Origin of the sequence: Arthrobacter sp. HS15c, from assembly GCF_040812005.1 — a bacterium.
In the GTDB taxonomy this organism is placed as follows: Bacteria; Actinomycetota; Actinomycetes; order Actinomycetales; family Micrococcaceae; genus Arthrobacter.
Window position 1 is genome coordinate 113,616 of sequence record NZ_JBFOHM010000008.1, and the last position, 114,061, is coordinate 227,676.

Sequence of the window (114,061 nt, forward strand, 5' to 3'; positions counted from 1 at the left end):
TAGCTATGACTTGCAAGAAATGTCAGCGGGTTTTGCACGATTGCAACGCCTGCAATGGCGGCAGGAATCGCGGCCTTTTAGGGACGGCGTTGACGTGCTCCAAATGCAAGAGTTCGGGGCTTCAATGCTCTGAACACGGTGCTGGCTGGAAATAAGCGTCCGACGAGGACCACCACGCAATGATCGATCAACAAGTAAGACTGGGGACAAATGAAAACCAACAACCTTGAGTTCGAGTCGAGCCTGACCGTTCAGCAACTGGGCCAAACCCTCAACGGCGCGTACTCGCGTCTCCGCGCCACAGTGGAACCTGTGGAAAATAGTTCTAATCCGCTTGACACCTTGGGCGGGTCTCCGGATATTGCAGTCGTCGGGATGGCGCGAGGCCTGGTTGGAGGGGCCTGGGGCGTCCACGCTTATGTGAACGATGTGGGACCACACCGCCACGTGGAACTCGTGGCTCTGGGCGACTCAGGTTTCAGCCGAGCGTTCAACGGCATTCGCAACACGATTTCACTCGGCAAGAGCTCAGAAAAGATGGCTCAGATTGCCGAGGATCTGCGGGCCGCAGATCGCAACCTTCGAAGCCTATAAACGCAACACCCGCGCTCGGGGTTGGGGTCACGACAAAGGTAACGGGGCGTCCTCCGCAGAAATGACTGCGGAGGACGCCCCTCCCGCTCGGCTCCCACGTGCTTGTACTTCCATCTGCGAGGACGGCTTCTGCACCCGTGGCGTCCGGTGTGGGCCCGTGGCCGGCATTCCCCTGCTCAGCACGGTGGCAAACCCGGCCGGAACTGAAGTGGCCGCAGGCCGGTTCCTGCTGAGCGGCTCGCCATAGACTTTAGGCATGGACATAGCCGTTGCAGGGGGAACCGGAATTGTTGGCCGCCACGTGGTCCGCATCGCCAGGGAGCGCGGACACCAGGTGACGAGCCTGACCAGGCATGAGGGGGTGGACCTGGTCAAAGGCACGGGCCTGGCCGCTGCCCTGCGGGGCGTGGAAACGGTGATCGACGTGGCCAGCATCCAGACCATGCACTCCAAGAAGTCCGTCGACTTCTTTATGGCCACCACCGAAAACCTGCACCGCGAGGGCAAAGCCGCCGGGGTGAAGCACCACGTCCTGCTCTCCATCGTGGGCGTGAACAAGGCCCCGGCCGGCTACTACGCAGGCAAGATGGCCCAGGAAGAGGAGGTCCGCGGAGGGGACATACCGTGGACCATCCTGCGGGCCACCCAGTTCCACGAGTTCGTCACCCAGGTGCTGGGCCGCACATCCCTGGGACCGGTGGTCCTCGTGCCCAGGTTCAAAACCCAGCCGGTCGCCGCGGCGGAAGTGGCCGAGGCACTGGTGCACGCGGCCGAAGTGGGCCCGCAACGACGCCTTCCGGACCTGGGCGGGCCGAAGGTCGAGCGGCTCAAGGACATGGCGGACAAGTACCTCCGGAAGAACGGTAAGAAAAGGCTGGTCGTGGAATTCACCTCGCCGGGGCCGCTGTGGAAGGCGATGCGCAGTGGTGCGCTGCTCCCGGCGGCGGGTGCCGCCGTCGGACGCCAAACGTTTGACGAGTGGCTGGACGCCCGGGAATCTTGATCGATTCTTGAGCAATACTGCGGCCGGCCTTGAGCCTGGCCGTGCACAGTATTCCTCGTAAGGCCCTAGCGCTGAGTCCACGGGTGGAAAACTGGGTAGACCGCTCGTGGTGCAAAAGGCCTTTTGCCGGGGAACAACCGGTGGTCTCTAGCGCTTGGCGGTGCCATCACGGTGGCACCGCCAAGGCGTCCCAGGGGACAGCACGAACCGGCACGCTGTGGCTTCGCCCGCCGGCAAAAACCGTATGCTGACTGCATGGCGCGCACTGCACGGGAACGAATCCAGGGGGACCCCACCTCATCCGCGATCTACGGTGCGCTCATCGACCAGATCTCGACCTTCGACGGGTGCGAACTTCAGGAGAATGCGTCGTCGTTCCATGTGACGCACGGACGTGCCTTTCTCGGCATCCATCCACGCCGCGGCGGGATCCTGGTCAACATTGTCCTGGACAGGCAGCTCGATTCGGCAAGGGTGCATCGGTCCGAGCGTGTGTCCGCCAACCGGTGGCACAACGAGACCATCCTGCTCGATCCCGCAGGCAACGACGCCGAACTTGACGCGTGGATCCGGGAAGCGTACACCCTCACCGCGTGACGCCGGCGGCAGGATAAGGCCGGTGCCGGCTGAAACCATCACGATGGCACCGCCAAGGCGTCCCTTATGGTTCTGGTCGTACCGGATCGATGTGCCAGGACCGGTCGGGGAGGCTTTCAAGCCACCCCCGGATGCGTTCCGGTGGCAGGGGTTGGCTCCAGAGAAACCCTTGGGCGTGGCGTACGCCGAGGCGGCGGAGTTCGGTTAGCTGCTCCACGGTTTCCACGCCTTCCGCTATGACGTCAAGCCGGAGCGTGTCGGCCATGCCGAGGACGAGTTCGATGATAGTTGCCCCGTGCGGGCCTCTTCCCAGTTCCTCAACAAAAGTGCGGTCGATTTTCAGTGTTCTGGCTGAGAGCCATTTGAGGTAGCTCAGCGACGAGTATCCCGTGCCGAAGTCATCGATTGATAGCCCGACTCCCAAGGCGTGGAGCCGCCGTAGCGTCTCTCTGGGCAGGTCAGGCTGATCCATCAGGACCGTTTCGGTAATTTCCAGATGGACGGCGCCGGGGTCGATACCGGAGGCACGGATAGCTGACTCCACGATGTTCGGGAAGTCTGCGGCCACAAACTGGCGCCCGGAAATGTTCACCGCAGCACAAATTCCTTCGGCGCCCTTCAGTTCCCTGCGCCAGCTCTGCACTTGCCGGAGGGCTTCCTGGAGTACCCACGCGCCGATAGGGACAATCAGGCCTGTTTCCTCGGCTATGGGAATGAACGTGTCAGGCTGGATCAGTCCGTGTTCGCTGTGGTGCCAGCGCAACAACGCCTCGAACCCTACAGTGGCTCCGCTGCTCAGCTCCACGATGGGCTGGTAATCCAACGAGAGCTCTTCCCGTTCCAACGCCAGCCGCAAGCCGGATTCCAGATCCAGCCGCCCTGTGGCCCGCCCGGTCATCCGCACGTCGTAAACGGCAGAGGAGTCCCCGCCGGCTGATTTTGCCCGATACATTGCGGTATCCGCGCCCCGCAGCATCGACTCGGCTGTATCGTCCGGGCCCGCCAAGGCGATGCCGACGCTCACGTTGAGGTAGATCTTGCGTCCGTCCACTTCGAAGGGGCGCCTCGTGGATTGCCTTATCCGTTCGGCCAGTGTCCTCGCCCCACGAAGCATCAGGTTCTCGCACACAATAATGAACTCATCGCCGCCGAAACGGCCCACGGTGTCGCCGCTGCGGACAAAAGTCTTCAGCCGCTCGCCCAGGAGCATCAGAATGGTGTCGCCGGCTCCATGACCGATGCCGTCGTTGATCAATTTGAACCTGTCGACGTCAACGAACATCACCACCGCGCGGGAGTCCCTGTCGAGCAGGTCCTGAAGGACCTCCGTGATGACGTACCTGTTCGGCAATCCGGTCAGTGCGTCGTGGCGGGCCCGCCACTCAAGGATCTTCTCGGCGTTCTTACGTTCGGTGATGTCCAGGACAGTGTCCAGGAACCGCGCGGGCTTCCCAGCCTCGCTGTCCACCCTCCGGATACGTGAATGCAGCCACCGTTCCTGACCGTCTGCCCTGACAAGCCGGTATTCAAAATCCGCGGACCCGAGCCCCTCATCCAGGTTCTTCCATACCTGCTGGACCAGGTGCCGGTCTTCCGGGTGCGTTAGCTCCAGCATCAGCTTCCGCGACGCTGCCTGCCCCACCCCCAAGCCCAGGATCCGGGCGAATTCTTCCGAATGCCAGGTTTCCCCTGTCTCCAGCGTGTGCTCCACGCTTCCAACATGGGCCATCTCCTGCGCCGCCAGGAGCTTCTCCCGTTCAACCGCCGCGGCCGCCCTGAGCCGCTGAATCTCCGTGATGTCACGCGCTATGGCTGATGCGCCCATTTGGTCCCCGTCGGGGCCGTAAACCGGCGATACAGTCAGCTCGACGTCAATCACTGTTCCGTCCTTGCGCCTCCACCGCGCCTCAACGCCGGTGACAAACCTTCCGCTGTCAATGCTGCTTCTGACCTCGGCATCGAACCCCGCTGCCTGACGGGATATCAGCAGCTGATAGTTCAGCCCTACCGCTTCCCGCGCGCTCCAGCCGAACATCCTGGCCGCGCCCGCGTTCCAGCTGGTAATCGTCCCTGACATATCGGCACCTATGATCGCGTCGCCGGAAGATTCCACCAACGCCGAGAACCTGCGCAGGATGGCCTCGCTGTGCTTCCTGTCCGTGATGTCTTTCGAAATCGCCACCACCGCGACGGGAACCGTGTGCCGCCCCCGGATCGGACTGACCGTGGCATGAACCGGGAATTCCCTCCCCTGCCGGTGGCGGGTCCAGAGTTCCCCGGCCCAGTCTCCATCGCTGGCAAGCCTTCTGGTTATTTCACGTCCGGTGCTCTCCCGCTGGGCCTCATCGCCGCCGATGATACCCAGATCCGCGATTCTCACACCCAGCACTTCAGGGGCGCTGAAACCGTACAGCCGCTCGGAAGCCCGGTTCCAGTAGGTGACCCGCCACTCGCTGTCCATGCCGATCACCGACTGACCGATTTCATCCAGCAACAGTGACTGCATGACCAGATCATCATCGGGCTCTTCGGCCATCAGTCCCCTCCCCAACGCGACGGCAATGTCACCACTGGGCCATTTAATGAACTGGTCGCTTCATCTTGGGATACCCAAACCATGCACTGCTGAAACCTGTGAGAAGACTACAACCAGAAGCACCGATTCGGGTGCCTCTGGGGCGCCGGACTTCGGACCTGCCCTTGGTGTGGGCGCTGGTCCGTCTGGTAGCAGACACAGGAGCTCAGGACGATTGTTGGGTTGAAGCTCTGCCCGGCACCCGGCTTTCGAGGTGGGCAGAGTTCTGGGCCTGCCGCAGCCCTGAAGCCTTTGGCAACTCTTGCCGGATTCTTGACCTTTACTGCCGTAGTCCTTGATCCGGGCCGTGCACAGTAGTTTTTGTAAGGCCCGAAGCGCTGAATCAAAGGGGCAAGACTGGGGTTGGACCCCGAGGCGCACGGGCTTTCTGTCGGGGAACCGGCGGTCTCAAGCGCTTGGCGGTGTTATGAAGCTGGCACCGCCAGGCTGACCTCCTGACCACCATCGGGACATTTATCAGGGCAGGAGCGATGAGAGCACTAACTGAAACTTCCGCGGCGGCCGAGACCGCCGCCGCGGACATCAAGCCGTCCCGGCGCCGAGGCACCCCCCGCCGCGGCGTCGGGACTTTCCACCCCCGGGCGGACTTCCTTGCCTGAGCGCGGTCCAGCCCGGCTGGAACCCGCGACGCTACGCCGCCTGGCGGAGGACATTGCGAACCCCACGGCCGCGTTGAACTTCCTCGAAGACTTCCTGTCCATGCTGCCGGGACGGATCTCCCGGATCCTCGACGCTCTGGCCGAACGTGATGCCAAAGCCGCCATGGACGCCACCCTGAGTCTGAAGACCACCTCGGCCATGACGGGCGCCGTGGAAGCGGAGGCCTGCTGCCGGCGCATCGAGTCCCTTATTCGCTGCGGCGCGTTCGAGGAAGCAACCGAGACCGCACAGGTACTGCACGGGATCGTGACTGCGCTGTTGGTGGCTGGTCCCGGCCTGCTGCTCGAGGCGCGGTCAGACCTGCTGGCTGGAAACGACCGTACCCGCGAAATACCTAGTGGGTCCGCCTGAAGCGGAAGATCACAGCGGAGAGCCCCATGGCACCCACGAGGGATCCGAGAATGATCGCAATGCCTGAGAAGTATTCAAGAATGGTCATCGTTGACGCACCTTCCATGTGGCTGATGCACTGAATTTATTCGTCGAGCCTCCGGATCATTGAAGAACCACCGGCGTGTTCGGTCACGATTCGGTAGCCATTCCGGCGCCGAAGTCATGCTGGTACCTGTCCACGACCGCGGCGCCAATCTCCTTGTACGCCCGCCGGGTCTCCGGTTTGAGCACGTCAAGGGTCACGAGGTCGCCATCAGCCACACCGCGGTCGCGCGGAAGGACAATCAGTTGGCGGCAGAATGCGGAGAGGTATTCCTCTATGGCGTCCCTGACCACGCGGGAGGAAACCTAGTCCTTGTCCGTGATCACCCCGATGGCTTTTTGGGCCGGGTCCTCGAAGCCGCGGCTGGCCCACTGAGGACTCAAAAGAGTACGGAAGTGTGTTGCCTCGTCGCGCGTCGTCTGCTCCAGCGCATATGCGTTCGAGGGGAACTAAATACCACGATTCTTGACGGGATCGAAACGGCGGCGATTGACCCAGACGGGGTCATCGCCTGCACCTCTGCCCCCCCCAATCGCGGAGCTAGAAGCGGCCCCCGTGTACGCATGCGGTCACTCCATGGTGGCGGGGCAGGCAGAGGTTGCCGGGTCGAAATGGGTCGACCGGGTCAAGTCCCGGTTGCGCACCCTCGATGTCGTCAATAACGCAGTCTCGGGGACGCCCTGGGCATATCGCGGCGAAGGTCATTACGACCTGGACGCCGGGTAGCCGTGGCCTCGTCCTGCTCCAGTCGATCTTCAACAACGTCCAGCACTGGACCAGTCTTTCCAGTGCAGGCAGGGCTACCCGCGAGTCGCACCGGACGATCTACGCCACGCTGTCAGCGGGGCAGGCGTTCACTGAAACCACCGCGCGCTTCTCCTACTCCGGCCACTGGGTGGAGGGTCCGACCGTTGACATCATGGGCGGAAGCTCCCGCCTGACGCAGACCATCGGCAGCTTTGTGGATATCGCATGGACCGGGGACGCATGCCATCTGCTGACCCAATTCGGCGCCTCGGTAACGGTAGAGGTGCGGAACTCCACCACAAACGCCCTGGTCCAGACCGTGAACACCGGGACCTACTCCACCAGCTTCCCCGGCGTCATCAAGCTTTCCGGCTACGGCGCGGGTGCTCACTCGGTAAGGATCACACTCACCGCAGGTATAGGCTTTGTCGTCGATGCACTACCGAACCCGAACCCGAACCCGCCGAAGATCATTCACGTCAAGGAAGGCCCGGTCTTGGTCTAGAACAGCGGTTACACCGCGGACGTGGCGGCGGGCAATGCGATCCTCGCGGGCACTTACCAGCCTGCCGTGGACGTCCTCGCGCCAGACTTCCCCAACGTAGTCATGACGCCCAACGGCGGACCCGGAGGTTGGGACGCGGCGACCATGTGCAGCTATGACGGGCTGCACCCGAACGCCAAGGGCAGCGCCAAGTACGCCGACGCCGCGATCCTCGAACTGGGCAGGCCGGGCTGGTCCGAAGGACTCAACCCGCTGTACGCCCCGTTCTCCAGGACCGCCTACGTGGGCACCCCGACCCTTACCGTCTACGCCAAGGACGACTTCAACCGTGCCGACAACACAACCACCATGGGCGCCACCCCCATCGGCAACAAGACGTGGGCCTGCATAGGCGGCGGCGCCAACTCCGCACTCGCACGATGGGGCGTCAAGGCCAACCGCGCATACTCGTCCGCAGCCTACGGTGACATCATCGCCGTCATCGACGCGGCCCAGACCAACGCAGCAGCGAAGGTCGAAATCCCAGTGCGCGGCGACGTAGGGCTTGCGTTCCGCACCCAGGATGAGAGCAACTGCTTCATGGTCTGGGGCGACACTGGCGCGAACGTCTACAAGGTGATGAAGAAGATTGGCGGCTCCTACACCACCATCTACACCTCAGCCGTGGCTGTGGTGAGCGGCGCCAAGGTCGAAGTCGTCACGGCCGGCGCCACTATTACCGCCTCCGTAAACAACGTCCAGATTTGGACGGGTACGGACGCGGCACTGAACACCGTCACCAAGTACGGGCTACGCCTCAGCGTCATCTATGGTTCGGTCGGCGCCGAGGCTTCTGCAAGGTTCTACAACTTCACCGTGCAGTCGGTTCACTAACCGCCGTAATCGTCACTGCATAAGCATTCTCCCGGGAGGCCGACGTCGGATTCGGCGGAGGCCTCCCAGTGCGGGCACGTTGGCCGCATGCGAAATAAGCGGACCACCCAATCACCTTTCCCCAGTTCCGAGGGCCCGCAATCGGGGCATTCCCCGCCGGCAATCGTAGGCATGGCAATGGGCGGTGCCGTCTCAGTCTTGTTCCCCAGGGCTGTGATTCTACGGCGTACGCGCAGGTTCACCTACAGGAACCCCACTGCGGGGCCGGGCCAGGGCGCGACCGACGTGGTTGAATGGTTCTTCCACGAAACGGTGCGCCAGATAGGCGAGGACCAACGAAGCCGCCGCGCCAGCCAGGAAATAAACCGGGCCGCCCAAGCCCAGAAGGTCGTGCAAGGCGTAAGTCACTGTGATGTGGAACAGATACAGGGAATAGCTGATACCGCCCAGCGACATCAAGACCTTTGGCACGGGCCGCGCTTGCAGCAGGTAGAACGCGAAGAATAGGCCAAGGCCCATCAGGAACGAGAGGGAGTACGTGAGCGGCGCCCACTCCCCATCGTGACCGCGAACGTAAGTTCCGACTGGGCCGAGCACCAATCCTGCCCCGAGCAAGTACTTCCAGACGCCGGACCCGGCATGATCCCGGAGGTACAGGGCATGGCCAAGCGCGGCGCAGAACATGAGCAGCGGCAACGTCACAGGCAGATCCTTGCCCAGCACGCGGGAGCCCACGGCAAGCGCAAGGAACAGCGCCAGCCAGAGCCAGCCAGCGTGAATGGCTTTGTCCAACAAGCCGCGAATCCTGGCTGCGGATGACTGCACATAGAACAGCAACTCAATGGAAAGCGTCCACGCCGGCGGAAGGATGCTGACGAGCCCAAGCAGCCCGTTGAGCATAAGGAAGTTCATGCCCCACACCCACAACGGCGCGTCAGAAATTGATTCATGGGCGACCGCGAAGTAGAGGGCAAACGCCACCCAGTAAACCGGGAACAGTCGGAAGAAACGCTTCAGCCAGAAAGCTTTTTGGCTTCCGCTGCGCAGGCTCATAGGAATCACGTAACCGCTAACCAGGAAGAATGCCACGACGCCGATCCTTCCGGGATCAAAGAATGTGTGACCGAACCACCGATACTCCGGCGAGATGTTCACCATCAGGTGATGAAAGACCACAAGCGAAGCGGCCACCCCACGAACAGCGTCTAAGAACTCAATACGATTTCGACCAGCAGTTTCCCCAGAAGACATTGGCCCAGCCTAACGGCAAGGTCCATTAATCCGTGATTGCCTTTCGTACCTTCGCCGCAAAAGTGGCGTGGCCAGCCGGTGTCAGGTGCGTGTTGTCCGCGAGGTACTCAAGGTCCCAGTCAAGGCCGGATACGTACTCGGCATCACTCAGAGACACGGCAGCGCGAAGCGCCTGGTCAACGAGGGATTCGTTTTCCCGGCCCGGCACGTCAGGCGGACCGAACAGGAGAACACGCGGCACTGCGTCCGCTCGTTCCAGCACAGCAGCCGCAGCGTCAGCCACCTTCTCCGCCGTATCCCAGTCGTTGAGCCCACCCTGAATGATGAGGGTCTGAGGCCGAAGCGCTAGGACGCCGTCCAGCCGTTCGCCATAGGTGTGGTTACCGCAGTATCCGCCATTGACGAAGCCCGTGCCACCGACCCCGGCAAGGTCGGAACCGACCGCGTAAGCCCAGCCCTTAGTCCGGTCCTCCAGCGCATCGCCGGCCGTGTACGAGTCGCCCAGGATGGCGACAGACGTCTCCGCGATGTGCACGATGGGCAGCCGGGCCTTGATCGACTCGCACTTCTGGCCCTGCTCGATATTGTTCTTCACCGTGGGCGCCGCAAAGCTCCCACCGCCGACCAGCGTCAATGCTGCTACGGCACCCGCGACAATGCGGCCAACGCGCACGATTCCCCCAATTTTCTGTTGTCAAGTCAAAGAGAAGTGTAAGGGTTGTCAAGTCAAAAACTTGCATCGTGCAGGCAATGAAAAGGCGCCCAGCATTCCGCTGGGCGCCTTTTCTGGCGTGAATGCCTTCAGGTCAGTCGTTCGGTTCGACGTAGCCATATGCAGCGTCGTCGGCAATCTGCTGTTCGGTGGCCAAGGTCTTCGGTTTGGTTGAGGCGATCCGCTGGCGGGTGACTTCGTCGATCTTGTGCACGCGGTCCTCATCTCCGGCCGAGTCGGACTGTGCTGGTTCCTGCGCCATCCAAGCATCCATGGCCGTTGACAGTTCCTTCCAAGATGCCTCGTAGGCCTCATGGGCAGCCAGGATTTCCGTGTGCTCGGGTCCGACCGGAACCGGAGTCACCGTATTGTCGATGCCCAGTTCTTTTGCTCGAGCATCCGTAAGAGCTATCAGCTTGTCGAAGTTTGCGTTGAAGGCGTCGAGTAGATGGCCGATTTCTTTAGTCGTGGTCATGGCCTCATCCTATGGGGCCAATAAGACCGGTTAAGTTCACCAACCTACGGCCCCTCCGATCCACGGAGTTTCATGTCGACCGCCTGCGGAAGGATTACTCGTAACCAAGCTACGCCGGCAGGTGGAGCGACCTAGGCTAGCAACTAGCCACAGTGAACCAGCGGCAGCCTAGTCGCCAACCGGTCTGGTTGGATCTGACGCGCACGGTCCTTTAGACACCCTTAATCAAGGGGTCAGGGAGCGGCTGCCGAGGCGCCCGGGCCTACTGGTACCCGTCCACAATGGCGGCCGCGATCTCCTTGTACGCACGGCGCGTCTCGGGCTTCAAAACGTCCAAAGTGACCAGGTCACCATCGGCCACGCCGCGATCGTGCGGGACAGCGATCAACTGGCGGCAGATGCCGGACAGGTGTTCCTCGATGGCGTCCTTGTCCACGCGCGAGGAAACCTCGTCCTTATCAGTGATCACCACAATGGCGTTCCGGGCCAGGTCCTCGTAGCCGTGGCTGGCCAGCCAGTGCAGGGTGCTGCGGGCACGCTTGGCGCCGCTCACCGCGTAGCCGGCGGCGATCACCAGGTTGTCCGCAGACTGCAGGATCCCGCTCATGGCGTTGTGCGTGACGCCGGTGCCGCAGTCGGTCAGAGCCACGGAGTAGTAGCTGGAGATCAGCTTCCGGATCCGCAGGTACTCGGCGGCCGTCAGCGAGTCGGAAACCTCCGGGTCCTGTTCGCCGGCGATCAGGTGCAGCCGGCCGGCGTGGTGCATGTACCGGGCCAGGGCCGTGAGGGAATCGACGGTGTCGATGTTCCGGAGCAGGTCGGTGATGGTGCGCGGGCTGGCCTGCTGGTAGATGCCCTCCCCCAGCGCGCGTTCCACGAGGTCGCCGGAGTCCGGATTGGCGTCGATGGCGCAGGGCGCGTCGCCCCGGAATTCAGCAAGCGTCAGGCCTACGCCCACGGTGGTGGAGGTCTTTCCGATGCCACCCTTGAGGCTCAGGATGGCAGTGTTGTAGCTGCCCTGCAGCTGGCGGGCGATGCGGCGGCCCAGCTCGTCTTCCTGCCGCTGCTTCGCGCCGGGGCCCATGTTCCAGGCCCCCCCGGTCATGGAGTAAATGGCGCCGCGGAATCCGCCCACGGGGCGGGGCTTCTGCTCTTTGACGAACAGCCCCGGGGAGCTGATGAAGTCCGGCATGGGAGTGTCTGCAATGACGTCCGCAGTTGTGGGGCGGACACGGCGGAAGGCTGGGGCCTCTGCGGGCGCAGCCGGCATGGCAGGCTCGACGGCGGGACTCGCCGGAGCGGCGACGCTCGGCTCCGGGGCATCGTGCTGGCCGGACTGGGGCTGGGACGTGACCGGCGGCCTGGCAGGGCGGCGTGTGGGTGCGGGGACGTGCTCGATGGGTTTCACCGCATCGGCCGCGGCTGCCGCCTCGGCCCAGGAGGTCCGGCGGGTGACCGGCTGGCCGGCGTCGGTCGGGCTGGAAGGATTGGGTGTCACTGCTGGCATGGTTCCTGTCCGGGCATCCGTCAGGTCACCGTCGGCGCGACGGAGGTCACGGCGTCGGCGTGGCTGCGGCTGCCCTGCATCCTGTGCATTGGCGCGTGCGTTCTTATCCGCCGGATCGGGCATGGCTGTCCCCCCAGGACGTTCGGCAAAAAGTTCTGCGGCACTTTACTGTTCGGTTCAAACAGCAAGTCTAGGTGCTGGGGCGGAATCGCGTGGTCAGACGCGCGCCAGTGCGGCTGCCACCACACTGGCGGTGAGGATCAGCAGGATGGCCAGGACCGCATAGCCCTGCCATTTGGGGCGGCCTTTATGGGGATTGATGTCGACGTACGGCATGCTAGCGGTGACTACCTCGGGGTGCGGTGGGGTGCGGGGTGATACGGATTGCCCTGCGCTTCAGCCGCAGCATCTGGAGCAGGACAGCAAAGGGAATCAACAGCGTGCCCAGCAGCGCGCAGAGCGCCAGGACGTAGTCGGCGAGAGCCACACGAACCTCCGTTGGTTTCAGCGATCCCCCATATCAGATCATGGTGGACGCTACCTGCATGCCGCCACCATTACAAATCCTGTCAACAGCACGTTCCTGACGACCGGCAGTCAACGGGTGAGTGCCAGAATGACCACACCCGCTGTAGCCGCGGCCAATGCGCCAAGGAAAATGTAGGAAACACGCTGGATCCAGCGCCGCCGGAGCTCCTGCCGTGTGTCGCGTGCGTACTGTGTTCCCCCGAAGTTACCCATGCCGCGAGACTACAGGCACAATGTTTCCGGCTGATCAAGTCAAGCTGGATGTGACCTGTGTGCTCAGCGCGCTTGCTTGCGTCTCAGTGCGCCATCAACTCTTTGCCGCAACGGACTCAGGGTGTGGAGTGGGCAGCGCCGTCATCGTTCCCCACAGGACCATGGCCACCCCCCACATGGGACCGTCCATCGCACCGGCCCGGTCAGGAAAAGCGAGCATGGCTGCCCCGACATAGGTGGCGGACAGGCTCGTGGCCACCCGCAGCAGCGGCCGACCATCCGGCCAGAAGGCCATAACCAGCGCAGTAAGGCACAGGGCGATGCCGACAGATCCCTGCACGGGCCAGTGCTCAATGTCCCAAGTCAGGTGGCCGGTGTCCTGGCGAAGCCGGGACACCTCGAAGGCATGGGCGGCGTACAGGTTCCAGAGCGGGAGCCCCGCCGCAGCTACCAGCAGGTATTGCCGGCTGAGATTCAAGGCTAGGGGCGGCGGCGCCCCCTCCCTCCGCACAAGCCAGATCAGGAGTGCTAAGGCAACGGCGAGCAGGATGGCAATGGGAACGGGTCCGGCGTCCAGGCCGAACACCGAACCGAGCAACAAAGCCCCAATGGCGATGGAAAGCAGGACAAACCCTGGCCACGGCTGACCCGGGTTCTTGGCGATGCTGATAAATGATCCGCCCACCACGAAAGTGAACAGGCTGCCCCAACTCGCTTCCAGCGGCACCGACCACTCGTACTGCTGATCCACCCAGCCCGGCAGCGTCATCAGGTCCGCAAGGCCGAATAATCCGAAGAGAGCCACCGGGACCATCACCCAGGCAAAAATCCGCGCAACGCGGAGGCGCGCAGGCAAACGCACTTTGACCGTTGCTGCAGCTTCGTCCATGGGAGCGGCCTCCCTCCAAGTGCCGGCGCGATGCCAGACAGGCACAATGCTGGCCGTGAACGCCGCCTTGGTCAATGGGGATGAGGCCGTCGAGAGGGAGGGCTGCGTCCTACGGACGTCAGTGCTCCCGGCGGGTCTCCTGCAGGCGCTTGATGAACCAGCGCGACTGCTCCGGGCCGTAAGGAAGGACCGGGATGGCCTTGGTCGCATCGGACGGGGTGTCGCGGATGGACTGCATGGCTTGGCGCACGGCTGTGGTCATGGTGTTGGCCATGGTCTTCACGAACTGGTCGCTGCAGGGCTCCCCATGCCCGGGGATCAGGAATTCGTAGCGGTGGCGCAGTGCGGAGATGTGCCGCAGCGAATCGGCCCACTCCTCGGGGAAGGAATCTTCGAAGGACGGGTGCGCGCCCTGCTCCACCAGGTCACCCACGAAAAGAGTCGTGGGCGTGCCGACCAGCAGGTCGCCGTCGGTGTGGCCGCGGCCCAGGTAGAAGAGGGTGGCGGTCAGCCCGCCGAGGTCCACCAGCACCGGCTGGTCTTTGACGATGGCGTTGGGGACCACCAGTTCAACGTTCTCGCCTTCACCGGTGGACATCTCCGGTTCCAGGGTGCCCACGAAGCGGCGTTGCAGGTCCCCGCGCTCGTCAATTTCGGCGGCGCAGTTTTCGTGGGCCCAGAATTCGGTGGCGCCGTCCTCGGCGAACACGGCGTTGCCGAAGAAATGGTCGTAGTGGGCGTGCGTGTTGACCACAACGAGGGGCAGCTGGGTCTTCTGCCGCACCGCGTCCAGGATCTCGCGTCCCTGCCGCGGGCCGCAGCCGGAATCGATCACCATGGCCCGCTCGGATCCAACAATCAGGCCGGTGTTCAGCAGCGAACCTTCGGTGACGAGCACAAAGTTGTCCGCGCCGACTTCGAGCCATTCTGACATTGTTCTCCATACCTCCGGCAAGCAGTTACGTTCGTCTTGGCCTCGATTCTAGTCCGAAGGCCTTGGAGTTTCCGGGACGTGGAACGGGCTTGGGGGTGCCGCCGGGGGCACAGCACCGACCAGTAATGTTTACCGTGCGGAAACCTAATACTGGGTATTATCTCTCGTATGGGGACTAAACAACACAAGACTTTCTGCGCCGCGTGCGGCAGGACCACCAACCACGTCACCGTCTACCAGAAGGCCGACGATGGCGGCCCGATGGTTGCCACCGTCCAGTGCTTTGAGCACTCGGACGTGCGCCGCTGATCTGAGGGCTACACCCCTACCGCGGCGTTCGCCGCGGACACAGCAAGATGGTGCTTACACTTGTCGGGTCAATATAGGGGGAACTGGCGAATAACAACGCGCAACCGGATGACCCCGACAGCCTGAAGTCAGCTCGCGGTACGCGCACATTCCGCCAGCCACGGCGGGCAGCCATGGTTCTCGCCATATACCCAGCAGCCGTTTTTGGACCCCGCCGGGTCGGCCGCCCGGCACCACTCAGGACGAAGCAGCGGTGTGGCTGGGCCTGACCGAACGCGTGAACGTGGTCGATGCGGGCGTAACACACCGTTTCGGGGAAGCGGGCACTAGTACGTTCCGGCGCCCGCTGCTGTGACCACGCCATTTGGCAAGCCCAAGCGCGGGGCTAAGGAGGCTGCCACGGCTCGGGTTCATATTGCATCGTGTACCCGCAATTCCCATGACCGAAAAAGGCGCCCTAGGGAACCGTCTCCTTATACGGGAAAGGTTCTCTTATATGAACGTGACGTTGGAGCCACCCCGGGTCTGGCACCTTCCTGGGTGCCACCGACGAGAACCCCGCACAACCGCTTCCAGCTGCGCATTCGCGCCGGACGTAGTCTTTCCCTGCCGGGCGTAGTCCAACACCGAAGCACTAAGGATCACGATCCTGAGCCTATGCACGGAATCCCAAATGCGGGCAGATGCCAGAGTAACGAAGCGAATTGACTCGCCCCCCACTGGCCCACACCTGACGGCAGCGTTCCTCGCGCTTTCGGTCACTCCACGGTCGGAGTAACGCGCTGGACTGCCACCGTCTCGCGAACTCCCCGCCTCTCAGTTGCCCTCGAATCAGCCTCCTCCTCCTACGTGCCTGCACTTCCACAACAACTTCGGGACAGCGAAGACCGGGTTCCTTCGTCAGTGAGCAAGTCGTACTCCGTAGATCCGACGCCCGCACCTTCGCCACCAGCCTGAGTTGGGTTGTCAAAAGATTCCCTCAATTTCGCATCAAAGTTAGGTCCACATTTGATCAATCTAGTAAAGTAAAGGCGTTTTCGTAGGGCACTGGCACTTGAAACTGAGTACTAGAACCTTTACTGAGTACCGTCTTCCAACAAAGCGCGTATCACCCACTGTGGTTTATAAAATTCCAAACAAATAGCCTCGTGTAGACGAAAATTTGCGTGTTTCGGAGGGCTCAAATGATGGAATTTAGAAAGGCACATTCGTGCATTATGGGACTCAAGGAAAGAACGAAGAATCCGTCCCTAGGAACATCGAACCGTGACGGAAGCGGTCACGATCGCATGGAGGTAGACTCCCTGCCACCTTTCGGGGGGCGGTCCGGCCGTGGGTAATCAGGCCAGCAACAGAGAGCAGCCGGCACGGGACTCTGCTACGAGTGTAAAGCGGCGCGGGTTACTTCGTTTTGGAACGCTCATAACTGCGTTCACGGGTGCTTCCGCAATGTCCACCTTGGGTGCCACCGGCGCGCATGCTGGCCCAAATGATAAAAATCCCTCGATGGATTACGTGCCCATGGCGGAGAAGGGTGTCGCTTCGGGCGTCGCGACACTAGACCCGAAATCCAAGATCCCATCAATCCAGCTCCCCGACCTTTCTGCGACATATGCCCGAAACGTTGCTGCCCCGACCGGCGATGCCGCCACGGATACTGTCGTTCTGCAATCTGCCATCGACGCGGCCGCAACCGCCGGCGGAGGCATTGTCCGACTCCAGGGTGGTACCTACGTCAGCGGCGGGCTACTCATTAAGTCAGGCGTCCATCTGATCGGTACAGGCGTTGGCGGAACTACCATACGGCTCAAAAACGCCGCTACATCGCACCTGATCGATGTACCGAATTTTGCCTCCCTCACCGGAACAAACGTCACAGGGGGTGAAAACGGCTGGGGCATCTCAGACCTCACTCTGGATGGAAACGCAGGAGGGCAGACCAACATGGCGCTCTTGACCATGCGCGTCTATGGATGCGGATACCGGATGACCCGAGTAGAGATCAAGGGGTCCTCCGCAGGCGCCTGCCTCTCAGAGTGGGGAAACAACTCAGGCGGCAATATGGAAGCTGTATGGTCAGACTTCAAAATCACTGACAACTGGGGAGTTGGGCTCGATTGGCGGGGCCCGCACGATTCTGCCTTCAATAATGGCTACGTCGTCTCCGGGCCATATGGCCACTACGGGACGACGGGCATACACGTCCGAGGCAACTCAGGGGGCGAGATGTGGAACCACATCCATGTCTGGGGCTATCACGGGAATGGCTGGATCTTCGAGCACTCAGGCCAGGCTATCAACTGCCAAAGCGAGGGGGCGACGGGAGCCAACATCAGGGTCCTTGTCGATGCAGTTTCGTGGGAAGGGATCGTGTACGGAACGAACGATTACCACACAAACGAAACAGGTATCGAACTTGGCAGCGCCACGGTCAATGTTCAACGCGTGAATCTGAACGTCAGGGTCCACAACTTTGGCGCAACTTCAGTCCCCATCAAGATCACGGGCTCGAATGGTCGCAATGTCATCCGGGGCACCGTGCTCCGTGGCAACGCCGCATTCGTTCTCGGCGGCAAACAAAACGTGCTCGACAAGTACGAAGTTTGGTGCGTTGACTACCCCGGTCAGAGCGTTCAGAACTCCCCTCATCCTCAGTTAACCCAGTACAACGGTGCCAACGCGTGGGTGCTTCGGCACATTAATCGGTCCTTCATCAACGGCAACACGTCCAATCAGGACGCTCAGAGGCTTCAGTTTGCATACAACAGCGGCCTGCAGTTCTACAGTGACGTGTTTTCAACTCAAATGGGCCCAGACCTTACCGGGGCAGAATGGGCGTCACTAACAGCAAATAGGACGCCAGGCGAGGAAACCATGACGCGTTCAAGCGCCAATTCGAACGTGCAGATGACCAGCGGTCGGCTGACGTTAACATTCTTTACTGCCCGGTCAGCGACTTCGGCGGCCAACGTGACCCTAGCCACAGCGGATAGAGCCGCCGCGTCAATACCAACTCTGGCCAGGATCGGCCTTTACTTGGTCAATGCCGACAACACTCTGACGTTGGTGGCCTCAACGGTTAATGACACTTCTCTTTTCTCGGCAACGTTCACTCAATACACCAGGGCGTTCAGTTCGCCCGTCTACACTCTGACTCCAGGTCAGCGCTATGCCATCGGGATAATTATCGTGAGTGGCGCCAGTCTGCCAACATTCGCTGGCGCCGGACCAAACGTAGAGGGGCTGTCGCTGGCTCCTCCGCGCATCGCCGGATATCTCGCTGGAAAGAGCGATCTGCCGCCATCGGTTCCAACAACACTTACAGGTGGAGCAAGTATGGTGTACGCCGCCATCGGCTAAAATTTGCTACCATCCGAACGCAACCTGTTACGAAGAGTGCGCCTAAACGAGGTGCCATTGAAACCAAGAAGAAACGGCCTTACACCCTCGTGATCTTCAGAATTCAGATGTCAGCCAAAACAGAATTTGGACATTCGATCGTATCTCCAACGAACCGAAGGAATCCTGCAGCCGTCCCGCCGTCGCAAACTCGGTGATCGAAAGTCAGCGTGAGCTCCGTGACCTTACGGACCGCCAATTTGCCATCCACGACCCACGGCCTATCGATGATCCGCCCCACGCCTAGAATCGCCACTTCAGGATGGTTGATAATCGCGGCGGATCCGTCCACGCCAAACACCCCATAGTTATTCAGCGTGAAAGTTCCGCTGCCCAGTTCGCTCGGGGTTGCCTTGCCCTGGCGGGCCACGTCGGTGAGCCGGCGGATCTCCGCGTCCAGCTCGCGGGCACTGAGCTTTTCAGCCCCACGGACGGACGGCACCACCAGGCCGCGGTCGGTCTGGGCGGCGATGCCGAGATTGATCCCGTCAAACCCGACGATTTCCTGGGCACCGTCCGCTGCGGTTTCAATCCGCGTGTTCAGCTCCGGGTACTTCTTCAGCCCCGCGGTGACAAAGCGAGCAATGAAGGCGAGCAACCCCGGCACCTGGGATGAGCCTGCCTTGAGATCCTCACGCAGCTCAACCAGCGCGGTGGCATCCACATCCACCCAGACAGTCGCCTCGGGGATTTCCGAGCGGCTGCGTGCCATGTTCGCGGCCACAGCCTTGCGCACACCCCTGACCGGCGTCCGGGAGGAGATACCCAGACCTGTCCGTGGGTCCAAGCCATGGGTTTCGACAAGCTCAACCACCGGAGATTCGGCCTCCACCACCGGAACTTCGTCGGTTGAGCGCGTCGAAATCTCCACCGGCTCTTCCGTCCGGATGGCCGCCTCAACGTCCTTGCGCATGATCAGTCCGCTGTCCCCCGAGCCATGGAGCTCGCCCAGGTCAACGCCATGCTCGCGGGCCATTCGCCGGACCAGCGGGGAAATCACCGCCCCGAGCTTGCCCGGAACGCGGGTCCGTAGGAGGGACAGGTCGTCGAGGGGGCTGGTTTCGGCAGGCTCAACCACCGCCACCGATGCCTTCCGCGGACGCGTCCTCCGTGCCACGCCATGCCCGCCCGGGGTGCCGTACCCGATGAGCACATTGCCGGATCCGGCCTTCTCCTCCTCGCGGTAAGCTTCTGCCGCCGCATGCGCCGGTTCTGTGGCATCTGCGGTCTCGCCAAGTTCGGTTTCGGCAGGCTCAACCACCGGGCCGGCGGGGGTCTCAACAGGCCCGGTTTCGACAGGCTTGGTTTCGACAGGCTCAACCATCGGAGCTGCTCCCATCGGTGTCACGGAGATCAGCGGCTTGCCCACGTCCAGGATCTGGCCCGGCTCGCCGTGAAGCACGGCAACGGTGCCGGCGTACGGGGACGGGACCTCCACCACTGACTTGGCGGTCTCCACTTCGGCGATGGGCTGGTCCACACGGATCTCGTCCCCCACAGCAACGAGCCAGCCGATCAGTTCGGCTTCGGTGAGGCCTTCGCCCAGATCCGGGAGCAGGAATACTTTCGGTTCGCTCATGTCAGTTCTCCCACTGCAGGTCGTCGACGGCGTCGAGGATGCGGTCCACGCCGGGCAGGTAGTACTTCTCAAGCTTCGGTGCCGGATACGGGACATCGAATCCCGTGACGCGGCGGATGGGGGCGGCCAGGTGGCGGAAGCAGCGCTCCTGGACCCTGGCCACGATTTCGGAGGACACCGACGCGAAGCCGTGCGCTTCGGCGATCACCACGGCCCTGCCGGTCTTCCGCACCGACGCGCAGACGGTTTCGTCGTCGAACGGGACGATGGTGCGCACGTCGATGACTTCCAGCGAGCGTCCTTCCAGGGCGGCCGCCTCGGCGGCAGCGAGCGCGGTGGGAACTGACGGGCCATACGCGATCAGCGTTGCGTCGGTGCCGGGACGGGCAACGGCGGCACGGCCTTCCGAGGACCGGCCCGACTTCGCGTTGGCGGAGTGCTGCTCCCGGAGCTCGTCCAGGTCCACCATGTCCTTGGACCAGTACAGCTTCTTCGGCTCCATGAACATCACAGGGTCATCCGAATCGATGGCTTCGCGGAGCATCCGGTAGGCGTCCGGAACAGTGGCCGGCGTGAAGACCTTGAGGCCGGCCGTGTGGGCGTAGTAGGACTCGGAGGAGTCGCAGTGGTGCTCCACTCCCCCGATGCCGCCGGCGTAGGGAACCCGGATCACCATGGGGAGCTTCACGGCGCCCTTGGTGCGGTTGTGCATCTTGGCGACGTGGCTGACGATCTGTTCGAACGCAGGGTAGGCGAAGGCGTCGAACTGCATCTCGATCACCGGGCGCATGCCGTTCATGGCCATGCCCACGGCCATGCCCACAATGCCGGATTCGGCCAGCGGGGTGTCGAAGCAGCGTTGCTCCCCGAAGGTTGCCGTGAGCCCGTCGGTGATGCGGAAGACCCCGCCCAGCATGCCCACGTCCTCGCCAAAAACCAGGACGGAGGGATCGGCGTGCATGGCGTCCGCCAGCGCCCTGTTGAGCGCCTTGGCCATTGTGACCGGCTGCGGGCCGGCGGCTTCGGCGGTGGCGGCGGCCGATGCGGCTGCACGGGCGGTGGCGGCGCTGACGTTGCCGTTGGCCTCGGATGAGGTGGTGACGGTGGGGCTCACTGTGCTGCCTCCTGGGATGATGCGTCGCGGGCGAGTTCGTCGGCGAGCAATGCGGACTGTTCCTTCAGCTGCGGCGTGGTCTTGGCGAAGACGTGGCGGAAGAGTTCCTGCGGGTCCACGGGAACGTCCTCGCCGAGGCCGTCACGCAGCTGGGCGGCGACCGCTTCCGCCTTTTCGGAAATCCGGGCCTCGCCGTCGGCGTCCAGGAGCCCGCGGCCGGTGAGGTAGGTCCGCATCCGGTTCACCGGGTCCTTGGCCTGCCACTCGGCCACTTCGCTGTCCTGGCGGTAGCGGGTGGCGTCGTCGGCGTTGGTGTGGGCCTGCATGCGGTAGGTGTTGGCTTCCACGAGCAGCGGGCCGGAGCCTTCCCGGGCGAGTTTCACGGCGCGGTCCAGGACGGCGAGGAGCGCGACGACGTCGTTGCCGTCCACTCGTTCGCCGGCCATGCCGTAACCCACGGCCTTGTGCGCGAGCGATGGCGCAACGGACTGGTGCGAGAGCGGCACTGAGATGGCGTATTTGTTGTTCTGGACGAAGAAGACCACGGGCAGGTGGAAGACGGCGGCGAAGTTCAGGGCTTCGTGGAAGTCGCCTTCGCTGGTGGCGCCGTCGCCGCACATGGCCAGCACCACGGTGTCCTCGCCGCGGAGCTTGGCCGCGTGGGCGACGCCGACGGCGTGGAGCAGCTGGGTGGTCAGCGGGGTGCACTGGATGCCCACTTTGTGCTTGGCGGGGTCGTAGCCGCCGTGCCAGTCGCCGCGGAAGATGGTCATCACCTGGACGGGGTCCACGCCGCGGGTCATCACGGCGACGGCGTCGCGGTAGGTGGGGAACATCCAGTCGCCCTCGGACAGGCAAAGGGCCGCGGCCACCTGGCAGGCTTCCTGGCCGTGGCTGGAGGGGTACACGGCCATGCGGCCCTGCCGGACCAGCGCGGAGTTCTGGTCATTGACGCGACGTCCGACCACGAGCTGCTCGTACGCTGCCAGCAGTTCCTCATCGCCGGGCAAGGGGTACTCGTGACCGGGTTCGGTGCCCTGCTCACCAACCGGGGTGAGCCGGCCGTCCGGGTCCACCATCTGGATCTGGTGCCGGGCCGGGAGCATATAGTCCTCGGCCGTGATGCCGAACTTTTTGGCGGCCTCTGTGAGGGCGTCCTCGGCAGGCGCCCTGCCGGCCTGCTCCGGTGCAGTGTGGTCTGCGGAGATCGTCATTGGTCCGTCCTTCTGTAGCCACTATTCACCCCCAGTATCGTCCTACGGCAGGTTTCGTATCCAGCCTGTTTTGAAATTCTGGAGAAGTACGGCCCATAGGCCTACTCTGGAAGACGAATTGTAAATGTGATGCAGGATACGGGCAGGGGCAGTAGACAGAATGGCAGCACCGGATGCGGGCACGGAACCAGCGCAACTGGATGACATCGACCGCAGGATCATCGCGGAGCTGACCAGGGACGGCCGAATGTCCGTCACCCAGGTGGCGGAGAACGTTCACATCTCACGGGCGCACGCCTACACCCGGATCGCCAGGCTCACCGGGGACGGTGTCCTGACTAAGTTCACCGCGCTCGTTGACCCGATCAAGGCAGGGCTAAGGTCCTCCGCCTATGTGACGTTGAAGGTGAGCCAGCATTCGTGGCGTGAACTGCGTGAGCAGCTGCGCGCCATACCTGAGGTGCACCACATCGCTCTCGTGGGTGGCGACTTTGACGTGATTCTGCTCGTGCGCGCCATCGACAATATTGATCTTCGGCGGGTGATCTTCGACCAGCTGCAATCCATGCCGGGCGTCCTGGATACTCAAACTTTTCTCGTGTTTGAGGACATCGACGCGCGCTGACACGGCTAGCGCTTCCCAAACATTGCCAATGGCGCCACACGAAGCCTTATCTAATGACCGGGCGTCAACTATCCCTCCGACCGTCAATGCATTCGCGATTTGCACATAGAGTTTGCATGCCTCCTGAGAGGAAACGTCAACTCAGGCTGAATGCGTGCACCTCAGGCTGAATGCGTGCACCTCAGACTCCCTTAGGCCTTTGCCTGCTGCCCAAACTCCGTGTCCTTCACATCAAGCTCCCGAATCGCACGTGCTGGCACCCCTGCGAACAGGGTGTTAGGTGGGCAATCCCGGGTCACTATACTTCCAGCGGCAATCACGCACCCTTCACCTATAGTGATGCCTGGCATGATTACGCTTCGTGCCCCAAGCCAACAACCGCTGCCTACCGAAATCGGCATTGCCGTTGCGTCAGCTCCACGGCGTTCGCTTGGTCCGATGTCATGACTGCTCGTTAGGAACATGACCTGCGGACCAACCAAGCAATCGTCTCCGATTACGATCTTGGCCGCATTATCGAACGTAGCGCCGTAATTGATCCAGGAGCGTTCGCCTATCTCTATGTCAACTCCGCCAAACCAACAGCGGCCGTGGATCTTAGTTGCCTGTCCGATTTGTACACCGAGTAACCTCAGCAGCTTCACCCTTAAAGCCGGAATACCAAATGCACCTGCGGCAAGGCCGTTCACCAACATGTCATGAAGAGTGCGCTTTGCATCGCTGCGAGCTCCCATTATCGCTCCTTAAACTTCACAAAGTGACCGTAACCTTTTTTCGTTTGCGCGTCTAAAAAACATGGCTCGAAGGCGTTAGGCAAAGGTCTACGTGTCTGAGGAGGATCTCGACTGAAACTTGGCTAGCTGGTCTGAGTAGCTTTTTGCACTGGACACGGTTTGATCTGAATCAAATAAGTCTGCAGTAGGAGCAGCGCCAGCTTTGGCGCGGTCATATGTCTTTTTTGGTTCAACGGGATGGGACTCGTAGGAGTAGTAGCTCTGAGCGTAGGCATCTGGTCCTCTGGCAGGCAAGCGATTTAGTACCACACCCAAAATATTTGACTCCACCATGTCCAGCGATGAGAGCGACTTCAACAGTTCTTGGCTCTTTGTCTGCTGAGTACCCACAACGAGAACCACGCCGCCGACGTGTTGTGAAAGCACCGCAGCATCGGTAACAGGGAGGAGTGGCGGCGCGTCGATAATGATCGTGTCAAAAACTTGCTCCAAGCCCTGTATCAGATTCTTCATTTCCTCGGAGCCGAGCATCTCACTTGGATTTGGTGGGATCTGCCCAGAGACCAAAACATAAAGTTGATCCTCGCCCCAAGGTTGAAGTAGGTCATCGATGGTAGCCGAGCCAACAAGTACCGTCGTTAGACCAGCGCTTCGATCAAGGCCCAGATATTCGTGCACCATGGGACGTCGCAAGTCCGCGTCAATCAGACAGACGGAGTTGCCGGCTTGCGCCAGTGCGATGGCCAAGTTCGTTGCCGTCGTGCTCTTACCTTCGCCTGGGACAGAAGATGTGACTAGAACGCTCTTCGCCCGGCCGGACATATTTGCAAATTGCAAATTTGTTCGGATTTGACGGAACGACTCTGCACGGGGACTCTGGTGCGGAGCTTGAGTGAGGAGGGGACGGGTGGCTGCATCTCCATCGAAAGATATACCTCCCAAGATAGGCGCGTTTGTCAACGCTTTGACATCTACTTCGCCCTTGATTCTCGTGTCGACGAGGCTTCGAACGACGGCGAACGCCACACCGACGACCAGACCGCCCAATAGTCCCAGTACGAGGTTAACTTTGGAATTTGGTGCAGACGGCGACTCAGGCGCCTCTGCCGGTGTGACAATAGATAGTCTTACTGGCGAAGTTCCTCCAGCTTCCGGTTTCTCCAGCTTGTCAACTGCCTGAATGAGACTCGCAGCAATCGCCTTAGCTGTCGCGGCCGCTTGGACGGCCGAAGTGTCAACTACCGCAATGTTGATAAGCACGGTGTTGAGATCCGCGGTGGCGGATACCCTCTCGGCGAGCTGGGTGGCCGAAGTGTCGAGGCCGAGGCTTTCGATCGCTGGCTGCAGAACGACAGGAGTTCTCACAGTTTTCACATAGGACTGAACGCGCGCCTGACTGAACGTGTTGCCCTGCTGCAACTCACTGACTGATCCAGAGCCCTGAATCGCAACGAAGAGCTGAGTCTCTGCGGTGTAGGTGGGCTGAACCAGCACTGACGCGCCTGCGCCAGATGAAAGGCCAACGAGAACGCAGGCGCTAATAAGCATCCAGTTGCGGCGCAAAACGCGCACGTAGTCATGCAGATCCAAGATTCAGGTCCCCTCGGTGGACAGCCAACAATTGACTGTCAATATTTACTGAAAATTACTGCACAGTCTCCTAGGCAATGTTACAACCCCGCACCATCAGCCTGCGAAACGGTTTCACTCCGCGCACTCAATTACTGAGGATTGCACAAGTGTTGGCCATTAGTTGTGCATGCCGGAAATGAGATCTACGACACCCTATTAAGCACTGCGCGCCAAGTTTCCAAGCATTCGGCCGCTCTTGCCGGAGGCGTCCACTTCGAAGTACTCGACTGGGTTCTAGTGACCTCAACGATTGCCCGGGTTAGGTCGTCAAAGTCACCCATCTGAGCCAGCGCGTGAGGCGCGAGGCTCTGATCCAAGGCTCCGCCACGAAAGGCCACGACGCGAAGACCAAGTGTAAGCGCCAGCTGAACCGTACCGCTTTCGGTGACGGCTTCATAGGGTGCAATCATCACGTCTGCCCACCGAAGACTTTCTGCGAGTTCAGCGTCGGCTATCCAATCATTTCGAGACCGATCTTCCAAGGTTAAGCGGACAGTTGAAGGCAATGAATCCACAGCGGGTCGCACAAGCAACCTGAGCGTCGACGGAGTAGGTAGCTTGTCGAGGGCGCCGGCTAGGGCGGCGATACTACGGAACTTGTCCAATTCCAATCGTCCGAGCACCAGTAGGTTGAGCCCTTGCCCGCTGACGTCGCGCCGTGTGTGCGATGCCCCTAACCGAGATTGCCACGCTATGTACGGTGGATGCACGACCACCTCGGCACTGTAAGGACCAAAATCCAGAAGCTTTAGTCGCAAGCCGTCCGAATGAACAATCGGTTGGGACGACCAAAGCAACAATTCCTCTATTTTTTTTCGAATGCCGACCGGCCAACGAGATTTTTCGGGATTGTGAACAATGTAGTAGACGGACTTCTTCTTAACGATGGCAAGAAAGGAGAGGATCAGCTTCTGGTAAGGCCTGGCCCAGACCACTACAACCGGGCTAGCGACGGAGGTCCGTGTGGCGAGCCTGATTAATGATGAAGCCTCTCGCAATCGTGCGATCAAAGTCGAACGCCGGAACCTCGGGCGGAGACACAATTTGTCGGATGCAAGGTGGTGGTCAACTGGACCGATAAAGCTGATCTGGATTCCACTCCCCGCTAAAACCTCGACGAGCTCCTCACTATAGGGATTCGATGCGTCACTGTCGAAAACTGTAATGGAATGCAGGCTTGGAGACCATGAATGTTCGGTGGGTCCACCGTGAGTCATCAATTGCTAACCACCAGTTTCGAATCCTCCTGGGAAAGTAAACCTGCGACATCGGAATACCACCGCCCATTCCTACGGGATATCTCTCGTGCACCAGCTAGGCATTCACTCTGGAAGTCAGAGGATTCTAACTTGGCGACTTCTTCGAGTACAGCGATTGCCGACTTTTCGCTTCCCGCGCCAAACGTCCGGATTCCTTCGTTCGTGGGGGAGAGATACGGCATGAGCCCAACTCTGGAGGCGACAACAAATGCACCCCTAGACATGGCCTCTTGAGCAGAAAGACAGGCCGCTTCCCCATAAACAGAGGGAATGATGAAGATATCGCCGGGCTCCAGCCACTCCGGGCCGCGTCGGCCTCTCACCAACCATGGACTTAGGTCGCTGGTGAGCTTGGTGACGTACCGACTATTGCTCTCAAGAGCGTCCCCCAGTGCAACCTGGCAGGTGAACCCCAATCGTTCCATGGCAGCGAAAATCCCCGGAAGCAAATGCAACCCCTTGGACGGGTCCGGTCTCGCGAAACACTTGATGATCTTCTGGTCGAAGCTTCGATCCCGACTAATCACTGGCTGCTTGGGCGCCGCGCTTAACCAGCTCGGGATTACAACGTCACTCCGGAGAATTGACAGTCCAGGTTCGACAGCGATGGCAGCATCAAAACGGGCAACGGCGGTCTTTACGGCAAATTTCCGAAGTCTATTTCTCGGATAGTTGTGAAGAATTGCTATCGCACGACACACATTCCCCTTCTTACGAAGGGAGTGTTGAAAAATAAGGGTCTTGATATGACTCGAATTGGCATTGGAAACGAGGACACTTGGTCTGTCCGCAATGACGGACTCCAATTGAGATATTTCACAGGTCTCAACAGACTCCGGAATGACAATTTTTGATCGTCCAGCAGCCGGCATTGCTAACAGCAACTCGTGGCCTCTGGAAGCGAAAACCCCCAGAATTTCCTCGAGGACTGCCTGGCCGCCACCTCGTCCTTCGTACGGATCGATGAAGACAATCATGCGTTTACTGCCCTGGCTCGGATCAGGGCGGCCTTCGCGCTCGCGTGAGTCGTTACCAATCGCAACGAACGTCTGGTCATTGCCAGTAAGTACCTCAAAATCGTGAGAGGGAAGGAAAGTGCAGGACGTCCCGCAATGGCATCGTGATGCTTACGACTAAGTGTCCAGTACGCCCAGCTCAGCCAAGCATTGTGTGTATACAAAACAGTATCAAGCGGTGAGCTTTCGATTGGGCCCAACTTGGACAGTCGCTTAAAGAGTTCCAAATCCTGCGCCCGAATGTAGGTTGGGTCATAAAGCCCAGCCTCATCGAGAGCGCGTCGTCGAATTACGGAGCCAGTGTGACATACGGCCATGACAGACGCCTCAAACTGCTCCTTCACCTCTTCGCGCGAAGTTGGGTACCTGTTGTGACGCCAGTAGTGTCCTCCGTCCGTTACGGCCACACATTGACCGCTCGCGGCCACTAGGTGCTCGTCCCCTTCCAGCATCCCAACTGGAATTTCGATCCGCCCTGGCAAAGCTTCATCATCGGCGTCTTGGATTGCGATGTACTTCCCCTTCGCAACCATGATTCCCGCATTGCGTGAGGCAGCCCGGCCCATTGACACTTCATTGGTCAGTACTTGGATCTTGCTACCAAACAGGGCAAGTTCTCGCCCCGTACCGTCCGTAGATCCATCGTTGACAACAATTATCTCGTCCTCCGGACCGAGTGATGCAATTAAGCTATCGATGCACCGCTTGATCCGCTTCTCTTCGTCCCTTGCAGCGATAATGACGCTAACTCGTTTTTGCATTACTTCCTTTCTCAAGAGACATAAAGACTAGACCCAGTACCATAAAAAGAGGCCAAAATCTCGTATCACTTACTGGCGAAAACAACAGATCCCACATTCCCCGAAGAGCGATAAAAACAACAACTGTGGTCAGAGGTAGATTTGAGCGCAAACCTTGAAATCCAAGAAGTAGAAAGAAGCCGAAAAAAAGCACGGCAAGCAGTAGACCGACTGTTCCAAGATGTAACCAAAGGTCAGCAGCAACTGAATGTAGTTCGGCGCCGTGCAGTATACCGCGGTCGACATATAGTGAATTTGGGTCTCGGTCCACTTGGGCAAAGGAGTTACGTACAATTGCCGCTTGTTCGGCCGTAACACTGTCGCTAATGATGAAGCGCAGCGGATCAGAAAATACTAGTGATATGTTTCCACCAGATTCAGGTCTCGCGGTACGAAGAAGAGCCATGGGACCGCGTTGCGTCTGCATGATCATTGTATGCTGAATATTTGAACCTAATACGCCCGCTAACGCAAGCTGAAAAATGCTCCAAACCAACAGCAGGGTAGCAATCGAGGAAGTAACGACTCTATACATTCGAGCTTTACCCGTGCGCGATAGCAGCTCAACAAGGGCGCCCGCGGCCACCATAATAATTATTCCCCGCGTGTCATTGAGAGCCGACAATATGACAATGGCAAAAACGGCCGCCATTTTCCAGACCAAGCCCAACTTATGAACAAGAACAAGCAGACCTACCGTTACCCAGACTGAGGCGGCGTACTTCCAATTATTACCCTGTGATGAGCGCGTAACGAGGTCAAATAGCATCGGTCCGGGTATTGCCAGAATTACACTGAGGGTAACGCCTATTGTCTGTGAACTCCAATAGATGACAATAACTGAGATGGCTAGAGATAAGGGGCGCGTCACCCACTCCCACTGCGGCATTCCAGCTTCACTGGCACCGGCAAGCGCAGCTGACAGAGGAGACATTACGACGACGGCCATTGCTAGCCAGACGAATTTCAGGAGTCGTCTTTCATAACGTAGGAAGGCTATTAAGACAGGGAAAAGCAAACAAGCCGCTAATATCGAGCCGGTGAATATATTCACTCCTGGCAATGGAACGAGGGCAGTGACGGAAACTACGACTGCAATCGCTTTGTCCCCAATGTGAGACTTCGAAGTGGGCTCGATAAAACCCTGTTGTTGTATCTTGTGCAGACTCTGTTTTTGCATCTTGTACCTAGGCCACCCGTCGAGCAATCAAATATGCGCCTGGGACCAGCTGGCATACCGTAATTGCCACGGCGGTGGCCAAAGCCGGTCCTCCTGGACCAATTGTGGGAATCCAAACAAAGCTCAGGAAGAACTTCAATACGAACATGAACACAAGCAGGGCCGCCTGAAATTTGGGCCCTGATCCATGCATCATATACATGCCCATAGGAAGCTGTGCGGACTGCACCACAAGTGAACTTGCCAGACAGATAACGAGGACGAGGGCGAGTTGGATCTTGTTTCCACTTATGAGATCAGCCAGCCATGGACTCAGCGCAATTAGTGCGGCGCTCCCAATCGCAGCCACCATTGTGAAGATAAAAACCATTCTCCACGGACGAGTGTCATCACCAACGAACCGTTTCTTGGCAAAATGCGGCCAGAGAGCCAAGCCTGTAGCTGAGAGCAGGGCTAAAGCTGGCGAGAATAGCTGGGCCCCCAGAGAGTAGGAAGCCACATCGTCTGTGTTCCCAAACCATGAGAGAAGAAGCCTATCGGATGACAGGGCAAGAGGATTGGCGATGAGAATTATCATCATTGGCCACGCAGAGGAAAACAGGGCTTCATTGTTAACTCTTTTATCGCGGTTCCCCAGCACTCCGGAGAGTGGAATTCTCACAGAGGCCAGTCCAAATTTTGCTCCAACAATGCACATGACCAGCAAAGAGACCGCGGGCGCGACTGGGATCATGTAGGTGACCCTGAGCCAAATAGTGATCGCAACAAAGCTCAAAGCAACAAGTGGCTGAATCATCTGTATGATAATCCAAAGCGTTGTCCGGCCCGTCCCGATGAGCAACTTTGAGATAATCGCGAATGGAATACTTAATACGTACACGGCAAACGTTATAGATAGTACCGAAATGGGGATGTGTAACCAACGCATATCCGCCATGGCGGCCCAGATGGAGGATGCTATTGCCAAAATTAAACCAACGCCGGTGGGGACATACGCGGCTCCCAGGGCCCGTCTGAGGCGTCCCTGAAGCAACAGTCTAGCCGTCGGCTCGGGCGTGTTCGCATACTCAGTGGCCCAGTTAGTTGCCGCGCCGCCATACCCTAAGTCAAGGAAAGCCAGTATCGGCAAGATGCTCGCCACAAGTGTGTAGCCGGCATAGTCCTCCACAGATGCACCCTGAATGAGCAGAGCAGCGGTCACCAGGCTGCACCCAATCGTGAGAGGGTATGTAACCAGCCTTGTCGCTAAGGGCCCGAGCAATTGCCGCCTGGAGCTCACTCTTCTTCTTCGGCCGCGAGTCAACGGCTAACAGCCGCCGACAGTTTTTGAGCCCACTGGGTACCTAAGCTCTTGGCGTCCCGGGCGGTAGTAGCGCAATTGACGGCAATCTGGACGACGCGGGCGGCGAGAGATCCGCTGTATTTTTTATGCAGCAAAACGCGGGCGTTGTAGGAATGACGCAGCGCCTCCCGAGACTTTCCCTTATTCCCCTGACTACCGTGATGAATCACACATACGACGGGATCAACCACAAGTTCACAGCAACCATCCAACCTGAAACACAGGTCGGCTTCCTCTCCATACAAGAAAAAGGCCTCATCAAACCCACCGGACTGCTGGAGCAAGCGTCGAGAGATCGAAAAGACGGCACCTCTTACGTAGTACAGAGGCTGGGCGCGGCGCTGACGCTTGGCTGGGAATCCAAAAATATCGAACACTTCTTGGACGGGTGTTCTCATGTACAGAGATTCTGGGGCAGTCTGAAGAGAACCGTCCGCGTTGAGCAGAGTGGGCGACCATATAGTGGTTTCCGAAAGCTCATAGTTTCTCAGCACTATCCGATTGAACAATTCAGGATCCATCTCAATGTCGGAATTGAGAAGGAGAATTCGATCATAGTCATAGAGCTCATGAACACGGTTTACCGCGGAGCCAAACCCGATGTTTCCATTGGGAGAGGAGTGATAATTGACATCATCGACGCTGGACAATCCCCAGGACTTGTTGTCCCAGATGACAAAGCGCATACCGTCCACGGGGGCCGTGGCAGCGAGCATCCTAAATTTATCTACTATTTGCTGCGTTTCATCCCGAGGCGAAAAAGCTATGGTAAGGACCAAAATGCGAGCTCTGGGAGAAAAGTTCGAATTTATACCATTCAAGGGTTCATTCACACTCATATTACTACCGGTGTCCCGTCCTAAGATCTTCCAATACCCCATTTAGGGTGTTGGAGAAGCTTTGCATATTGAACCAATCAGCGACACGGACTACGTTCTCCGATGGAATGAGCGAAGCGAGCTCGATGGCTGCTTGGACGCTTTCGGGACGCCGATCGTGCAGCCACACTCCGATCCCCAGAGCTTCGATGTCAATCGGCATCCAATCATTTTTGGTCATGACCAACGGCTTGCCAAGTGCAATAGCATCAGACACCTCGGTAAGCCCAGACAACATCGATGAATCACGAAGCGGTATTACCACTACACGCGAAGCCGCCATGAGCTTCATCACTTCGGGATAGCTGGGTCGTCCGGCCGTAACAGTCGTCTCGCCGCTTCGATAATGTGTAACCTCGTGGCCGTCCAGGATGTTTCCATCTAGAACTCCTTCCGTACCCAAGGCCCTAATAGTTCCATAATCTCTGTTAGTTTTCCCCGCAGAGATAAAGTCGGAGACGTTGGTCGACGTGTCTTGAAAGTATTCTCGCCATGTGCGGTCCGGCCCCCAATACGCAACGGTGACCTGCCCTTCTGTAAAGCCGTCGCTAATCATCCGACGCTTGATGGTTTCGCTGAAAACGAGAATCGCATCCGCGGCCCCCAAACACCAGCGAGCCCACGGTGAAATCGGATAGCTATGCACGAGAACGACATAAGGAACGCGAATGAGTCGCAGACGTTTCAGCACGGCGATTAAAGTACCCGTTTTTGGATTCGCAGCGTAGACGATACTTCCCCTGTTCCGGCCGGAAATTGCCCACAGAGCCTGAACTGGATCACCTACAAACCGTTCCAAATGCTTGAGGAACGTCTGTAGTATGCGTGTCTTTTCCCCCACATGGTTCAAACAGAGATCGGTGACTGCGATGTGCCACGCGCTCGGAAGGTCCCAGGTGCCCCAAAGATGTTGAGCAGGGTAGGTCCCCGCCTCGACCAAGCGCCGGGCCTCCTTCATACGGTAACTGTTGATCAGTGTCAGGCGCCGCGACTGAGCCGGAGCGGCCTTCTGACTAGATTTCGTAAGCAATTCTTTCAACTTTCAGATCCAAGAGACCGACTCGTCCAGGTTTACGCAGGACCCGCAGGCAAAAATTCCTTGCTTCCGTGCGAAGCACTCCAATTCAAGGACATAGTTTCTTTCAAGGCCGTGACAATCAGAATCACGAGATGAACTCCTTGCTCCACGTGATGATTTCCGCTTGAAATCGCTGCTTTGAAAATGGTGCGGCATAGGATTTTATTTTGGATCGGTCCAGCTCCAGCGCAATCAAAATGGACTTTCTCAGCGAGTCCTCATCGTCCACATCAAAGTGAGCGCCAGTTACTCCGTCAATTACAGATTCACTTGCTCCGCCGATTCTATTGGCCGCTACGGCCGTGCCACAAGCAATGGATTCAACCGGCATAATCCCGAAATCCTCGACAGCTGGGAATATGTAAAGGGAGGACCTTTGATACAAAGCACGCAACAACGCGGTAGACGGCCTAATCACGAAATGCACGTCTACTTTAGCGCTGGCTGCAAGGGTTCGAAGACGCTGCTCTTCGGGGCCCGAGCCGGCTATCACGACTGGCATCCCGGTGAGCTCCCCCGCTCTTATTACGAGATCGAGCCTTTTATAGGGAATGAACCTCGAAGCTCCAAGGAGGAAGCCGGCAGGAAGGTGGGAAAGCTTTCGCGCTTCGTCGGCATTCAACTCCGCTTCCCAATTCGAAACTGCCTGAATTTCTTCGACGTCCACAGGTGGATAGATGACGCGGGCGTCGCGCCCCCAACTTCGTTTGATTCGGTCTCGCACGAACTCACTATTGGCGGCGATGTCAGTCGCCTCCTGCGCACGATGACGGTCAAGTGGCTGAAGAACCTTTGACGCCAATCTTGCAAGAAAACCCTGCCCTCGGTGGTCGTGGCCCGGCTCCCAAATGTATCGAGCGGGTGTGTGGACATAGAGCAGTTTCGGAGTCCCTCTCGGCACTGCGACATGGTGCGCAAAGAGGTGCGTACTGGCAATTACTACCCTTGCGCTATGGGTTCGGGCACGAGTCCAGCGCCAAATCACGGGCATAAGGGGTAGTGATAGTACCTTCCTGCCGTGAAACGGACGAAAGGTGAGTACTGTTTGTAACACTTCGCCTCGTCCCGGAATTGCAACCTGGCGATCCTTCCACAAGCAGAGAAGGTCCGATCCCGGGATCGCCTCCCGAATCGCAGCGGCCACATTTTCGGATCCGCCAATCGAGGCGAACCACTCATGAACGACCAGCGTCTGAGCCTGCACAATTTTTTCGTTCTGAATGACCATGCCATGTCCCCCTTTGATGCCCCGCCGCAAGAGACGTGTTCTCACTCGCGCTAAGTAGTATCACATATGAGTGACGGCAGTGTTTCTTCAGGCCTCCAGCTCCCCAACAGTCATAGACCTCATAGGGGCGGCTTCCGCATCGGTCCCCCGGTACCAAGTACACGACTCTTTGTGAGGTTCACAACACGTACTCGTTTACAACCTGTTAACGAAGTACCCGCCACTCCTTACCCCTGGACGCAGTAATATTGCTTTGCACCATAGCTCCGTCACCGACGCAGTAATATACAGTCCGATACTGGGATGGTCGCGCACGGGGGTAGAAGTGGAAAAAATGCACGGGCATGACCAATGGAGGCGTAAGTACTCTACGCGGCTCAAGCTAGTTGATGCCTTTGCGGTCCTGTGGGCCGTGGCGGGGGCATTCGTCGTTAGGTTTGGATTCACTGAACTGCAGGGCGAAAATGATCGTGACGTCGATTATGTGCTGTTGTCAGCCGTACTCATAGTCGCGTGGTGGTTGATGCTAGGTTTCTGGGGGTCTCGTGAGCCGCGGGTCTTAGGATCAGGATCCGAAGAGTATAAAAGAGTGATTGCGAGTTCAGCGTGGCTATTTGGTTTTGTAGCGGTGGTTTCCTACGCCCTACGAATTGATACCGCCCGAGGATTCGTTGGATTGGCATTTCCCGCTGGTGCGCTGGGACTCCTTGCCGCCCGATGGTTGGTGCGGCAGCACCTCAGCTTGGAACGCAAGCAAGGAAAAAGTAGTTCCAGGGTCCTTATCATTGGAGGACCGCATTCCGCAGCCCATCTAATTCGTTCTTTGAACAGTGCGCCGGCCGCAGGCTACACGCCCGTGGCAGCGCACTTACCTGGTGCTGTCGTGGAAATGAATCATACCTTTGGGATCAGTGTCCCAGTCACAGGCGTGGAGTCGAATTTCGAAAGCATTCTGGCCATAATTTTGAGCAGCAATGTCGATGCGGTCGCTGTGTCTGCCGGAGTGAACATGCATCCACAGGACTTACGCCGTCTGGGTTGGGAACTGGCAGCGCGCGATATTGGCATGATTTTGGCGCCTGCACTTACGGACATTGCTGGGCCTCGCATACACACCCAGCCCGTCGCCGGGCTGCCGTTGATTCACGTCTCGACACCAAAATTGACTGGCGGAAAGAAAGTTGCAAAGCGCGCCTTTGACATCACCGTGGCAGGGATCCTCGTACTAGCTTTATCACCCATTTTTTTGATCCTCTCCCTACTTGTCCGCGTCACGGACCCTGGACCAGTGTTCTATCGACAGGAGCGCATTGGGCTGCGAGGGACGACCTTCCACATGCTCAAATTCCGCTCCATGAAAGTGGACGCGGATGCTGAGCTTCACAAGCTATTGGAAGCACAAGGATCGAGCAACCAACCGCTCTTCAAGGTCGAGAACGATCCTCGCATTACGCCACTCGGACGGACGCTCCGCAAGTATTCACTTGACGAACTCCCGCAACTCCTGAATGTCTTGGGTGGAAGTATGAGCTTGGTTGGGCCTCGACCTCAGCGCGAAGGTGAAGTGGCTCTCTACGACGACGCGGCCCATCGTCGCCTATACGTTAGCCCCGGAATGAGCGGACTTTGGCAGGTGAGCGGGCGCTCAAACCTCAGTTGGGAGGAGAGCATCAGGCTCGACCTCTACTACGTAGAGAACTGGTCACTTATGGGCGACATCGTGATCCTTTTCAAGACTTTCAAAGCAGTATTTGCAAGCACTGGCGCGGTCTGACCAGATCTAGCTGGCCGCTCTATGTTCAACCTGGAATTGGGGAAGGCAACAAATGCGCATCTCAGTAATCGGCTGCGGCTACCTTGGAGCGGTCCACGCCGCTTGCATGGCAAAGCTCGGCCATGAAGTAATCGGCATCGACGTGGACGCAAGCAAAATCGAAGCGCTCTCCGATGCTAGGGCGCCGTTCTATGAGCCCGAACTGGAGGACCTGCTCAAGGAAGTCCAAGCTACGGGTCGCCTCTCGTTTACGACGGATATGTCAGCCGCGGCCGGAAGCGCAGTTCATTTTGTCTGCGTCGGAACCCCCCAAAAGAAAGGGGAAAACGCGGCTGACCTCACCTTCGTCGACGCAGCAGTAACTGCTTTACTTCCCCATTTGTCACCCGGTGATGTCGTTGTGGGAAAGTCCACCGTTCCAGTCGGAACAGCTGCACGCCTTTCAGAATTAGTGGAAATCCAAGAACCTTCTGCCCATCTCGTCTGGAACCCCGAATTCCTAAGGGAAGGCCACGCCGTGTCCGACACACTGCGCCCGGACCGGTTCGTATACGGGGTAGTAGACGGTTCTGAAGACCATTCGGCCGTGGCCATACTAGATGAGGTTTATTCGACGCCGTTGTCTTCGGGCACGCCGCGACTAGTGACGGACCACCCAACGGCAGAACTAGTGAAGACTGCAGCCAACTCATTCCTAGCTACAAAAATTTCGTTCATAAATGCTATGGCTGAGCTTTGCGAAGCTGCCGGAGCCGACGTAACCCGACTCGCCGATGCTATCGGTATGGACGACCGTATCGGACGAAAGTTTCTCAATGCCGGCATCGGATTCGGTGGGGGATGCCTGCCGAAGGACATCCGCGCGTTCATGGCGCGCGCGGGCGAATTGGGAGCCGACCAGGCCCTGACCTTCCTGCGCGAAGTCGATGCCATCAATATGCGTCGCAGAACTCGCGTAGTGGAGCTCACGCGCGAACTATGTGGCGGGTCACTTCTGGGTAAACGCATCACTGTGCTCGGCGCCGCCTTTAAGCCGGAAAGCGACGACGTGCGAGATTCCCCTGCTCTAAGCATCGCAGCTCAGCTCCAACTGCAAGGGGCGGTCGTCACTGTGACAGATCCCAAAGCACTGGCTAACGCTTCACGAAGGTTTCCCGAACTTCATTACGAATCAAATACTGAGAAGGCTGTCGAGAGAGCCGACGCGCTACTTCTACTCACCGAATGGCAGGAGTACTGCAAGCTCGAACCGTACGCGCTGGCCGCGTCGGTTGCTTCGCCGCGCATTCTTGATGGTCGCAACGTTCTCGACTCTGCTAAATGGCGCGCGGCTGGATGGAGCTACCGAGGCTTGGGCCGTCCCTGAATATGACTGCAGCCCATAACGGTTCAGAGAATTATGGCTTCCGAGGAAGCCACTCCGCCGCGTTTAAGAAAAAACGACGTCGACGGCGTCAACTCATTGCACTGGCTTCGGCGGGGATTCTGCTGATACTAGGAGGCGCCGCAACGGTCTGGCTAGCGTCCAAGGCCACAATGATTAGCGAGGAACTCACTACTGCGACCATGTTGATTGATCCTCTTAAGGATGCGGTTAGTAGCAACGACCCAGTAACTGCAACTTCGACCGTCGAAAAAATAAAATCCCACACGGCGGTGGCTAAAGAAGCTGCCAGCGACCCACTTTGGTCTCTTGCAAGTTCCATTCCCTGGGTGGGCCCCAATTTCAGCGCGGTAGCGGAGGTGGCCCGTTCAGCTGATGACGTCGCCAACCTCGGGCTGGCTCCACTTGTGAAAGTCTACGACTCGCTAGATTGGAACAGTCTGGTACCTAGTAGCACTGGAACGAATCTGGATTCACTCGAACAGGCTTCACCTTACGTCACGTCGGCGGCGTATGCCGTTCGGGCTTCAGGCGATCGACTAGACAAAATCAACGTGGATAGGCTCCTGCCTCAGGTAGCAGATCCTTTGACGCGTGCGAGACTGCAGCTTCAGGAGGTATCCGGCACCCTGGATGCTGCTGCCAACGCGTCCCAGGTACTTCCGGTGATGCTCGGAGCGAACTCGCCCCGAAACTATTTGCTCATGATCCAGAACAACGCCGAAGCCCGCGCCTCGGGAGGAATTCCGGGTGCCCTCGCGGTGCTAAATGTTGACCACGGAAAGCTAACCCTTGGGGCTCAAAGCAACGCTGCCGAGGTGGGAGTGATGGACCCGGTCATACCGTTGGATCCTGAACAGCAACACATCTATTCAAGCCGCATGGGCAAGTTCATGCAGGATGTCAATCTAACTCCCGACTTCCCAACTGCAGCCAGCACTGCGCAGACGATGTGGGAACGGAAAACGGGACAACACGTCGACGGTGTCGTCTCGATCGATCCCGTAGTGCTGAGTTACGTTCTCGACGCCACAGGACCAGTGACAATCAGCAGTCCAGAGCTCCTCGCAATCACAGGCGCCGGTCTACCAACTGAACTTAACGGCAACAATGTCGTGCAAACACTACTTTCCGACGTTTACGCAAAAGTAGAGCAGCCGAAGCTTCAGGACGCGTATTTTGCCTCGGTAGCTCAAGAAATTTTTGCCGCCCTTTCAGGGGGCAAGGGCGAGGCCAAAGGGATTCTGGACGGCCTCACACGCGGCGTGCAGGAGGGTCGCGTATTGATCTGGTCAGGGCTTTCTGACGAGCAATCAGTTATTGCCAAATATCCCGTGAGTGGTTCGGTAACCGGCGCCAGCGTCTCACCAGCCCAGTTCAGTGTGTACTTCAACGATGGCACCGGCGCAAAAATGGATTTTTACGTCAAACGCACGGTGCAACTCATTAGAGAATGTCCTAAGGATGGCTACGAGCAAACGATCGTCCGCGTAACCAGCACAAACACGGCCCCATCGGACGCTGCAGATTCGTTGCCAGCGTACGTCACCGGGGCTGGAATTTTCGGGGTACCGGCTGGCTCTGTCCAGACGAATATCGTCGCGTATGGTCCCGCGCAAGCCAACATTGAGTCTGCCACTCTGGACGGAAAGAAAACCGAGTTTGCACCGTATCTCCACGGCAACAGGCCTGTAGGCGTCCTAGCCACCAGGTTGGCACCTGGTGAAAGTCGCACCATCGAATTTACGTTCGGCAAGATAGTCCAACACACAGAACCTGACTTGTTTGTCACGCCCACGGTTCAAGACGTAAAAGATGTGATGTTGCCCACGCAAAATTTGCCGTGCGGGCAATAGTCGTAGACAGCGCGTTAACACTATGTAAACCGTCTGGATTGACGTTGCTCGTGGACCGAAGCAGATGGTACCGTCTTTTTGGGATATCTATCCGGCATTTCCGCACAGGTCTCGTGCGGCGAGGAAACCTCCTCAATTCGGGTACATCTAAAAAACTTAAACGTCTCCGGGGGGACACACATGAAAAAGACACTCGCAGCACTCGCACTGGCTGGATCTATCGCGCTTATCGGCTCTGCGCCGGCGATGGCAGCCACCTACCCGCCGCTTCCGCCGCAGGCAGCCGTTTCTGACGGCACCGTTGGCCCGGGCGAATCCTTCGTCTTCCGCGGCCAGGGCTTCCTGGCCGGCGAAACGCTGACCATCACCGTAACGCCCGGCAACCCGCCGGCAGCTACGGGCGCTGGACTCGGCCGCTCAGTGGCAGCAAAGATCCCTGTCTTCCTGGCACCGCAGACGTTCAGCGCAACCGCTGACGCCCAGGGTGCAGTCGCCTTCCCGCTGTCACTCAGCACCGCAGGCACCTACTCCATCACCGCAACGGGAAACACCTCCGGCGTCACCGTCGGCCCCGTCACGGTTGTTGTAGACCCGACCTTCGCTAGCTCAGGCGCTCCGCTCGCCACCACCGGTGGCGGCGCTGCTGGCCTGGCCAACACGGGTGCTGACTCCGGCCTGGTTCTCTGGACCATCGTCGGCGCTGGCGCACTTGCCGCCGGTGCAGCTTCCGTAGTTGTTGTTCGCCGCCGCGCCAAGACCGAGGCAGCTGCGTAACCGCAACACCAACAAGCACCAAAGAGGGTGGGTGGTTCTCCGGGAAACCGGAAAACCACCCACCCTCTGCATTTAAGCTTCGAATACTAATGGAACCGATCAGGTCCGTGGTATCTATTAGAGCTATGGGGAGACATTGGCGCAAAACCCGCTGGCAGTTCGACTTCTCGGTACCCCTGCCCGGCCCTCAAGCCCTCCCCTACGTCCTCCTCGGACTGTTGGCCGCCGCAGCCTTGGCTATGGCCTTTCTCGCCATTCTACGAACGTCCTGAGGCACATTTGAATTTCCTGGCAGACCGCCGCCCGTGGCGCTGGGTTCTCGTTGCCATGCTGATCCCCCTTGCGCTCGTGGCATTCTGGCCCAGCCCAATCGATCAGCCAGTTCAAGGCGACCTTGCACGAATCTTGAAGTTCCTTCACACCCACGGAGTTCCGGCATGGTTCAACTACAAATTCGTGGAGGCTTCCGCCAACGTCGCGCTATTTATTCCATTAGGCGCCGTGTCATCCTTGGCTTTCCCCGACAAGCGCTGGTGGCAGATCGGCTCCTTCGGGCTGATCGTTTCGGGATGTATGGAGCTGGGGCAGCTGCTGTTTCTTGACAACAGATTCGCTACCCTGCAGGACTTGGTCACAAACACGGGTGGAGCTGTAATTGGCGCTATCCTGACGATCTTCATCAAGCGATTTCAGGCCCGCCGCCCGTCAGACAGCTGGCCCGAAGTGCATGACGGCAGGAAAAACCGCTAAGCGAAGCGAGGCCCGGGCTGGTTCAGCCCGGGCCTCGCTTTTATTTCGTTGGTTACTTGCTGTTCTGCAGGTAGCCCTTGAGGCGGGTATCCGCGAGTTCAGGGCGGAAGCCCGTGCCGGTGATCTTTGCAAGGTCCAGCACGCTATTAGAGGGCCGTGGCGCGGCCTCTTTTCCGCGGAAATACTCGGCTGTGGAGACGCCGGTGACGCTGCCCCGCGGGCGGCCCGAAAGTTCGAAGACGTCGGCCGCGACGTCCGCCCAGGACCGGGGCTCGCCGTCGTTCGTCAGGTTGTACGTACCAAACGGTGCCCCGACATCCAGGAGGTGCTTGATCCCGGCGGCAAGGTCTTCCGAGAAGGTCAGACGGCCAATCTGGTCGTTGACGACCGCGGGTGAAACTCCCTTGTCCGCGAGGGACGCCATGGTTCGGACAAAGTTCGGCCCGTCACCAATGACCCAGCTGGTCCGGATGATGTAATGCCGTGGAACCACACTGACGACGGCGTCTCCCGCAGCTTTGGTCTGGGCATAGACTCCCAGCGGCGACGGGCCCTCGGTCTCATCATGTGAAGAACGTGAACCGTCAAAGACGTAGTCGCTGGAGACCTGCACCATCACCAGGCCATGGGCAACGGCGATCCTTGACAGTTCCGCAACCGCGGTGACGTTCAGTGCCCACGCCGCCTGGCGGCCTTCCTCCGTTTCAGCAGCATCAACCGCCGTGAAGGCAGCAGCATTGATGATGGTGGAATACTTCCGCCAGTTCCGGCTGCCAAACGACGCAGGATCCAAGAGATCAAAGCTGCTCCGGTCCGCGAACTCCACGCTCGGATCGCCCGCGTACGCCGACCGCAGCGCCTTCCCAAGCTGCCCGTCAGCCCCAAGCACCAGCGTTTTCTTGGCCGCCATCGGAGTGACCCCCGCCAACCGCGGGTGAGCCATGTCCTTCTCGGACAACTCCGCTTCCTCCAGCGGAATAGGCCAGGAGATGCCCACGGTTTCGTCAGCGAGATTCACGAACGTGTACTCCGCATCGGCGGACCAATGATCATTCACCAAATACACGTAGGACGTGTTGTCCTCCAGCGTCTGGTACGAGTTCGCCACGCCGCGCGGAATGAAGATCGCCTTGCCGGCATCCAGCTCAGCCGTGAACACAGAACCAAAAGTCGGACCTTCGCGAAGATCCACCCAGGCACCAAAAATGCGGCCAGTCGCCACGGAAACAAACTTGTCCCACGGTTCGGCATGAATCCCCCGGGTCGTACCGGCTTTGTCGTTATACGAAATGTTGTTCTGCACCGGGCTGAAATCAGGCAACCCGAGCGCCATCATCTTCTCCCGCTGCCAATTTTCCTTGAACCAGCCACGGTTGTCGCCATAGACCGGGAGGTCGAAAAGCAGCATGCCAGGAATGGGCGTCTCCGTGGCAGCGAGCTTTTTTTGGAACTCCATGCCTATTGGCCCTGCACTTTGTATTTAGCCTCAGTTGCGGCCTTCTGCGGCCGCCACCAGTCCTCATTGTCCCGGTACCAGGCGATGGTGTCCTCAATGCCGGCATCGAAGTTCGAAAACTGCGGTTCCCAGCCCAGCTCCTCGCGCAGCTTCGTGGAGTCAATCGCATACCGCAGGTCATGGCCCGGCCGGTCAACAACGTGGTCGTACGCGTCCGGGGACTGGCCCATGTGCTTGAGGATCAGCTCCACGACGTCCTTGTTGTTCTTCTCCCCATCAGCACCGATCAGGTACGTCTCCCCAATCCGGCCCTTGGCGATGATCGCCAGGACAGCCGAGGAATGATCGTTCGCGTGAATCCAGTCACGCACGTTCTCGCCCTTGCCATAGAGCTTGGGGCGGATCCCGTCGATCACGTTGGTGATCTGACGCGGAATGAACTTCTCCACGTGCTGGTACGGGCCGTAGTTGTTCGAGCAGTTGCTGATGGTCGCCTGCAGCCCGAAGGAACGCACCCAGGCACGGACCAGAAGGTCAGAACCGGCCTTCGTGGACGAATACGGGCTGGACGGGTTGTACGGGGTCTGCTCAGTGAACCGCTCCGGGTCATCAAGCTCCAGGTCCCCGTAGACCTCATCAGTGGAGATGTGGTGGAAACGCTTATCGTGCTTCCGGGCCGCCTCGATCAGCGTGTACGTGCCGATAATGTTCGTATCCAGGAACGGCCGCGGGTCATGCAACGAATTGTCATTATGCGACTCAGCAGCATAGTGAACAACAACATCATGAGCCGCGACCAGCTCGTCCACCACTGAAGCATCAGCGATGTCACCTTGGACAAACCTAAAGCGGTCTTCCGGCAGACCCTCAAGGGACGCGAGGTTGCCGGCATAGGTCAGCCTGTCCAGCACGGTTACATGATTGCCTGTGTTTTCCAACACATAGTGGACAAAATTGGAACCAATGAATCCGGCACCGCCGGTAACCAAGAATTTATGCATACAATCATCGTTTCACAACGACATCATTTGGATGAATTTGTAACGGGCCGCAAAATTATCTTTATGCGCGGAATAATCCTCGCCGGGGGAACCGGTTCACGTCTTCATCCAATCACTCTGGGGATCAGCAAGCAGCTGGTCCCGGTCTACGACAAACCGATGATCTACTATCCGTTGTCGACACTCATGCTGGCGGGAATTCAGGACATCCTGATCATCACCACGCCCCACGACGCCGAGCAGTTCCAGCGCCTACTAGGCGATGGCAGTCAATTCGGCGTCAATATCACCTATACCCAACAGCCTTCACCTGACGGACTGGCGCAAGCGTTCATCCTGGGAGCGGAACACATCGGCGACGGACCGGTCGCTCTTGTCCTGGGCGACAACATCTTTTACGGCCAGGGGCTGGGCACCCAGCTGCGGCGCTTCAAGAATATTGATGGCGGCGCCGTGTTCGGCTACCGGGTCCAGGACCCGACGGCATACGGCGTGGTGGAATTCGATTCCTCCGGAAAAGCAATTTCCCTCGAGGAAAAGCCGGCCAAGCCAAAGAGCCACTTTGCCGTACCTGGCCTGTATTTCTACGACAACGACGTGGTTCAGATCGCCCGCGACCTGAAGCCATCACCGCGCGGCGAACTTGAAATCACTGACGTCAACCGTGTGTATCTTGAACGCGGCAAGCTGCAGGTGGAAATCCTGCCCCGCGGAACCGCCTGGCTGGACACCGGAACCTTCAATGACCTTAACGAAGCGTCCGAATTCGTCCGCACCGTTCAGCACCGCCAAGGCCTCTCGATCGGATGCCCCGAGGAAATCGCTTGGCGTCTGCGTTTCCTCAGCGATGACGAACTTCGGGAACGGGCGGCTCCGCTCGCCAAGAGTGGCTACGGGAAATACCTTCTGGATCTCCTGGCAGAAGGCCTCGATGCTTCATCAGAAAGGCTGCAGCTGGTCCACCGCTAACCTATTTCGGACTGCCCAAGGAATCAGAAAGGCCCGTCGCTTACACGCGACGGGCCTTTTCAATAGCCATAACGTAAAAACGTTAGCTGACGAAGCCCTTCATCCAGGTCTTCAGGTCCTCGCCGAACTCAACGCGTTCGGAGGCGAGGGTGATGACGGCCTTGAGGTAGCTGAGCTTGTCGCCCGTATCGTAACGGCGGCCCTTGAACACCACGCCGTACACGCCCGAGCCTTCGCCCTCACCCGCGGCCAGGGTCTGCAGCGCGTCCGTCAGCTGAATCTCTCCCCCGCGGCCCGGTTCGGTCTTCTCCAGCACGCCGAACACGGACGGGTGCAGGACATACCGGCCGATGACGGCCAGGTTGGACGGCGCCTCGCCGACGGCCGGCTTCTCCACCAGGCTGTTGACGCGGACGTAATCCTCGCCCTCGATTGCCGTGATGTCAGCGCAGCCGTAGGCGCTGATCTGGGACGGATCCACCTCGATCAGGGCGATGACAGAGCCACCGGTTTTCTGCTGCACCTCGATCATGGTGGTCAGCAGCGTGTCGGCTTCATCGATCAGGTCGTCGCCCAGCAGAACTGCAAAGGGCTCATCCCCCACGTGCTGGCTGGCGCACAGCACCGCGTGGCCCAGGCCCTTGGCTTCGCCCTGGCGGACGTAGTGGATGGGGCCCAGCTGGGATGCGTACTGCACGGACTCCAGGCGCTCTTTGTCGCCCTTTTTCTCCAGTGCAGCCTCCAGGCCGGGTTCGCGGTCAAAGTGGTCTTCCAGGGCGCGCTTGTTGCGTCCCGTGATCATCAGCAGGTCGGTGAGGCCGGCGCTGACAGCTTCCTCCACGACGTACTGAATAGCCGGGCGGTCAACCACCGGCAGCATTTCCTTCGGCATTGCCTTGGTGGCGGGCAGGAATCGAGTTCCCAATCCGGCAGCAGGAATGACGGCTTTGGTCACAGATTTCCCCATAGTCATAGGTGAACCATACAAATGAGGGCCCGACCTTAGCAATTGCTACCCCGTAAACTCTGGGTTTCGCTTTTCCTGGAAGGCCCTGAATCCTTCGGCATAATCAGCTGTTTTGCAAAGCCGTGCCTGCTCTGCATTTTCCTCTGCCATGGCGTCCCAAAGGCCCAGCCGCTGGTCCCGGATATGCGCCACCAGTTCCTTACTGGCCTTGAAAGCGCCCGTGGCACCGGTTGCCACCTTCGACACAATTGCCCGGGTGTTTTCCAAGAGTTCATCCGCGGGCATGGCCCTGCTGAACAGCCCCTGCGCCACGGCGTCCGCGCCGCTCATCAGCTCGGCCGTGTAGATCAGGTCCAGGGTGCGGTGCATGCCCAGACGCTCGGTGAAGTACCAGTGCCCGCCCGAATCCAGCGTGGCGCCCAGCTTGGCGAACGGCGAGCCGAACTTCGCGTTCTCCGCCACGTACACCACGTCCGTGGCCAGCAGCAGGCCCAGACCCACCCCTAGGCAGGCGCCCTGCGCCGCCGCGAAGGTCGGTGCCGGGAAGGCCGCCATCTTCTGCAGCAGCGGCTGCACCAGCCCGCCCAGGTACGCGGCGGCGTCGTCGGTCTCCGGAGTGACGCCGGAGATGTCCCGGCCGGCACAGAAGGCGCGGCCCTCTCCCCTGAGGAGCAGCGCCCGGACCTCACCGCGTGAGGCGGCGGCAGCGGCGTCGTCGTACGCCTGTGTTAAATCCTTCAGCGCCTGCTCATCCAGCGAGTTCAGCTTCTGCGGCGCGTCCAGCACTACCTCGGCGACGCCGTTGCTGATGGAGAGGGAAATCATGGGGCTCCTTGTTGGGTTCTGGGTCTCGACAGGCTCGACCACCGGGGCTTTACACGTCGAAGTCGACGGTGACTTCCTTGCTGGTGGGGTGGCTCTGGCATGTCAGGACGTAGCCCTTGTCCAGTTCATCCTGCTCCAGCGCGTAGTTCTCGTCCATGGTCACGCTGCCGGTGACCACCTTGGCCCGGCAGGTGCCGCACACTCCCCCGGCGCACGCGAACGGCACATCCGGCCGAACCCGCAGCGCGGCGTTCAGGATGGACTCGCGGGCGTGCGTGGGGCTGGCCACCTCGCCCTGGAGGCCGTCCAGCTTGAACGTGATCTTGTACGTCTCCTTGGACTCGTCCACCACCACGGGACGGCCGGCGTGGCCCTCCGGCCGATCCGGCTTCCCGGACGTGAACAGCTCGAACCGGACATGCTCCGGCTTCACGCCGCGCTCGGCCAGGGTGTCCCGGCACAGCTGCACCAGCTCGAACGGCCCGCACAGGAACCACTCGTCCACATCGTCCGCGTGGATGGCGGTGCCCAGCAGCTGCTGGAGCTTCTCGGCGTCGATCCTGCCGGACAGCAGCGGCGCAATGCGCTGCTCGCGGGACAGCACGTGGTGGATGGCCAGCCGCTGCGGGTATTTGTCCTTCAGGTCCGCGAGCTCCTCCAGGAACATCACGTCCATGGCGGCCTTGTTGGCGTAGATCAGGTCGAAGCGGGTCTCCGGGTTGGCGGCCAGCAGCGTCCGGGCGATGGCGATCACCGGGGTGATGCCGGACCCCGCCGCGATGGCCACGAAGCTGCCTCCCCCAATCGAGGCAGTTTCCCCCGCCAGGTCCTCCGGGTGGTTCATCGAGTTCATGACGTTCTGCTCCACCCGCTTGCCGTCCCGGCCGTGCTTGGACACAAACGCGCCCATGGGGCTCATGACGTCCAGGGTGTCCCCGACCTTCAGCTCCGCGTTGGCCCAGGTGGAGAACAGCCCGCCCAGGTCCTTCTTCACGGCCACCCGGATCTCGCTGCTGCCGTCCGCGAAGCTGCGCGGCTCGGCGCAGATGGAGTAGCTGCGGCGCACCTCGTGCAGTTCGCCGTTCTCATCCGGGAGTGTGGTGCGCAGGGCCACGTACTGGCCGGGCAGGTAGTCGAACTGGCCGGCGAGCTCCGGCGGGACGCCGAAGGTGACCTCGATGGCGTCCTCGGTGAGCCGGCGGACCTCCGCCACGGCGAGGGTGTGGAAGGACGGACGACGGCGGCCGGTGGCCTGCGCCGATTCGGCGGCGGTCTGGCGGACAACAGGCATGGGGGCTTCCTTACAGGACTTTGAAGTAGTCGAACGGTTCCAGGCAGTCCTTGCAGACGTACAGCGCCTTGCAGGACGTGGAACCGAAGCGGGTGAGTTCCTTGGTGTTCAGGCTTTGGCATTGCGGGCACTTGACGGCCATTTGCAGCCGGATGGGGCCGGCGTGCCGGGCGGCCGCTGCCATGCCCGACGGCGGGGCGATGCCGTACTCCTGCAGCTTCTGTTTTCCGGCGTCCGTCATCCAGTCCGTGGTCCAGGCCGGGGCGAGGACCAGGTCCACGTGCACGCTGGCGTAGCCCTCCCTGGCGAACGCTGCTTTCAGGTCATCGCGGATGGCGTCCATCGCCGGGCAGCCCGAGTAGGTGGGCGTGATGGTGACCGTGACTTCGTCATCTTCTACCGTGACTGCCCGCAAGATGCCGAGGTCCTCGATGGTGAGCACCGGGATCTCGGGGTCGCACACCGTGGCGGCGATGTCCCACGCCTTTTGCTGCTGTGTCAGTTGCTCGACGGCCACGGCGGTCACCAGCTTGCTCCGGGATGCTCGCGGGCCAGGACCTGCATCTCCGCGAGGATGTAGCCCAGGTGCTCGGAGTGCTGGCCGCGCCGGCCACCGCCCGGTGCTGCGGGAACGGCCGGAACCTCCAGCCCGGCTTCCGTGAGGACCTCGCCGGTAAGGCGGTCAAAGTCCTCCCTGAAGGAGGAAGGCACGACGGCGGCACCGGCCTCGGCGAGTCGGGTCACCAGTGCGTCGTCCTCGAAGAGTTCGCCCACGTAGGGCCAGACCAGCTTGAGGGCGTGGATGATCCGCCTGCGGGATTCGTCCGTGCCGCCGGCCAGGCGCAGGATCCACTGGGCACTGTGGTCCCGGTGGTAGTCCACTTCCTTGACGGCCTTGGCGGCGATGGCTGCCAATGTGGCGTCTGTGGATTCGGTGAGCCGGCGGTAAAGCTCGAACTGGTAGTAGCTCACCACGAACTGGCGGGCGATGGTCACCGCGAAGTCGCCGTTGGGCTGCTCAAAGAGGTGGGCGGAGCGGAACTCGTGCTCGCGGCGGAAGTAGGCGAGGTCGTCCTCGGACTTGTCCCAGGCGCCGCCGGCGTAGGTCAGGAAGGAGCGGGCGTGGCCCAGTTGGTCCAGGGCGATGTTGCCCAGCGCCACGTCCTCCTCCAGCTCCGGAGCGCGGGAGATCCAGTGGCCCAGGCGCTGTGCCAGGATCAGGGCGTCGTCGCCCAGACGGAGGGCATACTCGGCCGCGTCCTCGGTGGGCTTGACCAGCCCGGTGCGGACCTCGAGTGCGATGTCCTCCGGGCGCAGGGCGTTGCCGGGCGTGATGCGTGTGGCGGAGGCGTTGGAGTCGCCGCCGGCCACGCCGGTGGAGATGTCGCCGTGGCTCACAGGTGCTTCACCCCTTCGCTCTTGGTGTAGTACGTGGCGTGCCGGTAGTCCTTGCCCTGTGGGGACTCGAAGAACGAGCCCTTGGAGTCCGGGTCGCTGGCGGCAATGGCGTCGGCCGGGACCACCCAGATGGACACGCCCTCGTTGCGGCGGGTGTAGAGGTCGCGGGCGTTGCGCAGGGCCATGGCGGCATCCGGAGCGTGCAGGGACCCGGCGTGGACGTGGGAGAGGCCGCGGCTGGACCGGACGAAGACCTCCCAGAGGCCCCAGGCGTTGCCGGTTTCGGTGGTTGACGGGATTTCGACAGGCTCAATCACCGGGCTCACCGGACCGGTGGTTGAGCCTGTCGAAACCTCCGGGTTGTTTGCGTCACTCATGCTGCGAATTCCTTTGTCTTCATTGACTGTTTGTGTGCGTAAGCCGCTGCTGCCTCGCGGACCCAGGCGCCGTCGTCGTGCGCTTCCCTCCGGCGCTCGAGCCGCTGCGCGTTGCAGGGGCCGCGGCCGGCGAGGACCTCGTGGAACTCATTCCAGTCCAGCGGGCCGTGCTCCCACTTTTTGGTGTCCTCGTTGAAGCGGATCTCGCTGTCCGGGAGGGTCAGGCCCAGCACGCGGACCTGCTCCACCATCATGCCGACGAACCGGCTGCGGAGTTCATCGTTGCTGAAGCGCTTGATGTTCCAGGCCATGGACTGCTTGGAGTTGGGCGAATCGTCGTCCGGCGGGCCGAACATCATCAGGGCCGGGGCGTACCAGCGGTTCACGGCGTCCTGGGCCATCTGCTTCTGCTCCGGGGTGCCGTTGGAGAGTTCCAGCAGGATCTCGAAACCTTGGCGCTGGTGGAAGGACTCCTCCTTGCAGACGCGGACCATGGCGCGGCCGTACGGACCGTAGGAGGCGCGGCACAGCGGCACCTGGTTGCAGATCGCGGCGCCGTCCACCAGCCAGCCGATGGCACCCATGTCCGCCCAGGTCCGGGCCGGGTAATTGAAGATGCTCGAGTAGCGGGCCTTTCCGGCGATGAGGTCGGCCATCATCTTGTCGCGCGGCTGGCCAAGCGTTTCGGCGGCCGAGTAGAGATAGAGCCCGTGGCCGGCCTCGTCCTGGACCTTGGCCATGAGGATGGCCTTGCGCTTCAGGCTGGGAGCCCTTGAGATCCAGTTGGCCTCGGGCTGCATGCCGATGATCTCGGAGTGCGCGTGCTGGGAAATCTGGCGCAGCAGGGTCTTGCGGTAAGCGTCCGGCATCCAGTCTTTGGGTTCAATGCGGGAATCCTCCGCCATGACCCGGTCAAAGTTCGCCTGGCCGTCCGCCGCGCGCCGGGCCTGTTCCGCCGCCGCTTCCGGGGATAGCTCAGCGGGCACTGACTGCAGATTCTGCGCTGCCATGGTTGCTCCTATGCAAAGGCCTTCAAGGGACTAATTTATTTACCGACCGTTCGTTCAGGATATGCGGAAGGTTCGGAGGGCGTCAAGCAGCGGGCCCCCACCCACCACTCACCCACCCGCACCACCGACCCCACCCACCGGCACCACCGCGCCACCCACCACGGACGCTCTCGCAGTACCTGCAGGTTTTTGGGCAACGGTCTATCACTTCCTGTGCCGCCGGATGACATGACCAGAACGAGGAATGAGATCTCGGCGCTAAGGCCAAGGCGTAGCGCCGAGACCTCACCCCTCAAAGGTGGCCCGGCCGCCGTCGGAAGCTTCCAGCGCCGCGACGTCGTCCACCGGGACGTGCTTCAGTGCCCCGTACGGGCCTTGGCCGTGTGCTTTGCGCGCCGCCGCCTTCGGGTGAAGAGGAAGATGAGCCAGCCTCCCAATATCACGATGATCCCGAGCAGGGCCTGGAGGGGCGGAGCCATTTCCTTGATCCAGTTGGTGACCACGTACATCAGCCCGATCTCCACCATGATGGTTTCCCTGTAGGTCTCCACGGTGATCGTCCCGCCCTCCGGATCCGGGGCCAGCAGGCGGAGCACCATCTCATGCTCTCCGGACTCGTAGGCGGTGAGGTGCCAGGCCCACTCCCCGGCCCCTTTTCTGGGAATGGATATGAGCTCGCTGCTTGACCGCTCGATCATCACTCCCCCGCTGCTGGTGAGATCGGCGCTCATCCGCTCACAAATGGGAGGCTGGCGCCGGGTGGGCTCCCCCGTTCCGGGAAGGCCGGTGGCGGGATCCACCGGTGACGTCGAGAGAGCCACCCGCACCACGAATTCGACGACGTCTCCCTGCTGCAAGGGGGACGGCGGCCGGAATGCCAGTTTCCCTTCGAAGCAGCGATCCAGAATTTCCTGGCTGCGTTGCCCGGGCGGCTCCGTGGGCGTTGCACTGTCGGAAGGTTCCGGGGGCGGAGTCGCGGTGGGCACGCGGGTTGGGGTAGCCGACGGTTCGGGTGGAGGCGTTCCAACCGTGGGGAAAGGATCCACCGGGACGGTTTCAGACGGCTCTGGCACGGTCACTGTGGGGCTGGGAGGACCGGGATCACCCTCGGGCGTGCACGACAGGAGTCCCATCATGATCGCTATCGCGGCAACAAGGGCCAACCACCCGTGACCCGCACGTCGATCAGCCATGTTTCCTCCGACCATTGAGCGAAACAAGGACACAACTCGCTCAATAGTGGCGGACAGGGCGTTACGCCCGCGTTACCGGCTCCCTGCTACCCAGGTGAGTGCCGCCGTCGTGCGTTCCGCCCCGGTTCCTCAGCGATCGGAGGCTCCCGGGGCTACCGTCCCCCTTCGATCTTCCGGCCGCGCTGCTCCTGCGCCATTGGCCCGTAGGGATAGACCCCGAGCTGGGGCGCGCTGGCGTCCGTTAACGCCTCGGTTTCGTCCGGGGTGAGCCGGAGGTCCGCGGCGGCAAGGTTGTCCGCCAGCTGCTCCGTGGTCCGGGCACCCAGGATCACGGACGTGACGGCGGGCCGGTCTGCCAGCCATGCCAGGGCCACCTGGGAGGCGCTGACCCCGTGGGACGCCGCGGCGTCTTCCACGGCGGCGATGACGGCCCAGGTGCGCGGATTGTCATTGCGGGCCTGCCAGGCCTCCATCCCGCGCTTGGGGTTCTCGCCAAGCCGGGTGGCGCCGGTGGGAGGCTGGTCCTTCTTGTACTTTCCCGACAGCCAGCCGCCACCCAGCGGGGACCACGGCAGCAGGCCGATCCCGGCGTCCAGGGATGCCGGGACGATCTCCGCTTCGATGTCGCGGACCAGCAGGCTGTACTGGGGCTGCATGGTCACCGGCTCATTCCAACCGTGTGCACGGGCAACGTGGACCGCCTTGGTCAGCTGCCAGCCGAGGAAGTTGGAGAACCCGTAGTAGGCGATCTTGCCGCTGCTGACGGCGTCGTGCAGGAACCGGAGCGTCTCCTCCAGCGGGGTGATGGGGTCCCACGCGTGCATCTGGTACAGGTCAATCTGTTCGACTCCCAGGCGGCGGAGGGAACTGTCCAGGGCGCGGGTCAGGCGGCGGCGGGAGGTCCCGACGTCGTTCGGTTGCGTTCCCATCGGAAAGCGGCCCTTGGTTGCGATCACCACCCGGTCCCTTGCGTCCGGCCGTTCGGCCAGCCAGCGGCCGATGATCTCTTCCGAGGTGCCGGCGCTGTAGACGTCGGCGGTGTCGATGAAGTTGCCGCCGGCGTCAAGGTAACTGTCCAGGATGGCATGGGACGTTTCTTCGGTGGCCTCGGCGCCGAAGGTCATGGTGCCGAGCGCGTAGTTCGAAACCACGGCGCCGCTGTTGCCCAGTGTTCTGTATTGCATGATGCTCCTCAGTCTTCGGTGCGGGTTTTCCTGGCCGGGCGCGTGCCGCCCGCCGCTGACAGTACGGAATAATGCACTCCATGACCAGCAGGGACACCGGTAAAGGCGAAACCGCCATCACGCTGCCGGAAGCCATGACCGGCAAGGCAAGCCCCGCGAAAGCGGCGGTCGGCGACAAGCCGGTCTTCGCATACATCGCCAGCCTGCCGCAGCCGCAGCGCGGCATCGCCGAAACGGTCGATGCGCTGGCGGCAAAGACGCTGCCCGGCCTCCAGCGCTCCGTGAAGTGGGGCATGTCGTACTACGGCGTCGGCGACGGATGGTGCTTCAGCTGCGGCGGTTTTGCTGGCCACGTCAAGCTCATGTTTGTGAACGGTGTGGCGCTCGAGCCTGTACCTCCGGTGACACCGGTGGGGATGGGCAAGTCGACGCGCGGCGTGGAGCTCGCATCCGTGGACGACATCGACGAACGCCAGATCGCGGAGTGGATGAAACAGGTCACGTCCGTGCCAGGCGTCGGGGGCAAGAAGCGCTGAACCGGAGGCCTGCCTCCGAGGCAAACGCCCGCTGACCCGCCCAGGTGCGTGCCGCCGTCGTGCGTTCCTGCCCGGTTCCTTCCGCAATCGGGTGGCCGCCATCTCAGGGGCCGGTGCGCGTCCGGTCACGTGCGCAATTGACGACGGCGGGCAAGTCGAGCCCGTAGGTCGGCCCTTTGCCGGAACCATATTCCGCCAGTCTGGCCGCACCGTGCTCGACGAGCCGGAGCGCGCCAACGCTGTTGCCCCGGGCGGCGTGCGTGAGCCCGACGCAGATTTGGGCGAGTCCCTGCCAAGGGACCCCAATGCCATGGCCCGGCCCTTCGAAGAATCCCCTATGCAGTCCCCGGTCGGGAGTGCCGGCCAGCGGCTAGCGTACAGTGACACATACACACCACATCGTTGGTGGCGTTCGTTCATGGTGGGGGCTACAGAACGAATTCCTTATTGCTCTCACGTAAGACCAGTGCCTGTCTGCGGGCCGGATGTGGGAAGCTGCGGGTTGTTCAACCCGCCCTCGGATCCTCGCTATCCCGTTGGATCTTCACCCTGCGCGGTCTGGCGTATCTCATTCACTCTGTCGTGCCACATCGCGGCCCGTGCTCTTGGCGTGCCCACAACCTTTGGAGAAATCCCATGCGCAAATTCATCAAGGCCGCAGGCGTCCTTGCCGCCGCCGGCATCCTGCTCACCGCGGTCCTGCCGGCTGCAACGGCGGACACGGTCGATTCCACCATTTCCGGTGGATCCCTGACGTCCACCACGTCCGGGGCGAACCTGAGCGGTGTGACCCTCGATGGAACCGACAAGGCTGCCACCGGAACGTCCTCGTCCCCGTGGAGCATTTCAGACTCCCGCGGCACAGGCCAAGTGTGGACGTTGTCAGTTACCGCCACAGTCCCCACCAGCCCGGCCGGAACCGTTGAGACAACGGCTCGCACCATCCCCGTTTCCAACCTGACCATCACCCCTGGAACAGTCACCGCCGGGTCCGGCGCCGATCCCGTCGCCGGCATCAGTGCACCGGCCCTGGCAATGTCAGGGTCGGCCCAGGCCCTCGTCACGTCGGGGGGAGCCAACAGGGGAACCTACGCGCTAACGCCCACCTACAGCCTGGCCGTCCCGGCAAACACCTACCGGTCGAACTACACTGCCGCGGTTGGGTCCACTCCGCTTCTGCCCTACGTCTCCACCCTCACGTACACCATCTCCTAGAGCCCCTGCGCGCCCGCCGGATGTTCTCTCCCGAGGAGGACAGCCGGCGGGTGGCACCCCCACCCCAGCAACGGGCAATGCGGCCGCTGTTCTAAGGACCCTCCATGACGATTCTCATTCCCCGACCCCGACGGGCCCTGAGCACTGCCCTGATGACCGCGGCGCTGGCCCTTTGCCTGCTTGCCGGTTCCGGACCGGTGGCGGCGGTCGACAACGGGGCCCTGGGAATCCGGCCTGCGAACGAGTCCGACTTCTTCCACATCTCCCTCTATCCCGGGGCAGCGCTCGAGGCAACCGCGATCGTCACCAACCACACTCAGGCTGCTGTGACGCTGCTGAACTACCCGGTGGACGCCACCAGTACCCCGCAAGGTGCCTTCGCGCTGGCCAACCAGGACGAGCCGCGTCCCGGCGTGGGCGGCTGGGTCCAACTGCCAAACGACCACATCACCCTTCCGCCGAACTCAGAACTGAGGGTCCCCTTCAGGATCAGCGTCCCCGCCGGAACCCCACCGGGAGACTACGCTGGCGGGCTGATCATCCAAAGCCCCCCGGTCCAAGGCAAAACCTCCACCGTGGCTGGAGACACAGCCGTGCGACTGGACGTCATCCAGCGTCAGGGAGTCCGCATCTACCTCAACGTCGCAGGCACCGCCGTCAGCACACTCAAACACGGCGGCCTGAGCTGGCAGAAGAGCGGGGACTCAGTGACGTTCACCCTGCCCCTGAACAACACCGGCAATACCATCCTGCACCCGTCCGGCACGCTCGATGTCAGCAGCTGGCTCGGAGCGAACACCCACCTTAAATTCGACACACCCGAAAGCATGCTGCCCGGGTCCACGCTCGAACTTCACGCCAGCCTGACACAGGCGCCGGCTATTCAGTCCGGCAGCGCGGCGGCCACCTTCACGTCCGAGGCCGGCACAGAGCATTCCGAGACCAGCGTCGCCTACGCACCCTGGCCACTCCTCGTAGCCGGACTGTTCCTCGTTCTAGCCGCCGCCTACGGTGCGTGGCGGACAGCCCGCTTTGTCCGCCGCGCCCGGCACGCCATCGCCCAGATCAGCACGCCCAGCAGCTGAAGCCGCACCCTCACGCTCAGTTCTCGGTGGGGGTGGTCCTGTTGGGGTGGTAGGTCCGCCAGCTGTGCTCGGGCTCGAAGCCCAGCAGCCTGCGGGCCTTGCCGATGGAGAGCATGGTTTCGTGTTCACCGAGTTCCCTGGTCACTGTGACGTTCGGGAACACCTCGGCGGCGAGGCTCGCGCTCGAACGGCTCATCACGGTGTCCGCGTTGGCGATGATAAAAGCCTCAAAGCCGGGCCGCCCGTTTTCCAGGGCCCGTGCCACGGCCTGGGCCCCGTCCCGGCCGTCGATATAGCCCCACAGGTTCCACTTACGCTCCCTCGCATCGGCATCGAACGACGGAAAGCGTTCGTAATCGGCGGCATCCATCACGTTGGAAAACCGCAACGCCACGATACTCAGCTCCGGATCCCAACGGGTCAGCTCGACGGCCATCTGCTCCTCGAGGTGCTTGACCAGCGAGTACGTGCTCTCCGGACGGGCAGGGTATTCCTCGTCCACAGGGATGTAGGGCGGGTCGACGTCGAACGGCAGCCCCAGCACCGTCTCACTCGAGGCATACACCACCTTCTTGATGCCCGCCCGGCGGGCCGCCTGGAACACGTTGTAAGTGGAGAGCATGTTGTTCTCGAACGTTGCAGCGTCCGGCAGGATGCCCGGCGCCGGGATGGCACCCAGATGGACGACGGCGTCAAAACCCGTGTGCCTGTCATCCAGTCCCAGCAGCACATCCACCACCTGGCCATAGTCCCGCAGATCCACGATGGCCAGGCCCGGGCTCCGGTCCCCCGCACGGTCCAGGTTCAGCACGTGGTGCCCGTCCGCCGTAAGCCTGCGGACCACATGCCGCCCCAGCTTTCCACTACCACCGGTCACTGCAACTCTCATGAACATGCTCCTTCGCAGGCGCGGGGACCTCGGCGGTTCCCGGTAAGGACCTGCTTCGGCGGTTCGATGGCCCATGCGGCACGATGCAAGCCACTGGCAAGCCGGCCCTGGAGGGCATATAGCCTCTTGCTTGTGGGTCCGCTGCGCGGCGCTGGCACTACCGGCGCGTCCGGCAAGGCACTGCGGCTCTCGAGATTCAGATCGTTGATGAGGATGTAAGTAAGTGGCGAGTAATCCATGGTCCTTTTCCTGTCACCCAGCTGCTGGATCCCGGCTCGGGAACCGCTTTCGTGAGGGCGTGTGTACGACGCTACGCAGTTTGTGGGTCCATGTCAGCAGCTTTGCCCAGCCCTGTTTTTCCTAGGACCGCCAGACCTACCTTCGTTGCATAAAACCGCCCTGCCGCGGGTGGCGCGGGTGGCGGTCTCCGGGTATTCGGGCCTCCGGGGCGGCAAGCGTGGTCTGCGGGCAATAATGTCAGACCCTCCCGCCATGATTGGTACATGGGAAGAGCAGCGGTGGCGAAGGCATTTGCGGATATCGACGCTGCCTATGCTGTGCTTTTTGCCGAACTGGACGGGACCGGCTCGGGGGCGGATCCCGATGCCGATCCGTTGCAGGACAGGTCGGATTTTTGCCTGGACATCCTGGCCGGGACGGCCCGGTCGGAGCCGCGGATGGCCGCGGTGAAAGCTCTGGCCGCCTCAACATACGCGGACAATGTCCACGCGATGGCGGCCCCTGATGCGCCGGCGATGCCGCGGGAGGCCTCGGTGGCTGCGGAGATCGCGTGTGTCCTGACGATCGGGCCGCGCGCGGCGAGTGCGTTCCTGTCCGACTCCCATGAGCTGACCACCCGGTTGCCGCTGACCCTGTCCGCACTGCAGGCCGGAACCATTTCCTGGCAGCACGCCCGGGTGATGGTGGACGAAACAGCCAGCCTCGATCCCGCCGGGGCCGCAGCCCTGGAAGCGCACTTCCTGGACCCTGCCGCACCCCACCCGGCCGGTGGCTGCCCTGCCGGGGAAATGCCCGCCTCCCGGTTCCGGCACAAAGCCCGCATCTGGCGCGAACGCCACCATCAGGAGAGCATCGAGGAGCGGCACGCCAAAGGTGTTCTGGACCGGCGGGTCGAGTACACGCCGGACAGGGACGGCATGGCCTGGCTCTCCGCGTACCTGCCCGCAGACCAGGCCGCGGCGACCTGGAACCGCATCACCGCGATCGCCCGGGGCCTGCAGGGACCCGACGAGCAGCGCACCCTCACCCAGATCCGGGCCGACGTCTACGCCGCCGCCCTCCTCGGCGGCGGGCACAGCCGCAGCACCGGCGACGGCGACACGGCCGGCGGCGGCGGCGGCGGCGATGGCCGTGCTTTCGACGGCGACGCCGGCAGGAAAAGCAGCGGCGGGGAGGCGTGGAATCCCGGGCAGGTCCCCACGCCGCGGGCCGAGGTCCTGGTCACCGTGCCGGTGTTTGCGCTGCTCGGCGCCACCGAGGAACCGGCCATGCTCGACGGCTACGGGCCGATCCCGGCATCCATGGCCCGGGACCTGCTCGCCAACGGGGCCGGCTCCTTCCACCGCGTCCTGGTTGACCCGCGCGACGGGGCACAGCTGGAAATCGGCCGGAAGAGTTATCGGCCCACCGAAGCCATGCGGCGCTGGCTGCGGATGCGCGACGGCCGATGCACCTTCCCGGGATGCTCCAACCAGTCCCTGGACAACGAAGCGGACCACCTCCTGGCCTGGGCCGACGGCGGGACCACCGGCGTGTCGAACCTGCGCCAGCTGTGCCCCCGCCACCACCGGCTCAAACACGCCAGCACCTGGACACCCACCCCGGCCACAAAGAACGAACCACCCGGCTGGATCTCACCCAGCGGCCGCCACTACACCAGCGAACACCAGGACTGGGAACCACCAATCCTGCCTAAAGAACTGCAACCGGCAATGGCCCCAAAACCGTCATCCAACGTGGCAGCAAAGCTGGCATCCACCGGATGCGGCCCACCCCCGGCCCCGCCGGACAACTTCCACGGCCACCCGGACCTTGCCCACATCGGGCTCTCCCTGGGAGAGGACGGCCTCGAGCGGTTCCTCCACGCCCACGCCTAAACAGACGCGCTCAACACCCCTGTCCAGCTGCGGTCACCGCCTCCGGCGCTGACCGCCTCTGGCGCTGAGCGGCAGGGTGTTGAGCGGCATGCCCGCTGATCCGCTGTCATATAAGCGTCCCCTTGACGAATCACGAAGGGATTGCGGGTTGCCAGAGAGGGCAAATAAGGGGCGTCCGCGGGCACACTGGCCCAGGCCGCAGCCGGCCTCAGTAAGCTGGCCGGATGATCTCGCTTGCTGATCTGGCACCCACGCTCTGGGCCCTCGCCGTCCTGATCCTCATCACCGTTCTGGTGCTGCGCGTATCCAGGTCAGAAGACTTCGTGGCACCGGCCGTCGCCATCCTGCGCGGAGCCGCGCAGCTGGCACTGATCAGCCTGGTGCTGGGAGGCATCATCACCAGCCCCGTCTGGGTGGGCGTGGCCCTGCTGGTCATGTTCACGGTTGCCGCTGGAACGGCAACCCGAAGGCTGGCCTGGTCCTGGCGGCGGTTCATTGCCGTGGCCACCACGATGGCTGCAGGCATCGTGGTGACCCTCGCCGTGGTGTTCGGCACCGGGGCTATAGAATTCACGCCGCGCTACGTCCTGGCCGTTGGCGGCATCGTGATTGGCAACTCGATGACCATCGCCGTCCTGTCCGGACGCCGGTTCTTCGAAGCGGTCCACGAGCAGTGGCATGAAGTTGAGGGCTGGCTGGCCCTGGGCGCCACCGGCCGCCAGGCCACCCTGGCCCAGGCGCGGCAGTCGGTTCATGCTGCACTGATCCCCTCGACCGACCAAACAAAGACCACCGGCCTGGTCACGCTGCCCGGCGCCTTTGTGGGCGCGATCTTCGGCGGCGCGTCGCCGTTGGAGGCCGGCCGGTTCCAGGTGGTGGTCCTGGCGTCCATCCTCGCCGCCGGGGCGATCACCGCCGTCGCGCTGATCCACACGTTCGGGGCAGTGAAGGTGCGCCCCGACGTGCTGTGATGCGGACACAGAGAAATCATCCGGGCGAAACACCCCGGCAACCTCACCACGGCATGCTTGGCCATACGGGGATACAACGAGTTGGAGGCGACTCACATGGGAACTCAGCGAATCAGCACAGGCCGGATCCATACCGGACCGGTCCAGACGGAACGGGTCAGCACCAACCGGCTGCAGGCCGGCGACTACATCGAGGCGTGGCACAACGGCAAGCTTTTCCACCAAGGCCGGGTGACCGACGTCGTACCCAAACTGGATCTGTTTTGGATCCTGGACGCCCGGACCGGCACCCGCAGGCTGCTCGACCCGGAGGCGCTGGAGATCATCAGGCGCGAGGACATGGCACCGGACGGCGGCGCACCCCGTAACTACCCAGCGGGAGCGCCCAACCGAACCCCTAACGCGGAGCCGATGTCCGCGTGAATTAGGGATATCCACACCGTCCTGCGGGTGTAACGTCGAAAGGGGACTTGGTTTCGGCGAAGGAGGCGGAACATTTGGACCAGAATCAGCTGGGGGCAACCCCCGGCGAGCGCGGAACGGCGCGTGCTGCGTCAGCAGACGAGGAAGAACACAGACTTTTGGAGCTTGTCCTGGACAGCCCTGAAATCACGTCGTTCCTCACCGAGCTGGCCATCATGACGGCGTCCTGCCTCTCCACCCAGGACAATCTCATTGAGTGCGGCGTGACTGTTGTGCGGCGGAAAACGCCCGCGGCGGCAGCCTGCAGCGACTCGCGGGCGGCATCCCTGGATGAGCTCCAGAACGGATTTGGTGAGGGGCCGTGCCTGACTGCCCTGCACGAGAACACCACCACCCTGGTCCCCGACCTCCTGGTCGAGGAACGCTGGCACCGCTACACCGAGGCCGCGCTGGATAACGGGGTCCGGTCCATCCTGGCCGTCCCCCTTGACCTGGGCGGCGAGGCGCAGGGCGTCACCAACCTCTATTCCAGGCAGCCCAACGGGTTCTCGGACCTGGACGTCCTGACCGCCGAGAACTTCGTGGCCAACGCGTCCCGGTCCATGCAACTCGCCCTGAACATGGCACGCCTCAAGGGGGTGCACGACGACTTGGTGGCAGCCATGCAGTCCCGGACCATCATCGACATGGCGGTGGGCGTAGTCATGGCGCAGAACGGCAGCAGCCAGGATGAGGCCATCAGCATCCTCACCCGGGCGTCGAACAGCCGCAACCTGAAACTGCGCGACGTGGCGTCCACTGTGGTGGACTCCGTGGGCCGCAAGGATACGGGCAGCCGGGCCTCGTAAGCGGGAGTACATGATTGCGTGAATACACGCGCGGCTGTACTTTGGTTGCGTGGAAACCCTGACGCACGCCCCAGTCCTTGCCCGGTTCGGCTACGCGGTCTCAGACCCCACCCGGGCGCGGATTCTGCTGGCATTGGCGGATGCGCCCGGGTACCCGTCGGAGCTGGCCGACTCCCTCGGCGTCTCGCGGCAGAGCATGTCCAACCACCTGACCTGCCTGCGCGGCTGCGGGCTGGTGGTTGCAGTGCCGGATGGCCGGCGGACCCGGTATGAGCTCGCCGATGCCCGGCTGGGCCACGCGATCAGGGATCTGCTGGGGGTCGTGCTGGCCGTGGATCCCGCCTGCTGCGCTCCGGACGGGACGTGCCTGGTATGACCGCCACCATTCAACAGCCACTTACAGCCGGCCGCCGTGCCGTACTGAGCCACCGCATCCGCCTGTTCGCGGCAGCGACGATCACCTACAACGTCATTGAGGCCGTCGCCGCACTCTGGGCCGGCAACCTGGCTGACTCGTCGGCCCTCATCGGATTCGGACTCGATTCGGTGATCGAGGTCGCTTCCGCTGTTGCCCTGTCCTGGCAGTTTTCCGCGAAGGACCCTGAACGGCGCGAGCGCCTGACCCTGCGGATCATCGCCATCTCTTTCTTCGCCCTTGCCCTGTTCGTCTCGGTGGATTCGATCAGGTCGCTGACCGGAGGCGGCGAGGCACGGCATTCCACGCCCGGCATCGCGATCGCTGCCCTGAGCCTGGCCATCATGCCCATCCTGTCCTGGCTTCAACGCCGCGCAGGCCGTGAACTTGGCTCCCGCACCGCCGTCGCAGATTCAAAACAGACGCTCCTGTGCACCTATCTCTCCGCAGTTCTGCTGGTGGGCCTGGTGCTCAACAGCGCACTGGGATGGTGGTGGGCGGACGCCGGCGCGGCGCTGGTCATCGCCGGGATCGCCGCCCGCGAGGGCCTCAACGCCTGGAAAGGGGACGCCTGCTGCGCTGTCCCTAGCTGCGCCGTCCCGGACAAGGACACCGCAGGAGACATGGAAAAAGCTGATGCTTGCTGCGACGGCTGCGGGTCCGCCGCCACCCCTGGCAAGGGCACCGTGAGACTGGAGGTCCTCCACATCGATGACTGCCCGAACACGGCTGAAGCACTCGAGCGGGTGGAAGCGGCCCTCGTGGCGTTGGGGCGCCCCGACGTTCCTGTCACGTTGCAGCACATCAGGACGGCGGCAGATGCGGCAGGGACCGGATTTGCGGGCTCGCCCACCATCACGGCAGACGGGGCCGACATCTTCCCCGGCGCCGTGCCAGCCAGCGATCTCGCCTGCCGGATATACCCCACGGCGGAGGGCCTGGCCGGCGTTCCCACCGTCGACCAGCTGAAGGAAGCACTGGCCCACCATGGCCTCTGAGAAAATGACCACGTTCATTCTGATACCGGGAGCGGGCGGGACAGCATGGTACTGGAGCCACGTCGTCCCCTTGCTTCAGGCGGCTGGCCATGAGGCCGTCGCCGTCGACCTCCCCGGTGACGACGACGGCGCCGGGCTGCCCGAGTACACGCGCCTGGTTCTCGGGGCCATCGGTGAGCGGTCCGACGTCGTGCTTGTTGCACAGTCGCTGGGCGGCTTCACCGCACCGCTTGTCTGCTGGAAGGCTTCCGTACGGGAGCTGGTCCTGGTCAATGCGATGATCCCGGCACCGGGCGAGACGCCCGGTGCCTGGTGGGACAACACCGGCTGGGATGCCGCGCGGCAGGCCGCAGCGGTGGCCAACGGCTACAGCACCGAGTTCGACGACGACACTTACTTCCTGCACGACGTTCCGCCGGACATCGCGGCCGAAGGGGAACCGCACCAGCGCCCCGAAGCAAACGCGGTCTTTGGATCGCCCTGCGACTTCCCGCAGTGGCCCACGATCCCGACGCGTATCCTCGCCGGCGAGGCGGACCGGTTCTTTCCCCTGGATTTCCAGCGTCGGGTGGCCCGCGCACGCCTCGGGATAGACCCTGACGCCATACGCGGCGGCCATCTCCTCGCCCTGGCAAACCCCCGAGGCGTCGCCGATTACCTGCTGCGGCGCTGAACAGAGGAGCACTTAGCCAGCTCCGGCCGTTGCCCCAAAGATAAATGTCGGCCCCTGCCCGTACCCTCCGTGGAGAAGCGAAAAGCCGAACCCTTGGAGAACGCGTTACCGTGACAACAACAGCAAGCGAAACAAACCTCGATGCCGCCGTGGACGTCCGCTTCATGTCCGGCCGGCCCTTGGCCATCCGGCACGCCGGGCATATCTGGGTCGTCGCGGAAGATCCCGTGCAATGGTTCACCAGAGACTCCTGGTGGGACACCCGTCGATCGGCGCCGGTGGGTATCGGGAACGTCGTGGACATCGAACACTGGCGCGTGCAGGTCCGCCTCGGATCCTCCTCCTCGGCACTGCGGACCTTCGAGCTGCGTCGCGAGCCGTTGTCCGAACAATGGCTCCTCGAATCCATCGCCGATGACTGAGCCCCAACCGGGGTCCACACCGATCGGGGCTCAAAGGGGAAATCAGATCCGCTGGGTCTCAGCTGATCTTGCGGCGGTAGATGGCGGTCGCGAAGGCGTAGGCGACCGCGAGAATGCCGGCGAGCCAGGCCACGGAGATCCAGATGTCGCTGCCGACGGTTTCCTGCGCGAACAGCGCCCGGATGGAGTTCACGATCGAGGTCACGGGCTGGTTCTCGGCGAACCATGCGACCGGTCCGGGCATCGAGTCGGTGGGCGCGAACGCCGAGCTGATGAACGGCAGGAAGATCAGCGGGTAGCTGAACGCGCTCGCGCCGTCCACAGTCTTCGCGGAGAGCCCGGCGATCACGGCGATCCAGGTCAGTGCGAGGGTGAACAGGACCAGGATGCCGACGACGGCGGACCAGGCCGCCACGGATGCTCCGGTGCGGAACCCCATGATGAGCGCGACGCCAATGACGAGCGCCACCGAGACCAGGTTCGCGGCCAGGGAGGTGAGGACGTGCGCCCAGAGCACGCTGGACCTGGCGATCGGCATGGACTGGAAGCGCTCGAAGATGCCGCCCTGAAGATCGAGGAACAGCCGGTACGCGGTGTATGCAACGCCGGACGCGATCGTGATGAGCAGGATGCCGGGGAGCATGTAGTTGATGTACGACTGGTCGGATCCGGTGTTGATCGCACCGCCGAAGACGTACACGAACAGCAGCATCAGCGCGATCGGTGTGACAGCGGTGGTGATGATCGTGTCGGGGCTGCGGAGGATGTGGCGCAGCGAGCGGCTGGTCAGGACGCTTGTGTCGCCGAGAACGTGCGTGGTCATCGGACTTCCTTTCGTACTGGGAGGGTGCCGGCGGCGTCAGCGCTGCGGTCGTCGTCGCCGGTGCCGGTCTCGCCGGCGTCAGCCTCGCCGGCGTCACCGACGAGGGCGAGGAAGACGTCCTCGAGCGAGGGCTGCTTCTCCACATATTCGACCTTGGCCGGCGGGAGTAGCCGCTTGAGTTCGGCGAGGGTTCCGTTCTGGATGATGGTGCCCTTGTGCAGGATCGCGATGCGGTCGGCAAGCTGTTCGGCCTCGTCGAGGTACTGCGTGGTGAGCAGCACCGTGGTGCCCTGGCCGGCGAGCCGCTTCACGGTCTGCCACACCTCGATGCGCGCCTGCGGGTCGAGGCCCGTGGTCGGTTCGTCGAGGAAGATGACCGGCGGGTTCCCGATCAGGCTCATCGCGATGTCGAGCCGGCGCCGCATGCCGCCCGAGTACGTCGCCACTTTCCGGGACCCCGCATCGGTGAGGCTGAACTGCGTGAGCAGCCCGTCCGCCACCGCACCCGGGTCCGTCAGGTGACGCAACTTGGCCACGAGCACAAGGTTCTCCCTGCCGGTGAGCACTTCATCGACCGCCGCGAACTGGCCGGTCAGGCTGATCGACTCGCGGACCTCACCGGGCGTCGCACCGACGTCGAACCCATTGACAGTGGCCGTGCCGGCATCGGCCTTCAGCAGCGTGGACAGGATCCTCACCATGGTGGTCTTTCCGGCCCCGTTGGAGCCGAGGAGGGCGAAAATGCTGCCCGCCGCCACCTCGAACTCCACCCCGCGCAGGACGTGCAGGTCCTTGAAGGACTTCTCGATGCCCTGCACCCGGATCGCCGGTCCGCCGGGCCGGCTTCGCGCCACCTCGGTGCTCATGACCCTGCCTCCGTCGCCTTCGCCTTGTCAACCGCCTCGTTCAGGCGGGCCCGTTCCTTGTCGATCCACCGCTTTCCGCCGTATGCCTGGGCGAAGCTCTCGGCGAACTCGATGGGATCTTCGCCCACGATCTCGCTCACGGGCGTGCCGTCGATGGCGGCGCGTTCCCACAGGTCCGCGAGGTCCGCGAACATCTGCACGATGGTGTCCCCCTCGGTGACCCCGCCGTAGTACATGAAGTACCGGTTGAAGGCGGTCGCCACGGAGCGGTAGGGCTCAGGCAGGGCATCCAGCCGGGCCTTTGCCTGCTTGTACTGCTTCTTCTGCTCGAGCGAGCCGGTTACCAGCTCGATCCACTTTGCTGCCATTTCACTTTCCTCCCGTGCGGAGCTGTTCAAGCCGTTCGGACAAGAAGCTCCATGTGTTCCAGAATTCGTCCAGTTCCTTTTCGCCCAGTGAGTTGAGCGTGTACACCTTGCGCGGCGGCCCTTTTTCGGAGGGCCGCTTCTCCACGTCCACCAGGCCTTTTTGCTCGATCCTGACGAGCAGCGCGTACACGGTGCCCTCAGCGATTTCGGTGAAACCCTGCGCCCGGAGCAGCGTGGTGATTTCGTACCCGTATGCCGGGCTCCCGGTCAGGAGGGCCAGCACAATGCCCTCCAGCGTCCCTTTGAGCATCTCCGTCATTTGCTTGCCCACCGGACACCTCCTCCACTACTCAGTGTTACTAGCTACTAGTACATAGTACCGCTAAGTAGTGGAAGCGCAAGCCCCAAAATGGCCCGGCGGGAGGCGTCTTGCGGGCAGGCGTTAAGAACGCGTTAAGAACCCGGGTTTTCCCGCTGGGGGCCGCCGGCCCGGTGCTAGGCTCCGTTGGTTATTCGCCCCGATCCCGCCTGCGTGGGGTATAGAAAGTTACCCGTTGACTGCATCCACCCGCTTCTCCATTCCCGCCAGCGTCCCCAACCCGGAACCCGACGGCGAACCCGGAAACCGGCTGACCCGGTGGCTGCTCGAACACACGGTCCACCAGCCCGTAGGCCCGGAAACCGCCGAGGACCACGCCCCCACCCAGAGCTGGTGGAAGGTCATGTGCCTCACCGGCGTGGACTACTTCTCCACGCTGTCCTACCTGCCGGGCATCGCGGCCCTTGCCGCCGGGGCGCTGTCCCCGCTGGCCACGCTCCTGATCGTTGGCCTGACCCTGCTGGGCATGCTGCCGATGTACCGGCGGGTGGCGCACGAAAGCCCGCACGGCCAGGGATCGGTGGCCATGCTGGAGAAGCTCCTGCCGTTCTGGCGCGGGAAAATCTTTGTGCTCATCCTGCTCGGCTTCGTGGCCACCTCCTGGATCATCACCATCACCCTCTCCGCCGCCGACGCCACCGTCCACATGCTCGAAAACCCCTACCTGCCGCCCTTCCTGGAGGGCCAGGCGGTCCCCATCACCGTGGCGCTCCTGCTCATCCTCGGCGGCGTGTTCCTGCTCGGCTTCTCCGAAGCAGTCGCCGTCGCCATCCCCCTGGTGGGCATCTTCCTGCTGCTCAACGCCGTGGTCATCGGCGTGGGAATGTACGACGCCGTCACCCGGCCGGGTGCCATGGCTGACTGGACCGCGGCGCTCACCTCCGCCGGGACCGGTTTCGGCGACATCGCCGGGCCTGCCCTGCTCGCCTTCCCGCTGCTGGTCCTGGGGCTCTCCGGCTTCGAGACCGGCGTCAGCATGATGCCCCTGGTCGCGGCCGGCGGCGCCACCGCCGAGGAACGCCTGGCCACCCGCGTCCGCAACACCCGCAAGCTCCTCACCACCGCCGCCCTGATCATGAGCGTCTACCTCCTGGGCAGCAGCTTCGTCACCACGGTGCTGATCCCCGCCGACGCCTTCCACGAAGGCGGCGAAGCCAACGGCCGCGCCCTGGCCTACCTGGCCCACGAGCTGCTGGGCAACGGCTTCGGCTCCGTCTATGACGTCAGCAGCATCCTGATCCTGTGGTTCGCCGGCGCGTCCGCCATGGCCGGGCTGATCAACATCGTCCCCCGTTACCTGCCCTCCTACGGCATGGCCCCCGACTGGTCCCGCGCCGTCCGGCCGGTCGTCCTGGTCTACACGGCCATCAGCGTCCTGATCACCATCGGTTTCAACGCGGACGTCAACGCCCAGGCCGGCGCCTACGCCACCGGCATCCTGGCCATGATGGTCTCCGGCGCCGTGGCCGTGAGCATTTCCGCAGCCCGCAGCAAGAGGCGGGGCGCCGCCGTCGGATTTTCCATCCTGACCCTCATCCTGCTGTACGCGCTGGCCGCCAACGTGATCGCCAAGCCGGACGGCCTGGCCATCTCCGGCTTCTTCATCCTGGGCATCATCGTGGTGTCGCTGGTTTCCCGGGTCAGCCGCACCACCGAACTCCGGGTCCACAACATCGAGTTCGACGATGAAGCCCGCCGCTTCATCACCGACACCATTGATTTCGACGGGCGGATCAACCTGATCGCCAACCGCCCGCAGGCCCGCGACGCCGAGGAATACCGCGCCAAGGAAGCCGAGCAGCGGGAGAACAACCCAGTGCCCGGAACGGCGGACGTGATCTTCCTGGAAATCGACGTGACCGATCCGTCGGGCTTCAGCGACGTCCTGGCGGTGCGCGGCATCGAGGTGGACGGGCACCGCGTCCTCCGCGCCGAAAGCCCGGCCGCGCCCAACGCGATCGCCGCGATCCTGCTGGCGCTCCGCGACGCCACCGGAGTGCGGCCGCACGCCTACTTTGAATGGGCCGAAGGCAATCCGCTGGCGCACCTGATGCGCTACCTGCTGCTGGGGCGCGGCGACACCGCCCCGGTGGTGCGTGAAATCATCAGGGAAAACGAGCCGGACCCCGCGCGCCGGCCCGGCATCCACGTGGGCTGACCCCATGGCACAGGAGCTGCGGGCCGCCAAAGCCAAGGTCACCAGGGACCGGAAGGAGAGCGCCATCAGGCGCGCCCTGACCCACCCGGTCCGCTCCGTCCCGCTCGCGTTCCTTGCCGTCATCCTCCTCGGCGCCGGCACGCTGATGCTGCCGATGGCACGGACCACGGAGGACCCGGACATCTTCATGGACGCGCTGTTCACGTCCGTCTCGGCCGTGTGCGTCACGGGCCTGGTCACGGTCGATACCGCCACGTTCTGGACACCCTTCGGGCAGGGCGTGATCCTGGCGCTCATCCAGCTGGGCGGGTTCGGCATCATGACCCTGGCCACGCTGCTGGCGCTGCTGGTACGCAAAAGCATCGGCCTCAAGGGCCAGCTCGTGGCCCAGTCCGAAACCCACACGCTGAACCTGGGCGACGTGCGTTCAGTGCTGCTGCGCGTCGCGAAAATCATGCTCAGCATCGAGGCGGCCACCGCCGTCCTGCTGACCGGCCGTTTCTGGATCGCGTACGACGCCAACCCGGGGACCGCCCTCTGGCATGGCGTGTTCCACGCGGTCTCCGCCTTCAACAACGCCGGGTTCGGTCTGTTCAGTGACAACCTCATCGGCTTCGCGGAGGATCCCTGGATCATCGTCCCCATCTGCGCTGCCATCGTCGCCGGCGGCCTGGGTTTCCCCGTCATCATCCAGCTGGTCCGCGGCGACCTCAGGATAAAGGACTGGAGCGTCCACCTCCGCCTGACCATCTACGGCACACTGGGGCTCCTGGTTCTTGGCATCGGACTGTTCGCCGCTTTTGAATGGAACCGCGCCGGGACCCTGGGCCCGCTGTCCTTCACCGGAAAACTGCTGGGTTCACTGGCTGGCGGCGTCTTTCCCCGCACGGCCGGGTTCAACAGCATCGACTACGGTGCGGCGGCCCCGGAGACACTGATGGTGACCGACATCCTGATGTTCATCGGCGGCGGCAGCGCCGGCACCGCGGGCGGCATCAAGATCACCACGTTCCTGGTGCTGGGCTTCTCCATCTGGAACGAGGTCCGCGGCCGCGACGAGGTGACCATCGCGCACCGCTCCATCAGCGCTTCCTCGCAGCGGCAGGCCCTGTCCGTGGCGCTGCTGGGGGTCGCCGCCGTCGTCAGCGGGACTCTGGCCCTGCTGATGGTGACCGACTACAGCCTGGAGAAGGTCCTCTTCGAATCCATCTCCGCGTTCGCCACCGTGGGGGTGAGCACGGGCATCACACCCAACCTCCCGCCGTCGGCCGAATGGGTGCTGATGGCGCTGATGTTCACCGGCAGGATCGGCACCGTGACGGTGGCGTCCGCGCTCGCCCTGTCCTCCCACCCCAGGCTGTACCGGCTGCCGGAAGAACGCCCCATCATCGGCTAGCCGCGGGCGGGCTGGTTGCGGGTATTTCGCGTTGGGAATAAGTTGTGGAGATGTCCACTAGCCCCGAGCGTGACCTCCTCCTTGAACTCCAGGACCTGATTGTGGGTACGGAGTCTGTGGCGGAGTTCCTGGGCGGCTTCGCTACGATCGCCGCCGGCGTCATGAGCCGGAGCGCCAATGAAACCATTGAATGCGGTGTCACGCTGAAACGCATCAAGCGGACAGCCACGGTGGGCGGCAGCAGTCCCAAGGCCATCCACCTTGACCAGATCGAACAGCGTGTGGGCGACGGCCCCTGCATCGCGGCCCTGAGGACCGGGGTGCCCACCCTCCTGGGCGATGTCCGCACTGACCCGCGCTGGCCGGAGTACCAGAAGGTGCTCTATGACGAGGGGATCCTCAGCGCCCTCGGGGTGCCGCTGCAACTGGGCGAAGACACCGCAGCCGCCCTGAACTTTTTCGCCACCTCCACGGGCGTGTTTACGGCGGACATCATGAGGGAAGCCGCCAGTTTTGCCGACCTTGCCGGCAGCGCCGTGCGCCTGGCGGTGAAGGTGGGCACGGCCCAGGGCGCGGCGGACGACCTGAACGCGGCCTTGGCCAGCCGCACGGCCATCGACCTGGCGTGCGGGATCATCATGGGCCAGAACCGCTGCACGCAGGCCGAAGCCATGACCATCCTGACCAACGTCTCCAGCCACCGGAACCAGAAGCTCCGCGACATCGCCGAGGAAATGGTGGTCAAGATCTCCGGCGGCAAAGCCAGCACCCACTTCGACGCGTAAAATGACGGCATGACACCGCAGGAACTGGCCAACCTGGCCCACCTGCGCCGGGCCCGCGACCTGATCGACCGCGAGTATGCCCGGCCCTTGGACGTGCCCACGATGGCCGCCGGCGCCCTGATGTCCCCCGCGCATTTCTCCCGCCAATTCAAGGCCGCCTACAGCGAAACGCCCTACAACTACCTCATGACCCGGCGGATCGAACGGGCCATGGCGCTGCTTCGTGCCGGTTCGAACGTGACGGACGCCTGCATGGAGGTGGGCTGTACGTCGCTGGGCTCCTTCAGCTCCCGGTTCACCGAGATCGTGGGCATGACGCCCAGCGAATACCGGGCCCGGGAACACCACGCCGTGAAGGCCATGCCTAACTGCATCGCCAAGCAGCACACCAAACCGGACCGCAAGGGCAAGAAAGCGGCCCGGGAAACAGCCCGCGAAACACTGAGCAGGATTGAAGAAGCGTCCTAGTTTCCGCTGCCATAGCGTGAAGACATGAACATTTCATTGAAGTACGCACACGTCACCGTCAACGATCTCGATGAGTCCCTCGCCTTCTACCGCGACGCCCTGGGCTTTGAAGTCCGGAACGACGTCGGCTCAGACGGACAGCGCTGGGTCACCCTCGGCAGCGCAGCCCAGCCCGACCTCGAGCTCGTCCTTTCCCCTCCGCACGCCGGCCGCTCACAGGCTGACGGAGACGCCATCCAGGAGCTGCTCACCAAGGGCGTTATGCCCATGCTGGTGTTCACCACGGACGATCTCGACGCCACGTTCGAAACCCTCCGCGCGTCCGGCGCCGAAGTCCTCCAGGAACCGATCGTCCAGCCCTGGGGCCCGCGCGACTGCGCCTTCCGCGACCCGTCCGGGAACATGATCCGCATCAACCAGGGGTAACCCGGTCTCGACAGGCTCGACCACCGGGCTTCGGTGGTTGATCCTGTCGAATCCCCCCGGGGTCCGGTGATTGAGCCTGTCGAAATCCCCCCGGGGTCCGGTGATTGAGCCTGTCGAAATCCACCGGGTCTCAGCAGGCTCGACCACCGCATACTCATTGCCGTCCATCTGCGCCCAGGCGTAGAATTCGGGGATCTGAGGCGCAGCCCTCACCCAGCCTCCGGTTCCGGGTTGGGCGTGGACGGGCAGCGTGCTTACTGGGAAGTACCTGCCTGTTCAACTGCGCGTCGGAGTAGCCAGCCCTACTCGTTGAACAGAGGAACCCCATGAACACCAAGTTCGCCATTCCCTGTGCGATTGTCATCGCCTCCGCAGGACTGCTGGGCTCGCCAGCGGCCGCGGCGCCCCCGAGCACCATCTCAGGAGCCATCTTCACCACGGACGCGTCCGGCGTCCCGGTGAACCTGAACATCTACGAAGCCAAAGAGGACGTGTACCTCAACGGCGGACCCGGGATCAACGCCCCTGACGGCGCCGCGGGCCTGCCTGACGGGACTTACTCGTTCCAGGTAACCGGCCCCTCCGGGAAGGTGCTGCTTTCCACCGACCCTGTCTCCTGCCGGCAGTTCACTGTTGTGGGCGGCGTCATCGAAGACGTTGTCGACGTTGGCGGCTGCCAGCACGCCACAGGAGCTGACGGGGAAGACGGCGGGGCCACAGTACAGCTGTTCCCATACAACACCACCCCCAACAACGGCGGCGTCTACAAGGTTTGGGTCAGCCCCACCAACCTTCTGAGCTGTACGGCACCCGGCAACAAGAACTGCTTCGTCCCGCGGTACAGCAAGGTGGACAACTTCAAGGTCCGCAGCGACATCATCGTGGAAATCGATGTCCGGTTCTGGAAGAACGGTGCAGCCATGGACGGCTACGCTGCTGAATGGACCGACACCAACGGAGCGAGCAACATCAAGTTCTCCGAATACAACCCGTCCGTGCTTGCCTTCCATGAGGCCCACTTCGAAGCCACCGAAGAGGGCACGCACAGCATAAAGGTATCGGACCAGCCCGGCTGCGACATCACCGCCGTCGAACTCCCGGACGGCAGTTACGGCAAGATGCGGGGCAACAGCTCCACAGTCACCTTCGCTGTGGCACCCGCCGGCCCAGGCGCTGACGTCACATACTTCGTGGACGTGAGCTGCCAGTAACCGCCAACGCCCCGGCCCGGCTCCCCCCTTGGGACCGGGCCGCCGCGTGTCCGCCCTGTTCAAATTCGAGTACCCACTACTCGTGTGCCGCCCGTCCGCTGCCCCGTAGTCTCAGCATTGGCTGCAGTAGCGACGGCCCTTCTCACTTGAAGGGGGCAATCACGTGAACGATGGTCAGACACAAACGGGTGGAGGCTCGGACGAGCTGGAGCTCGCGACCGATTGGCGCTGGGACGGCGCCGAACTCCTTTATGACCTGGTGGCCCCCACGGAAGCCGCATCGCTGGACGTGCTCGCCGACGTCGGCGCTGCAGCCATGACCCGGGCCGCCGAGGCGGTCCTTGACTGCGTGGTGACCCTCCGGGCGCCGAACCGGAAACCGGTCACGGCCGGCAGCCCGGAGGAAGCAGTGATGCTCACCAGGTGGGACCAGGAGCATTCGCACGGCCCGGCGTCGGAATCGCTGGATGGTAACGTGGCCATCCTGGTCAACGCCGAATCACGGGACCCTCGGTGGCCCCACTACCGCCACCGGCTGCAGGCGGCCGGTTATCTCAGTGCCGTCAGCGTCCCCCTGGACGTCGATCACGGCTATGCCGGTGCGCTGACCTTCCTCGCCACCGAGGCCAACGTCTTCACCAGCGAGCTGATGTCCCAGGTCTTTGGCTTCCGGGACCTTGCGTCCAGGAGCCTGCGCCTGGCAACGCAGGTCCGGCGGGCGTCCGAGTTTTCCGAGCATCTGCGCTCGGCGCTGTCCAGCCGCACCGCCATCGACATCGCCTGCGGCGTGATCATGGGGCAGAACAGGTGCTCCTACGATGAGGCTTTTGCCATTCTCTCCAACGCTTCCAGCCACCGGAACATGAAGCTCCGCCTTGTCGCGGAAGGCATCCTGGAGGGCTACGGCGGCGCGCCGGAGACGCACTTCGAAACCTGACCCTGGCATCGCGGCGTACCGCGCCGGCAATGGCGAAGGAGGACACCATTGCCGTGGAGGATCTCAAGCACACAGGCTCGACCACCAGGCGGTTACATTCCGGGAATGTGCTGGGCCTCGTGGACCTCGATTTCGCTGCCCGGCATGTTCAGGTGCGGGTGCTGCTTGGCGAGGTCCAGGGCTGCCTCAGCATTCTCTGCCTCGATCAGGCTGTATCCGGAGACTTCGAGCGTGCTCGGCGCGGTGGCTCCGCCAGGCGAAACGCGGACGCCGTTGGCCAAAGGGGTTCCGAAGTCGATCAGCCCGTCGCCCACCTTGGCACCCCAGGCGTTCCACTCCCCCATGGAAGCTTCCATGTCCTCCGGTGCCGGCGGCGCTGCCTCAGCGGGTGTCATCGGGGAATGGAGATGAAGAGAAACTTGGACATTTCCTTTTCCTTCTTTCGTGATTGTTCTTCTGTTTACTGCGGGGGTGTCAGACGGTGACAGTCCGGCCGGTGAATGCGATGAGTCGCTCGAGGCTGCCTGCGGTCTCCGCGACGGGCTGGGCCGGCGCGAAGCTGCCGCCGGAGCGGACCTGCTCGGAGATGGTCACCAGGGCCAGGCCCTCCACGTAGTCCGTGACGACGTCGGACACGGCTAGATCCTGGCCACTCGCCTTCGCGAAGTCCCACGCATGGACCAGCAGCTCAAGGTTCAGGATGCTGGCCACCATGGTGGCGGGTAGTTCTGCGAAGCCCATGTCGATGGTGCCGTCAACGCCGCGGCGGGCGAACGCCTCCAGCGTGGGCTGCGCCAGCTCGGCGATGCGGACCTCGGGAGCCGCATCGGCGCGGTCGGTGACGTCGGCGCCCAGGGCGGTGCCGATGTTCTTCAGCGACCCGGCCAGGGCTCGAGGAGTTCGTGGGCAGTGAAGTCCTCGCACGGCGTCGGCTATTCCCGGTCTTCCGGGGTGAGCTTGCGCAGGACTCCGAGCAGGACTGCCAGCGACGCGTCGGCGGAGATGAGGTGGTCGATGGGGTCCGGGGCGGCCGCCCATTCGTCCGGGCCGGCCCGCATCCGACGACGCCTCTTTGACCAGGCGTCCCAGGAAGTGGTTCCAGCCTTCGGCGTGTGCGGTGGACTGCTCGGGCGTGAGGCCCTCATGCACCAGGCGCAGCGACGTGCCGCCGTCGACGGGCTCCAGGGTAATGATGACCGTGGACGCGCCGGGAGGCAGGTCCGTGGCGGATTCCCAGCCCCAGGTGAACACAATGCGCTTGCCCGGCTCGATTTCCTGGAACGTCCCCGCGGCGTGGTGGCCGGGGACGATGGTCCAGCGGTACTCGCCGCCGACGCGCAGGTCCACCCTGGCGGCGACCGTCTTCCAGCGGCGCAGGCGTTCGGGCTGCGTGATCAGGGCGAAGGCCTCGTCAGCGTCGACGGGAAGGAGGATGGTTTTATCGAAGCTCATCTGAGCGGTCCTTTGACTAGGAATGAAGTATCTAGCGTGGTGCAGGTTCTCCTGGCTGGGGACGGTTCCCGGCCAGCTCGGCGGCGTCTGCGGCCAGCAGGTCCAGTTCGTCCGTCCAGAACTGCTCGACCAGCGCACGGAGCCGGCCCATGCCCTCGGGATCGAGCCTGTAGTACCTGTTCCGCCCCTCTTTGCGGGCAGCCACCAGCCCTGCCTGTTCGAGCAACAGCAGGTGCTGGGAGACTGCGGAGCGGCGGAGGGCGCGGTTCCTAATGAGCGCGGTTTCTAATGGGCCGGACTTCCCACCCACGTTGCGAACTCCGGCATGCTGCTTTCCACGGCGGCGCCCATTCCGATCCGCGCGTAGCGGCCCACAGTGATGCCCTCGCGAACGCAGGAGTTCATTCCGACATGGACGCCGCGGCCCAGGCTCGCGCCGCCGCCCAGCGATGCCCCGGCACAGAGCGTGGCGAAGTCGGCTATGTGGACGTCGCAGCCAAGGTGGACGTTCGGCATCGCCACAACATGCCTTCCCAGACTGACCGCCGGAGCAACGGTGACGTTGTGCAGGAGGATGCTTCCCTGGCCGACAAATGCCGAGTCCAGGAGGGGGATGCCCGGGTCCACCGCCGTCGCATACCTCCCTTCGGGGAGCCCCAGCTGTGCGAGCCGGCCCACTGCCGCCTCGCGCTCAAACTCGGATTCGATGCACACGATCACATTGGCGTTCGCGTAGCGCAGCACACTCCCGATGCCCCCAAGGACCGTGGCTCCGTCGACGGAAACGCCGAGTAATTCGAAATCGTCATCGAGGATGCCGATGACGTCATACTGGCCACTGCTGCGGACCATCGCCAACACCTCGCGCGCCAGTCCACTCGCCGAAACAATCAGCAATTCCTCCACAACGCCCGCCCCGGATTCCTTCTGCAGGATTGACTTCGGACCCCCTCTCCCGCAATGATAAGCATGCTTATAGATCATGGGAAGAGTTGTTTTTCCCAGCGTCCTGATCCTGGGCATGGCGAGTGCCCCAAGGCGCCGGAAGGAACGGTTATCGTGGCGGAATCGCCCAGCTCCAACATGAATGACGTGGTTGCCGGACGCTACCGGCTAGGTGAGGTGATTGGCCGTGGCGGCATGTCGTCCGTCTACTCCGCACGGGACGCGAATTTGGGCCGGGACGTGGCGTTGAAGCTCTTCGCGCCCCAGGCCCCCGATGTGGGGGAGCTCAAGCGCCAGGAGGCCGAGATCAAGATGCTGGCCACGCTGAACCATCCCAGCCTGGTGACGCTTTTTGATGCCGGCACCGATACGCGCATCCCCACCGAGCCGCGCCCCTTCCTGACCATGGAACTGGCGGAGGGACAGGACCTGCGGACCCGCATCAGGCACAGCCCGGTCCCGCTGGACGAACTCGCGGTCATCGGAGCCGGCGTCGCCGACGCGCTGTCCTACGTCCACAGCCTTGGCATCATCCACCGGGACATCAAACCCGCCAACATCCTCCTGGCCCAGACCCGCCCCGGGGAGCCGCTGCGGGCCAAGCTCACAGACTTCGGAATAGCCAGAATCACCGACGCCACACGCCTGACAGCCACAGGAGCCATGGTGGGGACCGCGGCGTACCTGAGCCCTGAACAGGCCATGGGCTCGCCGCTCAGCGCCGCCACGGACGTCTATTCGCTGGGCCTGGTGCTGCTCGAATGCATCAAGCAGGCAGTGGAATATCCGGGCAGCGCGGTGGAATCCGCCGTGGCCAGGCTGCACCGGCCGCCCGAAATTCCGGCGGACCTTCCGGCGGAGTGGGCGGACCTGATCCGGTCGATGACGGCAATCGAACCGCTGGACCGCCCGGCCTCGGCAGACATAGAGACAGCCCTGCGGCAGGCTCTTGTTTCGCCCCAATCAACCCCGGGCAGCCTCGCCCCGGAACCAACGCGGGTCCTGCCCAGCATGCCCTTCAGGGCGCCGTCCATCCGCCCAGCGCCAGCGGCAGCAGCCACACCCCCTGCCCCGGCGCCCGCCCCCGCCCCTGCCGCGGGTCCCAAGCGTCCAAAAACGCGCAGGCCGGCACGGCCGTCCCGCGCGCGACGCTCGAGGCGCCTCTGGCCAGCAGCCATCCTGATCCTGCTTGCGGCAGCGGGCGGGTCCGTGGCGCTCACGGCGGGCCTGCCCCAAGAGTCCACAGCCGACGTCGTGCCTTACCCGACGGTCACGGGCGCCCTGGGTGACCACCTCCAGGAACTCCAGAAGAAAGTGGAACCATGACGCTTTTCCGGCCCCGCGGCGGAGGCCGTGGCGCGCGGCGATGCCTTCGGCTGGCCGCCGCCTTGGCACTGGCCGCCATGATAGCCGGCTGCGCGCCTGCCGATACCGGCCTGCAGCGCGACGTAGCACGCACGCTTCAGCAACAGGTACTCGGCGTCAGCCAGGCGGCGGCCGCGAACGATCCCGCCGCAGCACTCAAGGCACTGGACAGCCTGGAAGCCGGCGTGGCGTCCGCAGCGGACAGCGGCCAGGTTTCCGAGGACCGGCGCCGGGGCATCATGACCAGCGTCGCCGCGGTACGGGCCGACCTCACCGCCGCCATGGAAGCCGCTGCGGCAGCGGCGAAAGCGGCGGAGGAAGCAGCCGCCGCTACAGCCGCGGCTGAGGCCGAGAAGGCCCGGGCGGAGGCGGAGGCTTCGGCGCAAGCCGCCGCTGAGAGCGCTGCGGCAGCTGCGCCCGTCCCTGCACCGGCCCCTCCGCCCGCACCAGCCAAGGGCGAGGGCAAAGCCAAGGGTAAGAACGGCTGACGAGCTTCCGCGGACGCTGCGGCGACGACACAAATGCTTGCAACTTCAACAATTGGCGCGTATATTTACTTTAAGCTTCAAGTAAGCGCCTCTCTTGTTTCGAGTGCAAGGAACCCCGGATGACCACGTTCTTCGAGTCCATCGCCGCGTCACTGACCGCCCCCGCAACTGTCCGCAGCCGCGTGACGGTTCCGCTGCATTTCCCGGACGGGTACAGCACCGTCGCCGAGGTCCTCACCTTCCACGGGCTGGCCGACAGCAAGGATCACCTCCTGCTGGCCTTCGGCGACTGGGACGGCCTGCTGAATGAAGCAGCCGACGGCGGCAACACGCCCCTGGTCCGGCTGCACAGCGAGTGCCTCACCGGCGATGTCTTCGGCAGCGAGCGCTGCGACTGCGGCCCCCAGCTCCGCGAGGCCGTGGAACAGATCTCGGCCGCCGGCGGATTCCTCCTCTACCTCCGGCAGGAAGGCCGCGGCATCGGCCTGTACTCCAAGCTGGACGCCTACGCCCTGCAGGACACCGGCCTGGACACCTACGAAGCCAACCGGGCCCTGGGCCACGGCGACGACGAACGCGACTACACCGCGGCCGCCCAGATGCTCGGCGCCGTCGGGGCAACCTCCGTCCGGCTGCTCACCAACAACCCGGACAAGGCCGCCCAGCTCACCTCCCTGGGGATCAACATCGCCGAGCAGGTCCCCACCGGGGTCCACCTGTCCGAAGCCAACCACCGGTACCTCGCCGCCAAACGCGACCACACGGCCCACACGCTCGACCTGCCAGCCGCCGTCGTACCCGCCCTGGACCCGGCCGCCGTCGAACCCGTCCCGGGCCCGGCCCACGAAGAAATCCTGGCCCGCGTGGACGCCCTCATCCCCCGGCTTAGGGAACGCGCTGAGGAGACGGAGCAACTGCGGCGCCTGCCGGAATCCACCATGTCGGAGCTCAAGGCCGCCGGGGTTTTCCAGATCCTGTCCCCCAAGGCGCTGGGCGGATCCGGGCTGGGTGTTGAAACCTACGCCGAGGTGATCCGCCGGCTGTCGCGGGGCTGCGCCTCCACCGCGTGGACGGCCGGCCACCTGGCTGAGCATGTCTGGATGCTGGCGCGCTGGCCGCGGCGGGTCCAGCAGGAAGTGTTCGCCGGCGGGCCCGCTCCCCTGGCGGCCGCAACCGGCGCCCCCGTGGGCACGGCTGATAGGGTTCCGGGCGGCTACGCTGTCTCCGGACACTGGAGCTTCGCGTCCGGCGTGATGCACTCGGAATGGGCGCTGCTGGCCGTCCAGCACAACGGAATCCGCATGCAGGCCCTGGTCCCGGTGGCCGAGCTCGAACTGCTTGACGTCTGGCATACGGCGGGCCTGCGCGGTACGGGCAGCAACGATCTCACGGCGCAGCATCTCTTTGTGCCCGAACACCGGGTGCAGGACTGGGCCCTGCTGGGCGCAGCGGACAACCCCGGCAGCCGGATCCACCCCGACCCCATCCTCCGCACCCCCATGGCCATCCTGCTGAACCTCGTGGCGCCGTCCGCCGCGCTGGGAGCCGCGGAGCACGCCGTCGAACTTTTCCGCGAAGGAATGATGGTGCGCAAGGTCAAGAACACTGTGGAGACCCGGCAGTCGGATTCGCCGCTGGCTCAGGCCCGCTTCTCGCGGGCCTACGGGCAGCTGGCCACGGCGCGGCTGCACTGGGAGGAGGCGGTCCGGCTGGCCGCCGGGTTAGGCGCCCGCCATTCGGACCTGGACGACGGCGGCCGCGCCGCCTACCGCCTCTCGCTCGCCCTCAGCGGCGAAGCCTCCGCCGAAGCCGTGCGCCTCGTGGCCGCGGGGTCGGGCGGGAGCGCGCAGCGGCTGGCCCACCCGCTCCAGCGGATCCAGCGCGACGTGAACGTGCTGCTCAGCCATCCGACGCTCGCGATCGACCCGATCCTGGAGCAGGCGGGCAGGGGCCTGCTGGGGCTGGGCTTTACGGTCCCGTCGTTTTAGCTGACGCCGCCGCCGAGAGCTGCTTCAAGCCCTTTTCGAAGTCGCCACCAACCAGCTTGTCCATGTTCATGAACAGGGCGAAGACCTTGGCCAGCCCCTTGTTCTCGCCGGTCATGGTCCATTTCACGGTGGTGCCGCCGTTGGCCGGGGTCAGGGTGAAGGAGGTGGGGTTGACGGCTTTGAAGGGTTTAGTGAATTCGAGCCGGATCCGGACCACGCGCGGCGCCGTCGACTCGACGATCTCCATGTTGCCGCTGCCGGCCTTGCGGTTGCCGCTCCAGGTGTACTTCGCGCCGACGCCCGCGTCATTGCCGGAATAGTGGCGTTCCATGGTGGGGTCCACGGTCTCCCAGGGCGACCATTTGGTCCATTCGTGAAAGCTGTTGATCAGGGGGAAGATTGCCTCGGCCGGGGCCGGAATGAATGCGCTGCGGGTCACTTCATAGGTAGACATGCTGCCAGCATAGTGGCTGGTCAGCTCCCTATGGAGGCCTGCCCCCGGTGGTTTCTACTGTCCCGCGCGGAGGGCGCCGATTTTGCGTTCGAGCGCCGCCCGTTCCGCCGCGTTCCCGCACAACTCCAGGGCCTCCTGGAGGGCGGCCCGCGCCTCGTCCCCGCGGCCCAGCCGGGTGAGAAGCTCGCCTCGCACGGACGGAAGCAGGTGCGTCCCGCCCAGTTCGCCGCGGGCCGCGATCGCGTCCACCAGCACCAGAGCGTCGGACGGGCCGGAAGCCATGGCCACCGCCACCGCCCGGTTGAGTTCAATGACGGGCGACGGCGTCAGCCGGCCGAGTGCCTCATACAGGCCAACGATCCGGGGCCAGTCCGTCCCGGCAACCGACCCCGCCACCGCATGGCACTCGGCGATGGAGGCCTGTAGCCCGTAGGCACCCAGCCCGCGGCCGCCGTCGGCCTTTGCAAGCGCGGCGCGTCCCCGCCGGATCGCGGACCGGTCCCACAGCCGCCGGTCCTGGTCCTCGAGGAGGACCGGCTGGCCGGACGCGTCCACGCGGGCCGGGAAGCGGGCGGCGGTCAGTTCCATCAGCGCGAGCAGCCCGAAAACCTCCGGCTGCGGATCGAGCCGGACCAGCGTGCGGCCCAGCCGCTGCGCCTCGGCGGCGAGGTCACGGCGGATCCACGAGTCGCCGCCGGACGCGAAGGACCCCTCGGTGAAGATCAAGTAGACCGCCTGCAGCACGGAGCCCAGCCGTTCGGCCCGCTCCTTCGGCTCCGGCACCGCGAACGGGACCTTGGCGGCGGCGAGGGTTTTCTTGGCACGGGTGATGCGCGCCTGGATGGTTGCCACCGGGACCAGGAACGCCTTAGCGATGGCCTCGCTCCCCAAACCGCCCACCACCCTGAGCGTCAACGCGATCCGGGCCTCCTTGGACAGCACCGGATGGCAGGAGATGAACATCAGGGCCAGCACGTCGTCGTCGACCGCTTCCGGGTCGAACAGCGCATCCGGCCCCGGAACCTCCGGCTCCAGGTCCCGGGCGAGCAGGGCGTAGCGCTCATCCCCGGCCGCCCGCCGTCGGAACGCATCGATGGCACGACGGCGGCCGGTGGTCAGCAGCCAGCCCGTCGGTTCAGCGGGGACGCCGTTGACGGACCAGGACACGAGTGCCTCGGCGAGAGCCTCCTGCGCCAGGTCCTCGGCGAGGGCGAAATCGCCGGTAAAGCGGGCGAGGGCGCCGACGATGCGGGCGGCTTCCATCCGCCACACAGTTTCGACGGCGGCCCTCGCCGCGTTGGATGCCACCGTGCCTCAGGGCTGCCGGTTCAGAGCTGCCCGGTCTGCTCGCGCCAGGCGCGTTCCTTCTGGATCCATTCGTTGTCCTGCGGGAACTCGTCGATGGTGGGCACCCTGCGGATCTCGGTCTTGCTGCCCTCGGTCATCGGTGCGCGCTTGGCCCACTCGATGGCTTCCTCCTTCGAGGCGACATCCAGGAGGTAGAAGCCATTGAACAGCTCCTTCGTTTCCCCGTACGGCCCGTCGGTGACCACCGGCTGCTCCCCGGTGAAGTCCACCACGACACCCTCCTTGGGGTCATCCAGGCCTTCGGCTGCCAGCAGGACGCCGGCCCGGATGAGTTCGTCGTTGAACTTGCCCATGGCGGTCAGTGCCTCGGTGAAGTCGACGTCCGTGAACTTCGCGAGGGACTCGTCGGTTGCCCGCATGATCAGCATGTACTTGGCCATTGTGGTTCTCTCCTTGGATTCGGAAGGTCGCCCTTCGACCTTCTCACCCATAGGTCGAACGGCGCCACGGCAGATCGACACAACAGAAGAAAAACTTTTACCTAGCTGCGGGAGTCCCGCCGGTGGCGCCTGGGCTTGCCGTCCAAAAGGTCATGGACAGCCGCATCCAGGCGGTCCTGGCCGTCGTGGCCCTTGGAGGTTTCGGGATCGTCCGCAAGGGCAACAAGCTCTGCGGCCACAAGGGCCAACTTCATGTTTGTGCGGCTGCTAAGGCTGATCAGCAGCCTGAACGCCTCGTCGGAGCCTACGCGGAGCCTGCCCATCACCAGTCCCCGCGCCTGGTCGATGACGCTGCGGGTGGAGGTGGCTCTTTCCACCGCCTCACGTGCCGCCACTTCGGTTTCCCGCTGGAGCGTGGCTGTCAGGTCCACCGTCATGCCGTCGATCGCCGTCACCGCCCCCGACGCATCAACGGCTCCCTCACCGGAGGTCAGGACCTGGTGGACGCGGCCGTTGGCATCGATGATCCGGTGGTAGATGGAGAAATGACCGCCATGGCGGCAGACCTCCCCGATGATCTCCTGGGCCCGCGGTTTGTCGTCCGGATGCTTGTGGGCGAGGATCAGCTCAATGGTGGGCACTACCTCGCCGCGCTCGTAGCCATGCAGTTTATATAGCCCGTCGGACCAGGCCACCGTGCCGTTAACCAGGTCGATGTGGTACGTCCCGGCCGGGCAATCCCGCGCACCGAGGGCACTCGAATAGGTGTAGGGGCCACTCACGTCAGTCATTCGGGCACCTCCGGGCATTCTGTAGGCCGCCTCCCCCGGGCGGTCATCCCATTATGGCAAGGAAACCCGCATATAAGACGTTTGTATCGCAAAGGTGACCTCCCGCCGTCGCACGCTCTCTCACTACCTGCAGGTTTCGGGACGATCCTCTCTCACTACCTGCAGGTTTCGCGGCGATCCTCTCTCACTACCTGCAGGTTTCCCGGCGACCCTCTATCACCCACCTTGATCCAAATACCCTATAGGGGTATATTTCCGAGTGTTGTCAGTGAAGTGGTATGTCCCGGCCGGCGCCCCGCGCGGCCATCACAGCCGTTCAACCCCAGCGCCCGTTGGACTCGTCGATGAATGGATACTGACATGAACTCCCAGAACCTGGCCCTCGCGGCCGTCTTTGCCGCAGGCCTCTCGCTGGCCGGATGCGCCGCCGGGACCGAGCCGTCCCACGGCATGGACCACGGCAGCTCCAGCCCGATGTCCAGCATGGCGCCGGACGCTTCGGCGGACCATAACGCCGAGGACATCATGTTCTCGCAGATGATGATTCCCCACCATGCCCAGGCTGTGGAGATGAGCGACATTATGCTGGCGAAGGCGGACATCCCACCCGCCGTGACCGCCCTCGCCACCCGGATCAAGGCCGCACAGGCCCCCGAAATAGAGCAGATGACCGGCTGGCTCAAGGACTGGAACCAGCCCACCGGGATGATGACGGGCCATTCCATGCCCGGCGGCGGCATGTCCGGCATGGTCAGCGCCGAGGACCTTAACAAGCTCAAGGCAGCGCAGAGTAGTGAGGCGGCCAAGCTCTTCCTCACGCAAATGATCGCCCACCATGAAGGCGCCATTGCGATGGCCCAGAAGGAGGTCGACGGCGGGAAGTCCAGCGCAACCATCGCCCTCGCCAAGGCAATCATCACCGCGCAGCAGGCCGAGATCGAGGAAATGAAGCAACTGCTCGCCGCGCCCTAAGCGCCTGAGCCGCCCGCCGCCGTCGGACGCTTTATCCCGGCTCCGGGAAAGTGATAGAGCGTCGCCCGATTTCCTGCATCAAGTGAGAGAGCGTGCGGCAAAAACGTGCAGAAAGTGAGAGAGCGTTTCGACGGCGGCAGCCGCACCTTCACGTGTTAAGTTGAAATGTGCGGACCGACCGGTCCGGCGCGCCGGCTGGAAAGAGTATCCCTTTTGCAACTCCCCGAACCTGCCCCCGCCCAAGTCAGAATCCTGACCGTCTGCACGGGCAACATCTGCCGCTCCCCCGTGGCCGAACGGCTCCTGCAGGCCGGCCTGGACCAGGCGGTTCCGGGCGGTTTTGTGGTCACCAGCGCCGGCACCCGGGCCCTGGTGGGCGAGCCCATCCAGCCGCCGTCCGCGGACATCGTGCGCACGTTCGGCGGCAACGCGGAGGGTTTCGCCGCGCGCCAGCTGACCAGCAAGATCCTGCGCGGCGTGGACCTGGTGCTCACCATGACGTCGGGCCACCGCGGCGAGGTGCTGCAGCTGGACGCGTCCCTCCTGAAGCGCACCTTCACCATCCGCGAGTTCGCCCGGATGCTCGACGTGCTGGATGATCGCGCCGCTGCACCGGGAGCAACGGAAGAAGCAGCGCACGACGGCGGCGACCGGCTGGCCGCGAACGCCGCCTTCTGGCGCGGGCTGCCGGCGAGGGCTGCAGCTGTGCGGCACCTGTCCCTGCCGGCGGATTCATCCGAGAACGACATCATCGACCCGTACCGCCGTGGCCTGGAGGTCTACCACCAGATGGAGGACGAACTGGCCCCGGCGATCGTCTCCATCCTGCGCCACGCACGGCTGAACGCGCCCGCCTGACCGGGCTGCCGCCGTCGTACTTTTCGCTGCGGCTTATTGTGCGGCTTTTCTGCGGATTCCCCCGATGTAACGCCGGAACGCCGGTGCTAATTTTCGGAAATGGGCACCCTGTCCGCGCATCCGAGCTTCGCACATCCCGGTCAAACTGCATCTAAGACTGCACGCCGGCGTCGCCCGTTCCGGGCTGTCCTGCTGGTGCTGCTGGCGCTGGTGATCCTCATTCCCGCGTCCGCCGGAGCCTACCTTTTCAACCTCGGCCGGATCTTCGACTCGGAGACCACCAAGATCGAAAACGCCTTCCCCGATGAAGCCACCCGCCCGCAGCCGTCCGTCCCGGGCGGAGCGGCCGGCGTCGCTCCCGGGGCCGGCCCTGCGGCGGCGGGGACCCCTGCGTCGGACTCCGGCCGGTCGCTGAACATCCTGGTGATGGGCAGCGACAGCCGCGGCGCCACCACCGAGGAAGCCACCTCCGGCGCGGGATCGAACCAGCGCGCGGACACCCTGATGCTGGTCCACATCCCCGCCGACCGCAGCAAGATCTACTCCATCTCCCTGATGCGCGACCTCTGGGTGGGGATCCCGGACCACGGCCACGCCAAGATCAACGCGGCCCTGGCGTTCGGCGGCGTCCCACTGATGGTGCAGACCGTTGAATCCATCTTCGGCCAGCGCATCGACCACATAGCCATGATCGACTTCGAAGGATTCGTGGGAATGACCGATGCCCTGGGCGGGGTGCAGGTGGACATCCCGGCGCCGTTTGTCTCCTACCACGACCGGATCGCCTTCCCCGCGGGCCCCAACACCCTGGACGGGAAGCACTCCCTGGAGTTCGTCCGCGAGCGCTACGCCTTCGCCGACGGCGACTACCAGCGCGTCCGCAACCAGCAGGCCTTCGTCAAGGCGCTGCTGGCCAAGAACCTCAGCGCGGACACACTCCTGAACCCTCTGAAGGTCCACAACGTGGTCAGCGCCATGGCCCCGTTCATCAGTGTCGACGGCGGCCTGGACGCCGCCACGATCGCCGGCCTCGCCGTGGAACTCAAGGACGTCCGCCCCCGCGACATGGTGACGTTCACGCTCCCCACCCGGGGCACCGGGACCTCCACCGACGGCCAGTCGATTGTGCTCACCGATCCCGTTGCCATCGATGCCCTCTCCGCCGCCATGGCCACCGACACGCTGGGCGACTATGTAGCCGCCAACGGCCTGGAGGGCGGAAACTGATGCCATGGAGGCACGACGATGAGCACCCCATCCGGTTCCGACCCCAGAGGTCCTGAACCTTCCGTTCCCGCTGCACCGCATCCGGCGCAACTGCCATGGACAGAACGACGCCGGGTCCTGATTGCCGCCGTCCTGGCAGTCGTGCTGGTGGTGGGGGTGGTCATCGCCGTCTTCAGCTTCAACCGCACCGGCTCGGAATCCGCGGCACCCGTGGTGACGGAGACTGCCACGCCCAGCGAGACCGCAACCCCGACGCCTACCGAAACTCCCGCCCCGGCGCCTGCTGCTCCCGCGCCACCCGAGCCCATCCCGGACCTCGCACCCGGCGCCATGAACGTCCTGATCATCGGCAGCGACAGCCGCGCCAACGCCCGCGACCAGCAAAACCACACGCTGGCTACGGGCGAATCCTCAGACCACCGCTCGGACACGCTCATGGTGGTCCACGTCCCGCCGGACCGCCGGACCGTCCAGGTCGTCTCCATCATGCGGGACATGTGGGTGGACATCCCCGGCTACGGCGGCGCCAAAGTCAACACCGGCCTGCAGGTCGGCGGCATACCCCTGACGGTGCGGACCGTGGAGTCGCTGCTCGGCCTTCACATCGACCACACCATGATGCTGGATTTCGGCGGCTTCAAGGCCCTGATTGATGCCCTCGGCGGCATCGATGTCGCTGTCCCCGTGCCGTTCCAGGCCACCTTCGAGACCCACCATGTCTTCACCCCGGGGCTGAACCACCTGGACGGACAGGCGTCGCTCGAGTTCGTCCGCGAGCGCTATGCCTTCGTCGACGGCGACTACCAGCGGGTCCGCAACCAGCAGACGTTCATCCGGGCATTGCTGGCGAAGCTGACCAGCGGCGGCGCCTTGAACGACCCCAACGTGGTCCGGAGCCTCGTGGCTCTTTCCGGCCCATGGCTCACTGTCGACCAGGGCTTCGACGCCATGACAGTGGCGATCCTCGCCTACGGGATGCGCGGCATCGACTACAACGCCAGCACCTTTGTGACACTGCCGACGGCCGGAGTGGGCACCGTCGCCGGCGCATCAGTGGTGCTCCCCGACTACGGCGGGATAGCCGGCGTCGCCGCTGCCCTGAGGGACGGACGGCTGGCCGAATACGCCGCTGCCAACGGACTCTGACCCTCTGGCCGCGGGGACCTGACCGCGCTCTGACGCTGTGACCGCGCTCTGGCCCCCTGGCCGCGGGGACCGAGCAGGCCTTTCAGCCCGCTACGCCGGGCGCTGCAGCCTGGACGCCCGGGTAACGGGTTCCTCGGCTTGGGCCATTTCGTCAGCCTTGAGCATCAGCGGGACCGCGAAGGTCACCACGAGGCGGGCATCGGCGTCGTCGGTGGACCTGATGGTCAGGCTCCGGGTGCCGAACGGCACGGAGGGGGTGAACACCTGCAGGTTCCGGGAGCCGACGTTCGCGGAGTCCTGGAAAGTGTAAACAGTGCCCCGGTGGTCCTCGATGGCAATGCCCGGCACCGGTTTCCCGACGGCGGACTCCACATGGATGTTGACCACCAGGCACGTGCTCCACACTTCCACGGACAGGACCGTGTACTCCGCGGACCCTGTTAAATGCAGGCCGAAGGTGGGTGGCAGGAGCATCTGCCGGAGGGTGCCTTTCGGAATAAGGTTGCGCATCTTGGTCCCCAATTTGATAAGAGTGCTTACAATTACCGCGCATTACTGACGCAGTGTCAAGGGTTCTCAGATGACAGTTCAGTATCGTTTAAACCGGCCCATCAGGCGCGCCCAAACAGCCCAGTACGCCACGCCGACCGCCAGTGACAGGGCCACGGCCAGGACCGGATGGTTGTCCTTCAGATCGGGGAAAACCACCCAGTGTGTGACGTACACATACAGCGAAGCGCTGGCCAGCACGCCCACCACACGGTGGAGGACGGCGGGCAGCGGAAGTGCCGGCACCCAGGCGAGCAGGAGGATTCCGGCGAGGATCGTGGCCTCCCGCCACGGGTCGCCGAAGTAGCCCGGAAGGGCGACGGCGGCAATTACGGACAGTGCCAGCCGCTGCGGAATGCTGCGTGCCCGGGCAAAGGCCCAGCCCAGCGCAAAGAGCCACAGGACCGGCCGCGTGTGCAGGATGTCGAAACCGAGCAGGCCGTATCGCGCCAGCAGCCCCGCACCGATCAGCGCCACGGGGAACGCCAACGGGAACCGGCGTTCGGTCCTGTGCACCCAGGGGATGGCCAGCAGCGCCATCATGCCCAGCAGCACGTACACCAGCACTTCCACGAACCAGAAGTGCCAGGCATCGGTCCAGCCCGCCGGCCCGATCATTGTGTTGAGCAGCACCAGGTTGAGCGGCGTGTAGTGGAACTTGTCCGTCAGGAGCATCACCGCCCCGATGAACACCACGGTTGGCACCACGATCCGCGCCACGCTGGCCAGCTGGCGCCGCAGCCTCGGCAGCCTCTCGCCGCCCAGTTGGAAGCGGGCGAAGTTGTAGCCGGCCAGGGCCATCAGCACGTGGGCGGTCCCGGGCCAGCGGATCAGGTCCACGTGCGTGCTGATGATGACGACGATGGCCACGGCGCGCAGCACGATGCTGGTTTCCAGCGGTGCGAAGATCCGCCAGCGGCTGCGGCGCGGCCGGGCCCGGGACTGCAGGTCCCGGACCGGGGTGACGTGCCAGTCCGGCGCCAGGTGCCCGAGAGCCTTCTCCAGCCGGACGGACGCTGCCACGTAGGAGAGCGAGTCGCCGCCGAGCGAAACGAATGTGTCGCCGTCGGAAATGTCCTCGATCTCCAGCGTCTCGGCGAAGATCCGGCGCACATCCTCCGGTACTGCCGGCGTCGTGGGCACCGCCCCACCGGCGGGTCCGGCGGCGGCTGGAGTAGGACCGGATTCGCCGAGTGCCAGGACGGCCGGGTAGTCGGTCTTGCCCGTGCCCAGCCGGGGCAGTTCTTCGACGGCGTGCACCTCCACCGCAGCGCGCGGCAGCCCGAGGTCCTGAGCGAGCATCTTGGCCAGGAGCCGGGTGTCATGGCTACCCTCGACGGCGGCCACGAGCTTCCGGTCTGTCCCGGCGCAGGCCGCCTGCAGGCCCATCCCGTGAAGCATCTTCTCCACCTGGCCGAGGTCGATGCGAAGGCCCACGATCTTCACGAAGCGGCTCCGCCGGCCCACCACCTCGTACAGTCCGGCGGCGTTTTGGCGCGCGAGGTCACCGGTGCGCAGCTCGGTGACAGTGCGCCCGGCCGCAAAGTCGGCAGGGGTCTCCGCGTAGCCGAGCATCACGTTGGGTCCGGTGTAGACGAGTTCGCCGTCGTCGAGTCCGGGGACCGGTTCGATCCGGAAGCTCCCGCCGGGGACGGGCACGCCGATGGCGCCGGGGTGGGCGGCGGCCAGGTGCGGCGGCAGGTAGGCCATCCGTGCCGTGGCCTCGGTCTGCCCGTACATCACGAACAGCTCCCAGCCGTGGCTTCGGCCGTGCTCGGCGTAACGGGCCACGGTCCCGGGATCCAGCCTGCCGCCGGCCTGGGTGACGTAGCGCAGGTCCGGCAGGTCCATGTCCGTGAAGCCCACCCGGTCTAGAAGTTCGAAGGTGTACGGCACGGCGGCGAAGGATGTGGCCTGGCGGTTGCGGAACAGCTGCCAGAAGCAGGGGTCCACCACCGACAGGTCCGTGAGCACAATCCCGGCGCCGCGGAGCAGGTGGCTGTTGATCACCGACAGCCCGTAGCAGTAGGACATCGGCAGCGTGGTGGCGGCCCGGTCGGCCGCGCTGATGTCCAGGTACGTGGCGATGGCCTCGGCGTTGGACTGGACGTTCTCCCGCGAGAGCCGGACCAGCTTGGGTGATCCGGTAGAGCCGGACGTGCTGAGCAGGAGGGCCAGGTCCGGGTGGAATGTGTGGCTCGTGACTGGCCGCACCTCCTCGAGGGAAGGCTCCCCCCAGACGTCCGCCGCGGCCCCGGCGGCCCATGCCGTCCCGGGTCTGACGATGACGTCCGGGTCGTAGGCAGCGACGAGCGATGCCACCGCGGCGTCGTTTCCGGCCGGCGCGAGGATCAGCGGGTGCCCGGACGCGAGGGCGGCAAGGTAGGCCACCAGCGAGCCGACGCTGTTGTCCGCCGCCAGCACCACCAGGCGGCGGGCCGTGCCGAGGCGGTCGGCAAACGCGGCCACGCGGCCGGCGAGGTCCTGGTAGGACAGGACGCTGCCGCCGGTCAGGATGGCGGGCCGGTCTCCATGGCGCGCGAGGTCGGCGGCAAGGGCCACCCCGGCGAGTTCTAGGGAGGGAGTCACCGCGTAACTGTAAAGGCGAGCCTTACCTAACAACAACTCGATTAAAGGGCCGCACGTCCGTTCATGACGCCGCGTCACACCAGCATCAGTTAACCCGGCCCATGCCGGGCGTTCATCCGTGGTGTTCTCCAAGGCGCTGACCCCGGAACGGTGACCGCGGTGCACTGACCGCCAGAGCCGCCGTCGGACGTTATTCCGCACCAATAGTGGGTACGCCGCTAGTGATGTCCCTTGCTTTCCGCATCCGGCGGTCAGCGTGCGGCACAGGGCGGAGGGTGATGTGCGGTGGACAACAGTGGAATGACGCAGGCGGTGCGGGAGCCCGGCGCGGTGGAGCTCATCCTGGTCCGTCACGGCGAGAGCCAGGGCAACGTCGCGGCGACCCTGGCCGACCAGGCGGGCACCGACATCATTGAGGTGCCGGCCCGGGACGCCGACGTCGGGCTCTCCGCCACCGGCCAGGACCAGGCACTGGCGCTGGGCAGGGCGCTGTCGGCCGTCGCTGAGGAGCTCCGTGCCGACGCCGTGGTGGCCTCTCCCTACGTCCGCGCCCGGCAGACGGCGGAGATCGCCGTGGAAACCGCGGGTTGGCCCGTCAAAGTGCGCACGGATGAGCGGCTCCGGGACCGTGAGCTCGGCATCCTGGACATGCTCACCCGGCGCGGCGTGGACAAGTGGCACCCGGACGAAGCCGAACGTCGGCTCTGGCTGGGCAAGTTCTACTACCGGCCGCCCGGCGGCGAATCCTGGGCGGACGTCGTGCTGCGGCTGCGTTCGGTCCTGGGCGAACTGAACAGCCTGGGCAGCGGGCACCGGGTGATGCTGGTCTGCCACGATGCCGTGGTCCTGCTGGTCCGGTACATCCTGGAAGGCATGAGCGAGGCCGAAATCCTGGACCTCGCCGCGGGCACTTCGGTCCTGAACGCGTCCATCACCCGCTATGTGCGACCCGACGGGCAGGGCCCGTGGACGCTGGAGAGCTTCAACGTGGCTGACCACCTGACGGCCCAGGGCGTCGAAGTCACCGAACACGCCGGAGATGCCAGTGTCCACCCGCGCCGGTAAGGGGCCGCGCGGCGGTTCGGGCGGGCAGGCTTCGGGCGGGCAGGCTTCGCCGGCCGGTCCGCCGGTGGACGGTTCCCGGGCGACGCCGGTCACGCCGTCGCTGCTCCGCTCCTGGCCGCTGCCATCGGCAGGTGAGGACAAGTATTCGCGCGGCGCAGTGATGGTGATCGGCGGCGCCCGAACTACCCCCGGCGCCGCCATGCTGGCCGGCACCGCGGCACTCCGGGCGGGGGCCGGAAGGCTGACCCTGGCAGTGGCCGAGTCGGTGGCCATGCACTTGGCGGTGTCCCTCCCGGAAGCCGGCGTGACCGGGCTTCCGGAAACGACGGCCGGATCCGTACTGGGATCCGGGCTGGAGCCCATCCTGCCCGAACTTGGCAGTGCCGACGCCATCCTGATCGGCCCGGGGCTGGACGACATCGATCTCACCGAGAAACTCCTGAGTGCCCTGCTGGAGCTCGATTCCGACGGAGTGACCGGCCGGGGGTCAGTGACAGGAGACGCGACCATCATCCTGGACGCCTACGCCCTGGGCTGCCTGCCCAGGGTTGAGGATTCGCTGGATCCCTGGCGGGGCCGGCTCATTCTGACACCCAACCCCCAAGAGGCAGGGATTCTGCTGGGCAAGGAGATTGACCAGCTCGAGTCCGCGGTGGCAGCCATTGCTGCGCGGTACCAGGCCGTGGTCAGCTGCCAGGGTTTTGTGGCCCGGCCTTCAGCCGAGGCGTCGGACGGCGAGGCCTCGGGCGGTCCCGACCGGTGGGAAATCACCACCGGTTACGGCGGGCTGGGGACCTCCGGCAGCGGGGACGTCCTGGCCGGTGCCATCGCTGGGCTCCGCGCCCGGGGTACCAGTGACGCCCAGGCAGCCTGTTGGGGCAGCCACCTTCACGCGGCTGCGGCGGACCGGCTTGCCAGCAGGCTGGGTCCGTTGGGCTTCCTGGCCCGCGAACTGGCCGACGAGTTGCCGGCGCTGATGCTCGAGCTCGCCACCTGAGCACCCCGCCCGCCCGCCCACGCACCCTAAGCCCACCGCCCTCTAAGCGCGAACGTACTGTTTGGGCCCTCGTGCGGACGTGGGGATGGCCCCCGGCTAAGCCGGGGGCCATCGTATCGGAGGGGATCACCGCAACTGCCGATGCGCTATTTGGCGCTGTGGCGTTCCTTAGTGGCAAACCGCCCTAGAAGGCAGATATACAACGCGTTCGGATCCTCCCGGTACTGCCGTTTTAGCACTGGTTGGAAACCGAATACAAGGGGTTCCGGCGGGTAACTTAGCTCCGGGTGGGATCGGGGCGCAGCGGCTCGGGCCCCGGGTCTGGCACCGGCAGGGGTCCGGGTGGTTCCGGCATCGGCACCGGGCTCGGCCTGGCAGGGCCCGGGTGTCCCGGGATGGTGGGATCGGGGTTCATGGGATCGGGGCCGGGTTCCGGCGGGAACGGCTCGGGTTCGTGCACTGGCGGGATGGTCATTGAACTTCCCCTTTCAGGCGTGGTCCTGCGCGGCTGGTTGCCTTTGCGTGATCAGGATACGCCCGCCGCCCTCCCGACGCTCTGCACTTTCGGTCTGGTTTTGGCAAACGCCCATTACCTGCGGAACCAATGCGCGGCCCGGCGGTCCACCGCAGGAAGTGATAGAGCATCGCCCCGAAACCTGCAGCAAGTGAGAGAGCGTCTGAGCCGGGAGGGGTGAATCTCCCCCGGTAGCGAACGGCCCGCCCCATTGCCCGCGGGGGTCTATATATTGAAGGAATGACCCAGACTCCGCTGCAGGATTCCGCAACTTCTTCCCTCACGCCGCCGGTCGCCAGGAAGGTGCCGCACGAGCGGACGCACCACGGCGACACCTTCGTGGACAACTACGAGTGGCTGCGCGAGAAGGAATCCCCCGAGGTGGTGGAGCACCTCAAGGCCGAGAACGCCTACCAGGAGGCCGTCACCGCGCACCAGGAGCCGTTGCGTGAGGCCATCTTCCAGGAAATCAAGGGCCGGACGCAGGAGACAGACTTGTCTGTCCCGAACCGCAAGGACGGCTGGTGGTACTTCAGCCGCTCGGTTGAGGGCAAGGAGTACGGCATCCAGTGCCGGGTACGGGCCCAGGACACCGGCAACCCCGTGGCCGACTGGACTCCTCCGGCGGTGGAGGCCGGCGTCGGCATCCCCGGCGAGGAAGTGCTGCTGGACGGCAACATCGAAGCCGAGGGTAAGCCGTTCTTCTCCGTGGGCGGCTCGGCCGTGACGGTGGACGGGAACCTCTACGCCTACGCCGTGGACAACTCCGGCGACGAACGCTTTACCCTCCGGATCAAGGACCTGCGCACCGGCGAGCTCCTGCCGGACGTCATCGAGAACATCTTCTACGGCGTCAGCTTCTCCCCCGACGGCACCCGCATTTTCTACACCGTGGTGGACGATTCGTGGCGCCCGTACCAGGTCAAGTCCCATGTCCTGGGTACGCCCGTCACCGACGATGAGGTGATTTACCAGGAGGACGACGTAGCCATGTGGCTGGGCTTTGAGCTCTCCTCGGACAGGCGTTACCTTGTGCTGGGCATCGGCTGCTCCGAGTACAGCGAAACCCGCCTGCTGCGCTTTGATGATCCGACGGCGGCACTCACCACCGTAATTTCGCGCGACGAGCGCGTGCTCTACGAGGCGGAGCCGTTCCTGCTCACCGGCGCTGACGGCGAAAAGCACGAGCGTATCGTCATCACGCACAACCGGAACGCCGTGAACTCCATGGTTTCCCTGATCGACCCGGCCGAGCTCGCCAAGCCGCTGGCCGAGCAGCACTGGAGCACCGTCGTCGAACATTCCGACGACGTCCGCGTCAACGGCGCCGGGGTCACCTCCACGCACCTGATCGTGTCAATCCGCAAGGACACCATCGAACGGGTCCAGGTGATGGGCCTGGCAGGGCTGGGGACGCCCGCGCAGGAGCCCCCGGTGGAGCCCGCGTTCGACGAGGAGCTGTACACGGCCGGCGTCGGCGGGTCCGACTACGAGGCCCCCGTGATCCGCCTGGGCTACACCTCCTACTTCACGCCGTCCCGGGTGTACGACTTCGTCCTGCCAACCCCGGCTCAGCCCGCCGGCGAACTGCTGCTGCGCAAGGAAAGCCCGGTCCTCGGCGGCTACGACGGCAGCGACTACGTGGCCACCCGTGAATGGGCGACGGCGGCGGACGGCACCCGCATTCCGCTGTCAGTGCTGCGGCACAAGTCGGTCAAACAGGATTCGACGGCGGCCGGCCTGGTGTACGGGTACGGCTCCTATGAGCTGAGCATGGATCCGGGGTTCGGCATCGCGCGGCTGTCACTGCTGGACCGCGGTGTGGTGTTCGTGATTGCGCACATCCGCGGCGGCGGCGAGCTGGGCAGGCACTGGTACGAAGACGGCAAGAAACTCACCAAAAAGAACACCTTCACCGACTTTGTGGACGCCACGGACTGGCTGGCCACCTCCGGCTGGGTGGATCCGTCCCGGATCGCGGCCCTGGGCGGCTCGGCGGGCGGGCTGCTGATGGGTGCCGTGGCCAACCTGGCGCCGGAGAAGTACGCCGCGGTGGTGGCGCAGGTGCCGTTCGTGGACGCCCTCACCACCATCCTGGATCCGGAGCTTCCGCTGTCCGCGCTGGAGTGGGAGGAGTGGGGCAATCCGATCACGGACCCCGAGGTCTACGCCTACATGAAGTCTTACTCGCCCTATGAGAATGTGCACGAGGTGGCCTATCCCAAGGTTGCTGCGGTGACCTCCTTCAACGACACCCGCGTCCTCTACGTGGAGCCGGCCAAGTGGGTCCAGGAGCTGCGCAACAAGACCACCGGTGACCAGCCGATTCTCATGAAGATCGAGATGGACGGCGGCCACGGCGGCGCCTCCGGGCGGTACGTCCAGTGGCGTGAACGCGCGTGGGACTACGCGTTCATCGCCGATTCCCTCGGCGCCACGGAACTCCTTCCGGGGGCCGGCCCGCGGTAACACGCTCGGCGTGGGGGCCGGGTGGTACCCAAAAAAGCTAATCATGCTTACTATTGTCTGGCGCCGGGCTGCCCACTGGGGGCGGACAACCCCGGCGTTGAACTGGAGGTTGCGCAAGCATGACACAGGATATGAGTCCCCTCACTGATGACGAACTGCTGTCGGAGCAGGCCACAGCTTTGCCGGACAAGGAAGTCGCCTCCGTCCTGGACCTGAACGCGGACCTTGACCTCGGGATCGACGCCGCAGCACCCATCGACCTCGCCGTCGCGGCCAACGCCAACGTGGCAGCCCCCATCGACGCCGCGGCGTCCGCCAACATCCTGTCCTTCGGTTCGGAAGCGCAGGCCATGGCGGACCAGGGCGTCATGATCGACCAGGGCATCGTGGCGGACGCGAACGCCGAGTCCGCGCAGGACAGCACCATCGACCAGGGCAACGACACCGTGGAGGACGAGGAAGCGGCCGGCACTACTCCGGATGCCGCCATCCCGGACGGTTCAACGCCCGACGTCGGTGCGCTGCCTGTTGATCCCGCAGCCGCCCTGGACGGGGACCTCCTGAACGTCAATATCGACGTTGCAGCCGACGCCGACATCGCGGCGCCCATCAACGGTGCCGTGGCGGCGAACGCCAACGTGGCAGCCCCGATCGACGCCGCCGTTGCGGCCAACATCGGCTCCATCGACAGCAACGCCTACGCCGTGGCCGAGCAGGATGCCATCATCTCGCAACACATCGAGGGCGAAGCCAACGCTTCGGCCGACCAGCAGTCCGACCTGCAGCAGTAAGCACACATGACCAACGCGCACGGCGGCCCGCCCACCCCGGCGGGCCCGCCGTCGTCCTCCGTTACCTTGGCCGACGATACGGTCGCCGTCCCGGTCGCCAGCGTCACCACCGACGACGTCCGGCAGGTCCCGTCGCTGGCTGACGGCGTGCAGCTCATCGGCACGTCCGAAGGCTCCGGCTACCGCGAAGCACCGTCCCTGGTCCGGCGTGCGGACGGCCAGACCCTGCAGCTCACCCGGCTGCTGTACCTCGTGCTGGAAGCGGTGGACGGAACCCGGGACCTCGAGGACATCGCCCGTCATGCCAGTACCGGCTCCGGCCGGCTGGTGAGCGCGGACAACGTCCGCACGCTCATCGGCTCGCAGCTGCTGCCGATGGGCCTGCTCCGCCTGGCGGACGGTTCCCAGCCGGCGGTCAAGAAAGCAGATCCGCTGCTGGGCATGCGGTTCCGGTACATGGTGACGGATCCGGAACGCACCCGCCGGCTCACCGCCCCGTTCGCTGTGCTGTTCAACCCGCTGATCGTGGCGGCCGTGTCCGCGGCGTTCCTGGCTGCCTGCTGGTGGGTCCTGATGGTGAAGGGCCTGGCCTCCGCCACGCACGAGGCGTTTGAGAACCCGCTCCTGCTGCTGCTGGTTTTCGCCGTCACCGTGGTCTCGGCGGGTTTCCACGAGTTTGGGCACGCGGCCGCCGCCACCAAGGGCGGCGCCACGCCCGGCGCCATGGGCACCGGGCTGTACCTGATCTGGCCCGCGTTTTTCACGGACGTGACCGATTCCTACCGGCTTGGCCGCGGCGGACGGCTCCGCACCGACCTCGGCGGCCTGTACTTCAACGCGATTGTGGCCGTGGCCATCCTGGGCACCTGGTGGGCCACCGGGTTCGACGCGTTGCTCCTGGTGGTGGTCACCCAGATCCTGCAGATGGTCCGCCAGCTCCTGCCCCTCGTGCGGTTCGACGGCTACCACATCCTGGCCGACACCGTGGGCGTTCCCGACCTCTTCCAGCGCATCAAACCCACCCTCCTCGGCCTGCTTCCGTGGCGCTGGGGAAAGCCCGAAAACAAGGTCCTCAAGCCGTGGGCCCGCGCCGTGGTCACCCTCTGGGTCCTGGTGACGGTGCCGCTGCTGCTCTTCAGCCTGGCCATGCTGGTCCTCGCGCTGCCTCGGCTACTGGCCACTGCCTGGTCCAGCGCAGCCAACCAGCAGGGCATGCTCGCCGGGAGCCTGTCCGCCGGGGACTTTGCCGGCGCGGCCGTGCGCGGCCTGGCGATCGCCGCCGTCGCCCTGCCCGTGTTGGGCATGCTCTACATCCTCCTCCGCCTCCTGCGGCAGCTGACAGTTGGCCTATGGCAGAAGACCCAGGGCCAGGCCCTGAAGCGGGGCGCCGCCATGGCTGCCGTCACCGCCCTTCTCGCCGGGCTGGCCTGGGCATGGTGGCCCGACGGCGGGACGTACCGGCCCGTGCAGCCGTACGAACGCGGGACCCTCGCCGATGCGACGGCGTCCGTGCTCCCACAGTCCGGCAGCGTGCTCCGCGAAGGCCAGCCCGGCAGCACCGTCGCCCTGTGGCCGGCCGGGACGGACATGCCCACGCGCGAGAACCCGCAGCTGAGCCTGGTGCTGGTCCCGCAGGCCACTTCGCCGGCCACGCCGTCGGGCGCCGCTTCTGCCGCGGCCACTGCGACCTCCTGGGTCTTCCCGTTCAACCGGCCCGACGCCGCCGAACCCGGCGACAACCAGGCGCTCGCGGTGACCACCACCGACGGATCGGTGACCTACAGCGTGGCGTTTGCCCTGGTCTGGGCCGAGGACGGCGGACCCGTGGACACCAGCAACGAGGCCTACGCCTTCGCCAGCTGCACAGGCTGCGCCGCCGTGGCCGTGGGCTTCCAGGTGGTGCTCATTGTGGGCGAAGCGGACGTGATCGTTCCCGAAAACCTGGCCGCGGCGGCCAACTACAACTGCGTCGAATGCCTCACCTACGCGCTGGCCAGCCAGCTGGTCCTCACCCTGGACGGGCCGCTGAGCGAGGACGGCATGGCCAAGCTGGCGGAGCTGTGGGCCGAGATCGCCGCCTACGGGACGAATATCCGGAACGTCCCGCTGTCCGAGATCCAGAGCCGGCTGGCGGCGTATAAGGAGCAGCTCACCGGAATTATCAAGGCTGATCCCAGCGCCACCAAGGCACCCGCCCCCACGGGGACGGCCACCACCAGCCCGGCACCGGGCTCAAGCCAGCCACCCACGTCGGGCCCCACGGCCCACGCCCCCGCCGGCCCGGGTGGGGCCACTTCCCCGGCCACCGGGCAGGCGACCCAGCCCGCATTCGGTGACCCGCCGCCGTCGACCGATCCTACCGGCACGGCACCCAGCGGCACCGCGCCAACGGGAACCGCGCCGACGGGGGCCGCACCGACGCCGTCGACCGCACCTGCCGGCACGGCCCCGGAGGCGGCGCCCACCACCTCAACCCGCTAAGGAGCACCCATGGCACTGAGCAAGGGAACCCACGTGGAATGGAACACGCCGCAGGGCCCTACCCACGGCAGGATCGTGGAGAGGAAGACCTCGGACTTCGAGCTGGACGGCAACACGCACCGGGCCAGCGAGGAGGAACCGCAGTTCGTGGTGGAGTCCGCCAAGACCGGGGCGCGGGCGGCGCACAAGGCATCGGCCCTTCGCGAGAAGAAGTAGGCGCGGTCGGTCAGTCGTCGCTGCGCCCCAGCTCCGGATGCTCCGCCAGCAACTCGGACAGTGTCTCAAGGTTGGCGTGGACCGTCCTGGCCTGGGCCTTCTCCACGAGCTTGTCGGCAAGTTTGCCGAACACGCCGCCGAGGCCTGATGCCGCGTCAATGCGGTAAGTCAGCCTGGTCCCCTCACCCTCCGGCACGAGGTTGGTGGTGATGGTGAACTCCATTGCCTGGCCCTCCACCGAACGGGACACTACTCGGGTTGGCGGCTGGAACTCCGTGATCTCGGCGGCCCAGTCGAATTTCCGGCCGAGGATCTTGCTGGTGCCCTGGGCGCGGGTGCCCACGGCTTCGGGAACACCGCCCACCGTTTCCGCATGCACCACCGACGAGTCCCAGACCGGGATGTTTTCATTCTTCGACACGAAATTGAACACGTCCGCGGGAGGACGGGAAATGTAGACGCTTTCTTCGACGACTGGCATGGGAAGCTCTCCTTGGACACACCTGTTGCCAGCCCGGCTTGGCCGGCAGCTAGGCACAGCGCCAGTGTGGCCCGGAGGCATGGGGCCGTCAAGGGGTCGAAGCCTCGCCAGTGGAGTGGGGCACCGTTTGCTGCCTGCGCCGCCCATCGATTGCTCCGGAACGGCCGTTTTGGGCGATCATAACGGCCGTTACGGAGCAATCGATCTGGACGGGACCGATCACCGAGGCCGGGTTCGCCATTCGTCCTCGAGGATCGCGTAGATCAGTTCCGTGGCCCACTGGCCTTTGTAGTGCCATTTGTCCACGTGGCGGCCTTCCAGCCGCATGCCCAGCCGATCGCACAGAGCGGCGGAGGCGGTATTGAGGGCATCCAGCCGCGCCTCGATCCGGTGGAAACCAAGTTCGCCGAACCCCAGGTCCAGCACGGCCGCCGCCGCTTCGGTGCCGTAGCCCTTGCCGCGCGCTGCGGGGGCGAGGGTCCAGCCCACCTCGCCCTGTCCACGGCCCGGCAGCCATTTGAGCACCACCTCGCCCATCAGGCCCGGCTGCCCCTTGGCCTCAATGGCCAGGCACACCCAGTCGCCCTCTTTTTCGAATACGAAGTTGGCGTACCTGCCCACCCGTTCCATGGACTGCGTGTAGCTTTTTGCCGGTCCCGGCAGGAAGCGCGCCGTCTCCGGCATCGAGTGGTACGCATGGAACGCGTCGAGGTCGCGGCCTTCGAAGCGGCGCAGGACCAGCCGCTCGGTGCGGAGGGGCAGCGGAATGTCAGGCATGGTGTGCGGAGGGGTCATGGGATCTCGACAGGCCCGATCACCGCACGAAGCGGCCCGATCACGGGACGGACAGGCTGGATCACCGGGAGCCGACGACGGCGGCCGTCGCCTCCGCGATCGCGCGTTCCTCGTCGGTGGGAACCACCAGGACGGGGATGGCGGACCCCGGCGTGGAAATAACGCGCGGCTCTTTGGATCGCTGGCTGTTCAGGCCGGCGTCGAGCTCTATGCCGAGCGCACCCAGCTTCTCCGCCACCAGGGCACGGAACTGGTGCGAGTTCTCGCCGATGCCGGCGGTGAACACGAGGGCTTTGGCTCCCCCGACGGCCACGTGGTAGCCGCCGATGTACTTGGCCAGCCGGTACGACGTGACCGCGAGCGCCGTCGCGGCCCGGGCATCGCCGGCCTCGGACGCCTCCACCACCGAGCGCATGTCGTTGTTGCCGGCGAGCCCCTTCAGGCCTGATTCGCGGTTGAGCATGGTGTCGATGTCCTCCGGCGTCCAGCCTGCCCTGCCGAGGAAAACCAGGATGGACGGGTCCAGGTCGCCAGAGCGGGTGCCCATGACCAGGCCCTCCAGCGGGGTGAAGCCCATGGAGGTGTCCACGGATTTACCGCCCCGGATGGCCGTGACCGAGGCGCCGTTCCCCAGGTGGGCGATCACGCCGTCGAACTCCTCCACGGGCAGGTCCAGCAGCGCGGCGGCGCGGTGCGTGACGTACTCGTGCGAGGTGCCGTGGAAGCCGTAGCGGCGGATCCCGTGGTTGGTGTAGAGCTGGTCCGGCACGGCGTAGCGCCAGGCGTGCTCGGGCAGGGTGCGGTGGAAGGCTGTGTCGAACACGGCAACCTGCGGCAGGTCCGGCCACTTTTTGCTGATGGCCCGGATGCCGAGGACGTTGGCCGGGTTGTGCAGCGGCGCCAGCGGGTTGAGCCGCTCGATGGCGCGGGTGATCTCGTTGTCGATCAGCACGGGCTCGGCGAACCGCTCGCCGCCGTGCACCACCCGGTGGCCGACTGCCGCGAGTTCGAGGTCGCCAAGCTCGGCATGGATGGCCGCGTCCACCTGTTCCAGCGCCTCGGCATGGTCTCGCGGGCCCTCGATTTCGCCGTCCCCGTCGCCGCCGTTGCCCATGCCGATCTTTTCGATCAGCCCTTCGGTCAGCACGCTGCCGGCCGCCACATCGCGGACCTGGTACTTGAGCGAGGACGAGCCGGAATTGATGACGAGCACGAGCACTGGGGCCTCCTGAGCCTTGCTTCGGATGCTGCCGGGGCAGCGGTCTGGCGTCACGCCGGAGCCTGTCGCAGCGCTCCGCACTGCCCACTTTAGTAGCCAGCCTTCCGTTTTGTATTTGAGAACCATTCTCATTAGACTGAAGGCATGCATCTCATTGTGATCAGCTCCCTGGACGCCCTGTGCCGCCAGCAGGCCTGCGAGGCCATGGCGGGCGCGAATCAACAGGCCGTGGTGGTCCTCCACGACCTGCTGGAAAACGGGCTCGTCATCCGCAGGATCTTCACCGACGGCACACTCGTAGAACGTACGGAAACGCAGCTCGAGCACGGCTGCCTGAGCTGCACGGTCCGGCTCGACGTGGTTCCCACGGTGGAACGGCTGCTGGACCGTGGGGACGAAACGGTGGTCATCGGCCTGCCACCGGGAGTGTCTGCCGACTCGGCCATCGGCGCCCTGCGGCGGGCGCTCCCGCGCAGCGTCACGGTTGTTTCCGCCGTCCTGGCCTGCGCGCCGGACAGCCTGGAGGACCACATCTGGGACAAACACACGCTGTACGAATCCGGATTCACGCCGGTCCCCGAGGACCACCGGACACCCGGCGAGTTCCTCATCGGCGAGCTCTGCTTCAACGACACCGTCCTGCTCGCCGAACCCGCCCTCGTTCCGGTGGACCCCGCACTGCGCCGCCGCGGCATCCAGCTGATCGGGGAGTTGGCACCGCACGCGGACGTGGTGGTTGACCCCGCAGAGATCCGCACCGGCCGCCACGACTACCAGGAGGCGCAGTGCCGGACCATTCCAGGTTCCGTGCGGATCCCGGCCGCGGTGTCGGCGTCGCCCTTCACCACCGTCACCCACCGGGCCGAGCGGCCGCTGCACCCTGAGCGGTTCCGGGACGCCCTGGCCGCCCTTGCAGAAGGCTGCTGCTGGCTGCGAGGCCGGTTGTGGATCGCCGCCGCACCCCGCTGCCGGATCGCCATCCATGGCATCGGCCCGCTGGTGTGGCTGGAAAACACCGGGCCGTGGCTGGCAGACCGGGACGCCGGTGCAGCATCGGATCTGCTGGATACCGTGGACGCTCACCTCGACTGGCATCAGGAACACGGCGACCGCTGCACCGTCATCGCAGCCACCGGCGAGGGACTCGATCCCGCCGAAATCGCCGGGCTGCTCGCCGGCTGCGAACTCACGGACGCGGAAATGGACGCCGGATTCGCCGCGCTGACGGACCCGTTCCGGCTGGACCCCGCGCAGCACCTCGCCCCGCACTCAAACTGACCCCACCAGTCCCCCGCAAGCCCAGCCACCAACAAAAAAGGAGCACCACCATGAAAGTCAGAAACTCCCTCCGCGCCCTGAAGAAGGTTCCCGGCGCGCAGATTGTCCGACGGCGGGGCCGCACCTTTGTGATCAACAAAAAGGACCCGCGGATGAAGGCCCGCCAGGGCTAGGCGGCAGCCCGGCTCACCGCGCGCCTGCCGTTGCGTTGGCAGCGGCAGGCGCCTAGAGTCGGCGGACACGCAGCACCACGCAGAGAGGGACTTCCATGACGAACGGCACCACCCAGCCCGACAACACCGAGCCTGACGCCACCGGCTCCGGCAGCACCGGGTCAGGCACGAAAGACCCCACCGGCGTCGAAGGCGCCAACCCCGCGCTGGACGACACCGGGAAACCCAAGGCAGAGGAGCTGGGCGACGCCGCCGAGCAGCCCAAGGATCCCGAAAACCTGGACCTCACACCCGAGGGCCTCTCCGACGAGCCCGCCAAGGAAGAGGACCCGGACAGCCTGGCAAAGCCTGAAAACAGCTGACCGGCGCAGCTGACAACGGTCGACGGCGGCACCCAGGTGAGTGCCGCCGTCGTACTTTAACTCGCGGAACCTACACCGCTGCCGGCACCGGCGCCTGCGCCTGGATGGCCGTGATGGCGACGGTGTTGACGATGTCCTCCACGGTGCAGCCGCGGGAGAGGTCGTTGACCGGCTTCCTCAGGCCCTGCAGCACGGGTCCGACGGCCACCGCCCCGGAGCTCTGCTGCACGGCCTTGTATGTGTTGTTGCCGGTGTTGAGGTCCGGGAAGATGAACACCGTGGCCTGCCCGGCCACCGACGAGCCCGGCATCTTGGACTCCGCGATCGAGGCGTCCACGGCGGCGTCGTACTGGATGGGACCTTCGACGGCGAGGTCCGGGCGGCGTTCGCGCACCAGCTCGGTTGCCTGCCGGACTTCGTCCACGGCTTCGCCGGATCCGGAGCCGCCGGTGGAGTAGGAAAGCATGGCCACGCGCGGCTCCACGCCGAACTGCGCGGCGGTTTCGGCCGAGGCGAGGGCGATGTCCGCCAACTGCTCCACGTTGGGATCCGGGTTCACGGCGCAGTCGCCGTACACCAGCACGCGGTCCGGCATCAGCATCAGGAACACCGAGGACACGATCTTGACGCCGTCGCGGGTCTTCACGAACTCCAGCGCGGGCCGGATGGTGTGGGCGGTGGTGTGCGCGGCGCCGGACACCATGCCGTCCACCACGCCGAGCTGGACCATCATGGTGCCGAAGTAGCTGCCGTCCTGCATGATTTCCAGGGCCTTGGCCAGGTCCACACCCTTGTGCGCCCGCAGCTCGGCGTACTTCTCCGCGAAGCCCTGCCGCAGCTCGGACGTGGCCGGGTCCACGATGTTGATCCCGGAAAGGTCGATGCCCCGCGCCGCGGCCAGCTCGCGGACGTCGGTTTCGCGGCCCAGGAGGGTCAGGTCGCAGACGTCGCGGCGATGCAGGATTTCGGCGGCGCGGAGGATCCGCACGTCCGTCCCCTCCGGCAGCACCACGTGACGCCGCTCCGCGCGGGCCCGTTCGATCAGGTCGTGCAGGAACCGCAATGGCGTCATCCGCTCTGCCCGCGGCAGGTGCAGGCGCTCCACCAGCTCCACTTCGTCCACGCGCCGCGACCATAGGCCCAACGCGGAGGCCACCTTGCGGCGGTGCCCCGACCAGATCTCGCTGCGCACCTCGGACACGCGTTTGGCGGTGGTGTAGGTGTCCTGGGTCGCTGCAAAGACGGGGAACGGTGCCTGCGCCAGCAGCGGGTAGATGTTGGCGTCCGGGGCCAGGCCGCCCGTGAGGATCAGCGCGGACGGCACCGGGAACTCGGGCGAGAACGACGACGCCAGGCAGGCCACCATCACGTCGGCCCGGTCCCCCGGCACAATCACCAGCGCGCCCTCGTCCAGCACGTTCAGGAAGTTGCCCACGTTCATGGCCGCCACCTTGATGTCCTTGACGTCGCGCTCCATGTCGGCGCGTCCGGCGATCTGCCGCACGCCGAGCGCCGCGGCCACTTCGCCGGTGGTGGGCCGGGCGATCTCGTCGAGCTCCGGCAGGACGTACACCGGCCGGCCCGATGCCCCGGGCTTCACCGCGGCCGCGATTTCGTCCACCAGGTCAGGGTCGGCCCGGTTCACCATGATGGCCAGCAGCGTGCACTTTTCCGCGGACAGCTCCTTGCGGGCAACCTCGACGGCGGCCCCCGCCTCGGCGACGCTCAGCCCCTTCGCGCCCACCACGGCCACCACGGGGGCGGCCAGGTTGTTGGCCAGGCGGGCGTTGAGGTCGAATTCGACGGCGGCGTCCTGGCCGGTGAGGTCGGTACCCTCCACGATCACCACGTCGCAGTGGCGGGATATTTCGGCGAAGATCTCCACGCAGCGGGCATCGATGTCGGCGCGTTTGCCTTCGGCGAGCAGGGCCCGCACTTCGGCGCTGGTCAGGCCGCCGCGGCAGCGGTCGTCGTCGAGCTGGAAGCGTGCCTTCATCAGGCTCACCATCGGGTCATCCGCCGCGTCCGGGCCGTGGACCACGGGCTTGAAGAAGCCGATCCGGTCCGCGTGCCGGTGCAGCGTGTCCGCCAGTCCCAGGGCCACGAGCGACTTGCCCGAGCCGGGGGTGGTTGCGCTGACGTAAATGCCTTTGGCCATGGTCCGCCCTTTGCTGTGCTGGTGTGGAGCTGCCGGTCCTTCCATCCTTGCACTTCGGCCCGGGCTTTCGGCAGCGTTTTGCCCGTCAGGGGGCGTGGTGCTGGCCACGGTTGGCGCACCCGGCACGCCCTCATCCATCGATTGCTCCGTACGGGCCGTTTTGACCGCCCAAAAGGGCCCTACGGAGCAACCGATGAGGGTGGGTGGGCCTGCACGCCCGGCGTCGACCGCCCATGTGCGTGCCGCCGTCGTACGTTCCCTCCCGATTGCCACTGACCGCACCCGGCCGACACACCGCGACCCACGGCGTGTCGGTTCCAACACGCCGGACAAACCGGGCAGGAACGCACGCCCTCCACCGCCCTGCCCTTGACACCGACCCCCTCCATGGGATTACCTAATGAACATTCGGTAAATAAAGCTGGAGGCAATGACGCATGGCTGAAGCAACACTCTCCGGGGCAACCCACCCCATCCTGGAAAACGACTACGCCTCCGAATGGATGGGCATCAAGGTCCTCGCGCTCAGCGACGGCCACGCCACCATCCAAATGACGCTTCGTCAGGAAATGCTCAACGGCTTCGGCATGGCCCACGGCGGAATGATCTTCGCCTTCGCCGACACCGCCTTCGCCCTCGCCTGCAACCCGGTCAATCCCGGCCCCGGCGACGCGGACAGCATCACCGTTGCCGCCGGCGTCGACATCAACTTCCTCAAGCCGGCCTTCCGCGGCCAGGTCATCACCGCCGTCGCCGACCGCCGCTCCAGCGCGGGCCGCAGCGGGCTCTATGACATCCAGATTTTCGCAGCCGACGCCGCGCAGCCCGGTTCCGAGCCCAGTTCCGGCACCCCGGGCGAACTCATTGCCGAGTTCCGTGGACGCAGCCGGACCATCCCCAAGAAGTAGGAAAACCATGACCCTCCACGCCTCCGAAACACCCACCTCCCAGCCAGCCACCGCCACCGACGCCGTCCTGGACTACGAGGAAACCATCTCCCGCGACGAGCTCGAGGCCCTCCAGCTCAGCCGCCTGCAGCACACCCTGGCCTACGCCTACGCCCGCGTGCCGCTGTACAAGCGCAAGTTCGACGACGCCGGCATCCACCCCACCGACCTGCGCGAACTGGCCGACCTCGGCAACTTCCCCTTCACCACCAAGGAAGACCTGCGCGCCGAGTACCCGTTCGGCATGTTCGCCGTGCCGCAGAGCGAAGTAGCCCGCGTGCACGCAAGCTCCGGCACCACTGGCCGGCCCACCGTCGTCGGCTACACCAAGCAGGACCTGGCCGACTGGGCCAAGCTCGTGGCCCGCTCGCTGCGCGCCTCGGGCGTGCGGCCAGGCATGAAGGTCCACAACGCCTACGGCTACGGCCTGTTCACCGGCGGCCTGGGCGCGCATGCCGGCGCCGAAGCTCTTGGCTGCACGGTGATCCCCATGTCCGGCGGCCAGACCGAACGCCAGATCCAGCTCATCCAGGACTTCCGGCCGGACGCCATCCTGGCCACGCCCACGTACCTGCTGACCATCGTCGACGCCATGGCGCACATCGGCATCGACCCCGCCTCCACATCGCTCAAGTACGCCGTCCTGGGCGCCGAGCCGTGGACGCAGGAGATGCGGCACGAGCTTGAGGTCACCATGAACATCAAGGCCTGCGACATCTACGGCCTGTCCGAGGTGATGGGCCCGGGCGTCGCCGGCGAGGCAGTGGAGACGCAGGACGGCAGCCACATCTGGGAGGACCACTTCCGCCCCGAAATCATCGACGCCTTCAACCCCGTGGTGGGCAAGGAGAACGTGCTGCACGACGGCGAACACGGCGAACTCGTGTTCACCTCGCTCACCAAGGAGGCGCTGCCGATCATCCGGTACCGCACCAAGGACCTCACCCGCCTGCTGCCCGGCACTGCACGCCCCGCGCACCGCCGGATGGGCCGCATCACGGGCCGCAGCGACGACATGATCATCCTGCGCGGCGTGAACCTCTTCCCGTCCCAGATCGAGGAAATCGCGCTGCGGATCCCTGAACTCAGCCCGCACTTCCAGCTCGAACTCACCCGCCCGGAAGGCCAGCGGATGGACCAGCTGACGGTCCGGATCGAACGCCGGGACGCGGTCACCGCTGAGCAGAGTGCGACGGCGGCACGCGCCCTGAAGGAGCAGATCAAGATCCACGTGGGTTCTTCGTGCGCCGTGGACGTGGTGGATCCGGGGTCGCTGGAGCGGTCCAACGGCAAGCTGCGCCGGATCTACGACCTGCGGCCGAAGGGCTGAGCGCGAACGTACAGTTGAGGCCCTGAAGCGCCGCCTGCCGTGATTACTGAACGTTCATGAGAAAATAGCCGTTATGTCCAGCACAGAAGTTCCCACCAAGCGCGGCCGCCCCGGCTATGACCAGCAGTCGGTCCTGGTCATCGCCGTCGACGTTTTCAACCGGCACGGCTATGATGCCACGTCCATGGGCATCCTGGCCGAGAACCTGGGCATCTCCAAGTCGGCGATCTACCACCACGTGCCGTCCAAGGGCGACCTGCTGAAGCTCGCCCTGGACCACGCACTGGGCGGCCTGGAGGCCATCCTGGAGCGGCCCGAGGCACAGTCCGGCGCGGCCGACGCGCGGCTGGAATTTGTGCTGCGGCAGACGGTGGCAGTGCTGGTGGAACGGCTGCCGTTCGTCACGCTGCTGCTCCGCCTGCGGGGGAACACGGAGATCGAACGCGACGCCCTGGAACGGCGGCGCGCCTTCGACCACAAGGTGGCTGAGCTGATTTCCGCCGCCCGGGACGAAGGCTCGCTGCGCCAGGACATCGACCCCCGCACCGTGACCCGCCTGCTGTTCGGCACCATCAACTCGATCGTGGAATGGTACAAACCGGGCGGCTCGCTCTCCCCGGAAAAGCTGGCCGACGACGTCATCACCATCGCGTTCGACGGGCTCCACGCGCAGGCCTAGGGTCGTGGAGCCTTAGGGCGGGCCAGTCTTACGGCCGGTCAGAGCTGGTACTCCATCTGTGTTCCCAGGGTTTCGTGGACGCAAAGGATGTTGTGCTCCGTGTCCATGAACCAGGCGCACTTCTCGGAGTCCGTGGTACAGATGTGGTTCTCTGTCTTCAGGTTGGGCAGGTCGTAATCCTGGAACAGGATCCCCTTGGCTTCCATATCCTGCACGATCCGCTCAATGTCGCGCACCTCGAAGCTGAGGGCGGTGTGGTCGGAGTGCTTTCCGTCCGAGACCGGCAACAGCTGCAGCATCGGGCCGCCGTCGCTACCGAGTAATTCGCTTCCATCGTCTGTCATTCCGTGGTGCGGGAGTCCGAGTTTTTCGGTGTAGAAACTCCGGGCGCGTGCTGCATCATCGACTGGCAGGATGGTTGTGGCTGTGTTCAAGGCTAGGTTCATTTCGCCACCTCCTACGGGGGAAATTTTACGCCTCAGCGGCCCGGAAAGACCCGGCACCCTCTCTCACTACCTGTCGCTTATTCCCCGACCCTCTCTCACTACCTGTCGCTTAATCCGGAACGCTCTATCACTCCCTGTCGCTTAATCCCGGACCCTCTCGCAGTCCCGGCAGGCAGGCCCCTGACCGTTCGTGAGAAACTGGCCACTATGCCCAGCACAGCCAGCATGCCAGTTTCGAGGTAGTCCCATCTCCAGTGACCTGATCTTCAGCAAACTCTCCCGGCTCCGGTCCCGGGTGCTCCCGGCACGGTGGGAAAGGGCGTTGAATTCGCGCACCGGCCTGCTCTGGGGCTACCTGGTCATCCACCTGGCCTTCCTCGCCTTTTCCCTGGCCTTTTCGTTGCGGGGAGCAGCCCTCGGCGATACAGCCATTTACCGCGACTGGATGATTTCCGGCTTCAGCAGCGAGAATCCCACCGGCGGCCCCAGCGCGTCCGTGTATCCCATCCTGGCCGTGGTGCCCATGGCGCTGGCCGGGGTCGTCGGCTCCCAGTTCTACTTCACGGGGTGGGTCCTGATGGTCACCCTGCTTAACGGCCTGGCCCTGGCCAAGCTGACCAGGTGGGGCCGCGAGCAACAGGCGATCCGGGCAGCGTGGTGGTGGCTCCTGTTCCTCTCAGTGCTGGGCTTCGTGGGGTTCTCACGCGTTGATGGGGTGACGGCCCCGATTGTTCTCGTCGCCCTGGCCTTTGGTGTGTCGGCACCGTTTGCCGCCGCTGTGCTCCTCAGCGTGGGCACCTGGATCAAGGTCTGGCCGGCCGCGGTGCTGCTGTCGTTGTTCGCGGTGAGCAGGAACCGGGTGCGGCTGGTGGTGGCCGGGATCGCGGTCACGGCCTTGGCCGTGGGACTCGCCGTCGTGATGGGCTGGATCCCCAAGCTGCTGAATTTCCTGACGCTGCAGGGCGACCGCGGAATGCAGCTTGAAGCCACCTTCAGCACGCCGTGGGTGTGGCTATCAGTGCTGGGCGTCGAAGGTTCGCGGACCTACCTGAACGTGGGGATCGGCTCCATGCAGGTGGACGGGCCGGGGACGGAAGTCATGTCAGTCCTGATGCAGCCGCTTCTTCTCCTGGCCGCGTTCACGGTGGCTGGCCTGATTTTCTGGGCCCTGCACAACGGCAAGCAAAGGGGCGGCGCTGACCGCACGGAGCTGCTGCTCGTGGGTTCGCTGACCCTGGCTACTGCCTTCGTCGTGTTCAACAAGGTGGGCTCGCCCCAGTTCGTGCTGTGGCTGGGTCCCGCCGTGGCCGTGGGGCTGGCCTACAGCTGGAAAGAATGGCGCGTTCCGGCAGCTCTGGTGATGATCATCGCCGTCGCCACGTTCTTCGTCTTCCCGGTGCTCTTCAATCCGCTCAGCAACGGCCATCCCCTTGCTGTCCTGGTACTGACCATCCGCAATCTCCTGCTGGTGGTGCTGCTGTGCTGGTCGGTGCGGCGGCTTTATGCCCTGGGGAAGGGCACTCCCGCCCGCCCGGCGCTCCCCCACGAGGGGAGCCCCGGGAGGGAGCAGCCGGAAGTGATAGAGCGTCCGGGAAAAACCCGCAGGAAGTGACAGAGCGTCCGGGGGGACTTACTTCTCCACGAGGGTGAGGACGTCGTAGGTGGCCACAATTTCGTCGTTCTGGTTGGTCAGGACGGCGTCCCAGGCCACTTCGCCGTACTCGTCGGTCTCGCGCGGGGTGATCTTCTTAGCGGTGAGGGTCACCCGGATGGAGTCCCCGGCTGCCACGGGCGTGATGAAGCGCAGGTTTTCCAGCCCGTAGTTGGCCAGGACCGGGCCCGGAGCGGGCTCCACGAACAGGCCAGCGCCCCACGCCAGCAGCAGGTAGCCGTGCGCCACGATGCCCGGGAAGAACGGGTTGGCTTCCGCGGCTTCCTGGTTGGTGTGCGCGTAGAACGTGTCCCCTGTGGTGTTGGCGAACGCGGTGATGTCCTCCAGGGTGACCTGTCGCAGGTCGGACCGGACGGCGTCACCGATCCGTAGCGTCTCCAGCGACTTCCGGAACGGGTGTGCCCCCTCACTCTCGAGGGTGAAGTTCCGGTCGGAGCCCGTGTGCCAGACGCCCGTGACGGCGGTGAGCATGTTGGGCGAGCCCTGGATGGCGGTGCGCTGCATGTGGTGCATCACCGAGCGGATACCGCCCAATTCCTCGCCGCCGCCGGCCCGGCCGGGGCCGCCGTGGACCAGGTGCGGCACCGGCGACCCGTGCCCGGTGGACGAACGCGCGTCCTCCCGGTTGAGCATCAGGACACGGCCGTGGTGGGCCGCGATGCCCATGACGAGCTCCTGCGCCACCGCGGGATCGTTGGTGCAGACCGAGGCCACCAGCGAGCCGCCGCCGCGGGCGGCGAGGCGGACGGCGTCGGCCAGGTCCGCGTATCCGATCACCGACGTGACGGGACCGAAGGCCTCCAGCGAGTGGATTGCCTCCGTTTCCGGGTTGTCCCAGCTCAGCAGGACCGGCGACATGAACGCGCCGCCGTCCACCACGCCGGTGGTTCCGTCGGCGGAGGTGACCGACGGCGAATCGAGCGTTCCGTACGCGAGCTCGCCGCCGGAGTCGAGCATGGACTGCACGGCGACGCGGACGTCGGCGAGCTGCTCCAGGGACGCCAGGGCGCCCATGGTGACGCCTTCGGCGCGCGGGTCGCCGAGGACCACACGCTCCTCGATGCGCTTGCCGATCTCGGCGGAAACTGCCGGCACCAGCTCCTGCGGGACGATGGTCCGGCGGATCGAGGTGCATTTCTGCCCGGCTTTGACGGTCATTTCGGTGACCACTGACTTGATGAAGGCGTCGAACTCCGGCGTGCCTTCGACGGCGTCCGGGCCGAGGATGGCGGCGTTGAGGGAGTCCGTCTCGGAGGTGAAGCGGACGCCGCCCTGGACCACGTTGGGGTGAGATTTCAGGGACAACGCAGTAGAAGCCGAGCCGGTGAACGCCACCAGGTCACGGTAGTCGAGCACGTCCATGAGGCCCCGGACCGAGCCGGAGATCAGTTGCAGCGAGCCCTTGGGCAGGATGTTGGATTCGATGATCGCCTTCACCACGGCCGCGGCCACATACCCGGTCGGGGTGGCGGGCTTGACGATGGTCGGGACCCCGGCGATGAAGGCCGGCGCGAGCTTTTCCAGCATGCCCCAGACCGGGAAGTTGAATGCGTTGATCTGGACGGCCACGCCCGGGATGCGGGTGTAGATATGCTCGCCAACGAACGAGCCGTCCTTGGACAGGATCTCCATGGGACCGTCCACCACCACGTGCGAGTTGGGCAGCTCGCGCCGGCCCTTGGAGCCGAAGGTGAACAGGACGCCGATGCCGCCGTCGATGTCGATCATCGAGTCGATTTTGGTGGCGCCGGTCTGGGCGGAGAACATGTAGAAATGCTCGCGGCGGGCGTTAAGGTACTGCGCGAGTTCCTTGAGCTTGAGAGCGCGCTGGTGGAACGTCAGCTTGCCCAGTTCCGCCTGGCCGGTGGTGCGGCCGTAATCGACGACGGCGGCAAGGTCCAGCCCGTCGGTGCTCACCTTGGCCAGGACTTCGCCGGTGCTCGCATCCCGCACGGGGACGGCGGATGCTGCCGAACCGGCGTCGGGAGTCCACCAGGAGTCCTGCACAAAACTGGGGACGGTCTCGACGGTGTCGACTGTGGGTTCAGCTGTTGCAGTGGTGGTCATCGTTGACGGGTCCTTCCAACACGGGGACAAACGTTATCGGCCAGGACATTACTGACCGTACGTTCGGTAATATACCTACAGTACATGAATGTTCCGTGCTGCACACTAGAACTTCCAGCATTGCCACGAAGGAGAGCCATGACCGCCCCATCGCAGGACAGCCCCGACTCAGCCCCGGACGTCACTGACGCCGCACTCTGGAAGATCACCCTGGGTGAACTCGACGAGAAGATGGGCGTCAGGATCGTGGAGGAATCCGTGCAGCGCGTGGTGGCCACGATGCCTGTGGAGGGAAACCGGCAGTCGTTCGGCCTGCTGCACGGCGGCGCGTCCCTGGCGGTTGGCGAGGCTGTGGGGTCGTGGGCCGCGGTCATCCACGCGAGCACGATGGGCAAGACCGCCGTGGGCGTGGACGTCTCCGCCACGCACCACCGCTCCGCGCGGGACGGCCAGATCACCATCACCGCGACGCCCATCCACTTGGGCGGCACCCTGACCACGCACGAAGTCCTGATCACCAACGACGCCGGCCAGCGGCTCTGCACGATGCGCATCACCAACCTGCTGCTGGACCGGAAAAGTAGTCGCGCACCCCGCTCAGCCGATCTGCCGTCGGTTGCACCCGAAAACGTGCGGGGGCGCCGCCAGATCCATGGCGACAAGTGAGAGCGTTGCCCGAATCCTTGCGGTAAGTGAGAGAGGGTTCCCCGAATCCTTGCGGTAAGTGAGAGAGCGTTGCCCGAATCCTTGCGGTAAGTGAGAGAGCGTTGCCCGAATCCTTGCGGTAAGTGAGAGCGTCCTAGGGGGTGGGGCGCTTCTTCCGTCTGCGGAGGAGCAGCAGGACACCGCCGACGGCGATGGCCGCCAGCGCTGCACCGGCTGCGGTCAGCAAGCCGTCGGCTCCGGTGTTGGCCAGCCGCGTGTTCGCCAGGCGGGTGGCCGCTGGGTTGGCGGGAGGTTCGACGACGGTCGCGGCACCTGCCGGGGCCACGGTACTGGGAGTGAGGGGAGCTTCCGCCGCCGGCGGGTCGGGGTCAGGTTGCGTGACCGGAGGTTGCGGCGCCGGTTCGATAACTGGCGGCTGAGGGTCCGGGGTGCCGGCTTCCGCCGGGGCGAACTCGAAGGCGCCGGCCCCTGAGGCGCTGAATCCATTGACGGTTTCGGCGGTGAAGCTAAGCGCTCCGGGGGCGGCAGCGGGGGCAGCTTCGGGCGCGGTGAACTGCCAGTTGCCGGCACTGTCGACGGGCACGTCGAAGGGTGCCTCCCCGGAAATGGTGATCCGGACCGTGGACCCGGCAGCGACGGCCGAGGCAGGGGCCGCGGGAACGGTGCCGGCGATGGTTTGCCCGGGTTCGAAGGTCCCGCCGGGGGCGGGAGACGTCACCGTGGGCTTGTTGAGGAAGAGTTCCAGCTGGTAGCCGGGCAGGACTGCCAGGGCATCGTCCAGTGTTGCTGCCACCGCGAAGTTCACCGGGGCGCCGGCGCCCTCCCCCGCGGCGTGGATGCCCACCGCGTAGTTGCCGCTGAGCCAGGGGCCGCCGGAGTCGCCGCCGCTGGACTGGACCGCGAACGAGAGGAACCCGCTGAAGGCCCTCAGGTCCGCGGGATTGCCGGAACGGCCCTGAACGACGTAGATGCCCACCTCGTCGATCGTGCCGCAGGACCACGCTGAGGTCCGTCCGGAGCGGCACACCGGCTGTCCCTCCACAGGGGCAGCGGTGCCGATGATCTTGGCGTCCGGGCCGGCCTGGGACGGATCGCTCCATGTGCTGGCGGCGGGCTGCGGTTCAAGTCCTGCCGCTATCGAGCCGATCACGGCAACGTCTGTCCCTACGTTGCCGGGGTTGTCCTCGTCCCCCACGATGCTGGTGTTGCCGGGGCCGCCGAACTGGCTGAACCCGAAGGTCCCCAATGGACCGGCGGGTGTCCAGGCCGGGAATTCCAGGCTGGCCTCCTGCGCGGCACCGTCGTCGGAGCAGTGCCCCGCGGTGAGGACCGACGGGAGGCCCGCAGGGTCGAAAGCCGAAAACCCCGTGGAGCAGATTTCCCCGGTGTCGGCGAAATAGCCCTGGCCGCCCACCAGGTCCGCTTCCGGCGCGAGGTCCGTGCCGGCGTCGAGCTTTACATTGGAAAACCGGGCAACAAAGTCCTCGGCGGACACCTTCCCTGCCGCTGCCGCCGGGGAACCCTGGCCAGGGATCATGCTGCCGGTGGTCGATTCGGCGGCATTGGTTCCGCCCGTGCGGATGACAAACTTCCCGTCGGAGTAGGCCACGGCCTGCAGACCCTGCGGTCCCACGTCCCGGACGTAGGCCTGGAAGAGCTGCTGGGTACTGACGGCCAGCTCGGTTCCGGGCGTTCCGTCAGCGGCCTCCACGGCAGGAGGCTCGAGGGCCAAGGCGGGAGTCGTGGCGGCGAGGTCCGCCACCCGTGCCTCCAGCTCCGGCCCGGAGCCGCTGATAATGATGCGGCCGTCCTGCAGGCGCGTGCCGGTGTAGCCGGGGACGCTGCGGAGCACCTCGGCAGCCGCCGCGGCCTGCCGGCCAAGCTCGCCCGCCGCATTGAATTCCTCGGGGGTGAGGCCCAGGTCGCGGGACACTGCCTCGGCCAGGCCGGCGCCGCTGATGCCCGGCGCAGCGGGCGGTGCCGTCGTTTCGCGCCCCGTCGGAGCAGCCGCCGTTTCCGCCGACGCCGGGACAGCCGCCAGTGCCGAACCCAGCATCAGGCCTGCCGCCGCACCAATTGTCAGAATCCGTTTCATGCCAGCCCCCAGATATGGTCCAGATTTCATTGAGCCACCGTGACGCCAAGGACGGACCGGACA

The 114,061-nt window shown here is 64.1% G+C and carries 113 protein-coding genes and 1 pseudogene (2 of these 114 only partly in view); 56 read left to right on the plus strand and 58 right to left on the minus strand.

Annotation, left to right across the window (positions count from 1 at the left end):
• The 4 genes from ABV518_RS14565 to ABV518_RS14580 all read left to right on the plus strand — a co-directional run.
• Positions 1-133 carry the 3' portion of a hypothetical protein gene (locus tag ABV518_RS14565; RefSeq protein ID WP_367767915.1) on the plus strand. Its footprint begins 56 nt before the window's first position, so the window shows 133 of its 189 coding nt (coding positions 57-189); the start codon falls outside the window, past its left edge; the stop codon is at positions 131-133.
• 77 nt (positions 134-210) lie between these two features.
• Entirely contained in the window at positions 211-594 is a 384-nt protein-coding gene (locus tag ABV518_RS14570) for a hypothetical protein (protein WP_367767916.1), read from the plus strand.
• Positions 595-850: 256 nt separating this feature from the next.
• On the plus strand, positions 851-1,597 hold the full coding sequence (locus ABV518_RS14575) for an SDR family oxidoreductase (RefSeq protein ID WP_367767918.1): 747 nt from the start codon (positions 851-853) through the stop codon (positions 1,595-1,597).
• A 255-nt stretch (positions 1,598-1,852) separates the two neighbouring features.
• Entirely contained in the window at positions 1,853-2,194 is a 342-nt protein-coding gene (locus tag ABV518_RS14580) for a DUF5655 domain-containing protein (RefSeq protein ID WP_367767920.1), read from the plus strand.
• 64 nt (positions 2,195-2,258) lie between these two features.
• Here the strand turns inward: ABV518_RS14580 and ABV518_RS14585 are convergent, their stop codons facing one another.
• Complete coding sequence (locus tag ABV518_RS14585) at positions 2,259-4,730, minus strand: EAL domain-containing protein (protein ID WP_367767921.1); 2,472 nt, start codon at positions 4,728-4,730, stop codon at positions 2,259-2,261.
• A gap of 530 nt (positions 4,731-5,260) precedes the next feature.
• Here ABV518_RS14585 and ABV518_RS14590 point away from each other — a divergent pair.
• Together ABV518_RS14590 and ABV518_RS14595 are read left to right on the plus strand one after the other, a co-directional pair.
• Positions 5,261-5,389: a hypothetical protein gene (locus ABV518_RS14590; RefSeq protein WP_367767923.1), complete on the plus strand. Its 129-nt coding sequence runs from the start codon at positions 5,261-5,263 to the stop codon at positions 5,387-5,389.
• Positions 5,382-5,801 (plus strand): Hpt domain-containing protein, encoded by a 420-nt coding sequence (locus tag ABV518_RS14595; protein WP_367767925.1) that lies wholly within the window; start codon positions 5,382-5,384, stop codon positions 5,799-5,801. The genes ABV518_RS14590 and ABV518_RS14595 overlap by 8 nt, the downstream gene beginning before the upstream one ends.
• A 171-nt stretch (positions 5,802-5,972) precedes the next feature.
• Here the strand turns inward: ABV518_RS14595 and ABV518_RS14600 are convergent, their stop codons facing one another.
• Entirely contained in the window at positions 5,973-6,179 is a 207-nt protein-coding gene (locus ABV518_RS14600; protein WP_367767927.1) for a hypothetical protein, read from the minus strand.
• A gap of 356 nt (positions 6,180-6,535) precedes the next feature.
• On the opposite strand from ABV518_RS14600, the gene ABV518_RS14605 reads away from it, so the two are divergent.
• A complete protein-coding gene (locus ABV518_RS14605) occupies positions 6,536-7,138 on the plus strand; it encodes a hypothetical protein (RefSeq protein WP_367767929.1) in 603 nt (200 codons plus the stop codon).
• Positions 7,139-7,159: 21 nt separating this feature from the next.
• A complete protein-coding gene (locus ABV518_RS14610; RefSeq protein ID WP_367767930.1) occupies positions 7,160-8,011 on the plus strand; it encodes a hypothetical protein in 852 nt (283 codons plus the stop codon).
• 219 nt (positions 8,012-8,230) lie between these two features.
• Here ABV518_RS14610 and ABV518_RS14615 read toward each other — a convergent pair whose 3' ends face one another.
• The 8 genes from ABV518_RS14615 to ABV518_RS14650 form a co-directional block, all read right to left on the minus strand.
• The gene (locus tag ABV518_RS14615; RefSeq protein ID WP_367767932.1) at positions 8,231-9,262 is read right to left on the minus strand and encodes an acyltransferase family protein; all 1,032 of its coding nucleotides are present in this window, start codon (positions 9,260-9,262) and stop codon (positions 8,231-8,233) included.
• 25 nt (positions 9,263-9,287) lie between these two features.
• A complete protein-coding gene (locus ABV518_RS14620) occupies positions 9,288-9,935 on the minus strand; it encodes an SGNH/GDSL hydrolase family protein (protein WP_367767934.1) in 648 nt (215 codons plus the stop codon).
• A 133-nt stretch (positions 9,936-10,068) separates the two neighbouring features.
• A complete protein-coding gene (locus ABV518_RS14625) occupies positions 10,069-10,449 on the minus strand; it encodes a hypothetical protein (RefSeq protein ID WP_367767936.1) in 381 nt (126 codons plus the stop codon).
• A gap of 262 nt (positions 10,450-10,711) precedes the next feature.
• Positions 10,712-11,956 (minus strand): MinD/ParA family protein, encoded by a 1,245-nt coding sequence (locus ABV518_RS14630; protein ID WP_367767938.1) that lies wholly within the window; start codon positions 11,954-11,956, stop codon positions 10,712-10,714.
• Positions 11,957-12,293: 337 nt separating this feature from the next.
• Positions 12,294-12,443, minus strand: a complete 150-nt coding sequence (locus ABV518_RS14635) for a hypothetical protein (RefSeq protein ID WP_367767940.1) — start codon at positions 12,441-12,443, stop codon at positions 12,294-12,296.
• A 110-nt stretch (positions 12,444-12,553) separates the two neighbouring features.
• Entirely contained in the window at positions 12,554-12,697 is a 144-nt protein-coding gene (locus tag ABV518_RS14640; RefSeq protein ID WP_367767942.1) for a hypothetical protein, read from the minus strand.
• 94 nt (positions 12,698-12,791) lie between these two features.
• Entirely contained in the window at positions 12,792-13,586 is a 795-nt protein-coding gene (locus ABV518_RS14645; protein ID WP_367767944.1) for a hypothetical protein, read from the minus strand.
• A 118-nt stretch (positions 13,587-13,704) separates the two neighbouring features.
• Positions 13,705-14,520: an MBL fold metallo-hydrolase gene (locus ABV518_RS14650; RefSeq protein WP_367767946.1), complete on the minus strand. Its 816-nt coding sequence runs from the start codon at positions 14,518-14,520 to the stop codon at positions 13,705-13,707.
• A 168-nt stretch (positions 14,521-14,688) separates the two neighbouring features.
• Here ABV518_RS14650 and ABV518_RS14655 point away from each other — a divergent pair, with 168 nt between their 5' ends.
• Together ABV518_RS14655 and ABV518_RS14660 are read left to right on the plus strand one after the other, a co-directional pair.
• Positions 14,689-14,829, plus strand: coding sequence for a hypothetical protein (locus ABV518_RS14655; protein WP_367767948.1), 141 nt, complete (start codon positions 14,689-14,691; stop codon positions 14,827-14,829).
• Between the two features lie 1,506 nt (positions 14,830-16,335).
• On the plus strand, positions 16,336-18,189 hold the full coding sequence (locus ABV518_RS14660) for a hypothetical protein (RefSeq protein ID WP_367767950.1): 1,854 nt from the start codon (positions 16,336-16,338) through the stop codon (positions 18,187-18,189).
• Between the two features lie 103 nt (positions 18,190-18,292).
• Here ABV518_RS14660 and ABV518_RS14665 read toward each other — a convergent pair whose 3' ends face one another.
• From ABV518_RS14665 to pdhA, 3 genes are read right to left on the minus strand one after another with little or no spacing between them, the layout of a single operon-like run.
• Entirely contained in the window at positions 18,293-19,807 is a 1,515-nt protein-coding gene (locus tag ABV518_RS14665; protein WP_367767952.1) for a dihydrolipoamide acetyltransferase family protein, read from the minus strand.
• Between the two features lies 1 nt (position 19,808).
• A complete protein-coding gene (locus ABV518_RS14670; RefSeq protein WP_367767954.1) occupies positions 19,809-20,921 on the minus strand; it encodes an alpha-ketoacid dehydrogenase subunit beta in 1,113 nt (370 codons plus the stop codon).
• Positions 20,918-22,135, minus strand: a complete 1,218-nt coding sequence (pdhA, locus tag ABV518_RS14675) for a pyruvate dehydrogenase (acetyl-transferring) E1 component subunit alpha (RefSeq protein ID WP_367767956.1) — start codon at positions 22,133-22,135, stop codon at positions 20,918-20,920. Before pdhA ends, ABV518_RS14670 begins: the two co-directional genes overlap by 4 nt.
• 160 nt (positions 22,136-22,295) lie before the next feature.
• Between pdhA and ABV518_RS14680 the strand changes: the two genes are divergently transcribed.
• Entirely contained in the window at positions 22,296-22,760 is a 465-nt protein-coding gene (locus ABV518_RS14680) for an Lrp/AsnC family transcriptional regulator (protein WP_367767958.1), read from the plus strand.
• 191 nt (positions 22,761-22,951) lie between these two features.
• Here the strand turns inward: ABV518_RS14680 and ABV518_RS14685 are convergent, their stop codons facing one another.
• The 9 genes from ABV518_RS14685 to ABV518_RS14725 form a co-directional block, all read right to left on the minus strand.
• Positions 22,952-23,494: a DapH/DapD/GlmU-related protein gene (locus ABV518_RS14685; protein ID WP_367767960.1), complete on the minus strand. Its 543-nt coding sequence runs from the start codon at positions 23,492-23,494 to the stop codon at positions 22,952-22,954.
• 87 nt (positions 23,495-23,581) lie between these two features.
• Positions 23,582-25,084 carry a polysaccharide biosynthesis tyrosine autokinase gene (locus ABV518_RS14690; protein WP_367767962.1) on the minus strand — a complete coding sequence of 501 codons (1,503 nt, stop codon included), beginning with the start codon at positions 25,082-25,084 and terminating at the stop codon, positions 23,582-23,584.
• Positions 25,085-26,342: 1,258 nt separating this feature from the next.
• Positions 26,343-27,362 (minus strand): hypothetical protein, encoded by a 1,020-nt coding sequence (locus tag ABV518_RS14695; RefSeq protein WP_367767964.1) that lies wholly within the window; start codon positions 27,360-27,362, stop codon positions 26,343-26,345.
• On the minus strand, positions 27,359-28,162 hold the full coding sequence (locus ABV518_RS14700) for a glycosyltransferase family 2 protein (protein ID WP_367767965.1): 804 nt from the start codon (positions 28,160-28,162) through the stop codon (positions 27,359-27,361). Before ABV518_RS14700 ends, ABV518_RS14695 begins: the two co-directional genes overlap by 4 nt.
• Positions 28,146-29,381, minus strand: coding sequence for a hypothetical protein (locus ABV518_RS14705; protein ID WP_367767966.1), 1,236 nt, complete (start codon positions 29,379-29,381; stop codon positions 28,146-28,148). Before ABV518_RS14705 ends, ABV518_RS14700 begins: the two co-directional genes overlap by 17 nt.
• 7 nt (positions 29,382-29,388) lie before the next feature.
• Entirely contained in the window at positions 29,389-30,582 is a 1,194-nt protein-coding gene (locus tag ABV518_RS14710) for an oligosaccharide flippase family protein (RefSeq protein WP_367767967.1), read from the minus strand.
• Between the two features lie 98 nt (positions 30,583-30,680).
• Positions 30,681-31,439: a hypothetical protein gene (locus ABV518_RS14715; protein WP_367767969.1), complete on the minus strand. Its 759-nt coding sequence runs from the start codon at positions 31,437-31,439 to the stop codon at positions 30,681-30,683.
• A gap of 127 nt (positions 31,440-31,566) precedes the next feature.
• Entirely contained in the window at positions 31,567-32,640 is a 1,074-nt protein-coding gene (locus ABV518_RS14720) for a hypothetical protein (protein WP_367767971.1), read from the minus strand.
• Between the two features lie 124 nt (positions 32,641-32,764).
• The gene (locus ABV518_RS14725) at positions 32,765-33,907 is read right to left on the minus strand and encodes a glycosyltransferase (RefSeq protein ID WP_367767973.1); all 1,143 of its coding nucleotides are present in this window, start codon (positions 33,905-33,907) and stop codon (positions 32,765-32,767) included.
• Positions 33,908-34,241: 334 nt separating this feature from the next.
• Between ABV518_RS14725 and ABV518_RS14730 the strand changes: the two genes are divergently transcribed.
• The 5 genes from ABV518_RS14730 to ABV518_RS14750 all read left to right on the plus strand — a co-directional run bounded on the left by ABV518_RS14730 (position 34,242) and on the right by ABV518_RS14750 (position 40,445).
• Complete coding sequence (locus ABV518_RS14730; protein WP_367768278.1) at positions 34,242-35,681, plus strand: sugar transferase; 1,440 nt, start codon at positions 34,242-34,244, stop codon at positions 35,679-35,681.
• Positions 35,682-35,733: 52 nt separating this feature from the next.
• Positions 35,734-37,047, plus strand: coding sequence for a UDP-glucose/GDP-mannose dehydrogenase family protein (locus ABV518_RS14735; RefSeq protein ID WP_367767975.1), 1,314 nt, complete (start codon positions 35,734-35,736; stop codon positions 37,045-37,047).
• A gap of 170 nt (positions 37,048-37,217) precedes the next feature.
• A complete protein-coding gene (locus ABV518_RS14740; protein ID WP_367767977.1) occupies positions 37,218-38,921 on the plus strand; it encodes a DUF4012 domain-containing protein in 1,704 nt (567 codons plus the stop codon).
• Between the two features lie 180 nt (positions 38,922-39,101).
• Entirely contained in the window at positions 39,102-39,695 is a 594-nt protein-coding gene (locus ABV518_RS14745) for an LPXTG cell wall anchor domain-containing protein (protein ID WP_367767979.1), read from the plus strand.
• A 327-nt stretch (positions 39,696-40,022) separates the two neighbouring features.
• Entirely contained in the window at positions 40,023-40,445 is a 423-nt protein-coding gene (locus ABV518_RS14750) for a VanZ family protein (protein ID WP_367767981.1), read from the plus strand.
• A gap of 52 nt (positions 40,446-40,497) precedes the next feature.
• On the opposite strand, the gene ABV518_RS14755 is transcribed toward ABV518_RS14750, so the two are convergent.
• The gene (locus tag ABV518_RS14755) at positions 40,498-41,907 is read right to left on the minus strand and encodes a sugar nucleotide-binding protein (protein WP_367768282.1); all 1,410 of its coding nucleotides are present in this window, start codon (positions 41,905-41,907) and stop codon (positions 40,498-40,500) included.
• Entirely contained in the window at positions 41,904-42,902 is a 999-nt protein-coding gene (gene rfbB / locus ABV518_RS14760) for a dTDP-glucose 4,6-dehydratase (RefSeq protein ID WP_367767983.1), read from the minus strand. Before rfbB ends, ABV518_RS14755 begins: the two co-directional genes overlap by 4 nt.
• Before the next feature lie 63 nt (positions 42,903-42,965).
• On the opposite strand from rfbB, the gene rfbA reads away from it, so the two are divergent.
• On the plus strand, positions 42,966-43,871 hold the full coding sequence (rfbA, locus tag ABV518_RS14765; RefSeq protein WP_367768285.1) for a glucose-1-phosphate thymidylyltransferase RfbA: 906 nt from the start codon (positions 42,966-42,968) through the stop codon (positions 43,869-43,871).
• 82 nt (positions 43,872-43,953) lie between these two features.
• Here rfbA and galU read toward each other — a convergent pair whose 3' ends face one another.
• From galU to ABV518_RS14810, 9 genes are all read right to left on the minus strand, one after another.
• Positions 43,954-44,844 (minus strand): UTP--glucose-1-phosphate uridylyltransferase GalU, encoded by an 891-nt coding sequence (galU, locus tag ABV518_RS14770; protein ID WP_367767985.1) that lies wholly within the window; start codon positions 44,842-44,844, stop codon positions 43,954-43,956.
• Positions 44,845-44,883: 39 nt separating this feature from the next.
• Positions 44,884-45,663 (minus strand): enoyl-CoA hydratase/isomerase family protein, encoded by a 780-nt coding sequence (locus ABV518_RS14775; protein ID WP_367767987.1) that lies wholly within the window; start codon positions 45,661-45,663, stop codon positions 44,884-44,886.
• A gap of 49 nt (positions 45,664-45,712) precedes the next feature.
• On the minus strand, positions 45,713-46,954 hold the full coding sequence (paaE, locus tag ABV518_RS14780) for a 1,2-phenylacetyl-CoA epoxidase subunit PaaE (RefSeq protein WP_367767989.1): 1,242 nt from the start codon (positions 46,952-46,954) through the stop codon (positions 45,713-45,715).
• Between the two features lie 10 nt (positions 46,955-46,964).
• On the minus strand, positions 46,965-47,471 hold the full coding sequence (gene paaD / locus ABV518_RS14785; RefSeq protein WP_367767991.1) for a 1,2-phenylacetyl-CoA epoxidase subunit PaaD: 507 nt from the start codon (positions 47,469-47,471) through the stop codon (positions 46,965-46,967).
• A 5-nt stretch (positions 47,472-47,476) separates the two neighbouring features.
• A complete protein-coding gene (gene paaC, locus ABV518_RS14790) occupies positions 47,477-48,352 on the minus strand; it encodes a 1,2-phenylacetyl-CoA epoxidase subunit PaaC (RefSeq protein WP_367767993.1) in 876 nt (291 codons plus the stop codon).
• Complete coding sequence (gene paaB, locus ABV518_RS14795) at positions 48,349-48,729, minus strand: 1,2-phenylacetyl-CoA epoxidase subunit PaaB (RefSeq protein WP_367767995.1); 381 nt, start codon at positions 48,727-48,729, stop codon at positions 48,349-48,351. The genes paaC and paaB overlap by 4 nt, the downstream gene beginning before the upstream one ends.
• Entirely contained in the window at positions 48,726-49,739 is a 1,014-nt protein-coding gene (gene paaA / locus ABV518_RS14800; protein ID WP_367767996.1) for a 1,2-phenylacetyl-CoA epoxidase subunit PaaA, read from the minus strand. The genes paaB and paaA overlap by 4 nt, the downstream gene beginning before the upstream one ends.
• A 356-nt stretch (positions 49,740-50,095) precedes the next feature.
• Positions 50,096-50,596 carry a hypothetical protein gene (locus tag ABV518_RS14805; RefSeq protein ID WP_367767997.1) on the minus strand — a complete coding sequence of 167 codons (501 nt, stop codon included), beginning with the start codon at positions 50,594-50,596 and terminating at the stop codon, positions 50,096-50,098.
• Positions 50,597-51,084: 488 nt separating this feature from the next.
• Positions 51,085-52,116 carry an aldo/keto reductase gene (locus tag ABV518_RS14810; protein WP_367767998.1) on the minus strand — a complete coding sequence of 344 codons (1,032 nt, stop codon included), beginning with the start codon at positions 52,114-52,116 and terminating at the stop codon, positions 51,085-51,087.
• An 80-nt stretch (positions 52,117-52,196) separates the two neighbouring features.
• On the opposite strand from ABV518_RS14810, the gene ABV518_RS14815 reads away from it, so the two are divergent.
• Positions 52,197-52,652, plus strand: a complete 456-nt coding sequence (locus tag ABV518_RS14815; RefSeq protein WP_367767999.1) for a DUF1801 domain-containing protein — start codon at positions 52,197-52,199, stop codon at positions 52,650-52,652.
• 103 nt (positions 52,653-52,755) lie between these two features.
• Here the strand turns inward: ABV518_RS14815 and ABV518_RS14820 are convergent, their stop codons facing one another.
• The gene (locus tag ABV518_RS14820) at positions 52,756-53,019 is read right to left on the minus strand and encodes a DUF309 domain-containing protein (RefSeq protein WP_367768288.1); all 264 of its coding nucleotides are present in this window, start codon (positions 53,017-53,019) and stop codon (positions 52,756-52,758) included.
• Positions 53,020-53,288: 269 nt separating this feature from the next.
• Here ABV518_RS14820 and ABV518_RS14825 point away from each other — a divergent pair, with 269 nt between their 5' ends.
• Both ABV518_RS14825 and ABV518_RS14830 read left to right on the plus strand, forming a co-directional pair.
• Positions 53,289-53,867, plus strand: a complete 579-nt coding sequence (locus tag ABV518_RS14825; RefSeq protein WP_367768000.1) for a hypothetical protein — start codon at positions 53,289-53,291, stop codon at positions 53,865-53,867.
• 104 nt (positions 53,868-53,971) lie between these two features.
• Positions 53,972-54,952: a DUF916 domain-containing protein gene (locus ABV518_RS14830; protein ID WP_367768001.1), complete on the plus strand. Its 981-nt coding sequence runs from the start codon at positions 53,972-53,974 to the stop codon at positions 54,950-54,952.
• A gap of 16 nt (positions 54,953-54,968) precedes the next feature.
• On the opposite strand, the gene ABV518_RS14835 is transcribed toward ABV518_RS14830, so the two are convergent.
• Positions 54,969-55,841 (minus strand): NAD-dependent epimerase/dehydratase family protein, encoded by an 873-nt coding sequence (locus ABV518_RS14835; RefSeq protein WP_367768002.1) that lies wholly within the window; start codon positions 55,839-55,841, stop codon positions 54,969-54,971.
• Between the two features lie 503 nt (positions 55,842-56,344).
• On the opposite strand from ABV518_RS14835, the gene ABV518_RS14840 reads away from it, so the two are divergent.
• The 8 genes and pseudogenes from ABV518_RS14840 to ABV518_RS14875 all read left to right on the plus strand — a co-directional run bounded on the left by ABV518_RS14840 (position 56,345) and on the right by ABV518_RS14875 (position 62,708).
• Positions 56,345-57,958, plus strand: a complete 1,614-nt coding sequence (locus ABV518_RS14840; RefSeq protein WP_367768004.1) for a DUF222 domain-containing protein — start codon at positions 56,345-56,347, stop codon at positions 57,956-57,958.
• A gap of 224 nt (positions 57,959-58,182) precedes the next feature.
• Positions 58,183-58,929: an ABC transporter permease gene (locus tag ABV518_RS14845; protein ID WP_367768005.1), complete on the plus strand. Its 747-nt coding sequence runs from the start codon at positions 58,183-58,185 to the stop codon at positions 58,927-58,929.
• A gap of 96 nt (positions 58,930-59,025) precedes the next feature.
• The gene (locus ABV518_RS14850; RefSeq protein ID WP_367768007.1) at positions 59,026-59,352 is read left to right on the plus strand and encodes a hypothetical protein; all 327 of its coding nucleotides are present in this window, start codon (positions 59,026-59,028) and stop codon (positions 59,350-59,352) included.
• Between the two features lie 74 nt (positions 59,353-59,426).
• Positions 59,427-60,200 (plus strand): ANTAR domain-containing protein, encoded by a 774-nt coding sequence (locus ABV518_RS14855; protein WP_367768009.1) that lies wholly within the window; start codon positions 59,427-59,429, stop codon positions 60,198-60,200.
• 49 nt (positions 60,201-60,249) lie between these two features.
• Positions 60,250-60,576: an ArsR/SmtB family transcription factor gene (locus ABV518_RS14860; protein WP_367768012.1), complete on the plus strand. Its 327-nt coding sequence runs from the start codon at positions 60,250-60,252 to the stop codon at positions 60,574-60,576.
• Positions 60,573-61,202 (plus strand): annotated as a pseudogene (locus ABV518_RS14865) (cation diffusion facilitator family transporter); the annotation flags it as partial. The gene ABV518_RS14860 and the pseudogene ABV518_RS14865, both read left to right, overlap by 4 nt.
• A 415-nt stretch (positions 61,203-61,617) precedes the next feature.
• Positions 61,618-62,286: an alpha/beta fold hydrolase gene (locus ABV518_RS14870; RefSeq protein WP_367768014.1), complete on the plus strand. Its 669-nt coding sequence runs from the start codon at positions 61,618-61,620 to the stop codon at positions 62,284-62,286.
• 164 nt (positions 62,287-62,450) lie between these two features.
• Positions 62,451-62,708 (plus strand): hypothetical protein, encoded by a 258-nt coding sequence (locus tag ABV518_RS14875; protein ID WP_367768290.1) that lies wholly within the window; start codon positions 62,451-62,453, stop codon positions 62,706-62,708.
• 58 nt (positions 62,709-62,766) lie between these two features.
• On the opposite strand, the gene ABV518_RS14880 is transcribed toward ABV518_RS14875, so the two are convergent.
• The 4 genes from ABV518_RS14880 to ABV518_RS14895 are packed head-to-tail and all read right to left on the minus strand — an operon-like array spanning position 62,767 to position 65,096.
• Positions 62,767-63,531, minus strand: coding sequence for an ABC transporter permease (locus ABV518_RS14880; protein ID WP_367768016.1), 765 nt, complete (start codon positions 63,529-63,531; stop codon positions 62,767-62,769).
• On the minus strand, positions 63,528-64,397 hold the full coding sequence (locus ABV518_RS14885) for an ABC transporter ATP-binding protein (RefSeq protein WP_367768018.1): 870 nt from the start codon (positions 64,395-64,397) through the stop codon (positions 63,528-63,530). The genes ABV518_RS14880 and ABV518_RS14885 overlap by 4 nt, the downstream gene beginning before the upstream one ends.
• On the minus strand, positions 64,394-64,765 hold the full coding sequence (locus ABV518_RS14890) for a DUF1048 domain-containing protein (protein WP_367768020.1): 372 nt from the start codon (positions 64,763-64,765) through the stop codon (positions 64,394-64,396). Before ABV518_RS14890 ends, ABV518_RS14885 begins: the two co-directional genes overlap by 4 nt.
• A 1-nt stretch (position 64,766) precedes the next feature.
• On the minus strand, positions 64,767-65,096 hold the full coding sequence (locus ABV518_RS14895) for a PadR family transcriptional regulator (RefSeq protein ID WP_367768022.1): 330 nt from the start codon (positions 65,094-65,096) through the stop codon (positions 64,767-64,769).
• A 223-nt stretch (positions 65,097-65,319) separates the two neighbouring features.
• On the opposite strand from ABV518_RS14895, the gene ABV518_RS14900 reads away from it, so the two are divergent.
• From ABV518_RS14900 to ABV518_RS14930, 7 genes are all read left to right on the plus strand, one after another.
• Positions 65,320-67,302 carry an amino acid transporter gene (locus ABV518_RS14900; protein ID WP_367768024.1) on the plus strand — a complete coding sequence of 661 codons (1,983 nt, stop codon included), beginning with the start codon at positions 65,320-65,322 and terminating at the stop codon, positions 67,300-67,302.
• 4 nt (positions 67,303-67,306) lie between these two features.
• Positions 67,307-68,698, plus strand: coding sequence for a TrkH family potassium uptake protein (locus ABV518_RS14905; protein ID WP_367768026.1), 1,392 nt, complete (start codon positions 67,307-67,309; stop codon positions 68,696-68,698).
• 50 nt (positions 68,699-68,748) lie between these two features.
• The gene (locus tag ABV518_RS14910; protein ID WP_367768028.1) at positions 68,749-69,483 is read left to right on the plus strand and encodes a GAF and ANTAR domain-containing protein; all 735 of its coding nucleotides are present in this window, start codon (positions 68,749-68,751) and stop codon (positions 69,481-69,483) included.
• 9 nt (positions 69,484-69,492) lie between these two features.
• Positions 69,493-69,951 carry a helix-turn-helix transcriptional regulator gene (locus ABV518_RS14915; RefSeq protein ID WP_367768030.1) on the plus strand — a complete coding sequence of 153 codons (459 nt, stop codon included), beginning with the start codon at positions 69,493-69,495 and terminating at the stop codon, positions 69,949-69,951.
• Between the two features lie 24 nt (positions 69,952-69,975).
• Entirely contained in the window at positions 69,976-70,377 is a 402-nt protein-coding gene (locus ABV518_RS14920) for a VOC family protein (protein WP_131135253.1), read from the plus strand.
• 326 nt (positions 70,378-70,703) lie between these two features.
• Positions 70,704-71,588: a hypothetical protein gene (locus tag ABV518_RS14925; RefSeq protein WP_367768032.1), complete on the plus strand. Its 885-nt coding sequence runs from the start codon at positions 70,704-70,706 to the stop codon at positions 71,586-71,588.
• 163 nt (positions 71,589-71,751) lie between these two features.
• Positions 71,752-72,525: an ANTAR domain-containing protein gene (locus ABV518_RS14930; RefSeq protein WP_367768034.1), complete on the plus strand. Its 774-nt coding sequence runs from the start codon at positions 71,752-71,754 to the stop codon at positions 72,523-72,525.
• Between the two features lie 92 nt (positions 72,526-72,617).
• Here ABV518_RS14930 and ABV518_RS14935 read toward each other — a convergent pair whose 3' ends face one another.
• The 4 genes from ABV518_RS14935 to ABV518_RS14950 all read right to left on the minus strand — a co-directional run bounded on the left by ABV518_RS14935 (position 72,618) and on the right by ABV518_RS14950 (position 74,883).
• On the minus strand, positions 72,618-72,920 hold the full coding sequence (locus ABV518_RS14935) for a hypothetical protein (protein WP_367768036.1): 303 nt from the start codon (positions 72,918-72,920) through the stop codon (positions 72,618-72,620).
• 79 nt (positions 72,921-72,999) lie between these two features.
• On the minus strand, positions 73,000-73,977 hold the full coding sequence (locus tag ABV518_RS14940; RefSeq protein ID WP_367768038.1) for a TIGR03086 family metal-binding protein: 978 nt from the start codon (positions 73,975-73,977) through the stop codon (positions 73,000-73,002).
• Between the two features lie 31 nt (positions 73,978-74,008).
• The gene (locus ABV518_RS14945; protein ID WP_367768040.1) at positions 74,009-74,182 is read right to left on the minus strand and encodes a hypothetical protein; all 174 of its coding nucleotides are present in this window, start codon (positions 74,180-74,182) and stop codon (positions 74,009-74,011) included.
• Between the two features lie 80 nt (positions 74,183-74,262).
• A complete protein-coding gene (locus tag ABV518_RS14950; RefSeq protein ID WP_367768042.1) occupies positions 74,263-74,883 on the minus strand; it encodes an acetyltransferase in 621 nt (206 codons plus the stop codon).
• A gap of 150 nt (positions 74,884-75,033) precedes the next feature.
• On the opposite strand from ABV518_RS14950, the gene ABV518_RS14955 reads away from it, so the two are divergent.
• The 3 genes from ABV518_RS14955 (at position 75,034) to ribA (ending at position 78,763) form a co-directional block, all read left to right on the plus strand.
• The gene (locus tag ABV518_RS14955; RefSeq protein ID WP_367768292.1) at positions 75,034-76,248 is read left to right on the plus strand and encodes a serine/threonine-protein kinase; all 1,215 of its coding nucleotides are present in this window, start codon (positions 75,034-75,036) and stop codon (positions 76,246-76,248) included.
• Positions 76,245-76,775 (plus strand): hypothetical protein, encoded by a 531-nt coding sequence (locus ABV518_RS14960; RefSeq protein ID WP_367768044.1) that lies wholly within the window; start codon positions 76,245-76,247, stop codon positions 76,773-76,775. Before ABV518_RS14955 ends, ABV518_RS14960 begins: the two co-directional genes overlap by 4 nt.
• 119 nt (positions 76,776-76,894) lie before the next feature.
• Positions 76,895-78,763 carry a GTP cyclohydrolase II RibA gene (gene ribA, locus ABV518_RS14965; RefSeq protein WP_367768045.1) on the plus strand — a complete coding sequence of 623 codons (1,869 nt, stop codon included), beginning with the start codon at positions 76,895-76,897 and terminating at the stop codon, positions 78,761-78,763.
• Here the strand turns inward: ribA and ABV518_RS14970 are convergent.
• The 4 genes from ABV518_RS14970 to ABV518_RS14985 all read right to left on the minus strand — a co-directional run bounded on the left by ABV518_RS14970 (position 78,744) and on the right by ABV518_RS14985 (position 81,756).
• Entirely contained in the window at positions 78,744-79,217 is a 474-nt protein-coding gene (locus ABV518_RS14970) for an SRPBCC family protein (RefSeq protein WP_367768047.1), read from the minus strand. The two genes, ribA and ABV518_RS14970, sit on opposite strands and share 20 nt — an antisense overlap.
• A 54-nt stretch (positions 79,218-79,271) precedes the next feature.
• On the minus strand, positions 79,272-80,525 hold the full coding sequence (locus ABV518_RS14975; RefSeq protein ID WP_367768048.1) for an RNA polymerase sigma factor: 1,254 nt from the start codon (positions 80,523-80,525) through the stop codon (positions 79,272-79,274).
• A 20-nt stretch (positions 80,526-80,545) separates the two neighbouring features.
• Positions 80,546-80,965 carry a YciI family protein gene (locus ABV518_RS14980; protein WP_310166003.1) on the minus strand — a complete coding sequence of 140 codons (420 nt, stop codon included), beginning with the start codon at positions 80,963-80,965 and terminating at the stop codon, positions 80,546-80,548.
• A 101-nt stretch (positions 80,966-81,066) separates the two neighbouring features.
• On the minus strand, positions 81,067-81,756 hold the full coding sequence (locus ABV518_RS14985) for a PAS and ANTAR domain-containing protein (protein ID WP_367768049.1): 690 nt from the start codon (positions 81,754-81,756) through the stop codon (positions 81,067-81,069).
• 360 nt (positions 81,757-82,116) lie between these two features.
• Between ABV518_RS14985 and ABV518_RS14990 the strand changes: the two genes are divergently transcribed.
• From ABV518_RS14990 to ABV518_RS15005, 4 genes are all read left to right on the plus strand, one after another.
• On the plus strand, positions 82,117-82,728 hold the full coding sequence (locus tag ABV518_RS14990; RefSeq protein WP_367768051.1) for a DUF305 domain-containing protein: 612 nt from the start codon (positions 82,117-82,119) through the stop codon (positions 82,726-82,728).
• Between the two features lie 213 nt (positions 82,729-82,941).
• Positions 82,942-83,586 (plus strand): low molecular weight phosphatase family protein, encoded by a 645-nt coding sequence (locus ABV518_RS14995; RefSeq protein WP_367768053.1) that lies wholly within the window; start codon positions 82,942-82,944, stop codon positions 83,584-83,586.
• A gap of 99 nt (positions 83,587-83,685) precedes the next feature.
• Positions 83,686-84,813 (plus strand): LCP family protein, encoded by a 1,128-nt coding sequence (locus tag ABV518_RS15000; protein WP_367768054.1) that lies wholly within the window; start codon positions 83,686-83,688, stop codon positions 84,811-84,813.
• Between the two features lie 18 nt (positions 84,814-84,831).
• The gene (locus ABV518_RS15005; protein ID WP_367768056.1) at positions 84,832-85,959 is read left to right on the plus strand and encodes an LCP family protein; all 1,128 of its coding nucleotides are present in this window, start codon (positions 84,832-84,834) and stop codon (positions 85,957-85,959) included.
• 90 nt (positions 85,960-86,049) lie between these two features.
• On the opposite strand, the gene ABV518_RS15010 is transcribed toward ABV518_RS15005, so the two are convergent.
• Together ABV518_RS15010 and ABV518_RS15015 are read right to left on the minus strand one after the other, a co-directional pair.
• Positions 86,050-86,469 (minus strand): hypothetical protein, encoded by a 420-nt coding sequence (locus ABV518_RS15010; protein ID WP_367768057.1) that lies wholly within the window; start codon positions 86,467-86,469, stop codon positions 86,050-86,052.
• A 78-nt stretch (positions 86,470-86,547) separates the two neighbouring features.
• Positions 86,548-89,097, minus strand: a complete 2,550-nt coding sequence (locus ABV518_RS15015; protein ID WP_367768059.1) for an AMP-binding protein — start codon at positions 89,095-89,097, stop codon at positions 86,548-86,550.
• A gap of 300 nt (positions 89,098-89,397) precedes the next feature.
• Here ABV518_RS15015 and ABV518_RS15020 point away from each other — a divergent pair, with 300 nt between their 5' ends.
• On the plus strand, positions 89,398-90,162 hold the full coding sequence (locus ABV518_RS15020; RefSeq protein ID WP_367768295.1) for a histidine phosphatase family protein: 765 nt from the start codon (positions 89,398-89,400) through the stop codon (positions 90,160-90,162).
• Complete coding sequence (locus ABV518_RS15025; protein WP_367768061.1) at positions 90,137-91,159, plus strand: NAD(P)H-hydrate dehydratase; 1,023 nt, start codon at positions 90,137-90,139, stop codon at positions 91,157-91,159. Before ABV518_RS15020 ends, ABV518_RS15025 begins: the two co-directional genes overlap by 26 nt.
• A gap of 277 nt (positions 91,160-91,436) precedes the next feature.
• On the opposite strand, the gene ABV518_RS15030 is transcribed toward ABV518_RS15025, so the two are convergent.
• Positions 91,437-91,634, minus strand: coding sequence for a hypothetical protein (locus tag ABV518_RS15030; RefSeq protein WP_367768063.1), 198 nt, complete (start codon positions 91,632-91,634; stop codon positions 91,437-91,439).
• Positions 91,635-91,913: 279 nt separating this feature from the next.
• On the opposite strand from ABV518_RS15030, the gene ABV518_RS15035 reads away from it, so the two are divergent.
• The 4 genes from ABV518_RS15035 to ABV518_RS15050 all read left to right on the plus strand — a co-directional run bounded on the left by ABV518_RS15035 (position 91,914) and on the right by ABV518_RS15050 (position 97,630).
• Positions 91,914-94,142 (plus strand): S9 family peptidase, encoded by a 2,229-nt coding sequence (locus ABV518_RS15035; protein ID WP_367768065.1) that lies wholly within the window; start codon positions 91,914-91,916, stop codon positions 94,140-94,142.
• A 131-nt stretch (positions 94,143-94,273) separates the two neighbouring features.
• Complete coding sequence (locus ABV518_RS15040) at positions 94,274-94,933, plus strand: peptidoglycan-binding protein (protein WP_367768067.1); 660 nt, start codon at positions 94,274-94,276, stop codon at positions 94,931-94,933.
• Between the two features lie 6 nt (positions 94,934-94,939).
• A complete protein-coding gene (locus tag ABV518_RS15045; protein WP_367768069.1) occupies positions 94,940-97,414 on the plus strand; it encodes a hypothetical protein in 2,475 nt (824 codons plus the stop codon).
• Positions 97,415-97,423: 9 nt separating this feature from the next.
• Positions 97,424-97,630 (plus strand): DUF2945 domain-containing protein, encoded by a 207-nt coding sequence (locus ABV518_RS15050; RefSeq protein ID WP_367768071.1) that lies wholly within the window; start codon positions 97,424-97,426, stop codon positions 97,628-97,630.
• Between the two features lie 10 nt (positions 97,631-97,640).
• Here the strand turns inward: ABV518_RS15050 and ABV518_RS15055 are convergent, their stop codons facing one another.
• The 3 genes from ABV518_RS15055 to ABV518_RS15065 form a co-directional block, all read right to left on the minus strand.
• Positions 97,641-98,111 carry an SRPBCC family protein gene (locus tag ABV518_RS15055; RefSeq protein ID WP_367768073.1) on the minus strand — a complete coding sequence of 157 codons (471 nt, stop codon included), beginning with the start codon at positions 98,109-98,111 and terminating at the stop codon, positions 97,641-97,643.
• 219 nt (positions 98,112-98,330) lie between these two features.
• A complete protein-coding gene (locus tag ABV518_RS15060; RefSeq protein ID WP_367768299.1) occupies positions 98,331-98,888 on the minus strand; it encodes a GNAT family N-acetyltransferase in 558 nt (185 codons plus the stop codon).
• Positions 98,889-98,967: 79 nt separating this feature from the next.
• Entirely contained in the window at positions 98,968-100,125 is a 1,158-nt protein-coding gene (locus tag ABV518_RS15065; protein WP_367768074.1) for an acetate kinase, read from the minus strand.
• 144 nt (positions 100,126-100,269) lie between these two features.
• Here ABV518_RS15065 and ABV518_RS15070 point away from each other — a divergent pair, with 144 nt between their 5' ends.
• The 3 genes from ABV518_RS15070 (at position 100,270) to ABV518_RS15080 (ending at position 101,938) form a co-directional block, all read left to right on the plus strand.
• Positions 100,270-101,403 carry a GTP-binding protein gene (locus ABV518_RS15070; RefSeq protein ID WP_367768075.1) on the plus strand — a complete coding sequence of 378 codons (1,134 nt, stop codon included), beginning with the start codon at positions 100,270-100,272 and terminating at the stop codon, positions 101,401-101,403.
• Positions 101,404-101,453: 50 nt separating this feature from the next.
• On the plus strand, positions 101,454-101,576 hold the full coding sequence (ykgO, locus tag ABV518_RS15075; RefSeq protein WP_131135283.1) for a type B 50S ribosomal protein L36: 123 nt from the start codon (positions 101,454-101,456) through the stop codon (positions 101,574-101,576).
• Positions 101,577-101,671: 95 nt separating this feature from the next.
• The gene (locus ABV518_RS15080; RefSeq protein WP_367768076.1) at positions 101,672-101,938 is read left to right on the plus strand and encodes a hypothetical protein; all 267 of its coding nucleotides are present in this window, start codon (positions 101,672-101,674) and stop codon (positions 101,936-101,938) included.
• Between the two features lie 70 nt (positions 101,939-102,008).
• Here ABV518_RS15080 and pta read toward each other — a convergent pair whose 3' ends face one another.
• On the minus strand, positions 102,009-104,096 hold the full coding sequence (gene pta, locus ABV518_RS15085; protein ID WP_367768077.1) for a phosphate acetyltransferase: 2,088 nt from the start codon (positions 104,094-104,096) through the stop codon (positions 102,009-102,011).
• 437 nt (positions 104,097-104,533) lie between these two features.
• Between pta and ABV518_RS15090 the strand changes: the two genes are divergently transcribed.
• From ABV518_RS15090 to ABV518_RS15100, 3 genes are all read left to right on the plus strand, one after another.
• On the plus strand, positions 104,534-105,004 hold the full coding sequence (locus ABV518_RS15090; RefSeq protein WP_367768078.1) for a hotdog fold thioesterase: 471 nt from the start codon (positions 104,534-104,536) through the stop codon (positions 105,002-105,004).
• Positions 105,005-105,011: 7 nt separating this feature from the next.
• Entirely contained in the window at positions 105,012-106,373 is a 1,362-nt protein-coding gene (locus ABV518_RS15095; RefSeq protein WP_367768079.1) for an AMP-binding protein, read from the plus strand.
• A gap of 73 nt (positions 106,374-106,446) precedes the next feature.
• The gene (locus tag ABV518_RS15100) at positions 106,447-107,052 is read left to right on the plus strand and encodes a TetR/AcrR family transcriptional regulator (RefSeq protein ID WP_367768081.1); all 606 of its coding nucleotides are present in this window, start codon (positions 106,447-106,449) and stop codon (positions 107,050-107,052) included.
• Positions 107,053-107,090: 38 nt separating this feature from the next.
• On the opposite strand, the gene ABV518_RS15105 is transcribed toward ABV518_RS15100, so the two are convergent.
• A complete protein-coding gene (locus ABV518_RS15105) occupies positions 107,091-107,498 on the minus strand; it encodes a VOC family protein (protein WP_131135289.1) in 408 nt (135 codons plus the stop codon).
• Positions 107,499-107,820: 322 nt separating this feature from the next.
• On the opposite strand from ABV518_RS15105, the gene ABV518_RS15110 reads away from it, so the two are divergent.
• On the plus strand, positions 107,821-109,110 hold the full coding sequence (locus tag ABV518_RS15110) for a glycosyltransferase 87 family protein (protein ID WP_367768083.1): 1,290 nt from the start codon (positions 107,821-107,823) through the stop codon (positions 109,108-109,110).
• 18 nt (positions 109,111-109,128) lie between these two features.
• On the opposite strand, the gene paaZ is transcribed toward ABV518_RS15110, so the two are convergent.
• On the minus strand, positions 109,129-111,237 hold the full coding sequence (gene paaZ, locus ABV518_RS15115) for a phenylacetic acid degradation bifunctional protein PaaZ (RefSeq protein WP_367768085.1): 2,109 nt from the start codon (positions 111,235-111,237) through the stop codon (positions 109,129-109,131).
• 138 nt (positions 111,238-111,375) lie between these two features.
• Here paaZ and ABV518_RS15120 point away from each other — a divergent pair, with 138 nt between their 5' ends.
• Positions 111,376-111,903, plus strand: coding sequence for a PaaI family thioesterase (locus tag ABV518_RS15120; protein ID WP_367768087.1), 528 nt, complete (start codon positions 111,376-111,378; stop codon positions 111,901-111,903).
• 133 nt (positions 111,904-112,036) lie between these two features.
• Here the strand turns inward: ABV518_RS15120 and ABV518_RS15125 are convergent, their stop codons facing one another.
• Together ABV518_RS15125 and ABV518_RS15130 are read right to left on the minus strand one after the other, a co-directional pair.
• Complete coding sequence (locus ABV518_RS15125; RefSeq protein WP_367768089.1) at positions 112,037-113,998, minus strand: trypsin-like serine protease; 1,962 nt, start codon at positions 113,996-113,998, stop codon at positions 112,037-112,039.
• 26 nt (positions 113,999-114,024) lie between these two features.
• On the minus strand, positions 114,025-114,061 hold the end of the coding sequence (locus ABV518_RS15130) for a tyrosine-protein phosphatase (RefSeq protein ID WP_367768091.1). 683 nt of this gene lie beyond the right edge of the window; the window shows 37 of its 720 coding nt (coding positions 684-720); its start codon lies off the right edge, out of view — the gene reads right to left on this strand; it ends in the stop codon at positions 114,025-114,027.

Coding starts and splice junctions, on each gene's coding strand:
- ABV518_RS15045 (WP_367768069.1), top strand. CDS start 94,940: ATGACCAACGCGCACGGCGGCCCGCCCACCCCGGCGGGCCCGCCGTCG.
- ABV518_RS14655 (WP_367767948.1), top strand. CDS start 14,689: ATGGGGACTAAACAACACAAGACTTTCTGCGCCGCGTGCGGCAGGACC.
- ABV518_RS15040 (WP_367768067.1), top strand. CDS start 94,274: ATGAGTCCCCTCACTGATGACGAACTGCTGTCGGAGCAGGCCACAGCT.
- ABV518_RS15100 (WP_367768081.1), top strand. CDS start 106,447: ATGTCCAGCACAGAAGTTCCCACCAAGCGCGGCCGCCCCGGCTATGAC.
- ABV518_RS14730 (WP_367768278.1), top strand. CDS start 34,242: ATGCACGGGCATGACCAATGGAGGCGTAAGTACTCTACGCGGCTCAAG.
- ABV518_RS14585 (WP_367767921.1), bottom strand. CDS start 4,730: ATGGCCGAAGAGCCCGATGATGATCTGGTCATGCAGTCACTGTTGCTG.
- ABV518_RS15080 (WP_367768076.1), top strand. CDS start 101,672: ATGACGAACGGCACCACCCAGCCCGACAACACCGAGCCTGACGCCACC.
- ABV518_RS14665 (WP_367767952.1), bottom strand. CDS start 19,807: ATGAGCGAACCGAAAGTATTCCTGCTCCCGGATCTGGGCGAAGGCCTC.
- ABV518_RS14815 (WP_367767999.1), top strand. CDS start 52,197: ATGACCAGCAGGGACACCGGTAAAGGCGAAACCGCCATCACGCTGCCG.
- paaB (WP_367767995.1), bottom strand. CDS start 48,729: ATGAGTGACGCAAACAACCCGGAGGTTTCGACAGGCTCAACCACCGGT.
- ABV518_RS14745 (WP_367767979.1), top strand. CDS start 39,102: ATGAAAAAGACACTCGCAGCACTCGCACTGGCTGGATCTATCGCGCTT.
- ABV518_RS15030 (WP_367768063.1), bottom strand. CDS start 91,634: ATGACCATCCCGCCAGTGCACGAACCCGAGCCGTTCCCGCCGGAACCC.
- ABV518_RS15025 (WP_367768061.1), top strand. CDS start 90,137: ATGCCAGTGTCCACCCGCGCCGGTAAGGGGCCGCGCGGCGGTTCGGGC.
- ABV518_RS15090 (WP_367768078.1), top strand. CDS start 104,534: ATGGCTGAAGCAACACTCTCCGGGGCAACCCACCCCATCCTGGAAAAC.
- ABV518_RS14915 (WP_367768030.1), top strand. CDS start 69,493: ATGACACCGCAGGAACTGGCCAACCTGGCCCACCTGCGCCGGGCCCGC.
- ABV518_RS15120 (WP_367768087.1), top strand. CDS start 111,376: ATGACCGCCCCATCGCAGGACAGCCCCGACTCAGCCCCGGACGTCACT.
- ABV518_RS14845 (WP_367768005.1), top strand. CDS start 58,183: ATGATCTCGCTTGCTGATCTGGCACCCACGCTCTGGGCCCTCGCCGTC.
- ABV518_RS14640 (WP_367767942.1), bottom strand. CDS start 12,697: ATGGGTAACTTCGGGGGAACACAGTACGCACGCGACACACGGCAGGAG.
- ABV518_RS14705 (WP_367767966.1), bottom strand. CDS start 29,381: ATGCAAAAACAGAGTCTGCACAAGATACAACAACAGGGTTTTATCGAG.
- ABV518_RS15020 (WP_367768295.1), top strand. CDS start 89,398: ATGACGCAGGCGGTGCGGGAGCCCGGCGCGGTGGAGCTCATCCTGGTC.
- ABV518_RS14680 (WP_367767958.1), top strand. CDS start 22,296: ATGGCAGCACCGGATGCGGGCACGGAACCAGCGCAACTGGATGACATC.
- paaZ (WP_367768085.1), bottom strand. CDS start 111,237: ATGACCACCACTGCAACAGCTGAACCCACAGTCGACACCGTCGAGACC.
- rfbB (WP_367767983.1), bottom strand. CDS start 42,902: ATGCATAAATTCTTGGTTACCGGCGGTGCCGGATTCATTGGTTCCAAT.
- ABV518_RS14715 (WP_367767969.1), bottom strand. CDS start 31,439: ATGCTCGCTGCCACGGCCCCCGTGGACGGTATGCGCTTTGTCATCTGG.
- ABV518_RS14920 (WP_131135253.1), top strand. CDS start 69,976: ATGAACATTTCATTGAAGTACGCACACGTCACCGTCAACGATCTCGAT.
- galU (WP_367767985.1), bottom strand. CDS start 44,844: ATGACTATGGGGAAATCTGTGACCAAAGCCGTCATTCCTGCTGCCGGA.
- ABV518_RS14615 (WP_367767932.1), bottom strand. CDS start 9,262: ATGTCTTCTGGGGAAACTGCTGGTCGAAATCGTATTGAGTTCTTAGAC.
- ABV518_RS14970 (WP_367768047.1), bottom strand. CDS start 79,217: ATGTCTACCTATGAAGTGACCCGCAGCGCATTCATTCCGGCCCCGGCC.
- ABV518_RS14590 (WP_367767923.1), top strand. CDS start 5,261: ATGAGAGCACTAACTGAAACTTCCGCGGCGGCCGAGACCGCCGCCGCG.
- ABV518_RS14825 (WP_367768000.1), top strand. CDS start 53,289: ATGCGCAAATTCATCAAGGCCGCAGGCGTCCTTGCCGCCGCCGGCATC.
- rfbA (WP_367768285.1), top strand. CDS start 42,966: ATGCGCGGAATAATCCTCGCCGGGGGAACCGGTTCACGTCTTCATCCA.
- ABV518_RS14850 (WP_367768007.1), top strand. CDS start 59,026: ATGGGAACTCAGCGAATCAGCACAGGCCGGATCCATACCGGACCGGTC.
- ABV518_RS14650 (WP_367767946.1), bottom strand. CDS start 14,520: ATGTCAGAATGGCTCGAAGTCGGCGCGGACAACTTTGTGCTCGTCACC.
- ABV518_RS14605 (WP_367767929.1), top strand. CDS start 6,536: ATGTCGTCAATAACGCAGTCTCGGGGACGCCCTGGGCATATCGCGGCG.
- ABV518_RS15035 (WP_367768065.1), top strand. CDS start 91,914: ATGACCCAGACTCCGCTGCAGGATTCCGCAACTTCTTCCCTCACGCCG.
- ABV518_RS14570 (WP_367767916.1), top strand. CDS start 211: ATGAAAACCAACAACCTTGAGTTCGAGTCGAGCCTGACCGTTCAGCAA.
- ykgO (WP_131135283.1), top strand. CDS start 101,454: ATGAAAGTCAGAAACTCCCTCCGCGCCCTGAAGAAGGTTCCCGGCGCG.
- ABV518_RS14840 (WP_367768004.1), top strand. CDS start 56,345: ATGGGAAGAGCAGCGGTGGCGAAGGCATTTGCGGATATCGACGCTGCC.
- ribA (WP_367768045.1), top strand. CDS start 76,895: ATGACCACGTTCTTCGAGTCCATCGCCGCGTCACTGACCGCCCCCGCA.
- ABV518_RS14775 (WP_367767987.1), bottom strand. CDS start 45,663: ATGATTTCCCTCTCCATCAGCAACGGCGTCGCCGAGGTAGTGCTGGAC.
- ABV518_RS14910 (WP_367768028.1), top strand. CDS start 68,749: ATGTCCACTAGCCCCGAGCGTGACCTCCTCCTTGAACTCCAGGACCTG.
- ABV518_RS14735 (WP_367767975.1), top strand. CDS start 35,734: ATGCGCATCTCAGTAATCGGCTGCGGCTACCTTGGAGCGGTCCACGCC.
- ABV518_RS14830 (WP_367768001.1), top strand. CDS start 53,972: ATGACGATTCTCATTCCCCGACCCCGACGGGCCCTGAGCACTGCCCTG.
- ABV518_RS15055 (WP_367768073.1), bottom strand. CDS start 98,111: ATGCCAGTCGTCGAAGAAAGCGTCTACATTTCCCGTCCTCCCGCGGAC.
- ABV518_RS14985 (WP_367768049.1), bottom strand. CDS start 81,756: ATGACTGACGTGAGTGGCCCCTACACCTATTCGAGTGCCCTCGGTGCG.
- ABV518_RS14880 (WP_367768016.1), bottom strand. CDS start 63,531: ATGACCACGCACGTTCTCGGCGACACAAGCGTCCTGACCAGCCGCTCG.
- ABV518_RS14870 (WP_367768014.1), top strand. CDS start 61,618: ATGACCACGTTCATTCTGATACCGGGAGCGGGCGGGACAGCATGGTAC.
- ABV518_RS14695 (WP_367767964.1), bottom strand. CDS start 27,362: ATGATTGTCTTCATCGATCCGTACGAAGGACGAGGTGGCGGCCAGGCA.
- ABV518_RS14980 (WP_310166003.1), bottom strand. CDS start 80,965: ATGGCCAAGTACATGCTGATCATGCGGGCAACCGACGAGTCCCTCGCG.
- ABV518_RS14740 (WP_367767977.1), top strand. CDS start 37,218: ATGATTAGCGAGGAACTCACTACTGCGACCATGTTGATTGATCCTCTT.
- ABV518_RS14940 (WP_367768038.1), bottom strand. CDS start 73,977: ATGAGCTTCGATAAAACCATCCTCCTTCCCGTCGACGCTGACGAGGCC.
- ABV518_RS14750 (WP_367767981.1), top strand. CDS start 40,023: ATGCTGATCCCCCTTGCGCTCGTGGCATTCTGGCCCAGCCCAATCGAT.
- ABV518_RS14700 (WP_367767965.1), bottom strand. CDS start 28,162: ATGCAAAAACGAGTTAGCGTCATTATCGCTGCAAGGGACGAAGAGAAG.
- paaE (WP_367767989.1), bottom strand. CDS start 46,954: ATGCCTGTTGTCCGCCAGACCGCCGCCGAATCGGCGCAGGCCACCGGC.
- ABV518_RS14580 (WP_367767920.1), top strand. CDS start 1,853: ATGGCGCGCACTGCACGGGAACGAATCCAGGGGGACCCCACCTCATCC.
- ABV518_RS14810 (WP_367767998.1), bottom strand. CDS start 52,116: ATGCAATACAGAACACTGGGCAACAGCGGCGCCGTGGTTTCGAACTAC.
- ABV518_RS14625 (WP_367767936.1), bottom strand. CDS start 10,449: ATGACCACGACTAAAGAAATCGGCCATCTACTCGACGCCTTCAACGCA.
- ABV518_RS14575 (WP_367767918.1), top strand. CDS start 851: ATGGACATAGCCGTTGCAGGGGGAACCGGAATTGTTGGCCGCCACGTG.
- ABV518_RS15050 (WP_367768071.1), top strand. CDS start 97,424: ATGGCACTGAGCAAGGGAACCCACGTGGAATGGAACACGCCGCAGGGC.
- ABV518_RS15060 (WP_367768299.1), bottom strand. CDS start 98,888: ATGCCTGACATTCCGCTGCCCCTCCGCACCGAGCGGCTGGTCCTGCGC.
- pta (WP_367768077.1), bottom strand. CDS start 104,096: ATGGCCAAAGGCATTTACGTCAGCGCAACCACCCCCGGCTCGGGCAAG.
- ABV518_RS14645 (WP_367767944.1), bottom strand. CDS start 13,586: ATGGACGAAGCTGCAGCAACGGTCAAAGTGCGTTTGCCTGCGCGCCTC.
- ABV518_RS14885 (WP_367768018.1), bottom strand. CDS start 64,397: ATGAGCACCGAGGTGGCGCGAAGCCGGCCCGGCGGACCGGCGATCCGG.
- ABV518_RS15070 (WP_367768075.1), top strand. CDS start 100,270: ATGCATCTCATTGTGATCAGCTCCCTGGACGCCCTGTGCCGCCAGCAG.
- ABV518_RS14875 (WP_367768290.1), top strand. CDS start 62,451: ATGTCCGGCCGGCCCTTGGCCATCCGGCACGCCGGGCATATCTGGGTC.
- ABV518_RS15010 (WP_367768057.1), bottom strand. CDS start 86,469: ATGCGCAACCTTATTCCGAAAGGCACCCTCCGGCAGATGCTCCTGCCA.
- ABV518_RS14960 (WP_367768044.1), top strand. CDS start 76,245: ATGACGCTTTTCCGGCCCCGCGGCGGAGGCCGTGGCGCGCGGCGATGC.
- pdhA (WP_367767956.1), bottom strand. CDS start 22,135: ATGACGATCTCCGCAGACCACACTGCACCGGAGCAGGCCGGCAGGGCG.
- ABV518_RS14630 (WP_367767938.1), bottom strand. CDS start 11,956: ATGCCAGCAGTGACACCCAATCCTTCCAGCCCGACCGACGCCGGCCAG.
- ABV518_RS15005 (WP_367768056.1), top strand. CDS start 84,832: ATGAGCACCCCATCCGGTTCCGACCCCAGAGGTCCTGAACCTTCCGTT.
- paaA (WP_367767996.1), bottom strand. CDS start 49,739: ATGGCAGCGCAGAATCTGCAGTCAGTGCCCGCTGAGCTATCCCCGGAA.
- ABV518_RS14685 (WP_367767960.1), bottom strand. CDS start 23,494: ATGGGAGCTCGCAGCGATGCAAAGCGCACTCTTCATGACATGTTGGTG.
- ABV518_RS14660 (WP_367767950.1), top strand. CDS start 16,336: ATGGATTACGTGCCCATGGCGGAGAAGGGTGTCGCTTCGGGCGTCGCG.
- ABV518_RS15125 (WP_367768089.1), bottom strand. CDS start 113,998: ATGAAACGGATTCTGACAATTGGTGCGGCGGCAGGCCTGATGCTGGGT.
- ABV518_RS14725 (WP_367767973.1), bottom strand. CDS start 33,907: ATGGTCATTCAGAACGAAAAAATTGTGCAGGCTCAGACGCTGGTCGTT.
- ABV518_RS14835 (WP_367768002.1), bottom strand. CDS start 55,841: ATGAGAGTTGCAGTGACCGGTGGTAGTGGAAAGCTGGGGCGGCATGTG.
- ABV518_RS14990 (WP_367768051.1), top strand. CDS start 82,117: ATGAACTCCCAGAACCTGGCCCTCGCGGCCGTCTTTGCCGCAGGCCTC.
- ABV518_RS14890 (WP_367768020.1), bottom strand. CDS start 64,765: ATGGCAGCAAAGTGGATCGAGCTGGTAACCGGCTCGCTCGAGCAGAAG.
- ABV518_RS15000 (WP_367768054.1), top strand. CDS start 83,686: ATGGGCACCCTGTCCGCGCATCCGAGCTTCGCACATCCCGGTCAAACT.
- ABV518_RS14925 (WP_367768032.1), top strand. CDS start 70,704: ATGAACACCAAGTTCGCCATTCCCTGTGCGATTGTCATCGCCTCCGCA.
- ABV518_RS14935 (WP_367768036.1), bottom strand. CDS start 72,920: ATGACACCCGCTGAGGCAGCGCCGCCGGCACCGGAGGACATGGAAGCT.
- ABV518_RS15105 (WP_131135289.1), bottom strand. CDS start 107,498: ATGAACCTAGCCTTGAACACAGCCACAACCATCCTGCCAGTCGATGAT.
- ABV518_RS14905 (WP_367768026.1), top strand. CDS start 67,307: ATGGCACAGGAGCTGCGGGCCGCCAAAGCCAAGGTCACCAGGGACCGG.
- ABV518_RS15095 (WP_367768079.1), top strand. CDS start 105,012: ATGACCCTCCACGCCTCCGAAACACCCACCTCCCAGCCAGCCACCGCC.